We start from the raw sequence: 115,343 nt of genomic DNA on the forward strand, positions 1-115,343 counted from the left end.
TAAAACGGCCCGATCGCAAATGCGATCGGGCCGTCAAGTCCCGTCCTGCTCGCTATTCCGTTCGATATCTTCGGAAAAACCTTAACTGAACGGCATTACCGCTCGAGCGGGCTTTTTCATTGCTTGGCGCGCCGGGCGTGCCTGCGGTCAGAACGTCTCGTCGGCGGACAGGTAGCGCCATTGGCCCTGCGGCAGCGCGCCGAGCATCACGCGGCCCATCCGGACGCGCTTCAGGCCGATCACGTCGAGGCCGACCAGTTCGCACATGCGGCGGATCTGGCGCTTCTTGCCTTCGCGCAGCACGAAGCGCAACTGCTCGCCGTTCTGCCAGCTCACCATCGCAGGCTTCAGCGGGACGCCGTCGAGCTCGAGGCCGTGGCGCAGCTTCGCGAGCGATTCCGCGGGGAAGTGCTGGTCGATGTCGATCAGTCGCTCGCCGAAGCGCACGCGCACCAGGTATTCCTTGTCGATGTCCGATTGCTCGCCGATCAGCTGCTTCGCGATCACGCCGTTCTGCGTCAGCACGAGCAGGCCGGTGGAGTCGATGTCGAGACGGCCGGCCGGCGCAAGCGCATGCAGGTGCTGCGGCGAGAAGCGTAGGGGCGAATGATCGCCGCTCCAGCGGTTCGCGCGCGTGATCAGCACGGACGCCGGCTCGTAGCCGTCTTCCGCCTGGCCCGACACGTAACCGACCGGCTTGTGCAGCAGGATCGTCACTTGCGCGGCCTGCGCGGCGCTCGCCCGCTCGTCGATCTCGATCTTCTGGTCGGCGCGCACCTTGGTGCCGAGCGTGTCGATGCGTTCGCCGTCGACGAGCACCCAGCCCTTTTCGATCCATTCGTCGGCTTCGCGGCGCGAGCACATGCCGAGTTCGGACATTCGCTTCGACAGGCGCATCAAGCCCGTTTCGTCGCCGCGGTCGACGTCGGCGGCCTGGCGCTTGACGGGTTGCGCGGTCTTGACCGCGCCGAACGAGCGGCGCTCGCCGTCGCGCGCGGGCCGGGCCGGGCGGTCGCCGAAGCTGCGCTTCGCACCGTCGCCGGCTGCCTTGTCGCGGTAGGACGGGCGCTTGCTGTCGTCGGCGCCTGCTGCGCGGCGCGGGCGTGCATCGTCATCGTTGCGGCGCGGCGGGCGATCGGTCGACGGGCGGCGGTCGCCGAAGCTGCGCTTCGCACCTTCGCCGGCCGCCTTGTCGCGGTAGGACGGGCGCTTGCTGTCGTCGCCGCCTGCTGCGCGGCGCGGACGTGCATCGTCGTCGCTACGGCGCGGCGGGCGCTCGGACGACGTGCGGCGATCGCCGAAGCTGCGCTTCGCGCCTTCGCCGGCGGGCTTGTCGCGGTAGGACGGGCGCTTGCCTTCGTCGCCACCTGCTGCACGGCGCGGACGTGCATCGTCGTCGCTACGGCGCGGCGGGCGATCGGACGACGGGCGGCGGTCGCCGAAGCTGCGCTTCGCGCCTTCGCCGGCGGGCTTGTCGCGGTAGGACGGGCGCTTGCCTTCGTCGCCACCTGCTGCACGACGCGGACGTGCATCGTCATCGCTACGGCGCGGCGGGCGATCCGACGACGTGCGGCGCTCGCCGAAACTGCGCTTCGCACCTTCGCCGGTCGCGTTGTCGCGATACGGCGCACGCGTGCCGCGCTCGGCACCGCCTTCACGCGGCGCGCGCTTGGCCGGTGCGCGATCCGCGCCCGAGCGCTCGGCGCCAGCAGCACCGCGCGGCTTGAACGAGCGCTCGCCGGTGGTGGCGCCCGCCGCGGGCGCCTGCTTCGGGCGGGCCGGCTTGGCCGCTGCGGGCGGCGCGGCGGGACGCACGGCCTTGCGGGCGACGAGGCTGCCGGAGCGGACAGGGGCGCGAGTCGGCGACGCCGGCTTCGGATTCTTGACGGTTAATTTGGTGCGCATAAACGCTGGGATTCATTCAGACTGCGATCGCGCGCAGCAATTCGGTTTCGAGCTGGATCTGCAGGCGGTTGTCGGACAGGCCGGCGCCCGCGAGCAGGAAGATGTCTTCGACGCGCTCGCCGAGCGTATTGATCCGCGCCGCATGGACGCCGATCCGGTGCTCGGCGAGTACGCGCGCGATCGAATAGAGAAGGCCCGGCCGGTCGTTGGCCGACACGGACAGGATGTAGTACTGGCCGCGCTCGTCGGCCCGCAGGTCGACGCGCGGCGTGATCGGAAACGTCCGGGACAGCCTCGACAGGCGCCCCTTCGCCGGTTCCGGCAGCGGCGCGGTTTCGGCGAGCCGCGTCGCGAGTTGCTGCTCGACGAGATTCGCGATGTCGCGGTAACGCACGTCGTGTTCGGTCTGCGTGACGATGAAGTTGTCGAGCGCATAACCATGGCGCGTGGTGCTGACGCGCGCGTCGAGCACCGACAGCCCGTTGCGGTCGAAATACGCGCAGATGCCCGCGAACAGGTCGGGGCGGTCCTTCACGTACACGAGCACCTGCAGCGCGTCGCCGATCGGCGACGGCCGTGCGCGGACGATCGCCGTTTCGGCGTTCACGTGCCGGTACAGCACGCGCGTCTGCCACGCGATGTCGGCCGCGTCGTGACGCAGGAAGAAGCCGACGTCGAGCTGATCCCACAACGCGCGGTGCGCGTCGTCGGGCACGGTTTCCAGGCGCAGCAGCGCGAGCGCCTGCTCCTGCCGCGACTTCAGCTCCGAGTGCGCGTCGGGGTTCGCGCCGCCGAGCACCGCGAGCGTGATGCGGTAGAGATCCTCGAGCAGCTTGCCCTTCCACGTGTTCCACACCTTCGGGCTCGTGCCGCGGATATCGGCGACGGTCAGCAGGTAGAGCGCGGTGAGGTAGCGTTCGTTGCCGACGATTTCGGCGAAACGCTTGATGACCTCGGGGTCGCTCGTGTCCTGTTTCTGCGCGACCTGGCTCATCGTCAGGTGATGCTGGACGAGCCACACGATCAGCGCCGCGTCGTCGCCGGCGATGCCGTGCTCGCGGCAGAAGCGCCGTGCGTCGGCCATCCCGAGCGTCGAGTGATCGCCGCCGCGGCCTTTCGCGATGTCGTGGAACAGCGCCGCGACATACAGCACCCACGGGCGCTCGAAGTTGCCGATCAGCTGGCTGCAGAACGGGTATTCGTGCGCATGCTCGGCCACCGCGAAGCGGCGGATGTTGCGCAGCACCATCAGGATGTGCTGGTCGACCGTGTACACGTGGTACAGGTCGTGCTGCATCTGGCCGACGATGCGGCGGAAATTCAGCAGGTAGCGGCCGAGCACGCTCGTCTGGTTCATCAGCCGGAACGCATGCGTGATGCCCTCGGGCTGCTGCAGGATCTGCATGAACGTGCGGCGGTTCTGCGGATCGCGGCGCCACGCATTGTTCATGATTTCGCGCGAGTTGTACAGCGCACGCAGCGTGCGGGCGGACAGGCCCTTCACGCCGCGCGTCGTTTCGTACAGCAGGAAGGCTTCGAGGATCGCGTCGGGATGGCGTTCGAACACGCCGTCGTCGATGATCTCGAGCATCCCCTGTTTCTCGACGAAGCGATCGGCCGACAGCACGCGCGTGATGCCGCTCGTCGCGGGGAAGAGCTGCGCCTCGATGTTCTGGATCAGGATCGTCGCGAGCTGCGTGACCGCCTTCGCGGCCCAGTAGTAGCGGCGCATCAACTGCTCGCTCGCGCGCTTGGCCTGCGTCGGCTGGTAGCCGAAGCTCTCGGCGGCCTGCGTCTGCAGATCGAACACGAGCATGTCCTGGCGGCGCCCGGCGATCACGTGCAGCCGGGCGCGCAACGTCTTCAGGAAGCCTTCGTTGCGGCGCAGCTCGCGCGCTTCGCGCTCGGTGATGAGGCCGCGCGTATCGAGTTCGCGCCAGCTGCTGCCGAAGCCGGCCGCGCGCGCGATCCACAGGATCGTCTGCAGGTCGCGCAGGCCGCCGGGGCTTTCCTTCACGTTCGGCTCGAGGCTGTACGGCGTGTCCTGGAACTTCGCGTGGCGCTGGCGCATCTCGAGCACCTTCGCGGTAAAGAACGCGCGGGCGTCGAGCGCTTCGTGGTAGCGCACGGTGAAGCGCTCGAACAGCGCGGTGCTGCCGACGATGCGGCGCGCTTCCAGCAGCGAGGTCTGCACCGTGACGTCCTGCGACGCCTCCTCGATGCATTGCGCGACCGTACGCACGCTGCTGCCGATCTCGAGGCCGAGGTCCCACGCCATGCCGATGAAGCGCTCGATGCGCGCGTCGAGCGCCGCGTCGTGCGCCTCGGGCAGCAGCACGAGGATGTCGACGTCGGAATAGGGCGCGAGCTCGCCGCGCCCGTAGCCGCCGACCGCGACGAGCGCGAGCGTCGCGGGCAGCCCGCAGTCGTCCCACACGCGCTTCAATGCGTCGTCGGTGAGTTTCGACAGCGCGTGCATCAGCGACGCGACGTTCGCCGCGCGGCGAAAACGCTCGAGCATCTCCGTCTTGGCGGCCTTGAATTCGGCGCGCCGCGACAGCGCTTCGGGCGAGGGGGCAGCGTGAGCGCTCATGGGCGGCCGTTCAGGTGCGAAAGTGGGGCGATCGGATGCGACGGCGCTCAGACGGCGGCGGCCGGCTGAGCGAACACGGGGCGCGCCGGCGTGCCGGCCGACACGGTCAGCACTTCGTAGCCGGTTTCGGTGACGAGCACCGTATGCTCCCACTGCGCGGACAGGCTGCGGTCGCGCGTCTTGACCGTCCACTGGTCGGGCATCGTGCGGATGTCGCGCTTGCCGGCGTTGATCATCGGCTCGATCGTGAAGATCATCCCGGCCTTCAGCTCGATGCCGGTGCCCGGGCGGCCGTAGTGGACGACCTGCGGATCCTCGTGGAACACCGTGCCGATGCCGTGCCCGCAGTATTCGCGCACGACGCTGTAGCCCTGTGCCTCCGCGTGCTTCTGGATCGCGTAGCCGATGTCGCCGAGGTGCGCGCCGGGCTTGACCTGGTCGATGCCGAGCCACATGCATTCGTAGGTGGTCTGCACGAGGCGCTTCGCGAGGATCGACCCCTCGCCGACGATGAACATCCGGCTGGTGTCGCCGAAGTAGCCGTTCTTGATCACGGTGATGTCGATGTTCAGCGCGTCGCCGTTCTTGAGCACCTTCTCGCCGGGAATGCCGTGGCAGATCACGTCGTTGACCGAAATGCAGGTGGCCTTCGGGTACGGCGGATAGCCGGGCGGCTGATAGTTCAGCGGCGCGGGGATCGTGCCTTGCTCGTTGAGCATGTACTCGTGGCAGAGGCGGTCGAGTTCGGCGGTCGTGACGCCCGCGACCACGTGCGGCGTGATGAAGTCGAGCACTTCGCTCGCGAGACGGCAGGCGACGCGCATCTCCGCGATATCGTGTTCGTTTTTGAGCGTAATAGCCATCGAGGTATGCCTGGAATGCGGTGAATTGACGGATTATCGCACCTTATGGCGGGCCTCGCAGCCCCTGCCGGCCGCGCGGATGCGGGTTTTCGCGGATTGTCCGGCCCGCTGCCGCGCGGCACGCGAAAGTGCCGCGCGACTTGAGAGCGGACAAATCGGCGTGCTATACTCTCTGGCTAAGTCGATATCCAAATGCCGAATTTGCCCCAATTTGGGGTGGCATCGCGGTGACAGGCTTACGGCACGGGCGTTTTTGCGCGTGCCGAATCGCAAGCCGGCGCAACCAGGGTGCCGGCCGCGCGGAATTCGCGCCCAGCGGGGCGGGTTCGCGCGGCGGTACGGCGGCCGGCTTAAGACCCAACCCTCGTGGAGAATTTACATGGCAGTCACGATGCGCCAAATGCTGGAAGCGGGTGTCCACTTCGGTCACCAGACGCGCTTCTGGAACCCGAAGATGGCTCCGTTCATTTTCGGTCACCGCAACAAGATTCACATCATCAACCTCGAAAAGACGCTGCCGATGTTCACGGACGCACAGAAGTACGTGCGCCAGCTGGCAGCGAACCGCGGCACGATCCTGTTCGTCGGCACGAAGCGCCAGTCGCGTGACACGATCGCCCAGGAAGCGCAACGTGCGGGCATGCCGTACGTCAACGCACGCTGGCTCGGCGGCATGATGACGAACTTCAAGACGCTGAAGGTGTCGATCAAGCGCCTGAAGGACATGGAAGCGGCCGTCGAGGCGGGCGAGCTCGAGAAGATGAGCAAGAAGGAAGCGCTGCTGTTCGAGCGCGAAATCGCCAAGCTGCAGAAGTCGATCGGCGGCGTGAAGGACATGGGCGGCATTCCGGACGCGATCTTCGTCGTCGACGTCGGCTACCACAAGATCGCCGTCACGGAAGCGAACAAGCTGGGCGTGCCGGTCATCGCCGTGGTCGATACGAACCACTCGCCGGAAGGCGTGGATTACGTGATCCCGGGTAACGACGACTCGAGCAAGGCAGTCGCGCTGTACGCGCAGGGCGTGGCCGATGCGATCCTCGAAGGCCGTGCGAACGCGGTCAACGAAGTGGTCCAGGCTGTGCGTGGCGACGACGAGTACGTCGAGGAAAACGCGTAACTGGCCCCGAGCCGGCGCAAAAAGGGGGCTCTCAACAGGCCCCCTTTTTTTAAGCTTGTGCGCCGGACCTGATCGCGCCGAAGCGGCGCGGGTCCGGAAACGAATCTCGGCCGTTCGCGTCCAAGCGGGCGGCGTTGTGAATACAGACTCAAGGAGCGAATGATGGCGGCAATTACCGCAAGCATGGTGGCAGAACTGCGCGCAAAGACCGACGCACCGATGATGGAGTGCAAGAAGGCGCTGACGGAAGCCGACGGCGATCTGGCCAAGGCTGAAGAACTGCTGCGCGTCAAGCTCGGCAACAAGGCGAGCAAGGCGGCATCGCGCGTGACGGCCGAAGGCGTCGTCGCATCGTTCGTCGGCGGCAACGCAGGCGCGCTGGTCGAACTGAACTGCGAAACCGACTTCGTCGCGAAGAACGACGACTTCCTCGCGTTCTCGAAGACGGTGGCGGAACTCGTCGCGACGAAGAACCCGGCCGACGTGGCCGCGCTGTCGGCACTGCCGCTCGACGGCAAGACGGTCGACGAAGTGCGTCTGGCGCTGGTCGGCAAGATCGGCGAGAACATCTCGATCCGCCGTTTCGTCCGTTTCGAAACCGCGAACAAGATCGCGACGTACCTGCACGGCGCGCGTATCGGCGTGATCGTCGAGTACACGGGCGCGGACGAGCAGGTCGGCAAGGACGTCGCGATGCACATCGCGGCGATGAAGCCGGTCGCGCTGTCGTCGGCCGACGTGCCGGCGGAACTGATCGAGACGGAACGCCGCGTGGCCGAGCAGAAGGCTGCGGAATCGGGCAAGCCGGCCGAAATCGTCGCGAAGATGGTCGACGGCAGCGTCCAGAAGTACCTGAAGGAAGTGTCGCTGCTGAACCAGACGTTCGTGAAGAACGACAAGCAGACGATCGAGCAGATGCTGAAGGCAGCGAATGCGGCGGTGCAGAAGTTCGCGCTGTTCGTCGTCGGCGAAGGCATCGAGAAGCGCCAGGACGACTTCGCCGCCGAAGTGGCCGCGCAAGTCGCAGCAGCAAAGCAGCAGTAAGCAGTCAGGCAGTATCCGCGGCGGGCGTCCGCTCCGCCGCGGCCGGCGGCGCCGCCGGCCGGCCGGGAACCCCGGTCCGGTCGTCGGCGCTTGCCCGAATCAGTATTTCGCCCCTACAGTTCGTGGTTGTCATCCTCTCGTCGCTCGGAAGCCCCTATGTCCAATGCCTATAAACGCGTCCTCCTCAAACTCTCCGGCGAAGCGCTGATGGGCGACGATGCCTTCGGCATCAATCGCGCGACGATCGAGCGGATGGTGGCGGATATCGCCGAAGTCGTGCGTCTCGGTACGCAGCTCGCGGTCGTGATCGGTGGCGGTAATATTTTCCGCGGTGTCGCGGGCGGCGCGGCCGGCATGGACCGCGCGACGGCCGACTACATGGGGATGCTGGCCACGATGATGAACGCGCTGGCGCTGCAGGACGCGATGCGCCACGCCGGCATCGAGGCGCGCGTGCAGTCCGCGCTGCGCATGGACCAGGTCGTCGAGCCGTACATCCGGCCTCGCGCGATCCGCCAGCTCGAGGAAGGCCGCGTCGTGATCTTCGCGGCCGGTACCGGCAACCCGTTCTTCACGACGGATACCGCCGCGGCGCTGCGCGGTTCGGAAGTGGGTGCCGAAGTCGTGCTGAAGGCGACCAAGGTCGATGGCGTATATTCTGCCGATCCGAAGAAGGATCCGTCGGCCACGCGCTACACGACGATCAGCTTCGACGAGGCGATCAGCCGCAACCTGCAGGTGATGGACGCGACGGCGTTTGCGCTGTGCCGCGACCAGAAACTGCCGATTCGCGTGTTTTCGATCAACAAGCCGGGCGCGCTCAAGCGCATCGTGCTGGGCGAGGACGAAGGTACGCTCGTCCACGTGTAAACTCCCGCGGATGCGGGCGAACGGCGCGGGTTGCCGGCCGCGGCGCGCGACATGCGCCGGGCGGAGCTCGCGTTCTTTGAAGGTTTGAAGGTTCGGAGGTTGAAATGAGTGTCGCTGATGTGAAGAAGGGCGTCGAGCAAAAGATGCAGCGCTCGATCGAAGCGTTCAAGAACGATCTGGCCAAGATCCGTACGGGCCGTGCACACACCGGTCTGCTCGATCACGTGCAGGTCGACTACTACGGCTCGATGGTGCCGATCTCGCAGGTCGCGAACCTGACGCTCGTCGATGCGCGCACGATCGGCGTGCAGCCGTGGGAAAAGAACATGGTCGCGAAGGTCGAGAAGGCCATCCGCGAAGCGGACCTGGGCCTGAACCCGGCAACGGCCGGCGACCTGATCCGCGTGCCGATGCCCGCGCTGACGGAAGAGCGCCGCCGCGAGCTGACCAAGGTCGTGAAGAGCGAAGGCGAAACGGCCAAGGTCGCGATCCGCAACCTGCGCCGCGACGCGAACGAAGCGCTGAAGAAGCTCGTGAAGGACAAGGAAATCTCGGAAGACGACGAGCGCCGCGCGAGCGACGACGTGCAGAAGCTGACCGACAAGCACGTTGCCGAAGTCGACAAGCTCGTGCAGAGCAAGGAAGCCGAGATCATGACGGTCTGACGACCGTCCTCGCGCGCCGCCTTCTTCCCGCATTACTGTCTCAACGGCCATGACCTATACCAGCTCTACCGTTCGCGTGCCTGACGTCGGCGTCGTGCCGCGTCACATCGCGATCATCATGGACGGCAACGGCCGTTGGGCGACCGAACGCCGCTTGCCGCGCGTCGCGGGGCACACCCGCGGCGTCGATGCCGTGCGGGCGGTGGTCGAAGGCTGCGCGCGCGCCGGCGTCGAGTACCTGACGCTGTTCGCGTTCAGTTCGGAAAACTGGCGTCGGCCGACCGACGAAGTGTCGTTCCTGATGCGGCTGTTCATCACCGCGCTCGAGCGCGAAGTGGGCAAGCTGCACGCGAACGGGATCCGCCTGCGTGTCGTCGGCGATCTCGACCGTTTCGAGCCGCGCATCCGCGAACTGATTCGCCGCGCCGAAACCAAGACGGCGCGCAATACCCGTCTGACGCTCACCATCGCGGCCAACTACGGCGGCCGGTGGGACATCCTGCAGGCGACGAAGAAGCTCGTCGAGCAGGCCGTGCGCGAAGGTCGCGAGGTCGAAGTGACCGAGGAAGCCTTCGCGCCGCACCTGGCAATGGCCTACGCGCCGGAGCCCGATCTTTTCATCCGCACCGGCGGCGAGCAGCGTGTCAGCAACTTCCTGCTGTGGCAGCTCGCGTACGCCGAATTCTATTTCACCGACAAGTACTGGCCGGATTTCGACGGCGCGGCACTGGCCGACGCGATGGCGTCGTATACCGAGCGCGAGCGCCGTTTCGGGCGCACCAGTGCGCAGCTCGAACCGCAATCGCAGAACGCCGACTCCCTTTCATGCTGAAAACCCGTGTGATCACGGCGATCGCGATGCTGGCGGTGCTGCTGCCGGTGACGCTGTTCGCGCCGCTCGCCGGGTTCGGCGCGCTGATCGGCGTCGTGCTGGTGTTCGCCGCGTGGGAGTGGGCGCGCCTCCTGAAGCTCGGCGGCGCCGGCCCGATTGTCTATGCGCTCGTCGCGGCGCTCGCGCTCGCGGCCACCACGCCGCTCGGCGTCGATGCGGCTTCGTCCCGTCCCCTTTTCATGGCGGCCGGCGTGTTCTGGCTGCTGGTCGGCCCGTTCGCGCTGCGGCGCAAGCCCGAACTCGCGGGCGGCGTCTGGCGCCCGTTCCTGCTGGCCGCCGGTCTCGTCGTGTTCGCCGCCTGCTGGCACGCGCTCGTTGCAGCCCGCGCGCAGGGCGTGCCGTTCGTGCTATCGCTGCTTCTGGTCGTCTGGCTGGCCGATATCGGCGCATACTTCGCGGGCAAGGCCTTCGGAAAGCGTAAACTGGCCGTCACGATCAGCCCCGGCAAGAGCTGGGAGGGCGCGATCGGCGGCTGGTTCGCGGTGATGGTCGTGGCCGGTGTCGCGATGGTCGTGCACGCATTCGAACCGACCCTGTTTTCCGCATTCGCCGCGCGCTACGGCATGCCCGGCGCGTGGGCCGCGCTGACGCTGCTGGTCGCGTACAGCGTGATCGGCGACCTGTTCGAGTCGCTGCTGAAGCGGCAGGCGGGCGTGAAGGATTCGAGCGGACTGCTGCCGGGCCACGGCGGCGTGCTCGATCGTGTCGACGCGCTGCTGCCGGTGCTGCCGCTCGCGATGCTGCTGCTTGGTTAAACCCTTATTCCTGTTATGCAAAAACGTCTGACATTGCTCGGTTCCACGGGCTCGATCGGAGACAGCACGCTCGACGTGGTCGCGCGCCATCCCGAGCGCTTCTCGGTCTACGCGCTGACCGCGCACCGCAACGGCGACAAGCTCGTCGAGCAGTGTCTGCGTTTCGCGCCCGAAGTGGCCGTGGTCGGCGATGCCGCGACGGCCGCGCACGTCGACGCGAAACTGCGCGCGGCGGGCAGCAAGACGGTCGTGCTGCACGGGCCGCAGGCGCTCGTCGACGTGTCGACGAGCGACGGCTGCGACACGGTGGTCGCGGCGATCGTCGGCGCGGCCGGCCTCGCGCCGAGCCTGGCGGCCGCGCGCGCCGGCAAGCGGATCCTGCTCGCGAACAAGGAAGCGCTCGTGATGTCGGGCGCGATCTTCATGGACGCCGTGCGCGACCATGGCGCGATCCTGCTGCCGGTCGACAGCGAACACAACGCGATCTTCCAGAGCATGCCGCGCGACGCGGCCGAGCACGGCGGAATCTCGAAGATCATCCTGACCGCGTCGGGCGGCCCGTTCCGCACGCGCGAGCCGGCCACGCTCGTCGACGTGACGCCGGACGAGGCGTGCAAGCACCCGAACTGGGTGATGGGCCGCAAGATCTCGGTCGATTCCGCGACGATGATGAACAAGGGCCTCGAGGTGATCGAGGCGCACTGGATCTTCGGGCTGCCGGGCGACCGGATCGACGTGCTGATCCACCCGCAGAGCGTGATCCATTCGCTCGTGTCGTACCGCGACGGCTCGGTGCTCGCGCAGCTCGGCAACCCCGACATGCGCACGCCGATCGCACACGCGCTCGCGTTTCCCGAGCGCGTCGACGCGGGTGTCGACCAGCTCGATCTCGCGCAGATCGCCCAGCTGTCGTTCGAGAAGCCCGATTACGCGCGCTTCCCGTGCCTCGCGCTCGCGCTGAAGGCGCTCGACGAAGGCGGCATCGCGAGCGCCGCATTGAACGCGGCGAACGAAGTGGCGGTCGAAGCCTTTCTCGAGCGCCGGATCGGCTTCATGGCGATCGCGGCGACGGTCGACGCCGTGCTCAACACGCTGCCGAACCGCACGCCCGACGGGCTCGACGACGTCCTCGCGGCGGATGCCGAGGCGCGCCGCCTCGCCGCCGCGATCATTGCGAAAGCGCCTGCGCCACGCGTGGAGCGTACTGTCTGAATGGGGTGCTCATGAACGTGCTGGTCGAACTGGTCGCGTTTGCGGTGGCGATCGGGGTACTGGTCGTCGTGCATGAGTATGGGCACTATCGCGTCGCGCGCTGGTGCGGCGTGAAGGTGCTGCGTTTCTCGATCGGCTTCGGCCAGCCCGTCGCGCGCTGGGTCAGCCGCAGGACGGGCACCGAGTGGACGCTGTCCGCGCTGCCGCTCGGCGGCTACGTGAAGATGCTCGACGAGCGCGATCCGGGCCCGGGCATCGCACCCGAAGCGCTCGGCCAGGCGTTCAACCGCCAATCCGTCTACAAGCGCATCGCGATCGTCGCGGCCGGGCCGGTTGCGAACTTCCTGCTGGCAATCGCGCTGTTTTCCCTCGTATTCGCCACCGGCGTGACCGAGCCGGCCGCGATCGTCGCGCCGCCGGCCGCCGGCACGGTGGCGGCCCGCGCGGGCTTCGACGGCAGCGAGACGGTCGTGTCGATCCGCAACGCGCAAGGCGGCGAGTCCGAGCCGGTGCGATCGTGGTCGGACCTGCGCTGGAAGCTGCTGTCGGCCGCGTTCGACCATCGCGAGGTCGTGCTCGGCGCGCGCGACGGCAACGCGACGTTCGATTTCCGGGTCGACCTTCGCAACGTGCCCGACAGCCAGCTCGACGACGACTTCATGGCTCATCTGGGCTTCGAGGCCGGCGGCGGCACGTTGTCGGTCGCGTCGGTGCAGCCCGGCAGCGCGGCGGAGCAGGCCGGCCTGAAGGCCGGCGACAAGCTGGTCGCGCTCGACGGCAAGCCGGTCGGCGGCGGGTCCCGCTTCATCGATACGGTGAAGCACCATGCGGGCCAGCCGCTCGAGCTGCAGATCGAGCGCAACGGCGCCGCGCAGACGGTGTCGATCGTGCCGCGGATGCAGCGCGACGACGAATCGGGGCAGCAGGTCGGCCGCATCGGCGCGGCGCTGTCGATGCACGCGCCGTCGGTGGACGTGCGCTACGGGCCGGTCGAGAGCCTGCGGCTCGGCGCGCGGCGCACGTGGGACATTTCCGTGTATTCGCTGAAGATGTTCGGGCGGATGATCACGGGCAACGCGTCGCTGAAGAACCTGTCCGGCCCGGTGACGATCGCCGACTACGCAGGCAAGAGCGCGCGACTCGGTCCGTCGGCGTTCCTGTCGTTCCTCGCCCTTGTCAGCATTAGCCTTGGCGTCCTGAACTTGTTGCCGATTCCCGTTTTGGACGGGGGGCATCTGTTATATTATGCGGTTGAAGCCGCGACCGGGAAAGCCGTCTCGGAGCGTTGGCAACTGATTCTGCAAAGAGCCGGGTTGATCTGCATCGTCGCATTGTCGGCGATCGCGCTGTTCAACGATCTGGCTCGGTTAATCCATTTCTGAAGCGTCAGGCGGCGGCCGCTGGCCAGCCGCCCGATTTGATGCAGCTAAATATTGGGGATGCATGTTGTTCAAACCTCATCGCTTTGTACCTAAGACAGTTGCAGCGGCCGCGCTCGCCGCGCACGGCCTCGCGGCGCATGCAGCGGCACCGTTCGTGGTGCAAGACATCAAGATCGAGGGGCTGCAGCGCGTCGAAGCGGGTTCGGTGTTCGCCTATCTGCCGATCAAGCAGGGCGATACCTTCACGGACGACAAGGCATCCGAAGCAATCCGCGCGTTGTACGCGACGGGCTTTTTCAACGACGTGCGCATCGCCACGCAGGGCAACGTCGTGATCGTGCAGGTGCAGGAGCGTCCGGCCATCGCGTCGATCGACTTCACCGGCACGAAGGAATTCGACAAGGACAACCTGACGAAGGCGCTGCGCGCGGTCGGCCTCGCCGACGGCCGCTACTACGACAAGGCGCTCGTCGACAAGGCGGAGCAGGAGCTCAAGCGCCAGTACCTGACGCGCGGCTTCTATGCGGCCGAGGTCAAGACGACGGTCACGCCGGTCGACGCGAACCGCGTGTCGATCCTGTTCGCGGTGGCCGAAGGCCCGAGCGCGAAAATCCGCCAGATCAACTTCATCGGCAACAAGGCGTTCAGCACCAGCACGCTGCGCGACGAGATGCAGCTGTCGACGCCGAACTGGTTCTCCTGGTACACGAAGAACGACCTGTACTCGAAGGAAAAGCTCACGGGCGACCTCGAGGCCGTGCGCTCGTACTACCTGAATCGCGGTTACCTCGAGTTCAACATCGAGTCGACCCAGGTGTCGATCTCGCCGGACAAGAAGGACATGTACCTGACGGTCACGCTGCACGAAGGCGAGCCGTACACGGTGTCGGGCATCAAGCTGTCGGGCAACCTGCTCGATCGCGAGGCCGAACTCAACAAGCTGATCAAGATCAAGCCGGGCGACCGCTTCTCGGCCGAAAAGCTGCAGCAGACCACCAAGTCGATCGTCGACAAGCTCGGCGAATACGGCTACGCATTCGCGACCGTCAACGCGCAGCCGGACATCGACCAGGCGAACCACAAGGTGAACCTGAATCTCGTCGTCGATCCGAGCCGCCGCGTGTACGTGCGCCGCATCAACGTGGTCGGCAACACGCGTACGCGCGACGAAGTGGTGCGCCGCGAAATGCGCCAGCTCGAAAGCTCGTGGTTCGACTCGAACCGCCTCGCGCTGTCGAAGGATCGCGTGAACCGTCTCGGCTACTTCACCAACGTCGACGTGACGACGGTGCCGGTCGAAGGCACGAACGACCAGGTCGACGTGAACGTGAAGGTCGACGAAAAGCCAACCGGCGCGATCACGCTCGGCGCGGGCTTCTCGTCGACGGACAAGGTCGTGCTGTCGGCCGGCGTGTCGCAGGACAACGTGTTCGGCTCGGGCACCAGCCTGTCGGTGAACGTCAACACCGCGAAGAGCTACCGGACGCTGACCGTCACGCAGGTCGACCCGTACTTCACGGTCGACGGCATCAAGCGGATCACGGACGTCTACTACCGCACGTACCAGCCGCTTTATTATTCGACGAGTTCGAGCTTCCGGATCATCAGCGCGGGCGGCAACCTGAAGTTCGGCATCCCGTTCTCGGAAGTCGACACCGTCTACTTCGGCGCGGGCTTCGAGCAGAACCGTCTCGACGTCGATTCGAACACGCCGCAGAGCTACCAGGATTACGTGAACGAGTTCGGCCGCGTGTCGAACACGGTGCCGCTGACGGTGGCCTGGTCGCGCGACGCGCGCGACAGCGCGCTGATTCCGAGCCGCGGCTACTTCACGCAGGCGAACGTCGAATACGGCGTGCCGGTCGGCAAGATCCAGTACTACAAGGCCGACCTGCAGGCGCAGTACTACTATTCGTTCTCGCGCGGCTTCATCTTGGGCCTGAACCTGCAAGGCGGCTACGGTAACGGTATCGGCAACCCGTACCCGATCTTCAAGAACTACTACGCGGGCGGTATCGGCTCCGTGCGTGGCTACGAGCCGAGTTCGCTGGGCCCGCGCGACACGAAGACGAACGACCCGATCGGCGGTTCGAAGATGGTCGTCGGCAACATCGAGCTGACGTTCCCGCTGCCGGGCACGGGTTACGACCGCACGCTGCGCGTGTTCACGTTCCTCGACGGCGGTAACGTGTGGGGCAATGCGCCGGGCGGCACGAGTACGGGCGCCAACGGCCTGCGCTACGGCTACGGTGTGGGTCTCGCGTGGATCTCGCCGATCGGCCCGCTGAAGCTGAGCCTCGGCTTCCCGCTGCAGAAGCACGAAGGCGACCAGTACCAGAAATTCCAGTTCCAGATCGGGACGGCGTTCTGACCGAACGCATGACAACAGCAACGAGAGGGTAATTTTGCTAACCGGTAAGTTTTCGAAACGAGTGATGTGCGCGCTGACCGTTGCGCTGGCCCTGGGCGCGGCAACGGTGCACGCACAGGACGTCGCCCGCATCGCGGCGGTCAATTCGGATCGGATTCTGCGCGAGTCGGCGCCCGCGAAGGCGGCGCAGACGAAGCTCGAAGCCGAGTTCGCGAAGCGTGACAAGGATCTGCAGGACCTGGCGGCACGTCTGAAGTCGATGTCCGATTCGCTGGACAAGAACGGCGCGTCGCTGTCGGCGGCCGATCGCGCGCAGAAGCAGCGCGATCTGGCGCAGCTCGACACCGACTTCCAGCGCAAGCAGCGCGAGTTCCGCGAAGACCTGAACCAGCGTCGCAACGAGGAACTGGCGGCCGTGCTGGACAAGGCGAACAAGGTCATCAAGCAGATCGCCGAGCAGCAGAATTACGATCTGATCGTGCAGGAAGCCGTGTACGTCAGCCCGCGCATCGACATCACCGACAAGGTGCTCAAGGCGCTCGCGTCCGGCTCGACGAACTGAACGGAGCAGACGACGAATGGCATTGACGCTCGAGGAACTCGTAAAGCGGTTCGGCGGCGAGATCGCCGGCGACGCACAGTGCAAGGTCGGCGGGCTCGCGCCGCTCGACCAGGCAGGCCCTCAGCAGCTCGCGTTCCTCGCGAACCCGAAGTACCTGTCGCAGGTCGAGTCGACCCGCGCCGGTGCGGTCCTGATCGCACCGAAGGATCTGGCAAAGCTGGGCGCGGCCGCCAACGGTCGCAATTTCATCGTCACGCCGAACCCGTACGCGTATTTCGCACGCGTCGCGCAGATGTTCATCGATCTCGCCACGCCGCCGCGTGCGGCCGGCGTGCATCCGAGCGCGACGATCGATCCGGCCGCGCAGGTCGCCGCGACCGCGGTGATCGGCCCGCACGTGACGATCGAGGCCGGCGCGGTGATCGAGGACGGCGTGCAGCTCGACGCGAACGTATTCGTCGGCCGCGGCACGACGATCGGCGCCGGCTCGCACTTCTATCCGAACGCATCGGTGTACCACGGCTGCAAGATCGGCCCGCGCGCGATCGTCCACGCGGGCGCCGTGATCGGTTCCGACGGCTTCGGCTTCGCACCGGATTTCGTCGGCGACGGCGACGCGCGCACCGGCAGCTGGGTCAAGATCCCGCAGGTCGGCGGCGTGACGATCGGCCCGGACGTCGAAATCGGCGCGAACACGACGATCGATCGCGGCGCGATGGCGGACACCGTCATCGAGGAATGCGTGAAGATCGACAACCAGGTGCAGATCGGCCACAACTGCCGGATCGGCGCGTATACGGTGATCGCCGGCAGCGCGGGCATCGCGGGCAGCACGACGATCGGCCGTCACTGCATGATCGGCGGCGCGGCCGGGATCGCCGGCCACGTGACGCTCGGCGACTATGTGATCATCACCGCGAAGTCGGGCGTATCGAAGTCGCTGCCGAAGGCCGGCATCTATACCAGCGCGTTCCCGGCCGTCGACCACGGCGAATGGAACAAGAGCGCCGCGCTCGTGCGCAACCTCGACAAGCTGCGCGAGCGCATCAAGGCGCTCGAAGCCGCGCTCGCCGCCCAGGGCGGCACCCACGCCTGAGCGCATCATGCGAGACCACGAACCGGGCACGGCCAGCGCAACCGGCCCGGTTTGCCAGACTGGGCCGCGCGGCGGCCCGCTTCAGCCTTTGCATCACCACCGCGCAGCTTCTGCGTGAGACGAACCATCATGAGCACTGAAAAAATCAATCTCGACATCCACAAGATCCTCACGCTGCTGCCGCATCGCTACCCGATTCTGCTCGTCGACCGCGTGCTCGAACTCGAGCCGCACAAAGGGATCAAAGCGCTGAAGAACGTGTCGATCAACGAGCCGTTCTTCCAGGGGCACTTCCCGAAGCGGCCGGTGATGCCGGGCGTGCTGATCCTCGAGGCGCTCGCCCAGGCCGCGGCGCTGCTGACGTTCGCGGAAGAGCAGCCGAAGGATCCGGAGAACACGCTGTATTACTTCGTCGGGATCGACGGCGCGCGCTTCAAGCGCGTGGTCGAACCGGGCGATCAGCTGATCCTGAACGTGACGTTCGAGCGCTACATCCGGGGCATCTGGAAGTTCAAGGCGGTGGCGGAAGTCGACGGCAAGGTCGCGGCGGAAGCCGAACTGATGTGCACGGTCAAGACGGCCGACGCGGCGCCCTGAGCGACGCGGCACGCATGGACAACATACCGCGAGCAACGCGACACATCATATCGAGAGGCAACGGCGCATGACCAGGATTCATCCTACCGCGATCGTCGAGCCGGGCGCGCAGATCGACGAATCGGTCGAGATCGGCCCGTACGCGATCGTCGGCCCGCACGTCACGATCGGCGCGCGCACGACCATCGGCTCGCACAGCGTGATCGAAGGCCACACGACGCTCGGCGAGGACAACCGCATCGGCCATTACGCATCGGTCGGCGGCCGTCCGCAGGACATGAAGTACAAGGACGAGCCGACGAAGCTCGTGATCGGCAACCGCAACACGATCCGCGAATTCACGACGATCCACACGGGCACCGTGCAGGACGCTGGCGTGACGACGCTCGGCGACGACAACTGGATCATGGCCTACGTGCACATCGGCCATGACTGCCGCGTCGGCAACAACGTGATCCTGTCGAGCAACGCGCAGATGGCCGGTCACGTCGAGATCGGCGACTTCGCGATCGTCGGCGGGATGTCGGGCGTGCACCAGTTCGTGCGCATCGGCGCGCACGCGATGCTGGGCGGCGCGTCGGCGCTCGTGCAGGACGTCCCGCCGTTCGTGATCGCGGCCGGCAACAAGGCCGAGCCGCACGGGATCAACGTCGAAGGGCTGCGCCGGCGCGGCTTCTCGGCCGACGCGATTTCGGCGCTGCGCAGCGCGTACCGCGTGCTGTACAAGAACAGCCTGTCGCTCGAGGAAGCGAAGGTGCAACTGCGCGAACTCGCGGAAGCGGGCGGCGACGGCGATGCGCCGGTGAAGGCGCTCGTCGAGTTCATCGACGCGTCGCAACGCGGCATCATCCGCTAAGCGATGCCGCTCCCGACCAATCAGCTCAGGCTTGCGATGGTGGCCGGCGAGCCGTCGGGCGATCTGCTCGCGGCGTCGCTGCTCGGCGGGCTGCGCGAGCGGCTGCCCGAATCGGCCCAGTATTACGGGATCGGCGGGCCGCGCATGCTCGCGCAGGGCTTCGACTCGCACTGGCAGATGGACAAGCTCACCGTGCGCGGCTATGTCGAGGCGCTGGGCCAGATTCCCGAGATCCTGCGGATTCGCGGCGAACTGAAGCGCCAGCTGCTCGCCGAGCGGCCGGACGCGTTCATCGGCGTCGATGCCCCCGATTTCAATTTCAACGTCGAGCAGGCCGCGCGCGACGCGGGCATCCCGTCGATCCACTTCGTGTGCCCGTCGATCTGGGCGTGGCGCGGCGGCCGGATCAAGAAGATCGCGAAGTCGGTCGATCACATGCTGTGCCTGTTCCCGTTCGAACCGGTGATTCTCGACAAGGCCGGCGTCGCATCGACGTACGTCGGCCATCCGCTGGCCGACGACATCCCGCTGGAACCCGACACGCACGGCGCGCGCATCGCGCTGGGTCTGCCGGCCGACGGCCCCGTGATCGCGGTGCTGCCGGGCAGCCGGCGCTCGGAGATCGCGCTGATCGGCCCGACGTTCTTTGCGGCGATGGCGCTGATGCAGCAGCGCGAACCCGGCGTGCGTTTCGTGATGCCGGCGGCGACGCCCGCGCTGCGCGAACTGCTGCAGCCGCTCGTCGACGCGCATCCGCAGCTCGCGCTGACGATCACCGACGGCCGCTCGCAGGTCGCGATGACGGCCGCCGACGCGATCCTCGTGAAGAGCGGTACCGTCACGCTGGAAGCCGCGCTGCTGAAGAAGCCGATGGTGATCTCGTACAAGGTGCCCTGGCTGACGGGGCAGATCATGCGCCGGCAGGGCTACCTGCCGTATGTCGGCTTGCCGAACATCCTGGCGGGGCGCTTCGTCGTGCCCGAGCTGCTGCAGCATTTCGCGACGCCCGAGGCGCTCGCCGATGCGACGCTCACGCAGCTGCGCGACGACGCGAACCGCCGCACGCTGACCGAAGTGTTTACCGAAATGCATCTTTCGCTGCGGCAGAACACGGCCGCGAAGGCCGCCGAGGCCGTCGTGCGCGTGCTCGAACAACGCAAGAGGCGCGCATGACGGCCGTCCGCGCACCGCGCCACCGCGCGTCGAGCGATATGCAGGGCGGTTTCGATTTCAGCCGCCCGGACGAGATCGTGTGCGGCGTCGACGAAGCCGGACGCGGCCCGCTCGCGGGGCCGGTCGTGGCCGCCGCGGTGATCCTCGATCCGGCGCGGCCGATCGACGGGCTCGACGATTCGAAAGCGCTGTCCGCGAAGAAGCGCGACATGCTGTACGACCTGATCGTCGCGCGTTCGCACGCGTATTGCGTCGCGTCGGCGAGCGTCGACGAGATCGATACGCTGAACATCCTGCACGCGACGATGCTCGCGATGAAGCGGGCCGTCGAAGGCCTGTCGGTACTGCCGACGCTTGCACAGATCGACGGCAACCGCTGTCCGACGCTGAGCGTGCGCGCCGAGGCGATCGTCAGCGGCGATGCGCTCGTGCCGAGCATCTCGGCCGCGTCGATCCTCGCGAAGGTCACGCGCGATCGCATGCTGGTCGACCTGCACGAACGCTTTCCGGTGTACGGCTTCAACGTGCACGCCGGTTACGGTACCCCGAAACATCTTGCCGCCCTGCGCGAACACGGCCCGTGCGAAGCGCATCGCCGCTCGTTCGCGCCGGTTCGCGAGGCGCTCGATCTGATTCGATGAAAAGCATCACTTCCCGCGACAACCCGCTGTACAAGCGCCTGAAGGCGCTTGCGGGTTCGACGCCCCATCAGCGCCGCAGCGGCCAGGCGCTGCTCGAAGGTTTCCATCTCGCGAGCGCGTATCTCGATACGGGCGCGACGCCCGAGCTGTGCGTCACGACCGAAGGGGCGCTCGGCCACGCCGAGGCGCAGGCGCTCGTCGCGCGCATCGACGCGCAGCGGATCGTCACGCTGCCGGACGCGCTGTTCGGGCAGTTGTCGAACGTCGTCAACGGCGTCGGCTTCCTGCTGCTGGTCGATCGGCCGGCGCAACCGCTGCCCGGGCGCGTCACGCATACGTCGGTCGTGCTCGACGGCGTGCAGGACGCGGGCAACGTCGGCTCGATCCTGCGCAGCGCGGCGGCGGCCGGCGTGCGTCACGTGTTCTGCGCGCCGGGAACGGCTTACGCGTGGTCGTCGAAGGTGCTGCGCTCGGGCATGGGCGCGCATTTCCTGCTGTCGATCCATGAGGACGTCGAAGCGGCGGCGCTTGCCGAACGCCTCGACGTACCGGTTGCGCTGACCGATTCGCACGGCGCGCGGGCGCTCTACGACTGCGACCTGTCGGGGCCCGTCGCGTGGGTGTTCGGCAACGAAGGCGCCGGCGTGTCGGCATTCTGGCGCGACGCGGCCACGCATCGCGTGACGATTCCGCAGCCGGGCGGGATGGAGTCGTTGAACGTTGCGGCGGCCGCCGCGGTGTGCCTGTTCGAGCAGGTGCGGCAGCAGCGGCCTGCGTGATGCCGCGCGCATCGTATTTGCCGTAAAACGAAACAAGGCCGCGTTTGACGCGGCCTTGTTGCTTTCGGCGCCCGCCGGACGGCCGCCGGCGCATCCGCGCTCAGTACGACTGCCGGTCGAGGCGGATTTCCTGCAGGATCGTCGTCGCGATTTCCTCGATCGACTTGTGCGTCGACGACAGCCACTTGATTCCCTCGCGGCGCATCATCGCTTCGGCTTCGTTGATCTCGTAGCGGCAGTTCTCGGGCGCCGCGTACTTGCTGCCGGGGCGGCGCTCGTTGCGGATCTCCGACAGGCGCTGCGGGTCGATCGACAGCCCGAACAGCTTCTCGCTGTACGGCGCCAGCGCCGACGGCAGCTTGCCGCGTTCGAAATCCTCCGGAATCAGCGGATAGTTGGCCGCCTTCACGCCGTACTGCATCGCGAGATACAGGCTCGTCGGCGTCTTGCCGCTGCGCGACACGCCGACGAGGATCACGTCGGCTTCCGACAGGTTGCGGTTCGACTGGCCGTCGTCGTGCGCGAGCGAGAAGTTGATCGCCTCGATTCGCGTCTTGTATTCCTCGGTGTCCGCGTTCTGGTGGCCGCGACCCATCGCGTGGCTCGACTTGAGCTCCAGTTCCTGCTCGAGCGGCTCGACGAAGCGCTGGAACATGTCGAGCACGAGCGCGTTCGAGCGTTTGACGATGTCGTTCGACTCGCTGTCGACGAGCGTCGTGAACACGATCGCGCGCCGGCCGTCGTGCACGGCGGCCTCGTTGATCTTCTCGACGGTCGCATAGGCCTTGTCGAGCGAGTCGACGAACGGCACGCGCACGAGGCGGAATTTCTGGTCGAACTGGGAGAGGATCGAATGCGCGAAGGTTTCGGCAGTGATCCCGGTGCCGTCGGAGACGATGAATACGGTAGGCAGCATGAATCTGGGCGTCGAGCGTGAAGGGCAGTTGCGCGGGCGGCTGGAGGCGAGCCTCCAGGCGCAGTGACAAGGTCGCGCCACATCCGGCAGCCGGCACGGTAGAATAGCGGCAACCTGTTGGATAAGCAATTGCGGGGGCAGGGCGCGAACGGCGCCCCGTGGCTGGGCCGCGCGATTCCGGAATTCCCGGCAAGTCTGGCGATTTGTCTGCAAATATCGCCCTTCTGCCGGGATTTTTGCAAATCGGGTCGGAAGATTTCCGCCGCTGCGAGTGTTTATCTAACAGGTTGCGCAAGACGCGCCGCGCCTTTTTGCAAGCGCCCGCGTTCGAGCCCACTTGCGCGATCGAGCATTTTTTTCACACTTAGGGGCTTGTATGACTAACGCAGCAAACGTCGCAAAGGACCAGGCGTATGTAATTCCGTTCGAGCAGTTGCGGATGACCGATGTGGAAATCGTGGGCGGCAAGAACGCGTCGCTCGGCGAGATGATCAGCCAGCTTTCCGAGGCAGGCGTTCGCGTACCCACCGGTTTCGCCACGACCGCGCTCGCGTTCCGCGATTTCCTCAAGCACAACGACCTCACCGATCGCATCGCCAAGCGTCTCGAGTCGCTCGACATCGACGACGTGAAGGCGCTCGCCGAAGCCGGTGCCGAAATCCGCAAGTGGATCGTCGACGCGCCGCTGCAGCCGCGTCTCGAGCAGGACATCCGCGCGCAGTTCGAAGTGCTCAAGAACGGTTCGCCGAGCGAGCTGTCGTTCGCCGTGCGCTCGTCCGCGACCGCGGAAGACCTGCCCGACGCATCGTTCGCCGGCCAGCAGGAGTCGTACCTGAACGTCGTCGGCATCGAGGACGTGCTCGATCGCATGAAGCACGTGTTCGCGTCGCTGTACAACGACCGCGCGATCTCGTACCGCGTGCACAAGGGCTTCACGCACGCCGAAGTCGCGCTGTCGGCCGGCGTGCAGCGCATGGTCCGCTCGGACGTCGGCGCGGCCGGCGTGATGTTCACGATCGATACCGAGTCGGGCTTCAAGGACGCCGTGTTCATCACGTCGAGCTACGGCCTGGGCGAAACCGTCGTGCAGGGCGCGGTGAACCCGGACGAGTTCTACGTGTTCAAGACGACGCTCGCGCAGGACAAGTACCCGATCATCCGCCGCTCGATCGGCTCGAAGCTGATCAAGATGGAATTCACGCAGCCGGGCGAGCCGGGTCGCGTGAAGACGGTCGACGTGCCGCACGAGCAGCGCAACCGCTATTCGATCACCGATGAGGACGTGATCGAGCTCGCGAAGTACGCGGTCATCATCGAGAAGCACTACCAGCGCCCGATGGACATCGAGTGGGGCAAGGACGGCCGCGACGGCAAGATCTTCATCCTGCAGGCACGTCCGGAAACGGTGAAGAGCCAGGCGAGCGGCAAGGCCGAGCAGCGCTTCAAGCTGAAGGGCCAGTCGCAGGTGCTCGCCACGGGCCGCGCGATCGGCCAGAAGATCGGCGCGGGCCCCGTGCGCGTGATCCAGGATCCGTCGGAAATGGAACGCGTGCAGCCGGGCGACGTGCTGGTGGCCGACATGACCGACCCGAACTGGGAGCCGGTGATGAAGCGTGCCGCGGCGATCGTCACGAACCGCGGCGGCCGTACCTGCCACGCGGCGATCATCGCGCGTGAGCTGGGCGTGCCGGCCGTCGTCGGCTGCGGCGATGCGACCGACGTGCTGAAGGACGGCGCGCTCGTCACCGTGTCGTGCGCGGAAGGCGACGAAGGCAAGATCTACGACGGGCTGCTCGAGACGGAAGTCACGGAAGTGCAGCGCGGCGAACTGCCGGAAATCCCGGTCAAGATCATGATGAACGTCGGCAACCCGCAGCTCGCGTTCGACTTCTCGCAACTGCCGAACGGCGGCGTGGGTCTCGCGCGTCTCGAGTTCATCATCAACAACAACATCGGCGTCCATCCGAAGGCGATTCTCGAGTACCCGAACATCGACCAGGACCTGAAGAAGGCGGTCGAGAGCGTCGCGCGCGGCCATGCGTCGCCGCGTCAGTTCTACGTCGACAAGCTGACGGAAGGCGTCGCGACGATCGCCGCGGCGTTCTATCCGAAGCCCGTGATCGTGCGTCTGTCCGACTTCAAGTCGAACGAGTACAAGAAGCTGATCGGCGGTTCGCGTTACGAGCCGGACGAGGAAAACCCGATGCTGGGCTTCCGCGGTGCGTCGCGCTACATCGCCGACGACTTCGCGCAGGCGTTCGAGATGGAATGCCGTGCACTGAAGCGCGTGCGTGACGAGATGGGCCTGACCAACGTCGAGATCATGGTGCCGTTCGTGCGGACCGTGAAGCAGGCGGAGCGCGTCGTCGGCCTGCTCGAGAAGTTCGGCCTGAAGCGCGGCGAAAACGGCCTGCGCCTCGTGATGATGTGCGAAGTCCCGACCAACGCGATCCTCGCCGAAGACTTCCTGCAGTTCTTCGACGGTTTCTCGATCGGCTCGAACGACCTCACGCAGCTCACGCTCGGCCTCGACCGCGACTCGGGCATGGAACTGCTGGCCGTCGACTTCGACGAGCGCGACCCGGCCGTCAAGTTCCTGCTCAAGCGTGCGATCGATACCTGCCGCAAGATGGGCAAGTACGTCGGGATCTGCGGCCAGGGCCCGTCCGATCACCCGGACTTCGCGCAGTGGCTCACCGACGAAGGCATCGTGTCGATCTCGCTGAACCCCGACACGATCATCGATACGTGGCAGGCGCTCGCCAACCGCAAGTAACGATCGGTCATGCAACTTCGTCGAAAGCGCGGTCCGCCGCGCTTTCGTTGAAGGCAAAATGCAAGGTTCGTGCTATAAACACCCCGGTAAGCACCGGGGTGTTTTTTTTCGTCGGTACGCGCAGGGCCCTCTCGAGCGTGACGACCGCTTCGCACAGCGGCGAGCGTAGCGAATATAGTGAGCCTCGGGGCGTTTTTTCTGGAGACCACAATGATGTCGGGGCATCTGTTCTGGTGGGTCGGAGTCGGCGTGCTGGTCGTCGCCGAACTGCTGACCGGCACGTTCTATCTGCTGATGATCGCGCTGGGTTTTCTCGCGGGCGGGTTGCTGCAACTGGCCGGTGTCGCGCCGCACGTGCAGATCGGCGCGGCCGCCGCGGTCGCGATCGTCGCGATGATCGTGCTGCGCCGTTCGGGGCTCGGCCGCAAGCAGAAGCGCGACACGTCGACGAATCCCGACGTCAATCTCGATATCGGCTCGACCGTTACGGTCGACGCGTGGCGCGACGGCCGCGCGCGCGTGCAGTATCGCGGTGCCGACTGGGACGTCGAGCTCGCGCACGGCGAGCGCGACGATGCGCACGTGTACCAGGTGAGCGCCGTGCGCGGCAATTGCCTCGTGGTCGTGGCGAAACCCGCGGGCTGATCGTCCGCCCATACAACAAGGAGGGAATACTTCATGGATTCGCTGATCATCTGGGTTATCCTGCTCGTCATCGCGATCGTGATCGTGTCGAAGACGGTGAAGATCGTGCCGCAGCAACATGCATGGGTGCTCGAACGCTTCGGGCGTTACCACGCGACGCTGTCGCCCGGCCTCAATATCGTGCTGCCGTTCGTCGATCGCATCGCGTACCGGCACGTGCTGAAGGAAATTCCGCTCGACGTGCCGAGCCAGATCTGTATCACGCGCGACAACACGCAGCTGCAGGTGGACGGCGTGCTGTACTTCCAGGTGACCGATCCGATGAAGGCGTCCTACGGGTCGAGCAACTTCGTGCTGGCGATCACGCAACTCGCGCAAACCACGCTGCGCTCGGTGGTCGGCAAGCTCGAACTCGACAAGACGTTCGAGGAGCGCGATTTCATCAACCACAACATCGTGTCGGCGCTCGACCAGGCCGCGGCGAACTGGGGCGTGAAGGTACTGCGCTACGAGATCAAGGACCTGACGCCGCCGAAGGAGATCCTGCATGCGATGCAGGCGCAGATCACCGCGGAGCGAGAAAAGCGTGCGCTGATCGCCGCATCCGAAGGCCGCAAGCAGGAGCAGATCAACCTCGCGTCCGGGGCGCGCGAAGCCGCGATCCAGAAGTCCGAAGGCGAGCGGCAGGCCGCGATCAACCAGGCGCAGGGCGAAGCCGCCGCGATCCTGGCGGTGGCGGAGGCGAACGCGCAGGCGATCCAGAAGATCGCGAGCGCGATCCAGTCGCAAGGCGGGATGGATGCGGTGAACCTGAAGGTCGCCGAGCAGTATGTCGGCGCGTTCGCGAATCTCGCGAAGCAGGGCAACACGCTGATCGTGCCGTCGAACCTGTCGGATCTCGGCACCGCGATTGCGTCGGCGCTGACGATCGTCAAGAACGCGGGCGCGGCGTCTGGCGCGAAGGGCTGAGCCCGATGATCGATGCGCGTGCGGCTGCCGCGTGCGCATCGCCGTGCGGCGAATCGTCGCGCGGCCGGGCGACCGGCCGGCGCGATCCAGGGAATCCAAAACGACACGGCCCGCTTCGAGCGGGCCGTGTCGTTTGCGATGAACGCCGTGCGTGTCAGGTGCCGGCGCGCATGATGCGCGCCTTCTCGCGTTCCCAGTCGCGCTTCTTCTCGGTTTCGCGCTTGTCGTGCAGCTTCTTGCCCTTCGCGAGCGCGATGTCGCACTTCACGCGGCCGCCCTTGTAGTGGAAGTTCAGCGGCACGAGCGTGTAGCCGCGCTGCTCGACCTTGCCGATCAGCTTCTTGATTTCCTCACGGTGCAGCAGCAGCTTGCGCGTGCGAACCGGGTCGGGCTTGATGTGCGTCGAAGCTTCGGGCAGCGGGCTGATATGGGTACCGATCAGGAAGATCTCGGCGTTCTTCACCACGACGTAGCCTTCCTTGATCTGGCCGCGCCCGGCGCGCAGCGCCTTGACTTCCCAGCCCTCGAGCACGAGCCCCGCCTCGTAGCGTTCCTCGATGTGATAATCGAAGTGCGCTTTCCTGTTGTCGATGATGCTCATGAAAGGATCGGGCCAACTCGTTTAAAATCACGATTTTAGCAAAGCGGGGCGGGAATCGCCCGGCTTGGCGTTTCCACCTTCAGCGATGCCGCGCGATTTATGGCAGATGTCCAGAAAACCGTATTGATCCGCCATTCGGCGGAACAGATGTTCGACCTCGTCACCGACGTGGCCGACTACCCCAATTTCCTGCCCTGGTGCGGCGGTGTCGAGGTTCGCCGTCAGGACGAGAGCGGAATGGAAGCGCGCATCGACATCAACTTCAAGGGCATCAAGCAGCATTTCGCGACGCGCAACACGCAGCAGCGTCCGACGCGGATCGACATGGAGTTCGCGGACGGGCCGTTCAAGAAGTTCACGGGTTCGTGGCGCTTCATCCCGCTGCGCGCCGATGCGTGCAAGATCGAATTCGCGTTGCACTACGAGTTTTCGAGCATCCTGCTCGAGAAGATCATCGGGCCGGTGTTCAGCCACATCGCGAACACGTTCGTCGATTCGTTCGTGAAGCGCGCCGACCAGCGCTACGGAAAGGGGTGACGCGATGCTGTCGATCGAAGTCTGCTACGCGCTGCCGGACCGCCAGACGCTGATCCCGGTGTCGCTGCCCGAAGGGGCGACCGTGCGCTCGGCGATCGACGCGAGCGGCGTGCTCGCGCTGCACCCGGAGATCGATCTCGCGCACGCGAAGACCGGCGTGTACGGGAAGCTCGCGCCGCTCGACGCGCCGCTCGTCGATCACGACCGCGTCGAGATCTACCGTCCGCTGATCGTCGATCCGAAGCTCGCGCGCCAGCGGCGCGTCGACAAGTCCCGCCGCGAGGGCTCGATCGAGGGCCGCAAGTGGATGCACAAGGACGCGCGCTGACGCGCGTTCCGTTCCGACCGATCCGATCAAACGCCGCGGCGCTCAGTGGGCCGCGGCGTTTGCGTTCGTGCGCGCGTTGCCCGGCGTGTCGCCGTGCCGTCGCACCGAGCCGTACACGCCGGCAAGCAGCAGCACGAGCGCGGCGATTTCGAGTGCGTGCGGCATACGCCGGTCGTACACGAACGCGTACAGCATCGCGAACACGGTTTCGAACACGATCAGCTGGCCGGACAGCGTGAGCGGCAGCCGCTTCGACGCGGCATTCCACAGCCCGTTGCCGAGCCACGACGCGCCGATCGCGAGCACGAGGTTCAGCAGCCAGAACAACTGCCAGCGCGATGCCGGCACGGCCGCCTGCACGGTGCCGGCGGGCAGCGCGAGGATCGCCAGCCAGCAGAGCGCACCGACGAGGCCGGTCACGACACCCCACAGCACCGACCATTCGTTGCCGCCGAAGCGATGATGGCGCTGCAGGTAGCGCGTGTTCGCCACCGCATACCAGGTCCAGCTTGCGAGCGCGCCCGCCGCGCACGCGACGCCCGCGAGCTTCCGGCCGAGCGTCGTGGCGTGCGCGGCTTCGGACGTAAACAGGTCGACGTTGATGCAGACGATGCCCGCGATCACGAGCGCCAGCGGGGCGGCGAGCCGCCGCAGCGGCACGGCGCCGTGATCCGCGAGGCCCGCGAGGGTGACGGTCACGGGCAGCACGCCGACGATCAGCGAGCTGGGCGCGATGCCGATCAGGTGCACGGCGCCGGACAGCAGCATGTAATACGCGACGTTGCCGACGACGGCGAGCTTCACCAGCGCGACGAGATCCTCGCGGGTCAGCCGCGCGAGCAGCGAGCGGGCGGCGGGCAGGGCGGCCGCGAGCGACACGAGGCCGTACATCGCGTAGCGGCCGGCGCTCAGCAGCAGCGGCGAGAAATCGGTCAGCAGCCGCGGAACGAGAAACACCATGCCCCACAGGGCGCCTGCCAGGACACCGTACACCACGCCGCGCCGCATCGACCGCTCCGAACGAATGACTGAAGTGCGCGCATCTTAGCGATGCCGTCGCGGCGGCGTCTTGTTCAATCCTGCACTCGCGGCATGGTTCGACGCATCGAGCGGCTTCGACGGGCAGCGAATCAATCCTCGACCGGATCGGATGCCGCTTCCGTGCCGTCGGCTGCGGCACGGGCGCGCGCCGGGCGGCGCACGGCGCGCAGCTTGCCGCTGTTGCCGCCGCCGCAGTAGAAGCGGTCGTGACCGTCGGATTCGAGGCCCGACACGCCGACGCCGGCCGGCATGTCGATCTGCTCGAGCACCTCGCCGGAGCGCGGATCGATGCGTCGCAGGTCGCTCTGGTCGGCTTCCCACGTGCCGTGCCACAGCTCGCCGTCGACCCACGTCACGCCGGTGACGAAGCGGTTCGATTCGATCGTGCGCAGCACGGCGCCCGAGTGCGGATCCACCTGATGAATCTTGCGTTCGCGGTACTGGCCGACCCACAGCGTGCCTTCGGCCCACGCGAGCCCCGAATCGGCGCCCCCGCCGGGCGCCGGGATCGTCGCGAGCACGCGGCCCGATTCGGGATCGATCTTCTCGATGCGGTCCTCGACGATCTGGAACAGGTGGCGGCCGTCGAACGCGGTGCCCGCGTGCGCGGCGACGTCGAGCGAACGGACGGTCGTGCCGCGCTCGGGATCGAGCGCATTCAGCTTGTCGCCGGACGCGTACCACACGTGCCGCCCGTCGAACGTGACGCCGTGCACGCCGTCGACGCCCGGAAACGGGCCGTACTCGCGAAGGATGTCTGCCGTGGAGCGTTTCATGTTCGTCACCTCGTCGTTCGATGAGGCCATCCTAATCTCCCGGCAGCGCAACCGGGAGTAACAAGGTCGTCGCGAATCCGGGCAGCGGCGGCGTCATCCAGCGGCGCGCGCGTCCGCGGCCGAGCGCCTGCACCTTGCCGGTTTCCGCGAGCGAATCGAGCGCGCGCTGCACGGTGCGCTGGCTGGCGCCGAGCGCGAGCCCCAGCGCGGAGCTCGACCACGCTTCGCCGTCGGCGAGGAGCGCGAGCACGGCCGCGTGGCGATCGTCGACCGGGCGCGCGAGGACGACGGTTTCGCGCACGCCGAGCGGTTCGAGCGCGAAGCCGCGCGGCGTCGCGACGACGTTCGCGAGCGGGCGCAGCACCGCGCGCAGCCGGCCGATCTCGACGCGCAGCCGCGCGCGGTGCGATTCGTCGGCCTGTTTCGCGCGGAACGCGGCGGCGACGAGCGCGTTTCTCGACACGTCGGCCGGCCACGCCTCGCCGAGCGCACGGGCGAGCACGAACAGCACCGGACGCCGCGCGAGCGATACGGTCGTGCGCGCATCGCGCACCGTGTGGCGGCACGCGTCGACGACAAGCGCATTCGACTCGAACAGCGTCTCGACTTCGTCGAGCGGCACGAGCCGCGACGTACCGCGCGCGATGAGCCGCGCGGCCGGTGCGTCGAGCACGCGCGCGGCGGTGTCGACCTCGGCGGTCAGCGCGGCGATGCCGGCGGCGCGGGCGGCGGTTCGCGCACGGGCAAGCGCCGCCCGGGCCGCGTGCGTGCGGATGCGGCGCATCGCGATGCCGGCCGCGATCAATTCATGGGCGGCGCGCGACGCGGGCGGCAGCGGCGCGGGATCGAGATGCGCGAGCAGCCGCTCGGCCTCGTCGAGATGGCCGATCAGCAGCAACCGGCGCACGCCGAGATAGCGGGCATGCGCGGCGTTCGCGCGGTCGCCGTGCGCGTCGAGCGCCGCGCACGCCGCATCGAGCCCGCGCGTCGGCCAGCGCAGGTCGCGCGACGCGAGCGCGATCTCGGCTTCCGCGACGACGCAGCGCGCCCGCGCGACCGCCTCCTTCGCACCGAATGCACGGGCGGCGCCGCGCACGAGCGCGCGCGCACGTTCGAAATCGCCCAGTTGCGCCAGCGCGATCCCGCGCAGCGCGAGCGCCGGCGCATCGTCGCGCAGCGCGACGCGGTTCAGCGCGCCGAGCGCGTCACCGGCCGCGAGCGCGCGCGCGGCCGCCGTGATCAGCGAATCCATCCGAATCCCGACACACTTGTCACTCCCTGCGGTCCGATGTCCGCCACTAATCTAGCACCACGCACACGGCCCCGTACGCCGTGCCCGGATACCCATCGGAAGGAGGAACCTGCCATGACGACCCATCTCACCGGAACCCGCGACGAATGGCTGGCCGCACGCCGCGCGCTGCTCGACGCGGAAAAGGCGCTGACGCGGCAAAGCGACGAACTCGCGCGGCGGCGCCAGGCGCTGCCGTGGGTGCGCGTCGAGAAGACCTACCGGTTCGATACCGAGGCAGGGCAGGCGACGCTCGACGACCTGTTTCGCGGCCGTTCGCAACTGCTCGTCTATCACTTCATGTTCGGCCCCGACTACAAGGCGGGCTGCCCGTCGTGCTCGGCGCTCGCCGACGGCTTCGACGGCTTTGCCGTGCATCTGGCGCACCACGACGTGACGCTCGCAGCCGTGTCGCGCGCGCCGCTCGCGAAACTGCTCGCGTACCGGCAGCGGATGGGCTGGACGTTCCCGTGGGCGTCGTCGGTCGGCAGCGATTTCAACTTCGACTTCAACGTGTCGTTCACCGAAACGCAGCGGCGCGCGGGCGACGTCGAATACAACTATGCGCGGGCCGGCCATGCGATGGACATGGATCCGCCGCCGGCGCCCGTCGTGCAGTTCGCGGCCACGTGCGGTACCGACGCCGTCACCTATTCGCTCGACCGGCCGGGGATGAGCGCATTCGTGCGCGAGGACGGCGCCGTCTATCACACGTATTCGACGTACGCGCGCGGCCTCGACGGATTGTGGGGGATGTACCAGTGGCTCGATCGCGCGCCGCGCGGTCGCAACGAGGCCGGCCCGTGGTGGCGCCGTCACGACGAGTACGCGCGCGGCTGAGCGGGCCGGCGACGGGCGGGAGCGCGCGATGACGCGAACGACGACCGGGCCGAAAACCGGCGAGACGGCCCCCGATCCGCGGGCATTCGGCGTGGCGGTCGCGGCCGCGTTCGCGGTCGCCGCGCTGGCGTTGCTGGCGCAGCACGCATCGATGGCCGCAATGGGCGACGAACCGATGTCCGGCGGCTGGATGGCCTCGGCCGCATGGCTGCGGCCGTGCGGGCAGGGCGCCGGGCGCGCATTCGCGGCGTTCGCCGGAATGTGGGGCGCGATGACGGTGACGATGATGCTGCCCGTGCTCGCGCCGCAGCTCTGGCATTACCGGCTGCGCATCGGCCCGCGGCCGGCGCGGTCGGCGTGGCTCGTCGTCGTCGCGGGGGCCGGATATTTCGCGGTCTGGATCGCGCTCGGGGCGCTCGTGTTTCCGGCCGGCGCGGCATTGACGACGGCCGCCGCCCGGCTGCCGGCACTGGCCCGGGCGATGCCGTTCGCGGCCGGCGTCGTCGTGCTGGCCGCGGGCGCGCTGCAATTCTCCGGGTGGAAGGCGCGCCGGCTCGCGTGCTGCCGGCACGCGGCGGCGCACGGTGGGCACGTGCCGCGGGCGGCGGCCGTTACGGCATGGCGGTACGGCGTGCATGCCGCGATCCGATGCGGCGCGTGTTGCGGGAACCTGATGGCCGTCGCGCTGGCGGCCGGCATGATGGATCTGCGCGTGATGGCCGCCGTGACGGTGGCCATCGCCGCCGAACGCGTGGCGCCGGCCGGCGGCCGCGTCGCGCGAATCGTCGGTTGTGGGGCGGTGGCGGGCGGCATCGCGATGATCGTGCGCGCGGTCGGGCTGACGTGAGCCGGGGCAGGCAAAAGCCGCTGCGGAGGCGGTCCCGGGCCGCGTGCGGCCGCCGCTGTCACGCCCGTGTGGCTTCGCCGCGACACGGCCACCTGCCGTCCGGCCGCCGGTTGTGCGAATGGCCCGACGCGGCAGCGAAACGAAAAACGATCGAAAACGAACCGAACGGCGATCCGAACGATTCGGCCCCCCAACGGCCGAAACCGGCTAAGCCGTTGTTCGTGTTGTGAAAATTCACGGCGCTTCGCGTATAATTCGCTTTTGCGCCCATAGGATTTGCCATGCGTCTGATCCAAAAAGCACTCACTTTCGATGACGTGCTCCTCGTTCCCGCCTTCTCCGACGTTCTCCCGCGCGACACCAGCCTCAAGACCAAGCTGACCCGCAACATCTCCCTGAACATGCCGCTCGTGTCCGCCGCGATGGACACGGTCACCGAAGGTCGCCTCGCGATCGCGATGGCCCAGCAGGGTGGCGTCGGTATCGTCCACAAGAACCTCACGCCGGCCGAACAGGCGCGCGAAGTCGCGAAGGTCAAGCGTTTCGAGTCGGGCGTCGTCCGCGACCCGATCACGGTGCCGCCGCAAATGAAGGTGCGCGACGTGATCGCGCTGTCGCGCCAGCATGGCATCTCGGGCTTCCCGGTCGTCGAAGGCCCGCAGCTCGTCGGCATCGTCACGAACCGCGACCTGCGTTTCGAAACGCGCCTCGACGAGCCGGTCAAGTCGATCATGACGCCGCGCGAGCGCCTCGTCACGGTCAAGGAAGGCACGCCGCTCGCCGAAGCGAAGGCGCTGATGCACAGCCACCGCCTCGAGCGCGTGCTGGTCGTCAACGACGCGTTCGAACTGCGCGGCCTGATGACCGTCAAGGACATCACGAAGCAGACCGAGCACCCGGATGCGTGCAAGGACGAACACGGCAAGCTGCGCGCCGGCGCGGCGGTCGGCGTCGGTCCGGACAACGAAGAGCGCGTCGAGCTGCTGGTGCAGGCGGGCGTCGACGTGATCGTCGTCGATACCGCGCACGGCCACAGCAAGGGCGTGCTCGAGCGCGTGCGCTGGGTCAAGCAGAACTTCCCGCACGTCGAGGTGATCGGCGGCAACATCGCGACGGCCGCCGCCGCGAAGGCGCTCGTCGAATATGGCGCGGACGCGGTCAAGGTCGGCATCGGCCCGGGCTCGATCTGCACGACGCGGATCGTCGCGGGTGTCGGCGTGCCGCAGATCAGCGCGATCGCGAACGTCGCGGAAGCGCTGAAGGGCACCGGCGTGCCGTGCATCGCCGACGGCGGCGTGCGCTTCTCGGGCGACGTGTCGAAGGCCCTCGCGGCCGGCGCGAACGCGGTGATGATGGGCAGCATGTTCGCGGGCACCGAAGAGGCGCCGGGCGACGTGTTCCTGTACCAGGGCCGCCAGTACAAGTCGTATCGCGGCATGGGTTCGGTCGGCGCGATGAAGGACGGCGCGGCGGACCGCTACTTCCAGGACAACTCGGCGAACATCGACAAGCTCGTGCCGGAAGGCATCGAAGGCCGCGTCGCGTACAAGGGTTCGGTCAACGCGATCCTGTTCCAGCTGGTCGGCGGTGTGCGCGCGAGCATGGGCTACTGCGGCTGCCGCACGATCGACGAGCTGCACGAGAAGGCCGAATTCGTCCAGATCACCGCGGCGGGCATGCGCGAGTCGCACGTGCACGACGTGCAGATCACGAAGGAAGCACCGAACTACCACGTGGACTGATCGCCGATGAAACCGCTGCTGCGAGCCGTGCTGATCGTCGACGCCGTGCTGCTGCTGACGTTCGGCGTGCTGTTCGTGCTGACGCCCTGGCAGGCGCTGTTCGACGCGCTGCAACTGGCGAACGTCCAGCCGGCGATGCTCGGCCAGGCGTTCGGCATCGCGCTGCTCGGGCTCGCGTGGCTCGCGTTTCATGCGGCGTTCAACGGCGACCTCACGGCACCCGTCGCACGGGCGGTCGGCCATGTGAACTGGCTGACCGGCGTGCTGACGGTCGTGTGGTCGATCGGCACCGGCAGCGGGCCCGCGCTCGCGGCCGCCGGCCGGGTGCTGTCGGCGGTGGCCGGGGTCGCGCTGATCGTGCTCGGCCTCGGCGGCGTGCGGCTCGCATCGGCCGTGCGCCGGCGCGAGAAGGCGCAGGCGCTCGAGGGCCGGGACGCGAGGCGTCCGGTCGAACCGGCGCCGGTCGCCGCGCCGCAGCCGCGGGTCGAGCCGGTCGTCAGCCGTCCGGTGGCGCCGTCGGCGCCGGCCGCGGCTGCGCCATCGGCCGCCTCCGACCGCGCGTCGGGCAGCGTCGCATTCGACGCGCGCCCGCCGTCGCAGGATTGACCGGCGATGCGTCGCGCGTGCCGCCTGCCGCCCGACGCCGCTGTCCATGCTTTTGACGCAGCGCTTCACGCGCTGCTTTTCTTATTCTCTTCATCCCGTCCGCAGCCATGCACGACAAAATCCTGATTCTCGACTTCGGTTCGCAAGTCACCCAACTGATCGCGCGCCGCGTGCGTGAAGCGCACGTCTACTGCGAAATCCATCCGAACGATGTGTCCGACGACTTCGTCCGCGAGTTCGCGCCGAAGGCGGTGATCCTGTCGGGCAGCCACGCGAGCACGTACGAAGACCACCAGCTGCGCGCGCCGCAGGCCGTGTGGGATCTCGGCGTGCCGGTGCTCGGCATCTGCTACGGGATGCAGACGATGGCCGTGCAGCTCGGCGGCAAGGTCGAGTGGAGCGACCATCGCGAATTCGGCTACGCGGAAATGCGGGCGCACGGCCATACGCGCCTGCTCGACGGCATCGAGGATTTCACGACGGCCGAAGGCCACGGGATGCTGAAGGTCTGGATGAGCCACGGCGACAAGGTCACCGAATTGCCGCCGGGTTTCGCGCTGATGGCGTCGACGCCGAGCTGCCCGATCGCCGGCATGGCCGACGAGGCGCGCGGCTACTACGCGGTGCAGTTCCACCCGGAAGTCACGCACACGGTGAAGGGCCGCCAGATCATCGAACGTTTCGTGCTGCAGATCGCCGGCGCGAAGCCTGACTGGATCATGAAGAACCACATCGAGGAAGCCGTCGCGAAGATCCGCGAGCAGGTCGGTGACGAGGAAGTGATTCTCGGCCTGTCGGGCGGCGTCGATTCGAGCGTCGCGGCCGCGCTGATCCATCGGGCGATCGGCGATCAGCTGACCTGCGTGTTCGTCGACCACGGCCTGCTGCGCCTGAACGAAGGCAAGATGGTGCTCGACATGTTCGAGGGACGTCTGCATGCGAAGGTCGTGCACGTCGATGCGTCCGACCAGTTCCTCGGCCACCTGGCCGGCGTGACCGATCCGGAAGCGAAGCGCAAGATCATCGGCCGCGAGTTCGTCGAGGTGTTCCAGGCCGAGGCGAAGAAGCTGTCGAAGGCGAAGTGGCTCGCGCAGGGCACGATCTACCCGGACGTGGTCGAATCGGGCGGCACGAAGACGAAGAAGGCGACGACGATCAAGAGTCACCACAACGTCGGCGGCTTGCCGGAAACGCTCGGCCTGAAGCTGCTCGAGCCGCTGCGCGACCTGTTCAAGGACGAAGTGCGCGAGCTGGGCGTCGCGCTCGGCCTGCCGCCGGAGATGGTGTACCGCCATCCGTTCCCGGGCCCGGGCCTCGGCGTGCGGATCCTCGGCGAAGTGAAGCGCGAGTATGCGGACCTGCTGCGCCGCGCGGACGCGATCTTCATCGAGGAGTTGCGCGGCACGATCGCGACCGCGCAGGATGCGGCGGCCGGCCTGTGCGGCGAGGCCGATGTCGGCAAGAGCTGGTACGACCTGACGAGCCAGGCGTTCGCGGTGTTCCTGCCGGTCAAGTCGGTCGGCGTGATGGGCGATGGCCGGACGTACGACTACGTGACGTCGCTGCGCGCGGTGCAGACGACCGACTTCATGACCGCGCACTGGGCGCACCTGCCGTACGCGCTGCTCGGCCGTGCGTCGAACCGGATCATCAACGAGGTGCGCGGGATCAACCGGGTCGTGTACGACATCTCGGGCAAGCCGCCGGCGACGATCGAGTGGGAGTGATCTAGACCGTTCCCAAGTCGTTTCGGGAGTACCGTTTTTTCCTGTTTTTCCGTTTAAAGACAGGGAGTATTGTCCGTCAGGATCCGCAGCGATCCGTGCAATATGCCAAGGGGAAATGTCGGTACCGCTGGCGGTATCGACGTTCCTTCCTCGGACGACCTTGTCCGATACCGTCACGTCGTGTTGACGGTATCGGCCGACGGTATACGTTCGAGGAGGTTCTATGCTCGCAGACACGCAACTGCGTGCCCTCTAGCCGGCTGGGAAAATCTACAAGATTGCCAATCAGCGTGGACTATATGCAGCGGTGATGCCATCGAGGAGTGCGCCGACAAAGCGAATCCAGGCAACGTATTCCTGATGATGCGATTGGCGATTCGGTTATGCAGGCGAGACGGATTGACTAGCGAAAATTAATTGATTTTCACTAAACTTGCACTGAGGTGAAAGGGGCGCAAGGCATCGTCGTCTTATTGGTGACGCTTTGAGCTCGACCGCGACGGGGCCGACCGCACGGCATTCGGGTGCGGTTCCGAAATTTCGGATTGCCGTGGCAGGGGTGGCGACATTAAAAATACATGTGCCATCGCAGCGAATTTCTTGAAGCGCGACGCCGCGGAGCGATTTGAAAAGGAATTGATAATCGTTTAAGTCGTCTCGGCAGGCAAGCGAATGTCGATCAGGGTATGTGCGGAGGCATAAGGGCGGCGACGTAGTTGCTAGTACATATTGTGTAGACTAATATCCTCCTCGCATCGGTCAGTTTGTCGATTTAAATTGGACGACCTTGATGCAACGCGTGCCAATCCGTTGTTTTCGTTTTGTAAGGAAATGAATCTCCCATGGCCGAGAAGCGCCTCGGAGGCGTCGTCAACGGTGTGATGCATCGTGCCGATGCGGGAGGCGATCTGCTGTATCTGCAGCCTGCGCAAGAAAGCGACCGTGTGTTCCTGCGCACCGTATTCGAAAGCACGCGGATCGACGAGTTTGCGCAGGCCGGTTTGAGCGCGGATCGCATCGCGGCATTGCTGGTCGAGCAGTTTTCGATGCAGGACAGGTATTACCGAGCGCACTATCCGCATTGCCGGTTCGACGTGGTCATGCTCGGCGAGCATGCGATCGGTCGCCTCTATCACGATTGGCAGGGCAGCGAAGTGCGCGTGATCGATATCGCGCTGCTGCCTGCGCATCGCGGGGCCGGGATCGGCACGCGGCTCGTGCAGGCGATCGTATCGCTGGCAGCCGCCAGGGCGATGTCGGTCGTGCTCTACGTGGAAATGAACAACCCGGTCCGGGCGCTGTATGGGCGGTGTGGATTCGAGCAGACCGGCGAGAACGGGATCTACCTGCAGATGACGCGTCCTGCCGTGCCGTTCGACCGGGCGAACGTGAGGCCAGTGCCAGGCCTCGCGACTGAAGGCAAGCAGGCAGCGAGCAGTACGGACGTCAGGCAGTAACAACGAAAGACCGCAGCCGGCCGAGCCGGCTACCGGTACAACGAACGAATAACGATCGGGGGCGTGCTTGCTGTCCATCCCTACCCATGCCGAATTGCGCGACGCGATCGGGCAACGGTTCACGTTTGGCGCCGCCTGCGGCGACCCCGTCGACGCTGTACTCCTCGATGCACCGTCCGGCCTCCCGATGAATGACCAGTTCGTCTGTTACTCGGCAACGTTCGCGTTGCCCGCCGGTGTGCATTGTTCGCAGGACGTGTATCGCATCGTATCGCCGGCCGGCCATGCGTGGGCGCTCCTCGCGACACCGACGCGGCCCACCGAGGACGGATGCTCGACGCTCACCATCGTCGTGCACTGTCGTGTCGATCAATTTGCCGGGACCGCCGGCCCGGGCAGCGACACGTAGGGTTTTCTTCTTTTCCCGCAAGAGAGGAGGCGTGTGATGAGTGATCCGTATCTGGGTGAAATCCGCATGGTGGGGTTCAACTTTGCTCCCTACGGATGGGCATTGTGCCAGGGCGAGGTATTGGCGATTTCCCAAAACCAGGCGCTGTTCTCGTTGCTTGGCACGTACTACGGCGGTAACGGCACGACGACGTTTCAGTTGCCGGATCTGCGCAGCCGCACACCGGTTGGAACCGGGCAGGGAACGGGACTGTCCGCGGTCGAAATAGGTCAGATCGGCGGTACGGAAAACGCGTCGCTGACGACGCAGAACATGCCGCTCCATACGCACGTCGCGACGGTCTCGACCACCGGCGCCGCGCAGGGATCGATCTCGATCCCTGCGTCGACTTCGACGGACACGAGCACGCAAAGCGCGGCGCCCGGCAATACGTCGGTGCTGGGAACGGTCAGCGTGGCGAATCGCCAGGGCGACCTTTACAGCACGGCGGCTGCCGATACGACGCTGAAGCCGTTCGACGTGACCTTGCCGGTTACGGCGCCGACGATCCAGAACGGCCCGGCCGGCGGCAGTACGCCGTTCTCGCTGCGCAACCCGTATATCGGCATCAATTTCATCATTGCGCTGGCCGGCGCATTCCCGTCGCGGGGCTGACCGGTAAAGTGCGCGTGCCGCGCGAGCGGCACGCAATCAAGGACATTGAGCGATGAAATTCGCCGCCAGCCTCTCGAAGCTTTTTGCCGCGATGCGCGCGTCCGATCCGCGTTCGCGTAATCGGCCCGTCGCGCTGCCGGCGCCGCTCATTGTCGCGCTCGAACCGCGCATCGTCTACGACGGGTCGGTTGCCGCGATGGGCGCCGTTGCCGTTGCGGCCGCGCATCCCGCTGCCGTCGATGCGCACGCCGCCAATGCGTCGCCCGACGCGGCACCGGCGGCCGGCGCCCAAGGCGGCGCGGCACCGTCGCACGCGGCGCACGGCGACACACCGGCCGCGGTGGCCGGCACGGGTGCCGTTCACACCACCGAATCGGCCGCGATGCGCGTGGTGCACGGGCTTGCGGAAGCCGGGGGCCAGCCGACGGACCATCAGGTGGTGTTCGTCAACGCGAACGTCGCTGACTATCAAACGCTTGTCGCGGGGCTGCCGCCGGGCACGCAAGTCGTCGTACTCGATGCGACGAAGGACGGGCTCGCACAAATCGAGCAGTATCTGCAGGCGCACCCGGGCATGAGCGCGATCCATCTCGTCTCGCATGGGGCGAATGGCGAAGTGCAGATCGGCAGTACATGGCTCGATCAGGCCGATCTGTCGGCGTATGGTGCGCAGCTCGCGCAAATCGGCGCGGCGATGAAGCCGGGCGGCGACTTTCTGATTTACGGGTGCGACGTGGCGCAGAATGCGGACGGCAAGGCATTCGTGCAGCAGGTCGCCACGTTGACCGGATTGAACGTGGCGGCATCGACCGACGTCACGGGTGCGACGTCGCTGGGTGGCAACTGGACACTTGAGTACGACGTCGGCGACGTGCATACCGGTGTGGTCTTCTCGACATCGGCCGAGCAACAGTTCGATCACGTGTTGTCCGTCTTTGACGAGACGTATGACAGCCAGGTCGGATTCGACACCGGTACGACGGCTGTCGCGTCCACCACGCTCGACGGTCTCGTCTATACGGGCGATCGGTCGGTCGAATATTCCGTAGTCAACGGGTCGCTTCCCGCGAGCGGCGCTGGCGGCGAGTTCATCGTGAACGTACAGGGCACGCAGATGTCGTCGCTGACGATCCAGCGGCAAGACGGCGCATTGATGGCGGTACAGAGCTTCGACATCGATGTCTTCCTGAGCTCGAAAGTGACGGTCCAGGCACTCGACTCATCCGGCAACATCATCGGCAGCGTCGTGCTCGATATTGCCCACAATGGCAGCAGTTCCGTGTTTCACGTCGACCTGTCCGGAAATGCGGCGTTCTCCCAGGTCAAGAGCATCAAGCTCGTGGAGTCGAGCAACGACGGCGGGTACCTGTCGCCGACGCTCGACAACTTCGTTTACCTGGCGCCGTCGTCACCGCCGACGCTTACCGCCACGGGCGGCGCCACGTCGTTCGTGGCCGGCGACAACACGGCGTCGACGCCGGTGGCCGTCGACACCGGGATCACGCTGACCGACGGCAATTCGACTACGGCGGTGAGCGCGACCGTGGCGATCACGGGGAACCTGCATACCACCGAAGACGTACTCGGATTCACGAATACGAGCGCCGCCACATACGGCAACATTTCGTCGACGTACAACGCGATCACCGGCGTGCTGACCCTGACCTCGTCGGGTGGCACGGCGACCATCGCGCAATGGCAAGCCGCGCTGCGCGCGGTCACGTACACCGATACGGCCGTGACGCCGAATTCCGCCACGCGAACCGTCAGCTTCGAGATCACGAGCGACGGCCATACGTCGGGCAACACCGTGACGAAGGCGATTTCGGTGACCGACACCGACCAGACGCCGATCGTCGCATCGACCGGCGGCACGGCGATCTATCGTCCGGGCACCGCGGCCGTGACGATCGATGGCGGCATTTCGGTGAGCGATCACGACAACACGACGCAAGCGTCGGGCACGGTATCGGTATCGGGTGGCTTCCACAGTGGCGATACGCTCGGTTTCGCGAATACCGACCCGGCACGGTTCGGCAATATCGTTGCGTCGTACGACGGAGCGACAGGCGTCATGACGCTTACGTCGGCGGGTGCCAGTGCCACCGATACGCAGTGGGCCAACGCGTTGTCGGCGGTCACGTTCTCGAGTACGAGCACGATGCTCGGCAATCGCACGATCTCGTTCGCGACGAGCGACGGCTCGAAAACGAGCGTCGCCGCGACTGACACGGTCAGCGTCGTGAGTTCGGCACAAGTCACCACGGATTCTGGCTCGGCGGCATTCGTCGCCGGAGACAACGTGCTGTCGACGCCGGTGCCGATCGATTCGGGCCTGACGGTGTCCGATACCGCTACCGGCACGCTCGCATCCGCGACGGTGGCCATCACGGGCGGCTTCCACAGCGGCGAGGACATTCTGTCTTTCGCCAATGACGGTGCGACGATGGGCAACATCACCGCGTCGTACAACGCGGCGACGGGTGTACTGACGCTGACGTCCGCGGGCGCATCGGCGACGCTCGCCCAATGGCAGGCTGCGTTGCGTTCGGTCACGTATACCGACACGCGGGTGACGCCCGACGCGACGACACGCACGGTCAGCTTTACCGTGGTCGACAGCGTGAGCAACACGAGCAATACGGCCACGCGCACCGTGACGGTGACGGACACGGATCAGACGCCGATCGTCACGACGACGGGCGGTACGACGAGCTACGTGGGCAACGCACCGGCCGTCACGATCGATGGTGGCGTTTCGGTCAGCGATCTCGACAACTCGACGCAAACGTCGGGCACGGTCGTGATCGCGAACGGATTTCACAGCGGCGATGCGCTGAGCTTCGTGAACACGAGTTCGGCGCTGTTCGGCAATATCGGTGCATCGTACAACTCGGCGACGGGCGTGATGACGCTCTTTTCCGCGGGTGCGACGGCCACCGACGTGCAGTGGGCGAACGCACTGTCGACCGTGGCATTTTCGAGTACCAGCACGACTTATGGCAACCGGACGATTTCGTTCTCGACGAGCGACGGCGTGAAGACGAGCACCGTGGCGACCGATACGATCGCGATGACGGCGCCGCCGAAGCTCACGACCGATGCGGGCGCGGCATCGTTTGTGGCGGGAGACAACACGGTGTCGACGCCAGTGGCGGTCGATGCGGGCCTGACGGTGACCGACGGCAGTGCCGCCACGCTCGCGTCGGCGACGATTGCGATCACCGGCGGCTTCCACAGCGGCGAAGACGTGCTGGGCTTCGTCAACGATGGCGCGACGATGGGTAACATCATCGCATCGTACAACGCATCGACGGGCGTATTGACGCTGACCTCGGCCGGGGCGACGGCGACGCTCGCCCAGTGGCAGGCCGCACTGCAATCGGTCACGTATACCGATACGGCCGTCACACCGAACCCCGCAACGCGCACGGTCGGCTTCACCGTGCTCGACGGTGCAGGCAATGCGAGCGCCACGGCCACGCGCACGATCACGGTCATGGACACCGACCAGACGCCAATCGTCACGTCGACGGGCGGTACGACGAATTATGTCGGCGGGACGTCCGCCGTGACGATCGACGGCGGCATTTCGGTGAGCGACCTCGACAACACGACGCAATCCTCCGGGACCGTGGCGGTGACGACCGGTTTCCACAGCGGCGACACGCTGACGTTCATCAACTCGAACTCGACGACCTTCGGCAATATCGTCGGTTCGTATAACGCGGCGTCTGGCGTGCTGACCCTCACGTCGTCGGGCGGCACGGCCTCCGATGCGCAATGGGCCAATGCCCTGAGGGCGGTGACGTTCTCGGCCGGTGCGAGCGCGCAGCCGGGCAACCGCACGATCGCGTTCACGACCACCGACGGCATCAAGACGAGTGCGGCGGCGCTGCATACGGTAAGCGTGCTCGGGCCGCCGACGATTACCGCAGATTCCGGCTCGGCATCGTTCGTGGAGGCAGACAACACGATATCGGCGCCAGTGGCGATCGATCCGGGCATCGCGCTGAGCGACGGGATCTCGGCGACCCTGGCCTCGGCCACGGTCGCGATCACGGGCAATTTCCACAGTGCGGAGGATGTGCTCGCGTTCGTCAATACGAGCTCCACGACGTACGGGAACATTGCGGCGTCCTACAACGCGACGACGGGCGTACTGACGCTGACCTCGGCCGGCGCGACCGCCACGCTCGCGCAATGGCAGAGCGCGCTTCAGTCCGTCACGTATACGGACACCGCGGTCACGCCGAACACCGTGACGCGGATGATCAGCTTCGCGGCGGTCGACACCGGCGGTTATACGAGCAATACGGCGGTGCGTGCAGTCACGGTCACGGGCACGGATCAATCGCCGGTGCTGGCGACCACGGGCGGGACCCGCTATGTGGGCGGCACGTCCGCGGTGACGATCGACGGCGGGATGGCGGTGAGCGACCTCGACAATTCGACGCAGTCGGCCGGAACGGTATCGATCTCCGGAGGCTTCCACAGCGGCGACACGCTGGGCTTCACGAACACGAGCGCAACGCTGTTCGGCAACATCGTCGCATCGTACGACGCGGCGACGGGCGTACTGACGATGACGTCGGCCGGCGCAGTCGCTTCGAACGCGCAGTGGTCGCATGCGTTGTCCGCCGTGACCTTCTCGAGTACGAGCACGGTGTACGGCAATCGCACGATTTCGACGGCGGTGAGCGACGGTACCAAAACCAGCGCGGCGGCAATCGATACGGTGGCCATGACCCCGCCGCCGCAGATCACGACCGACGCCGGCTCGGCCGCGTTCGTGGAGGCGGACAACACGGCGTCCACGCCGGTGGCGATCGATCCCGGCCTGACGCTGAGCGACGGGAGCAGCGCCACGCTGGCGTCGGCAACGGTTGCGATCATCGGCAGCTTCCACAGTGGCGAAGACGTGCTGGCGTTCGTCAACGACGGCTCGACGATGGGCAACATCGTGGGCGCGTACAACGCGGCGACGGGCGTACTGACGCTGAACTCGGCCGGTGCGACGGCCACGCTCGCGCAATGGCAGAGCGCGCTGCAGGCGGTCGCGTACACCGACACGGCAATCATCCCGAGCACGGCGACGCGTACCGTCGGCTTCACGGTCGTCGATGGCGGCGGCAACATCAGCGGCACGGCGACACGCATGGTGACCGTGACGGCGACCGACCAGACGCCGATCGTGACGACCACGGGCGCGACCACGAACTACGTGGCCGGCACGTCCGCGGCGCAAATCGACGGCGGTATCTCGGTGAGCGATCTCGACAACCCGACGCAGTCGTCCGGAACCGTGGCCGTGACGGCAGGTTTTCACGGCGGCGATACCCTGACGTTCGTCAATACGAATGCGTCGACCTACGGCAACATCGTCGGTTCTTACAACCCGGCGACAGGCGTGCTCACCCTCACGTCGTCGGGAGCGACTGCAACCGATGCGCAATGGGCGAGCGCATTGCGCGCGGTGACGTTCTCGACGAGCGTCAGCGCCACGCCGGGCAACCGCACGATCACCTTCGCCACCAGCGACGGCACGAAGACGAGCGTCGCGGCCAGCGATACCGTCTACGTGATCGGGCCGCCGCATATCGCGACCGATCCCGGGTCGGCCGCGTTCGTCGCCGGCGACAACACGGCACCGACGCCCGTCGCGATCGACCCGGGACTCGCTCTGACGGACTCCGGCGCACCGACGCTTGCGTCGGCCACCGTCGCGATCACCGGCAATTTTCACGCTGGAGAAGACGTGCTGTCGTTCGCGAACGATAGTGCGACGATGGGTAACATCGCCGCGTCGTACGACGCGGCGACGGGGGTAATGACGCTGACGTCGGCTGGGGCGACCGCGACGCTCGCGCAATGGCAGAGCGCACTGGCCTCGGTGACGTACACCGATACTGCCGTCACACCGAATGACGCAACCCGGACGATTGCCTTCACGGCAGTCGATACCGGCGCGATCGCGAGCAATACGGCGACGCGGGCCGTGACGGTGACCGATACCGACCAGACACCGATCGTGGCGATGCCGGGCGGCACGGCGTCGTACGTGACCGGTGCATCGGCAACGGTCGTGAATCCGGGCGTGAGCGTGACCGATCTCGATAATGCGACGCAGTCGTCGGCCGTTATTGCGATTGCGGGCGGTTTCCATCCGGGCGAAGACGTGCTGGCGTTCACGAACGCCGATGCAGGTGCGTTCGGCAACATTTCCGCGTCGTATGACGCGGCCACGGGCGTGCTCACCCTTGCATCCGTCGGCGCGACGGCGACCGACGCGCAGTGGGCGCGCGCGCTGTCGAACGTGACGTTCGCCACCAGCGGCACGCACTTCGGCGATCGCACGATCACGTTCGCGACGAACGACGGTGCAAAGACGAGCGCATCGGCACGTACGACCGTGACCGTGCTCGACCGGCCACATGTCGACACCGGCGCGGGAGCGGCTGTCTTCGTCGCGGGCGACAACACGGCATCGACGCCGGTCGCGGTGTCTCCCGGCCTGACGCTGAGCGATGGCAGCAGCACTGCGCTGCGTTCCGCGACGGTGGCGATCACGGGCGGTTTTCATCCGGGCGAAGACGTGCTCGCATTCCGCAACGATGGTTCGACGATGGGCGACATCACGGCCAGCTACGACGCGGGCACGGGCATGCTCACGCTGACGTCCGCCAGCGGGACGGCGACGCTCGCGAAGTGGCAGGCGGCGCTCGCATCGATCACCTATACCGACACGGCGGTCACGCCGGACACCACGACACGCGTGGTCAGTTTCACGGTGACCGATGGCAACGGCACGGCCAGCGATGTGCAAACGCGCGGCGTGACGGTGGCCGATACCGACCAGACGCCGCGCCTGAGCGTCGGCGGCAACGCAACGTATGTCGCGCGAGCATCCAATCCGGTCCCTGTGGCGGTCGCGCCACAGGTCGCGCTGAGCGACCGCGACGACGCGACGCTGACGTCGGCCCGGGTGTCGATCGGCAGCGGCTTCGATGCGGCGCACGATACGCTGTCGTTTGCTGGCAGCGCCGCGACGGGGGACATCGGCGCGCGCTACGACGCGGCCACCGGAGTACTGACGCTGACCTCCTCCAGCGGCAAGGCGACGCTCGCGCAATGGACCGCAGCGCTTCAATCGGTCACCTATGCGGATTCCGCGCTCAATGCGGCAGGCAGCCGAACGGTAACGTTCACGGTGAGTGACGGCGTGAAGAGTAGCGTCCCCGTGTCGACCACAGTGACGGTCGTCGCGGGGCCGTCGGGCGGTGTACCAAACGTGCGGGAGCAGCCGACGATCATCGCGTCGCCCGGCCCGGCATCGCCTGCCGGGTTGGCGGGTTCGGACAACACCGCGCCGCCGGACGTGCTGCAGGAGCTTGAAGCGCCGCCGCGGATCGGATCGGTGCCGGTGGTCCCGACCATCACGTTCCAGGATCCGGCCGCCCCGCGAGACGCGCTCCTGGTCAACCGCACTACGGTATCGCGATTCGACTTCGCGGCGCTCGACGCAACCCTCGCCGCGATGCCGCTGGACGCGCCGCTGCCGTTGCCCGACATGTCGTTCCCGATCGCGACGGACGAACCGTTCTCGATCGACGTGGCGACGCTGCTGCCGCCGTCGGACGCACTGCACGGCGGCGCGCAAGTCACGGTACGGCTCGCAGACGGCCGGTCACTGCCGGGCTGGATTCGCTACGACGCGGCCAATGGGGTGTTGCGCGGCAAGCTGCCGCCGGGCACGCAGGAGCTGCACGTCTTCATCCAGACGCGCGACGCGTCCGGCCACGCGACCCGTCGCGAGATCGTACTGGCGCCTCATGCACACGGCGACGCGCATCGCGCCGCTCATCCGGCCGGACCCGGACATGCCGCCGGGGAGGGCGCCGGGCCGACGGCCGCGCATGCGATACGGCCGCCGGGCAAGCCGTCGCTCGATCATCAGTTTGCGCAGGCGCGTGCCGCGTTGCACGTGCCGCCTCCCGGCGACGCGGTGCGTCGTCTATGAATTCCCGTCCAGCGCCGATAACCATGAGATCACAAACGTCCGTTGTCGAAGTGATGCCGTTGCCCGTCCTTGCCGCGCGCGCCGTGCCCGGGCTGCGTTCGCCGCGCCTGCCGCGCGTGTCACTGCTCGCCGTTTCGGCAGCCATGGTCTGGCTGTCGGGCTGCGCGGTTCACCCGACGCCGTTTACCGACGCGGAGCGCGTGCAGACCGTGCGCGAGGACCGCGCCGCGATGTTCGCGAATCAGCCGCCGCTGGCCGGGCCGGTCACCCTGCAGGAGGCGATGGCGCGCGCGATCCGCTACAACCTCGACCATCGGCTGAAGATGATGGAAGAGGCGCTTGCGGAAAAGCAGCTGGATCTCGCGAACTTCGAGATGTTGCCGCGCCTGACCGCACAGGCCGGCTACACGACACGCAATCGCCCGCTCGCATCGTCGTCGCAGGGGCTCTTCACGGACACGCAGGTCGTGCCGCCGTCGTATTCGACGGACAAGAACGATCGTACGGCCGATCTGTCGTTCTCGTGGAACCTGCTCGATTTCGGCGTCAGCTATTTCGAGGCGAAAGAGCAGGCCGATCGCGTACTCGTCGTCGAGCAACGCCGGCGCAAGGTCGTGCAGTTGATGATGCAGCAGGTGCGCGAGGCGTACTGGCAGGCCGTCGGCGCGCAGCGCATGGCATCGCGCGTCGGCCCGCTGCTTGCACAGGCCGGACAGGCGCTCGCCGCGTCGCGCCAGTCGCAGCTCGAAGGCTTGCGCTCGCCGCTCGACACGCTCGCCTATCAGCATGCGCTGCTCGACATCATGCGCCAGCTCGAAGCCGTGCGCGACCAGCTCGACGAAGCGAAGCCGCGCCTCGCGTCGCTGATGAACATCGCGCCCGGTACCGATTTCCTGCTCGCGCCGCCGGAGCGTTTCGTGGTGCCGAGCTTCGATATGCCGATGGAGCGCATGGAACAAACGGCGCTCGAACGGCGCCCGGAACTCGTCGAGGCAAGCTACAACGAGCGCATCAGCGTCAACGAGACGCACAAGGCGATCGCGAAGCTGCTGCCGGGCATCGAGCTGCAACTGGGGGCGCATTACGACAGCAACAGCTTCCTAGTCTATCACGCGTGGCGCGCGGCCGGCATCAACGTGAGCTGGAACCTGCTGAACGTGCTCAATGCGAAGAACATTCGCGGCGCGGCCAAGGCGCAACTCGACGTCGCACATGCGCAGCGCCTCGCGCTGTCGATGGCCGTGCTGACGCAAGTGCACGTCGCGCGCGCGGAACTGGGCGCTAGACAGCGGCAGTTTGATCTGTTCAAACAGATCAACGACGTCGACGGTCAGATACTGCAGCACACGCACAACGCGACGATCGCGAACGCGCAAGGCAGGCTCGAGGAGATTCGCGCCGCAACCTCCGCGATGATGTCGGAACTGCGGCTGTATCAGAGCTACGGCGAACTCGAAAGCGCATATGGTCAACTGCTCGCGACGCTCGGGCTCGATCCCGTGCCGTCCTTTGCGCGCGATGCGGATTTGCAATCGATCGAGCAATCGATCGATACCGAGCAAGCGCGTTGGGCGCAATTCGGCCACGCGGACGGAGTAACGACGCAATGAATCGATGGTGCAGGGCAGGGCTATGGAGTGCCGTCCTGATGGTGGCCGCTCATGATGCCTGGGCGGCCGGGACGCCGGGCGGTGCGACTGCGCAGCGGACGATGGCCACACCGGGCGCACTCCCGGGTGTACCAGTGGTGGCGCCGACCGTCGCGCACGCTGACGACGACGGCCGGATCCGGGTTCAGCTCGTCGCACGCGATCAGGTCGATATCTCGAGCGAGATCAGTGCGAAGATCGCATCGCTCCCGTTTCGCGACGGCGATGCATTCCGCGCGGGGCAGACACTCGTCTCGCTCGATTGCTCGCTCTACGCGGCGCAACTGCACAAGGCGCAAGCCGAGGCGGAAGCCGCCGGGCAACTGAAGCGCGTCAACGATCGGCTGCTGGAGTTGCATTCGATCGGGGCGGTCGATGTCGAGCAGGCCAACGCCAAGGCGAAAGCCGGCGCCGCCGAGGTCGCGTACATGCGGGCGACGGTGGGTAAGTGCAGGATCTCCGCGCCGTTCGACGGACGGGTGGTCAAGCGCAGCGCGTCGGCCCAGCAGTTCGCCGAGCCCGGCAAGCCGATTCTCACCATCGTCGACACCGGTCACCTGGAACTCAAGATGATCGTGCCGTCGAAATGGCTCGCGTGGCTCAAGCCGGACCATCCGTTGAGTGTCTCCGTCGACGAGGTCGGCAAGACGTATCCGGCCACGGTCGCCCGAATCGGCGCACGCGTCGATCCCGTCACGCAGACTGTCGACGTCACCGCCGCGCTATCCGCCCGCCCACCCGAGCTGCTGCCGGGCATGAGTGGCTGGGCGAGGTTCGCCGGCGCTACCCGCTAGTCGCAAGATGAATGCCCCACTGCAGGTCGACGCGAATGCGATCGCCGTTCTCTGGCAGTTGTCCGCCCGCGCGCGCGAGGCGCCGAGCGAGGAGACGCTCGGCTTCGTCATGGTCAATGAGTCGCTGTCGCTGGTGCCGTATCGCCAGGCGGCGTGGTGGCGGGCGCCGGGACCCCTGCCGGGTGCGGTCGCGGCGGTGTCGGGCTTGCCGCAGAGCGATCCAGGCACGCCGTACGTGCAATGGCTCGGTGAAGTCTGCCGCACACTTGAACGGCAGTCGCGGCCAGCAGGGGCGCCGGAACAACCGCCGAGTTCGGCGCTCCCCGGCGACGAGGGCGGCGCGTCCGCATTTCCGTATGCGTTCGACGCAGGCCGCCTGCCGGCGACGCTTGCGGACGACTGGGCCACCTGGTGGCCCGCACAGGCGTTGTGGGTGCCGCTCGTCGATCGGGCTGGCCGTTCGTTGGGCGGTGTCGCGTTTGCGCGCGAGCAGCCATGGGCGCCGGTCGAACAAGCGCTGCTCGCGGAACTCGCCCGTGTCTGGACCCATGCGCTTGCGGCGTTCGCGCCGCGGGAATCATGGCTCGAGCGCGCGCAACTCGCGCTGCGCGCCGGCAAGCAGCGGCGCCGCGCGCTCGCCGCTGTCGCCGTCGCGCTGGTCGTGCCGGTTCCGTTGACGGTGCTTGCACCTGCTGAGGTCACGCCGAAGGATCCGTTCGTCGTGCGCGCCCCGCTCGACGGCGTCATCGATCATCTGTTCGCGCAACCGAATCAACGGGTCGCCGCGGGGGCGCCATTGTTCGCGCTCGACTCGACGGCGCTCGCGTCGCGTTATGCGCTCGCGAACAAGAATTACGCGACGGCCGAGGAGGAGTACCGCCAGACCGCCCAGCTTGCGGTAACCGACGACAAGGACCGGCTCGACATGGCATTACGCAAGGGCAAACTGGATCAGAGCGCGGTCGAGCTCGACTACACGGCGCGCGAACTCGCGCGCGTGAGCGTGACGGCAACGCGCGCTGGCGTGACTGTGTTCTCGGATCCGAACGACTGGAACGGGAAGGCGGTGTCGATCGGCGAAAAAGTGATGTTGCTCGCCGATCCCGCGCACGTCGAACTCACCGCGTATGTACCCGTCGCCGACAATGTCGACGTCGTGCCCGGCGCGACCGTGACCCTATATCCGAAGAGTTCGCCGCTCGACGCGTACGACGCACGCATCGATACCGTGGCCTACCGCGCCGAACCGACGCCCGATGGCGTCGTCGCCTACCGTGTGAAAGCGACGTTCGCGGGCACGGCGAAGCCGCCGCTCGGCATGATGGGCACCGCGCGCATTCACGGCCGCTGGGTGCCGCTTGCCTATTACCTGCTGCGCCGACCGCTCGCGACGGCGCGGCAGTGGCTCGGCTGGTAGCTGCGCGTGGCCACCGCTTTCACGGAATCGGGCGCATCGATGTCACGTCTTCCGCCTCTTCGCCAGGAACTGACGCTGACGCGCGGCGCCTCCACGCCGGACGGCGCGCCGACCTGGATGCTGCACGACCCGGCGGCCCACCGGTTCTTCCAGATTGGCTGGCCCGCGTTCGAAATGCTCTCGCGTTGGTCACTGGGCGACCCGCAGGCGATCGTCGCGTCGGTCAACGCGGAAACGACGCTGCACGTGACGATCGACGAGGTCGAATCGCTCGTGCGCACGCTGCATCATCAGCACCTTCTCGTCGCGGCGAGCGCGGCGGATACCGGCCGGCTTGCGGGCGCTGCGGCGGCGAGCCGGCTTTCGCATGCGATGTGGCTGCTCAAACATTACCTGATGATTCGCGTCCCGCTGTGGCGACCGATGCCGTTCCTGCGGCGCTTCGCCCGCCATGCGGAGATCGCGTACCGGCCCGCGTTCTGGGGCGTGGTTGCGCTCGTGGCGCTCACGGCCCTGGTACTGGTGTCGCGCCGTTGGGACGAGTTCGTTCATACGTTCCACGGCTATGCCGACCTGCGCGGCGTCGTCGCGATCGGCATCGCGATAGGCTGTGCCAAGGTCCTGCACGAGTTCGGGCACGCGTTTACCGCATATCGGTACGGCTGCCGCGTGCCGACGATGGGAATCGCGTTGCTCGTGATGGTGCCGGTGCTCTACACGGATACGACCGAAGCGTGGAAAGTACCGGGCCGCGCCAACCGATTGCGAATCGGCGCGGCCGGCATGCTGACCGAGCTGGTCCTGGCCGCGTTCGCGACGCTGGCGTGGAGCGTGTTGCCCGACGGGCCGATGCGCGCAGGCGCGTTCCTGCTGGCGACGACGACCTGGATCGGCACGCTGACGATCAACGCTAGCCCGTTCATGCGCTTCGACGGCTATTTTCTGCTCTCGGACTGGCTCGACATGCCGAACCTGCACGACCGCGCGTTCGCGTTCGGTCGCTGGTGGATGCGCGAGCGGCTGTTCGGTTTCGGCGATCCGCAACCGGAGCCCTGCGCACCGCGCCGCCGGCGTTTCCTGATCGCGTTCTCGTTCGCGACGTGGCTCTACAGGCTCGTCGTGTTTTTCTCGATCGCGCTCGTCGTTTACCACACCTTCTTCAAGGCGCTCGGGTTGGTCCTGTTCGGCATCGAGTTTGGCTGGTTCATCGCGCGGCCGATCGTACGCGAGAGCATGGCGTGTTGGCAGCGTCGCTCGGCGCTGCGGTGGCGCCGCGAAACCCGGCGCACCGCCGTCGTCGGCGTGGCGGCGATCGCGCTGCTCGTGTTGCCCTGGTATGGCGGGATCGGCGCGCCTGCCGTGGTCGGCCCGCTGCGCGCGCAGGGACTCTACGTACCCGAGGCCGCGTATGTGACAGGCGATGCGCCGATCGCCCGCGATGGCCAGCACGTGCGCGCGGGCGACGTGCTGGCCGTGTTTGCCTCGCCCGACCTTGCGCATCGGCTGCAGGCGGCACGGGTTGCCGATGCACTGCTGCGCTGGCAGCTCGAGCAGCAACCGTTCGACTCACGGTTGCTCGAACAGGGTGTCGCGTTAAAGCGTCGCTCGGACGCGGCGCATGAAACCGTTGCGGGGCTCGCGGCACAAGTTGCGCAATTGACGCTGCGCGCGCCGTTCGACGGCGTCGTGCAAACCGATGGCACACTTGCGACCGGTACGTGGTTGCCACGCGGCGAGCATGCATTCGACGTCGTCGGGCCGGCCGGCGTGAAGGGCGAAGCATTCGTCGGCGAAGAGGATGCGATGCGGATCTCGGCCGGCGACCGCATCAGCTTCGTTGCATCGCTACCCGAATTCGACGCGCTGGACTGCCGGGTCAGTGCGATCGATCGCGTCAATGTCGCCACGCTCGACGCGCCGGCGCTTGCAAGCGTCTATGGTGGTCCGCTGCCCGTGCAACTGCAGCCGGGCACGCATCAGCTCGTGCCGCTCGCGGCGACCTATCGCGTGCGGATAGGCGATTGTCCCGAGAACGAAGCGTGGCCGCGCGAGATCGTCGGCACGGCGACGATCGGCGGCGCGCGGCAAAGCCTCGCGTGGCGCATGCTCGCGTGGTTGACGTCGGTGGTCGTGCGCGAGAGCGGCGCGTAGGTATTGCGACATCGGCGGACGCGCGGCCCGCCGGGCGGCAGCGTCAACCGGCATGGCGTCGGCTGTCGAGCCCGGCCGATCACCCTTCGTATTCCCGATCCTGCCTGACGGGCCGGCCGACGGCACAGCCTGTCGTGTGTTCCCCAAACCCCGAGCGGCCCCATTCGCGACATTGGCGCCGGAACGCCCTTTTCCTGCCCGCGGAATGTTCCGGTGAACGTACAGGTCGTCGAAATAAAAATGTAATGTTTTGGAGCGTGTGGCGCGACCGGATACGAAATGAATAACAATCGAATGAATTATTGACGAGGACTGTGAGATTGCCTCGTTATATTGTTGATGATCAAGGTGCGATACGTTTAATTTCGCGTGTAAGTCATTGATTCATATTGGGTGGCTGTGTTTTTGTGCGGGTGCTTAATCTTGCTGTAAATGCAAAAAATCACCTGCGTCCAATTGCCTCGAGCGATTTGAGAATTATCTTGTCGATCTCTCAAACGTATCCTATTGTCTCCAATGCAGAGAAAATAACGACGTTTATTTCTTAAACAAACGAGACGGAGCGAAGAGACCATGTCGACGAACAAGACTGCCCCCAGTCAGGCACTTCTCACCCTCGCGAAAAATTTCAAGCTCGATGTCGAGAGACTTTCGCGCGGAGAAACCGTTGCGGCGACGATTGTCGTTTCCACACCGCAGGAAATGAAAAAGCTTCTCGCGATTCCAGCGACACCGGAAACGTACGACGTTGTTGCAAAGACAATGGCGCTGAATGGGGAGGCCCCCGATTCGTACGAAGCGGGACTGAAGCATTTCTCTGCCTATGCGTGCGGCGTATCGAATCTCGATACGTCGATCGGGAGTGCCTTTTTCAAGAAACGCTTCCCGATGGAAATCCGGATGGTGGCGTCGTCGCAAATCGAACTGACAAGCGACTACGTCGTGAACCCGGGGTCGCCACCGGTCTACATCGCGTGCGACGAATTGATTTTCAACGGCGGATCGTACGTGATACAGAGTACGAACTTTACGCTCTGGGTCACGTCGCAGTTGACGATCGAGTCGTCGGGCTCCCGGCCGTATCACATCGGGATTCTCGGCTCGCCCGGCGGCCCAGGGTCGAACGGGGCGAACGGCGGCACGCAATCGCAGGCGCCCAACGGTCAGAATTCGTCGCCGGCATCGCCCGGGGTCTGCACGGGGTCGGGCAGCGGCGGCAATGGTACGGTCGGCAACGCCGGGTACAACGGCGGCGCGGGCGGAAACGGAATGAATGGCGTCGCGAGCGTCGTTGCGAACATCAACATTGCGAATTTCGCTTCGCCGCAGGCGCCTCTCGTCGTATTCGGCATGTCCGGTACCGGCGGTAACGGAGGAAATGGCGGCAATGGCGGCACGGGCCAGCAGGGAGGCAACGGCGGAAATGGCTGCAATGCCGGATGCGAGGGCACCAACGGTGGCAATGGTGCGAACGGCGGAGCAGGCGGCAATGGTGGAAATGGGGGCAACGGCGGAAACGGCGTCAATGGTGGAACGATCTACCTGAACCTGAATCCGTCCCAACAGTCAGCGAATTTTTACACGTACATGAGCCAGCAAGCGGCGCCCGGACAAGGTGGTACAGGCGGGCTGGCGGGGCAGGGTGGTGCCGGCGGAACCGGCGGCAGCGGCGGACACAGCAGTTCCGACGGCACCAACGGCAATACCGGTGCGTTGGGCAATGCAGGCGCGAATGGCGCGCCCGGCGCCGCCTATGGTACGCCACCCCAGCTCATGCCCGGCAACTACAAGGCCCCGTCCAACAGCGAGCTGCAGATCGAGGTTCGTTCATGACCCCGGAGATCCATGCACAGGAGTTGAGATATTCGCTGAACGGGAACGGCTACGTTTGCCTCAAGGTGTTCGTCGTCAAGCGAATCTCGACCATCAACCTGAAGACGCAGCCGGTCTATCTGATCAAGACCGTGCTGAAGGTATCGATCTATAACAGCCAGGATTTCAATATCAATCCAGGGCCGGTGACCTCGTACATGAATTACCCGGCCATGTTCAGCTTTACCAAGTCGTTGACGTGCAGCGCATCGTCGCAGTCGGCCAATTTCAAGCTGTTGAACTATTCGCCGATCACCGTGAATTCGTCGATCACGACGTCCCGCAGCGACGTGACGGACAACACGCAGACGAACTCGTCGCAACAGTCGGTCGGCTCGAGTTCGTCACAGACCAACTCGTTCGGTGTGGACGTGCAGGCGGGCTGGATGATGGAGTCGCCGCTGTTGTCGATCGGCTTGAGTTACGACCACGCGTACACGTCGGCCAACAGTCAGGAGCGCACGACTGCGCAGGGCAGCAGTGCGTCGCAGCAGAACGGTATCGCCGATTCGTACAGCATCAAGGACTGGGGGATTTACGCGAAGGTCAACCGCGAAAATCTGCAGACGACCTGGGTATGCGCGCAGGAATACCCGTGGGATATCCTCCAGTATCGAAGCGCCGACGGCACCGGCAACATCGATCTGCCGCAGCCGATCGTCGACCGGATGCTGGTCGGTGATTGCGTGTTGCCGCCGTCGCAGCTTTCGCAGTTTGGCACCGACTTCACATTTACCGCCGACTGGAGCTTCATGCCGTCGGAGTTCAACGTCGACGTCACGACACCGCTGCTGTCGTTCGATATCGATACGGCCTACGTGCTCGGCTCGCACCAACGTACCGGGGACGCACCGCCGTACTCGCTCGCGGCATCGCTCGGGCAGTCGACCACCGATTCCACTTCGCTCGCGCTGAGCTGGTGGCAACTCGAATGTCTGGCGCTGGATGCGATCGTGCCTGGCCGTAACGACGCGAGCGCGAATTTCGACAAACTGCCGGCATCGCGCTTTCCCGCAGACGGTTCGGTGCCGCTGGTCGTGATGTCGCCGACCAATACGTTGCTGTGCGTCGCGCCAGGATTCAGCCCGGGCATGATCGTCGACGTCGCGAAGAACGACGCGACGTATACGCTGGCGTTCAAGGTCCTCGAAACGGTCGGCGAGATCACCCTCTATCTGAAACACTGGAAGCTCGATCCGACCGGCGTGGTGGTGAATATCGAGGTCAACGGCGCGGCGTTGCCCGCGCAGTACGTCGACGCGGTACAGGGTGCCGGGGGAATGGCAAACCGTACGGATATCACGTTGCGCTCCACCGACTACATGGCGGAGGATTTCAGCGATTACCTGGTGGTAGGACTGAACACCGTGGTGGTGACCGTGTCGGCGAGCGAAGCCGGTGTGCCGGCGGACACAGCGCGTTATTGCCTCGCTGCCGTCGTCGTGTCCTGAACGTGCCGCACTCGTATGGAAAATCGCTGAAACGGTATTCCGCCAAGGAGCGGGTCGCAAAGACCGCGCTGGCGATTCGTACCGTCCGTTCGGCAATCAAGAAACCAGGTAGCGGCAGCATCCTGTCAAAGACGCGCGTGCTGAAGGCGCACGATCCGAAGCGCAAGATCGCCAAGCTCGAGGACTACATGAAGGCGGGGATGAAAAAGACCTTTCCCGTCGTCTACCGTGGCATCTGGGACGCGCAGGATGAAATTGTTCGCACGTCATTGATTACCGACCTGCTGGTCGGACTCGAAAAGGCGGGGCTGAGCAAAGGGGAGATGGCGCGGCTCAAAACGGCAATTGACGGGTTTTCCAGCATCCGGCTCCCGACGCGCTGGTCTGGCTTCAAGCTGAAGGGCGGCGATACGGTACTGGGATTCAGTGAAATGCAGCATCCCACGTCTGCCGGCAAGGGAATATGGATACCGTCGAAGTCCAGCTTCTCGAAGGCGCATACCGCGCTTGACGAAGCGCGCGTGAAGGTGGCACTCGACGCGATTAACACCTTCGTCGTGAAGGACAAGAACGGTGCCGTTACGCTGGCTTCGGGGGTCGCGATCGAGGATATCGTGAAGGCCGCGCTCATTGCGGCCGGTACCTTCACGCTGAACTACTTTACCGCGCCCGCGCTTGCGAGCAACGTCGATGCCACTGCTTCAGGGAAAGTGAAGAAAGCGCAGACGCAGGCCCGTGAATTCATGAAGGATCAACTCGAGAGCATCGGCGCGAAGCGCGCCGCCGGCTCGACCAGTATCGCGATTCCGAAGCTGAACCTTCCGACGCGCGAGTGGAAGCCGGACGCACTGAACCCGGGAGAGGTCAGCCCGCGACGAGGATCGCCGATCAGTCTGTCGGTGGCAGAGCTCAGTTGGGCGGTCGAATAGTAACCGTACCGAGGCACGTGCATGGTGCTTCCCGACCGGCTTGAACAACCCATGCATGCAGCGGGATCTGGACGCGAACCATGGAACGTGTAGTCATCACCGGCATTGGTATCGTCTCTTGCCTCGGGCAAGACCTGGATACCGTCGCCACGGCATTGCGCGAGGGGCGCAGCGGCGTGGTGCGCGACCCGGAGCGCGAGGCGCTCGGTTTTCAGTGCGCGCTCACGGGGGCGATCACCGGGTTCGATCCGGCGGACAGGCTGAGCCGGAAGGATCGACGGGGGATGGCGGAGCCCGCGTTGTACGGCGCGGTCGCCGCGCTGCGGGCGCTCGACGATGCGGCACTGTCGCGCGACGCGCTGCGTCGACCGGAAGCCGGCGTAATCGTTGGAAACGACTCCAGTGCGGATGCGGTGCGCCGCGCATGCGACGACACGCGCAATGTCGGTACGACGCGCCTGCTCGGCTCGTCGGCGGTGGTCGAGGCGATGAATTCGTCCGCGAGCATGTGTCTGTCGGTTCTCCTCGGGACGAAGGGCGCGTGCTGGACCGTGTCCGGCGCGTGCTCGTCCGGTGCTCATGCAATCGGACAGGCCAGCATGTTGATCGAAAGCGGCCGGCAGGACATCGTCGTGGTCGGCGGCGTGCAGGAGCTGAACTGGGCCGGGATGTGCGCGTTCGACGGACTGGGCGCCTTTTCGACATGGAGCGGCGAGCCGGCACAGGCATCGCGGCCGTTTTCCGCGAATCGCGACGGGCTCGTGCCCAGTGGAGGCGGCGCGATGCTGGTGCTGGAATCGCTGCGACATGCGCAGGCACGCTCGGCCCGCGTGCGTGCAATCCTGCGTTCGTACGCATTCTCGTCCGACGGCCGGCATCTGACGCTGCCGGACGGAGAGGGCGCGCGGCGCTGCATGCGCGACGCGCTGAGATATGCGGACCTCGTACCCGCAGACATCGACTACGTGAATGCGCATGCAACTGCGACGCCGTCAGGGGACGTTGCCGAGGCTGCGGCGATTCTCGACGTGTTCGGCGACGCGCGGCCGCCGGTGTCGTCGACGAAGGGGATGACCGGGCATGAGTGCTGGATGGCCGGTGCATCGGAGGTCGCGTACAGCCTGCTGATGGCAGAGCACGGATTCATCGCCGCGAACGCGAATCTCGTCGAACCGGATCCCGCGTGCTCGGCACTCGACCTCGTACGGCAGGCACGCGATGCACGCGTGCGGACGATCATGTCGAACTCGTTCGGATTCGGCGGTACGAATGCAAGTCTTGTTTTGGAGGCCACACCATGGTGACGAATCCCGTTGAGATTCAGGCGATCGTTCAACGCGTCCTGATCGAGGTGTTCGAGTTGAACGTAAATGCGATCGTGCCGGAAGCTCGCCTGAAAGAAGATCTTGATCTCGACAGCCTGGATGCCATCGATCTCGGTGTGGCAATCGAGGAGGGGCTGGGTATCAAACTCAATCAGTCCGCGTTGGCGCCATTGCGCACGGTCGGAGAAATTCAGGCGTATTTGATTCGCTCATTGACCTGACACTTGTCGTGGCGGGCGGTGATCGAATGTGAGGCGCCGTTCGCATAGCCGTTACGTGATACGTGATGCCGCATGACGTTCGCTGCCAGCCGTTACCTTGACGGTAGAAGGCTTCCCGGGAAAGCGGGTTTTACGGCGCAGTCCGGGATTGCCGAGGCTTCCGACCGGGGCGGTGCTGTGCGCGGCCCCTATCGCGCCCATCATCGACCTCAGCACAGCGGCGACCACGCTTCAGGCAGGCAAATCGTCGAGGTCGTCGACGCGCTGGCGGAGGTGAGTGCCCAGCGGTTGGCGGCTCCCGACAGGTGATCCGGTTCAGTGTTCTCGGTCGGATGAATGGGCGCCGCTCATCCCGGGGGAGCGTTGCAGCTTTGGCGAATGTTCATTCCCGGAGAAGCGGCGTGGCAATTGCCACGCCGTTTTGCGTGAACGCGCGAAGTCGGTCAGTCAGTGCTGCGTTGCCGTTCGTGGACGGAATTCGTCACGCGTGCGCCCGCCCGAGCGAGCGCAGATACATCGGCACCTTCGCCTTGGTCGTCACCTGAACCCGCGACATCAGCGCGTGATCGATCCGATCCAGCCCATAAGTGCGCGAAATATCCTGCTGCAACCGGCACCAGAGGTGCCCGGCCATCTCGGCATCGACCATCGCGCGGTGCGCACGGCCCGATTGCGGCAGCCGCAGCATCTCGGCCAGGCTCGACAGGCGGTGACTGCGGGCGTCCGGATAGATCCGTCTCGCCACCAGCATCGTGCACGCAAACGCATGGTCGGCCGCCATGCCGAGCAGCCCCAGTTCCGACTGCCAGAAGCGCTTGTCGAAACCGGCGTTGTGGGCCACGACCGCATGCTTGCCGACGAACGCGGCCGCTTCCTTCATGACTTCGGACGCGGGTGGCGCCGCCGCGATCATGTCGTTCGTGATGCCGGTGAGCGCAACGACATCGGACGGGATGCGTCGGCCGGCATTCATCAAACTCTGGAAACGGTCGACGACTTGCCCGTCGCGCAGCAGGATGACGGCAATTTCGGTCGCACGGTCGCCCAGATTCGGCGACAGGCCGGTTGTTTCGAAGTCCAGTACCGCGACGGTTTGCATGGTTGAATTCGGTTGCTTCATCGGAGGGTGTCGAGTGTGGCCGAGAGGGTAGCATCTTCGGGCGCGCGGACGGCGAATCCATCGCGCGGCGAGCGGGCTGGCTGCCGATTGACGATAATGAAAATCCCGCTCCAGGCCAGTCGGACATGTTGCCGTGACTCAACTGACGCTACCCGGATTCGATGTGCCGCCGCCGGTTCCCGTGCACCGCTTCTTTTTCGCCGCGATGCCGGATCCGGCCACGGCGGTGCGCATTGCCGGCATGGCCGATAACATGCGGCTGAAGAAGGACAGGCCGGTGGGCACCGAGCGTCTGCATATCACGCTGGGCTCGCTGGGCGACTTCGCTTACGTGCCGGACGCTAAGCTTGCACGGGCTCGCGCGGTCGCGGACCGCATCGATGTGCGGTCTTTCCCGGTGAGGTTCGACAAGATCGTCAGCTTCAACGGGCGGCCCGGTCGTCAGCCGCTGGTGCTGATGGGGAAGGCCGGTCTGGAAGACGTGATCGATTTTCGACGGCAGTTGCGAGACGCGTTGAAACGGGTCGGCGTGCCTGTTTTTCCCTCGAGTTTCACCCCGCACGTGACGCTGCTGTATGGCGCACAGAGGCCCGACGAGTACAGGATCGAACCGATTACGTGGACCGTGTTCGACTTCGTCCTGATCGATAGCTGGCTCGGCAAGTCGCACTACGACGTGTTGGGGCGCTGGCCGTTGGGGACCGGCAGTGCATCGGGACGATCTTGATGCCGCAAGTGCGCTGCCCCGGATCGAGCGGCACGCGCGGCAGAAACGCGACGGCTTCAGGTGGATCGGCGGATGTCGATCGTGGTTCGGTGTGCGACGATCCGGCACTCGGCGGGTAGCCAGCCCCGCGATGGAGCGGGCGCGTCGCGGCGATGTGCAAGCGACGGTGGTGTATCAGGCGGATGGCGGACGCGCGTTGGCCAGCGCCGCCGCTCGCTCGATCGCCCGTCGCGCGACGTCGCGCACGCCCGCGCTCATCGGCAAATCGTCGCGGTCGAGTGCGTCGATGCCGAACCAGCGCGCGTCGAGCGCATCGTCGCCGGCGGCCGGCGTGCCGCGCAACCATCTGCACAGCACCGCGACCATGATGAAATGCTGGCGCACGGCGCCGTGCGCGTCGTAATCGAACCGTCCAGTGCGGTAAAGGCGTCGAGCGCCTCCACGTCGACTGTCGTCTCTTCCGCGATCTCGCGCACGACCGCATCCGCGAGCGGCTCGCCCGGCTCGATCTTGCCGCCGGGGAAGCCCCAGCAGCCTGCATCGGGCGGATTCGCGCGGCGCACGAGCAGCACGTCGCGTTCGCGCAGCACGATGCCGATCACGGCTGGGACGGGGCGCAAGGGTGTAGCGTTGCCGGTTGCGGACGTGCCGGTTGCGGACGTGCCGGTGGTGGACATGGGCGTGTCTACCCGTCGGTGCGAACGAACGCGTGGGCAGGCACGCGGCTCATCGCACGTCCCCGGTACGCTGTTCGATCGCGCGGATCACGGCGACCATGTCTGCCGCGCCATGTCCTGCCTGCTCGGTCTCGGCGTAAAGCGCGTGGCAAATGTCGAGCAGCGGCGACGCGATGCCGATGCCGCGCGCGGCTTCGGCGACGAGACGCGCATTCTTCAGCACGTCGGTGATCGCGGCCTGCACCGAGAAGTCTTCCGCGACGAGCTTGCCGAGCTTCACGCGCGACACGTCGCTGGCCATCGGGCCGGCGTTCAGCACATCGGCGAAGCGGGCGAGCTCGATACCGTGACGTTGCGCGAAATGCGTGGCTTCGGCGAGACCGGTGACCATCGTGATCAGGAACAGGTTGACGGCGAGCTTCATCGTCAGCGCCGACGGCACGTCGCCGCACACGAAGCTGTCGCGGCACAGCGGCTTCACGAGCGTGCGCACGGCATCGACGTCGTCCGGTGCGCCGGCCAGCATCACGACGAGCTGACCGGCTTCGGCCGGCTTGCGCGAGCCCGATACCGGCGCCTCGACGTAGCGGCCGGACGCGGCGGCGATTTCGTCGGCGAGCGCGCGCGAGTATTCGGGCGCATTCGTGCCCATGTTGACGATCGTGTGTCCGCCGACCCGGGCGGCAAAGGCGGCCGTGCCGCGTGCGAGCACGGCATCGATGGCCGCGTCGTTCGCGAGCATCAGGATCACGGTGCGGCAGGACGCGAATACGTCGTCGATGCCCTCGGCCACCCGTGCGCCGGCGGCGCGCAGCGCGTCGTCGCTGCCGTGCGAACGGCTCCACACGACGAGCGGCGTGCCGGCCCGCGCGAGATTGAGCGCCATCGGCGTGCCCATCACGCCGAGGCCGATGAATCCGACTGCGGTTTGCATGGTACGGCTCCCACGGTGGGTGAGACGATCGTGGGCGTCAGTATCGCAGCGTTTTCATACGCCCGCCATCCGGCCCGCGCGACCGCGGAAGCCGCGTCGTCGTCGCTACGCGAGGTCCGCCAGGTACGGCCACGGATAAATGCCGCGGGCATGGCCGTCGCCGAACAGGAAGCGGACACCGTAGCCGAGCGCTTCCACGCCGTCGAGCGTCAGGTCGGGCCGCGCGTCGACGTGGCCGCCGTCGAGCCGGATCTTTCGGCATTCCGCGCACGGGCAACCGCCGCGCAATTGCACGTAGTCGATACGTTGCGACGCGCCGTCGGACCAGCGCAGCGTCAGTGTGCGCGCCGGGTGATCGAGTGCGATTTCGGTCGGCGCGATCATCGCGATGCCTCGTCGATCTGTCCGATCGCGATCCGCACGGCCTTGCGGACGTCGGGGTCGCGATCGTCGAGTGCGTCGTGCAGCGCGGGCAGCGTTGCGCGGTCGCGCAGTTCGCCGAGCGCAAGCGCGGCTTCCTTGCGCAGGTTGCTGATCGTATGCGAGAGCAGCGCGACGACGGCCGGCGCCGCAGCCGCATCGCGCAATTGCCCGAGTGCGCGCGCGGCGCGCAGGCGCACCTGCCAGTAGTCGTCGTCGAGCGCGGCGACGAGCGGCTCGCGTGCGGTCGCGATGCGCAGCTTGCCGAGCGTGGTCGCCGCTTCCTCGCGCACTTGCCATTCGGCGTCACGCAGCGCCGCGAGCAACGCGGTGACGACGGTGGCGTCGCCCGCCGCCGCAAACCCGATCGCGCCGACCGCGGCGCGCCGCACGTCCGCGTCGGTGTCCGCGGTCGCGACGCGGGCGAGCGGCGGCAGCGCGCGGTCGTCCTTCAGCCAGCCGAGCACGACGACCGCCTCCGCGCGCACGGCCGCGGCGCTCGCGTCGAGCGCGCGCAGCGCGGGCGCGAACGCGTCGGGGTCGCGCAACTCGCGCAAGCCGCGCAGCACGGCGCCGCGCACGAACGGCTCGGACCGGTCGGCCCATCGGCACAGCACGGCGCCCGATGCGGCGTCCTTCAGTTCGGACAGGCTCTGCGCGGCGGTCGTGCGCACGCCGTCGTCCGGGTCGAGCAGCGCGCGGCACAGCGCGTCGACGACATCGGGCTGCTCCCACGCGCCGAGCACGTGCGCGGCCTCGCTGCGCACGTCGGCCGACGGGTCGTCGCGTAGCGCCGCGATGAACGACGGCACGAGTTCGGGCGCCTCGAGATCGGCGAGTTCGAGCAGCGCGATGCGGCGCACCGACGCATCGGCTGCGGCGAGGCGCGCGACGAGCGCGGCACGATGGGGGTGTTCGGCGTGTTCGGCGGCCGGCACGCCGGGCAGCGGAATAGCGGAGGAAGAAGCGGTCATGGGAAAAAGTCGGTGCGGTGAATGGGCGGGCGCGTGCGCTCAGGCGGCGTCGCGCAACAGCGCGAGGCAGCGGCGCTTGATGTCGACGAACGCGGGCTCGATTGTGCTGTCGTCGGTACGGGGCCGCGCGAGCGGCACGCGAAGGTCGGCGACGATGCGCGCGGGCCGCGGCGACAGCATCAGGATGCGGTCGCCGAGAAACAGCGCTTCCTCGATGTCGTGCGTGACGAACAGCACGGTCGTGCCGATGCGCGACCAGATGTCGAGCAGCAGCGTCTGCATCATCCGGCGCGTTTGCGCGTCGAGCGCGCCGAACGGCTCGTCCATCAGCAGCACGCGCGGCCGGTTGATCAGCACGCGGGCGATCTCGACGCGCTGCTGCATGCCGCCGGAAAGCTGCGCGGGGTAGTGCGCACCGAAACCGCCGAGCCCGACGAGTTCGAGCAGTTCGGCCGCTTCTCGGCGGCGCTCGTGCGCGGGCACGCCTTTCATCTTCAACCCGAACGCGACGTTGTCGATCACGCGCTTCCACGGAAACAGCGTGTGCTGCTGGAATACGAGCCCGCGATCGGGATGCGGGCGGTCGACCGGTTCGCCATCGACGACGATTTCGCCGCGCGTGGCCGCGACGTGCCCGGCGAGCGCGCCGAGCAGCGTCGATTTTCCGCAGCCGGACGGGCCGAGCACGCAGACGAATTCGCCGGGCGCGATGTCGACGTCGAGCGCATCGAGCGCCGCGACGCGCGCATGCGGCGGGCCCAGTTCGATCGTCAATGCGCGCACGCCGACGCGACCGGCAGCGGGCGATGCGATGTCCGCGGTGCTCATCGCCGCCCTCCGCGCGGTGCGTACCACGGCGTGAGCGCCGCGCCGATGCGCTTGACGAGCAGGCTGCTGCCCATCCCGAGCAGGCCGATCAGCGCCATGCCGACCACGATGTCCGGGTAGTTCTGCAACGTATAGGATTCCCACGTGAAATAGCCGATCCCGTACTGGCCCGCGATCATCTCGGCCGTGACGAGGCAGAACCACGCGGTGCCCATCCCGATCGACAGGCCCGTGAAGATCGACGGCGCGGCGCCGGGCAGGATCACCTCCGCATAGAGCGCGAGGCCGCGCGTGCCGAGGCTGCGCGCGGTCGCGACGAGCCGCGGGTCGACCGCTTCGGCGCCGTGCACGGTGTTGAGCAGGATCGGAAACAGCGCGCCGACGAACGTGATGAACATCATGCTCAGCTCGGACGACGGAAACATCAGGATCGCGAGCGGAATCCACGCGACGGCCGGAATCGGCCGCAGCATCTCGAGCGGCGGCAGCAGCGTGTCTTCGAGCGCGCGATAGCGGCCGATCGCGAGGCCCAGGCCGATGCCGGCGAGCGCCGCCGCGACGAAGCCGGCCAGCACGCGCGTGAGGCTCGCGAACAGGTGCATCGGCAGCTTCGGCGATTGCAGGAACGAGGCCAGCGCGGGCCCGACGTCGGCCGGCGCGGGCACGTTCGCGAACGTGACGATGCCGAACGACAGCCGCCAGTGGACGGCCGCTTGCCACAGCGCGATGCACGAGACGAGCGATGCGATCCGCCACGCGCGGCGGCGCATCGGTGTCGGGCGGTGGCGTGCGGCGGGATGCGGCGAAAGGGCGCCGTCGGTGCGCGGTGCGTCGGTGGGGCGGCGTTTGACGAGGTCGAGGGTGGCGGCCATGCGGGAGTCCGGTGTCGACGAATGGAAAGAGGCGGGCGTGCGACGTTCAGCGTGCGGCGAGCGCCGGCGCGGTGACGGTCTTCGCGGCCGCATAGTCGACCACCGCGCCCGATACCTGCTGCGCGTACGCGTCGGCGCCCGACCTCAGCAGGAACGCGGTCAGCGCGCCGTGCGCGTCCTTCACGTACCACGCCTGGTCGGCGAACAGCTTCAGGCCGCTCGCATGGTCGTGCACGAATACCGCGCGCACCTTCGCGGCGGGCCCGAGCTGGCCGAGTGCCGCAAAGGCGGCCGCGGGGCTCGCATAGTGGCGCACGGCTGCGTCGCCGGCGAGCCAGACCTGCGCGACGTCGTTGAAATCGCGGATCGGCTTGCCGGTCGCCGCATCGTTCGCGACGAGCGGTTGCTTGCCGTAGTGTTTCAGCGCCGCGTCGTAGTCGAGCCCCGACGCCTTGAACGCCGCGCGGATATAGCGATCGTCGACGAACGTCGCGGGGTCGGGCGCGGTGTCGGTCTTCTTCAGCAGCTTCAGCGTGTCGATGGCCGTCGCGACCGCTTGCCGGTATTCGGGCTTCCAGGTCAGGTCGCGGGTCTGGATGCCGAGCGGCCCGTGATACAGGTAGTCGACCGGCGCCTCGATGCCGGTGACCTTCTCGATCAGCAGGCTGTACTTTTCCGGGTTCTGCGCGAGCAGGCGGTTCGCTTCGATCGCGGCGCGCAGGTAGGCGACCACGATTTCCGGATAGCGCTGCGCATAGTCCGCGTCGACGAGCGCGCCGTGGAAGGTCGGCGCGTGGGTCTGCGCGCCGTCGTAGATCTTGCGCGCGATGCCGCGGTACGGGAACAGGTCGGCGAACGGCACGAAGTCCGCATGCGCGTCGATCCTGTTCGCCTTCAGCGCGCTGCCGGCCACTTCCGGCGCCTGCGTGACGATGTTCACGTCGGTGTCGGGGTTCCAGCCCTGGGCCTTGATCGCGCGCAGCAGCATGCCGTGCGCGGTCGACGCGAACGGTACCGAGATCGTCTTGCCCTTCAGGTCGGCCAGCCCGCGCACCGTCGAATTCGACGGGACGACGATCCCGTTGCCGCTGCCGTCGATACTGCCGTCGAGCACGGTGATGAACACGCTGCGGCGGCCGGCCTTGCGGAACGCGGCGCCGTTCAGCGCACCGGGGAAATCGGCCATCGCGCCGAAGTCGAGCTTGCCGGCGACCATCTCGTTGGTCAGCGGCGCGCCGGACGTGAAATCCTTCCACTGGACGTCGTACTTCACGTCCTGGTACTCGCCGGTGTGCGGCAGGTATTTGTCGAGCAGATGCAGTTCGCGGATCAGCAGGCCGCCGGTCGCGCAGTTGATCGTCGTGTCCTGCGTGCCGATCGCGACGCGGATCGTCTCCGCATGCGCGAAACCGGCGGCCGCGACCGCGAGCGACGCGGCGAGCAGGCGGAACATCCGTAGCGTGGTGTTCATGTGTCGTGAGTCCGGTAGTGGGAAAGCGGGGCGCGGGTTGGCGCGCCGTGTCAGCGCAGCAGGTAAGGGATGTCGACCTTGACCGCGCCGGTGGGGCAGTCGCGCTCGCACGGCATGCAGTACCAGCATTCGTCGAACTGCATGTAAGCCTTGCCCTTGGTGACGTCGATCGCGAGCAGGTCGAGCGGGCACACGTCGACGCACACGGTGCAGCCCTTGTCGGCGATGCACAGCGACTCGTCGATCGTCACGGGCGCGCTGCTGCGCTGGAAGATGTCGTGCGGGGTATGGGGCATGGCAGGGGTCCTCAAAGGGCGGCCGCGAGCGCGGCCGGTTCGCGGATGCGCAACTGCGCGTAGGCGCCGCGTTCGTCGTCGGCGAGCGGCACGACGTACGGTTCGACCGGTCGCTTCTCGCTGCGCATCGCGCCTGCCGCGTCCTTGCGCAGCCACGTATGGCAGAACCATTCGGCGTCGTTGCGATGCGGAAAGTCGACGCGATGGTGGTACAGCCCCCAGCGGCTCTCGGTGCGGAACAGCGACGCGCGCGCGGCCATTTCGGCGCAGTCGCGGATCGCGCGCACTTCGGCCGCCCGCATCAGCTCGTGCGGGTTGTCGGCCTTGATTTCTTCGATATCCTCAGTAATTCCGTCAAAACGTTGCAGCCCGATTTCCATCTTGCGCGTCACCTTCGGCGGTTGCAGGTAGTCGTTCACCATCCGGCGCAGCTTGTACTCGACCTGCGCCGGCGCGAGGCCGCGCTCGCGCAGCAGCGGCGCGAACACGCGGGTGCGCTCGGTATCCACCTGTTCGTCGTCCACCGGCGCGTGGTCGCGGCCGGCCACGTAGTCGGCCGCGTTCTGCCCGGCGAACCAGCCGTACGTGAACGCGCCGAGCATGTAGTTGTGCGGAACGGCCGCCATGTCGCCGGCTGCGTACAGCCCCGGCACGGTCGTCTCCGCGCGTGCGTTCACGTACACGCCCGATGCGCTGTGGCCGCTGCACAAGCCGATCTCGGAGATGTGCATCTCGACCATCTGGCTGCGGTAGTCGGTGCCGCGCCCCGCATGGAAGCGGCCGCGGCTCGGCCGTTCGTTCGTATGCAGGATCTGCTCGATGGTCTGGATCGTTTCTTCCGCGAGATGGTCGAGCTTCAGGAACACGGGACCGTTGCCGCTTTGCAGTTCCTGGTAGAACTCCCACATCATCTGGCCGCTCCAGTAGTCGCATTCGATGAAGCGTTCGCCCTTGCCGTTCGCGGTGAAGCCGCCCAGCGGTCCCGTCACGTACGCGCACGCCGGGCCGTTGTAGTCCTTGATCAGCGGGTTGATCTGGAAGCATTCGAGGTTCGCGAGCGCGGCGCCCGCGTGATAGGCCATCGCGTAGCCGTCGCCCGCATTGGTCGGGTTCTCGTACGTGCCCATCAGGTAGCCCGATGCCGGCAGACCGAGCCGGCCGGCCGCGCCGCAGCAGAGGATCACGGCCTTCGCGCGGATCACGTGGAAGTCGGCCGTGCGGCAGTCGAAGCCGAGCACGCCGCTCGCGCGGCCCTGCGCGTCGGTCAGCACGCGCGTCGCGACGATGCGGTTCGTGATCGCGATGCGCGCACGCTTCAGTTGCCGGTACAGCACCTTCTTGATGTCGTGTCCTTCCGGCATCGGCAGCACGTACGAGCCCATGTGGTGGACCTTCTTCACCGCGTAATCGCCGGTGCCGTCCTTCTCGAACTTGACGCCCCAGCGGTCGAGCTGCTCGATCGTCGTGAAGCTGTGCGTCGCGTACGCGTACACGGCTTCCTGGTCGACGATCCCGTCGTTGGCGATCGTGATCTCGCGCGTGTACTGCTCGGGCGTCGCGTGACCGGGGATCACCGCGTTGTTCAGGCCGTCCATTCCCATCGAGATCGCGCCGCTGCGTTTCACGTTGGCCTTCTCGAGCAGCAGCACGCGCAGGGACGGATCGCGCTCCTTCGCCTTGATGGCCGCCATCGGGCCGGCCGTACCGCCGCCGACCACGACGATGTCGTATTCGTGCACATGGGTGTTCATCGCGGGTTCCTTGCAGGTTTGCGCGCCTTCTGCCGGTCGACGCGCAACCGGTACTGGAAGGCGTCGCCGCGGAAATACAGGTATTCGTAGTCGATCGGCGCACCCGACGCGTCGTGCGTGAGGCGCTCGATACGCAGCACGGGGCTGCTTTCCTCGACGTGCAGCGCGTCGACGATTTCGTCGTCCGCGAGGATCGCGTCGATCGACACGTCGGCATGGCCGAGCGGGATGCCGCAGTCGTTCTCCAGGATCAGGAAGATGTCGCGGGTCGCGAGATCGGCGCCCGCGAGGCGCTTGCCGAGCGCTTCCGGCACCCAGGTCTGTTCGAGCGACACGGGTTCGCGGTTCAGCAGCCGCACACGATGGATCTCGACGAGCGGCGCGCCTTCGGGCACGTTCAGCTTCGTCGCGAGATGGCGGTCGGCCTTCACGGTGCGCAGGCTGCGCAACTGGTTGACGATCTCGTAGCCCATCGACGACATCGCCTCGGCGAACCCCTGCAACGACGTCACGTTCTGGAACGCCTTCGGCTTCGACACGAACGTGCCCTTGCCGTGCAGCTTGAACAGCAGGCCCTCCTTCTGCAGGTCGCCGAGCGCCTGGCGCACCGTGATGCGGCTCACGTCGAACATCGCGCAGAGTTCGTGCTCGGACGGCATCCGGCTGTGCGGCGCATAGGTGCCGTCGAGAATGCGCGCGCGCAGCATGTCCTTGATCTGCACGTAGAGCGGGGCCGCGGACAGCGGCACGACGTTGGGTGGGGGCATGGGTCAACTTGTTATGACAAGATGGAGCGAGTGTAGCCAGCGCGATGGCGGGCCCCAACCAACTATTTCTGATTTCGAATTTCCCGTTCCGGCAAAGCGGGGCGACAGGGTGACGGGCGGCCGGGCGGGCGCGTGATCCGGCCCTTGCGAGCCGCGCGGGATCGTCGACAATCAAAACCGCGGTCTCATGCGTCGCGCATGTCGATTTCCCGATGCGTCGCCCGTCGTGTCGATATCGACCGGGCAGCGCCGCGCCATCCGGCCGGCACCGGTTTCCCGAATGGCGCAACGAACGAGGAGAGGCCACATGACACGCCACATGTCGAATTCCCGATACCGCTGGGTGATCGTCGCCGCGGGCGGCCTGATGGGCTGCGTCGCGATCGGCGCGATGTTCTCGTTACCGGTCTTCCTGCGGTCCATCGCGCGCGAGACGGGCTGGTCGATGACCGGCATTTCCGCCGCGATGACGCTCGGCTTCATCGCGATGGCCTTCGCAAGCATGGCGTGGGGCAGCCTGTCGGACCGCGTCGGCACGCGGCCGGTCGTCGTCGCGGGCGCCGTGCTGCTGTCGGCGAGCCTGGCGCTGGCGAGCCGCGCCCCGTCGCTGCTCGTGTTCCAGCTGACCTTCGGCCTCGCCGTCGGCAGCGCGACCGCCGCGATATTCGCGCCGATGATGGCGTGCGTGACCGGCTGGTTCGACACGCACCGCAGCCTGGCGGTGTCGCTGGTGTCGGCCGGCATGGGGATGGCGCCGATGACGATGGCGCCGCTGGCCGCCTGGCTCGTATCAGTGCGCGACTGGCGCACGTCGATGCTGCTGATTGCCGCACTGGCGGCCGTCGTGATGATTCCCGTGTCGCTGCTGGTGCGGCGGCCGCCCGCGCTTGACGCTGCGCCGGCGCACGCAGTGCCCGCGCCTGCGCCCGCCGGCGCGCCCGCCGCGATGTCGGTCGCCGATGCGTTGCGCTCGCCGCAGTTCATCGTGCTCGTGCTGACCAATTTCTTCTGCTGCGCGACGCATTCGGGCCCGATCTTCCATACGGTCAGCTACGCGGTGACCTGCGGGATTCCGCTGATCGTCGCGGTGTCGATCTACAGCGTCGAAGGGCTCGCGGGCATGGGCGGCCGGATCGCGTTCGGGATACTCGGCGACCGTCTCGGCGCGAAACGCATGCTGGTGGCGGGGCTGCTCGCACAGGCGCTCGGCGCGCTCGGCTACTACTTCGTGCGCACGCTCGACGGCTTCTACGCGGTCGCGACGTTGTTCGGCTTCATCTACGCGGGCGTGATGCCGCTGTATTCGGTGCTCGCGCGCGAGAATTTTCCGCTGCGGATGATGGGCACCGTGATCGGCGGCTGCGCGATGGCCGGCAGCCTCGGAATGGCCGCGGGCCCGGTCGCCGGCGGCCTGATCGTCGATGCATTCGGCAGCTACGGCTGGCTGTACGTCGGATCGTTCGCGATCGGGATCGGCGCGTTCCTGATCGCGACGCTGTTCCGTCCGTTCGCGAAAGCGCGCCCGGAAACGGTGGCGGCGTAGTCGGGCAGGGGGGCGGCGTTTTCGCCGGTTCGGGCGGGGTGGCGCCCGCCTGGGCGCGGATAAAGAAGGTCCGGACATCGTCTCCGTTTTGGGGCCTCGGCCGGCGCTTTGCCTGCTGCGGCGCAGCAGAGCGGCAACCGACGGCGATCGCCGCGCATGCGCGGCGATTCGGCCCCTAAAAACGCAATATCGAGCATGTATTCGAAGGGCCTGTCATACCGGCGTCACCCTGCTAGAATTCGGCCTGCCGCATTGTTCCGATTGACTGATGAGATTGCTTGACGCCCTGGTCGAACAACGTATCGCCGCCGCCGCCGCGCGGGGCGAGTTCGACGATTTGCCGGGTACCGGCGCGCCGCAGGCGCTGGATGACGACCTGCTCGTGCCCGAGGAGGTGCGGGTGGCCAACCGTATCCTGAAGAACGCAGGCTTCGTGCCGCCGGCCGTCGAGCAACTGCGCGCGCTGCGCAACCTGCACGACGAAGTGCAGGCGGTCAGCGACCGTGCCGCGCGTTGCCGGCTGCAGGCGAAGATCCTCGCGCTCGACATGGCGCTCGAATCGCTGCGCGGCGGCCCGATGGTGATGCCGCGCGACTACTGCCGGCGCATCGCGGAACGTCTGTGCGAGCGCGGGCTCGACGAAGCGCCCGCCGAAGCGGGGCCGATGTGACGTCCGACGCGCTGCACGACGCAGCCCGCTCGGCTACCGCCCCGGCCGCTGAACCCGCCGCCGATTCCCCCGTTCAGGAAAGCGCGCCCGTATCGGCGCGCGACCTGCATTTCATGCGTCTTGCGCAGGCCGCCGCCGAAGAGGCGCGCGCGGCCGGCGAAGTGCCGGTCGGCGCGGTGCTCGTGCGCGGCGACGAAGTGATCGCACGCGGCTTCAACCATCCGATCGGCGGGCACGACCCGTCCGCGCATGCCGAAATGGCCGCGCTGCGCATGGCCGCGCAGCATCTGCGGAATTACCGGATGCCCGGCTGCGAGCTGTACGTGACGCTCGAGCCGTGCCTGATGTGCGCCGGCGCGATCATGCACGCCCGCATCGCGCGGGTCGTCTATGGCGCGGCCGACCCGAAGACGGGCGCGTGCGGCAGCGTGATCGACGCATTCGCGAATCCGCAGCTCAACCACCACACCGAAGTGACCGGCGGCGTGCTGGCCGACGAGTGCGGGGCGGCGCTGAAGTCGTTCTTCGCCGAGCGTCGTCGCGCATTGCGCGAAGCACGGCTCGCCCGCGACGCCGAATCCGGCGCGTCATAGGTGCCTTCCGGCGCGCCCGTCGTACCGGCCGTGCACCGTTGTCGTGAACCGGACACGGTTCGGACCCTCTAAGCAGGTTTGACGATCCCGATACTTTCGCCATGTCCTTCCAGCCCGCCGCGTCCTACACCATCCGCCTGCTGGCGCCGTCCGGCTATCCGCACGACCCCGACGCGATCAACCGCGCGCTCGAGCGCCTGAGCACCGCGCAGCAGCGCATCGAGAACATCGAGGCGACGCAGCGGCGCTTCCAGCGTTTCGGCGGCACCGACGGCGAGCGGGCGGGCGACCTGAACCGCCTCGCCGATCCCGAGCGGCCGCTGCCGGACATCGCGCTCGCGGTGCGCGGCGGCTACGGCGCCGCGCGCATCCTGCACGGGCTCGACTATCGCGGGCTCGAGCGCCGGCTGCGCGACCAGCCGATCGCGCTCGTCGGCCACAGCGACTTCACGGCGATCCAGCTGGCGCTGTACGCGAAGGCGCGCATCAAGACGTTCGGCGGCCCGATGCTGTCGGCCGATTTCGGCGCCGAAACGCCGAGCGACTTCACGATGCAGCATTTCTGGCAGACGCTGACGCAGCCGAGCACGACCATCGTCGCCGACGCGCCGCAGGCGCAGACGGTGAACGTGACCGGCACGCTGTGGGGCGGCAACCTGGCGATCCTCACGTCGCTGGTCGGCACGCCGTACATGCCCGACATCGAGGGCGGCATCCTGTTCATCGAAGACGTCAACGAGCAACCGTTCCGGATCGAGCGGATGATCTATCAACTGCACCTGTCGGGGCTGCTCGCGCGCCAGCAGGCGCTCGTGCTCGGCCAGTTCACCGGCGCGCGGCCGTTCGAGTACGACAACGGCTACGACATGCAGGCGATGATCGACCAGGTGCGCGCGGTGATCGGGATTCCGGTCGTCACGGGGCTCCAGTTCGGCCATGTGCCCGACCTGCTGACGTTGCCGTTCGGTGCGCAGGCGCAACTGGTCGCGAATGCGCACGGGTTCCGGCTCACGTTGTCCGACTATCCGCATCTCGGCTGATGCCGGTGCGAATCGATCGAAAGGCGGGTTTCCCGCCTTTTTCTTTATGTAATCACGCAACTAACGGTCCATATTTCTCGTCGATGCCCGTTCGATTTCCGCCCGGTTGTGCACCATTTTTGTCAACAAAACGACCGGGCGGGCATAAGGCGAGAAGGGCCGCGATCGTACCCGTCAGGCTTGTCGTGCATGGGTTTTGTGCGCATTGCACCGAATGTGGACGCGCCGTTGCACGCCGATTGTGCGAAATCCTGCAAAAGAATTGTTGACAATCTTTATGTCCGCCCTAGGATGAGGACCATCACACGATGCAGATCATGAACGAGCCCGATTCTCCTCCGTCCGGCGCAGCCGGTCCCGAAGCGATCGCCGAACGGATCCGCACCGCGATCCTCGAGCATCGGCTCGCGCCCGGCGCGAAGCTGACGGAGGCGCAGCTCTGCGAGGTGTTCGGCGTGAAGCGCGGGACGATCCGCCAGGCGCTCGCGCAGCTCGCGACCGACAAGCTGGTCGACCTCGAGCCGAATCGCGGCGCATTCGTCGCGAGCCCGACGCTGCAGGACGTGCACGAAGTGTTCGAGATGCGGCGGATCATCGAGCTGGCCGTGGTCGAGCGGCTCGCGACCGGCCCCGGCGCCAGGCGGCTGAAGGGCGTCGCGGCGCTGATCGACAAGGAACGCAAGGCGTTCGAGCGGCACGACTTCGCGGCATGGATCCGGCTGTCGGGCGAATTCCATACGGCGCTTGCGACGCTGATGGGCAATGCGACGCTCAGCGAGTGCCTCGAAGGGCTCGTCGCACGTTCGACGCTGATGTCGGCGCTGTACGAATCGCACGGCCGCAGCCCGTGCTCGTGCGACGACCACGACGAGATCCTCGCGGCGCTGGAGGCGGGTGATTCGAAGCAGGCGGTGACGCTGATGGCGCGCCACCTGCAGCATGTCGAACTGAAGATGCTGGACCGGCCCGCGCAAGGGCAGGTCGATTTGCGCGAAGTGTTCGGCGGCGCCTGAGCGGCGACGCGAACCCGGCCGCGCGCCACACGACGAGCGCAATGCAGGCCTGCGGCATTTGCCGCGGGCCGCGGGTCCGACTCCGGGCGATGATCCGGAGCGATATCGATGACGGTGGAGCGGCCTTCCGGCCGCGTCAAGGAGAAGTCATGGCTCAGTTCAGTGTGGCGCACGACAGCGCCTATCCGGCGGAAGAAGGTGGCGAGGGCGGTGGTCCGGCACTGCCGGATGGTTATAGCGAACGTCTGTACAACGAAGATTTGGCACCCCTGAAAAATCAGACATGGGGCTCGTACAACATCTTCGCGTTCTGGATGTCGGACGTGCACAGCGTCGGCGGCTACGTGTTCGCGGGCAGCCTGTTCGCGCTCGGGCTGACGAGCTGGCAGGTGCTGATCGCGCTGATCGTCGGCATTGGCCTCGTGAACGGATTGTGCAACCTGATCGCGCGGCCGAGCCAGCAGATCGGCGTGCCGTATCCGGTCGCGTGCCGCGCGACGTTCGGCGTGCTCGGCGCGAACGTGCCGGCCGTGATCCGCGGGCTGATCGCGATCGCGTGGTACGGCATTCAGACCTATCTCGCGTCGAGCGCGCTCGTGATCGTCGTGCTGAAATTCTTCCCGCAATGGCTGCCGTATGCGGACGTGCATCGCTACGGCTTCCTCGGGCTGTCGGCGCTCGGCTGGGCCGGCTTCATGCTGCTGTGGGTGCTCCAGGCGTTCGTGTTCTGGAACGGGATGGAGACGATCAAGAAGTTCATCGACTTCGCGGGCCCGGCCGTCTACGTCGTGATGTTCATCCTCGCCGGCTACATGGTGTGGCGCGCGGGCTGGCGCAACATCGGCATCAACCTCGGCGGCGTCAAGTATCACGGCGCCGAAGTGATTCCCGTGATGATCACGGCCGTGTCGCTCGTCGTGTCGTATTTCTCCGGGCCGATGCTGAACTTCGGCGATTTCTCGCGCTACTGCCGCACGTTCGGCGACGTGAAGCGCGGCAATTTCTGGGGGCTGCCGGTCAACTTCCTCGCGTTCTCGCTCGTCACCGTGATCACGACCGCCGCGACGCTGCCCGTGTTCGGCCAACTGATCACCGACCCGGTCGAAACGGTCGGCCGCATCGACCATCCGACCGCGGTGATCCTCGGCGCGCTGACGTTTACGATCGCGACGATCGGCATCAACATCGTCGCGAACTTCGTGTCGCCCGCGTTCGATTTCTCGAACGTCGCGCCGCGGCTGATCAGCTGGCGCGCGGGCGGCATGCTCGCGGCCGTCGCGTCGATCTTCATCACGCCGTGGAACCTGTTCAACAACCCGGCCGTGATCCACTACACGCTCGACGTGCTCGGCGCGTTCATCGGCCCGCTGTACGGCGTGCTGATCGCCGACTTCTACCTCGTCAAGCGCGGCCGCCTCGTGCGCGACGACCTGTACACGATGTCGGAAAGCGGCAGCTACTGGTACACCGGCGGCGTGAACCGCCGCGCGCTCGTCGCGCTGCTGCCGGCCGCGGTGATCGCGGTGGTCTGCGTGATGGTGCCGGGCTGGCAGGCGCTCGCGAACTTCTCGTGGTTCATCGGCGCAGGGCTCGGCTTCGTGTTCTACCGGCTGCTTGCGGGCGCGAAGGCGAACGCGAAGGCGTAAGGAGCGTGCGATGAAGATCCGACTGATCAATCCGAATACGACGCAGCGGATGACCGACGCGATGGGCCGCTGCGCGCGCGAGGTCGCGGCCGCCGGCACGGAGATCGTGGCCGTGAGCCCGTCGATGGGGCCGCCGTCGATCGAAGGGTATTACGACGAGGCGCTCGCGACGCCGGGGCTGCTTGCCGAGATCGCGCAGGGCGAGCGCGACGGCTGCGATGCGTACGTGATCGCGTGTTTCGGCGATCCGGGCCTGTACGCCGCGCGCGAGCTCGCGCGCGGGCCGGTGATCGGCATCGCCGAGGCCGCGATGCATGCGGCGAGCGTGCTCGCGCCGGGCTTCTCGGTCGTCACGACGCTCGCGCGCACCTGCGGGATGGCGTGGCACCTCGCGGAGCGCTACGGGATGAAGCGGTTCTGCCGCAACGTGCGCGCGACCGACGTCGCGGTGCTCGAACTCGACCGGCCCGGCTCGGCCGCGCGCCGGATCATCGTCGACGAATGCCGGCGCGCGCTCGACGAGGACGGCGCCGACGCGATCGTGCTCGGCTGCGCGGGGATGGCCGAATTCGCGCACGAGATCGAACAGCAGATCGGCGCGCCGGTGGTCGAGGGCGTCACGGCGGCCGTGAAGTGGGCCGAGGCGCTCGTCGCGTTGCGCCTCGCGACCGCGAAGCGCGGCGACTACGCGCGGCCACTGCCGAAGCGCTACGACGGCGCGTTCGCCCGCTTCAGCCCGCCGGACGGGGAGGCGGCGGAACCGGCGCCGAATTTGCCGCAACCGCACATACACACCGTCTGACACGCACTATCTGCGCCGCTGTATGGGCGCGTATGAACGTTTTCGCTACACTGGGCCGTCATCGCACCGGCTTGTGCGGCCGGCCTCCGGGCACCGCGCAGCCGATGCGAACCCATTATTTCAGCCCGCTCATTCAGCCTGTTTTCGTTGCACTTCGAACCATGCCACTCGATCCCAACTATCCTCGCGACCTGATCGGCTACGGCCGCCATCCCGTTCAGGCGAACTGGCCGGGACGCGCCCGCGTCGCCGTGCAATTCGTGCTGAACTACGAGGAGGGCGGCGAGAACTGCGTGCTGCACGGCGATCCGGGCTCCGAGCAGTTCCTGTCCGAAATCGTCGGCGCGGCCGCGTATCCGGACCGCCACATGAGCATGGAGTCGATCTACGAATACGGGTCGCGGGCCGGTGTGTGGCGCATCCTGCGCGAATTCGAGAAGCGCGGCCTGCCGCTGACGGTATTCGGCGTCGGCATGGCGATCGAACGACATCCGGAGCTCGCGCGCGCGTTCGTCGAGCTCGGCCACGAGATCGCGTGCCACGGCTGGCGCTGGATCCACTACCAGAGCATGACGCCGGAGCTCGAAGCCGAGCACATGCGCCTCGGGATGGAAGCGATCGAGCGCGTGACGGGCGAGCGTCCGCTCGGCTGGTACACCGGCCGCGACAGCCCCAATACGCACCGCCTCGTCGCCGAATACGGCGGCTTCCTGTACGACTCCGACAACTACGGCGACGACCTGCCGTTCTGGATGGACGTCGAGGTGTCGGGCGGCCGCACGACGCCGCAACTGATCGTGCCGTACACGCTCGACACGAACGACATGCGTTTCGCGACGCCGCAGGGCTTCAACACCGGCGACCACTTCTTCCAGTACCTGCGCGACGCGTTCGACGTGCTGTACGCGGAGGGCGACGAAGCGCCGAAGATGCTGTCGATCGGCATGCACTGCCGGCTGCTCGGCCGGCCCGGCCGGTTCCGCGGGCTGCAGCGGTTCCTCGATCACATCGAGCAGCACGATCGCGTTTGGGTGACGCGCCGTGTCGATATCGCGCGGCACTGGCGCGAACATCATCCGTATCAGCCCAATCATCGAAACGAAGGGAAAGCATGAAGGCGATGCGTTACACGTTGGAGCAACTGAACACGATGGCGCCGAGCGGATTCGTCGCGGCGCTGTCGGGGATCTTCGAACATTCGCCGTGGGTGGCCGAGGTCGCCGCGGGCAAGCGGCCGTTCGCGAGCATCGACGCGTTGCACGAGACGATGTCGGATGCGGTGGAGACGGCCGGCGAGGCGCGCCAGCTCGCCCTGATCAACGCCCACCCGGAACTGGCCGGCAAGGCCGCCGTGCGCGGCGAGCTGACGGCCGAGTCGACGCGCGAGCAGAGCGGCGCGGGCCTCGACCAGTGCACGCAGGAAGAATTCGACAAGCTGCTCACGCTGAACCGCACGTATCGCGAGAAGTTCGGCTTTCCGTTCATCCTCGCGGTGCGCGGCTACGACCGCCACGGCATCATCGCGAACTTCGAGTCGCGCGTGAACCATTCGCGCGCCGAGGAGCTGCGCACGAGCCTCGACCAGATCTACCGGATCGCGCGCTTTCGCCTCGACGACCTGATCGACGCCTGACGCCGCCGCCTGACACCGCAATACGGCCTGCTGCGTCGCAGCGGCCCGATCGCCTCACTGAAACAAGGAAACATCATGGCTGTTCCGCTTCTCGATCCGAACGCACCCGATTTCACGCGGCGCTACGTGAATCTTGCCGACCCGCGTCTCGGTGCGCAGGCGCTCGAGGCCAGCGACGAATTCTTCGCGCCGAAGGACCGGATGCTGAACCCCGAGCCGGCCGTCTTCATTCCCGGCAAATACGACGACCACGGCAAGTGGATGGACGGCTGGGAAACGCGCCGCAAGCGCACGACCGGCTACGACTGGTGCATCGTCAAGCTCGCGCGCCCGGGCGTGCTGAAGGGTTTCGACATCGACACGAGCCACTTCACCGGCAACTTCCCGCCGGCCGCGTCGATCGAGGCCGCGTTCGTGGCCGACGGCGCGCCGACGCACGCGACCGAGTGGGTCGAGGTCGTGCCGTCGACGACGCTGCAGGGCAACAGCCACCATTACGTCGAAGCGAGCGATGCCCGCGCGTTCACGCACCTGCGCGTGAACATCTACCCGGACGGCGGCATCGCGCGCCTGCGCGTGTACGGCCAGCCGCAACTCGACTGGGCCGGCGCGAGCGCGACCGAGCAGTTCGACCTCGCGGCGATGGAAAACGGCGGTTACGTCGTGGCGGCGAACAACCAGCACTTCGGCGTCGCGTCGAACCTGCTGCTGCCGGGCCGCGGCGTGAACATGGGCGACGGCTGGGAAACCCGCCGCCGCCGCGAACCGGGCAACGACTGGGCGATCATCGCGCTCGCGCAGCCGGGCGTGATCCGCAGGATCGAAGTCGATACCGCGTTCTTCAAGGGCAACTATCCGGATCGCTGCTCGATCCAGGCCGCCTATGTGTCGGGCGGCACCGACAGCTCGCTGATCACGCAGTCGATGTTCTGGCCGGTGCTGCTCGGCGAACAGAAGCTGCAGATGGACAAGCAGCACGACTTCGAACGGGAGATCGCGTCGCTCGGCCCCGTCACGCACGTGCGACTGAACATCATTCCGGACGGCGGCGTGTCGCGCCTGCGTTTGTGGGGGACGCTCGACAAATGAAGACGCTCGCCATCGAACCGCTGACCAGGGAAGCCTTCGCGCCGTTCGGCGACGTGATCGAAACGGAAGGGGCGAAGCAGATCCCGATCAATCTCGGCACGACGATCCGCTTTCACGATCTCGCGAAAGTCGACGTGACCGACGAAGGCGGCCGCCCGCTCGTCAACCTGTTCCGCGGCCAGCCGCGCACGCTGCCGTTCGAAGTGAAGATGCTCGAGCGCCATCCGCTCGGCAGCCAGGCATTCGTGCCGCTGAACGACCAGCCGTATCTCGTCGTCGTGGCACCGGCGGGCGATCTCGATCCGGCGAAGATCCGCGCGTTCGTGACCAGCGGCTGGCAGGGCGTCAACTACGCGAAGGGCGTGTGGCATCACCCGCTGATCGCGCTGGGCGGCGTCAGCGACTTCATCGTCGTCGATCGCGGCGGCGATGGCCTGAACCTGAACGAGCAGGATCTGCAGGAGTCGCTGTGGCTCACCGAGGATGCACTGGATGCGGTGACGGCCTGAGTCCGGCTGATCGCCCGTCCGTCGAAACCCGCGCGATTCGCGCGGGTTTTTCATGTGCGCTCGCTTGCGCGCGCATCGAGGCGACGCGGCCTTGCGGGTATCGCGCGAACCATGACCGCCGCACCGCCGGTTCGTGACCGGCGCATGCTGCGCCATCGCACGCAGCGCCCGCGCACGTGAACCTGATCGCCGTTGCATGCCGTCGCAAACGGCGGCGCGGTGCCGGAGTGCGCCCACGGACGATCCGCCCATCGTCGTGTTGCACGGCTGGCTCGCGGACGAAGTCGCGATGGTGCGCGTGTAGTGCGTGCTATCGTGCCTGCATCGTCACCATCCAACGCCCGGTTCCGGGCGTGATCTTGCAATGAGCCAGCCTGAAAACGATCTCGCGGTCCTGCTGCGTACGATGCAGCCCGAACTGCATCCGGGCGCGGTCGCGTTCATCGCGCTGTCGCACGATGCCGACGTATCGTTATCCGAAGCGATCGCGACGTTTCGCGAAGCGGAAGGGCTGACGGTCGTGGTCGATGTGGAGACGGCCGCGCGTCGCAACTGGCCCGTGCTGTTCCGCGCCGCGTGGATTACGCTGACCGTGCATTCCGACCTCGCGGCCATCGGCCTCACGGCCGCATTCGCGCGGGCACTCGGTGCGGCGGGCATCAGCTGCAACGTGATGGCCGCCGCGTACCACGATCACATCTTCGTGCCGTTCGACGACGGCCCGCGCGCACGCGATGTACTTGTCGCACTGCAGCGCGACGCGATGCGCGACTGACGCGCAAAGGGCGTTTGGAGCAGGCAAAAAAAACGGGCCCGTCACCGGGCCCGCGAACGGAGAGGGTGGCGCCGGCGAATGACGCCCGGCGCCCGACGGCTTACTTGACCGCGCCGCCCTCGAACCACGCGGCGAGCTTCATGCGCTCGTCGTCGGTCATGTGCGTGACGTTGCCGATCGGCATCGCCTTCAGGCGCACGGCCTGTTCGTAGATCCGCTGCGCGTTCTTCGACACTTCGTCCGGCGTGTCGAACATCACGCCCGCGGGCGCGCTGCCCATCAGCGTCGGCTTGGCCGAGTGGCACTCGACGCAGCGCTGCTGCAGGATCGGCATGATGTCGTGGATCGCGATCTTCGGTGCGTTGGCCGCCTGCGCTTCCGGGGCGACCGGCTTCGGCATCGTCCACACGAGCGCGCCCGACAGCAGCGCGACGCCGCCGATCGGCAGGTACCACAGCTGCTTGCCGCGGTGACGCATCACGAAGAACTGACGAATCAGCGCGCCGGCCAGCATGATCAGCACGAGCACGACCCAGTTGAACTTGTTCGTGTACGTCATCGCATAGTGGTTCGACAGCATCGCGAACACGACCGGCAGCGTGAAGTACGTGTTGTGCACCGAGCGCTGCTTGCCGCGCTTGCCGTAGATCGGGTTCGGCTCCTCGCCCTTGAGCATCTTGTCGACCATCTTGCGCTGGCCGGGAATGATCACGAAGAACACGTTCGCCGACATGATCGTCGCGAGCATCGCGCCGACGATCAGGTAGGCGGCACGGCCCGAGAAGATGTGGCATGCGAGGTACGCGGCGATCACGACGTAGATGCCGACGCAGATGCCGAGCACGCGGTCGTTGGTGCCGAGGATGCGGCACAGCGAGTCGTAGACGATCCAGCCGGCCGCGAGGAAGCCGAGTGCGGACGCGACGGCGACGACCGGGCCCATGTCGAGCACGTTCTTGTCGATCAGGTACGTGTTCGGTGCGAGCAGGTACAGCACGAAGAACAGCGTGAAGCCCGACAGCCAGGTCGTGTACGACGGCCACTTCGACCAGTGCAGGTCATCCGGCATTTCCGGCGGGGCGACCGTGTACTTCTGCATGTTGTAGAAACCGCCGCCGTGGACGTGCCACAGCTCGCCGAACACGCCGCGCTTGCGCTGGTTCGCGTCGGTCGGCGGTTTCAGGCTGTTGTCGAGCGCGACGAAATAGAACGACTCGCCGATCCACGCAATGGCGACGATGACGTGCAGCCATCGCAGCGCGAGGTTCAGCCAGTCGGTGATGAAGCCTTCCATGAAACTCCTCCGGACTCAGATCGTTTGTCTTGATGCAGGCGCTGATTCGTCTGTCAGCTGCCGCGATAGGTGCTGTACGACCACGGCGACACGAGCAGCGGCACGTGGTAGTGCGCGCCGGTGTCGGCGATGCCGAAACGCAGGACGACGCGGTCGACGAAGCGGGGTTCGGGCACCTTCACGCCGAGCGACGCGAAGTAGTCGCCGGCATGGAACACGAGTTCGTATTCGCCGGCGGCGAGCGCGGCGCCTTCGAGCAGCGGTGCGTCGCAGCGGCCGTCGCTATTGGTCAGCACGGTCTTGATCGCGCGGCGCGATTCGCCGTCCAGCGCGTAGAGGTCCACCTTGATGGCCGCGCCGGGCCGGCCGTGCGCCGTATCGAGTACGTGGGTAGTGAGCTTTCCCATTCGTTGTGTCCTTGTGTGAATGCGAGGTTCGGCGGCGACTCGATCCCTGACTGTGCGGCGGATCGAGGCTCCACGTCACGTGGCTACATACCCGTCGGCGAGAGTGAAGCGAGCGCCGTGCAGGCATTGTAAAAAGGTTCCCTGCGCAAATACGGGCGCGATATCGAAGATAATGCGCCGCGCATGAGCGGCTGTCGACGGCCCGCCGGATACGGCTTTGCGCGCGGAGTTCGGGCATCCGTCGGGGTACCCGTGGGGGCGCCCGTCGCGGCGTCGGGCGGCGTACCATACCGAATCCCTGAGGGACGGTATTCCGGATCGCGCATTGTGCGCGGCGCGCGCTTGGGCGATCCTCCCGCCGTGCGCGTCGGCCCGTGGCCGCGCGTACCCCGAAGACGGCGAGCACGCCGGGTAACCGGGCCAGGGCGTTCGAACGGACGCGGGCACCGGGGCGTGCCGCGATCGAGCGTTCGAACGGCTGTGTGACCGCCTCCAGGGCCACCCTGGGGGCAGACCGACGCGGAGAACGCATGAATCTCGAGCAGCACGCCGGCGCACGCGCGCCGAATCCGACCTCATCCCGCCCGACGACCCTGCTGGTCAAGCACGCCGACGTGCTCGTGACCATGGACGACACGCGCCGCGAGCTGCGCGACGCGGGGCTCTACATCGAAGACAACCGGATCGTCGCGGTCGGCCCGAGCGCCGAGCTGCCCGACACGGCCGACGAAGTGCTCGACCTGCGCGGCCACCTCGTGATCCCGGGGCTCGTGAACACGCACCACCACATGTACCAGAGCCTCACGCGCGCGGTGCCGGCCGCGCAGAACGCCGAACTGTTCGGCTGGCTCACGAACCTGTACCGGATCTGGGCGCACCTGACGCCCGAGATGATCGAGGTATCGACGCTCACCGCGATGGCCGAGCTGCTGCAGTCGGGCTGCACGACGTCGAGCGATCATCTGTACATCTACCCGAACGGCAGCCGGCTCGACGACAGCATCGATGCCGCGCAGCGGATCGGCATGCGGTTTCACGCGAGCCGCGGCGCGATGAGCGTCGGCCAGCGCGACGGCGGGCTGCCGCCCGATTCGGTCGTCGAGCGCGAACCCGACATCCTGCGCGACGCCCAGCGCCTGATCGAGACCTATCACGACGAAGGCCGCTACGCGATGCTGCGCGTGGTGGTCGCGCCGTGCTCGCCGTTCTCGGTGAGCCGCGAGCTGATGCGCGACGCGGCCGTGCTCGCGCGCGAATACGGCGTGTCGCTGCACACGCACCTCGCGGAGAACGTCAACGACATCGCGTACAGCCGCGAGAAGTTCGGGATGACGCCCGCCGAATACGCGGAAGATCTCGGCTGGATCGGCCACGACGTGTGGCACGCGCACTGCGTGCAGCTCGACGATGCGGGCATCGGCCTGTTCGCGCGTACCGGCACGGGCGTCGCGCACTGCCCGTGCTCGAACATGCGGTTGGCATCCGGCATCGCGCCGGTGAAGAAGATGCGGCTCGCGGGCGTGCCGGTCGGCCTCGGCGTGGACGGCTCTGCGTCGAACGACGGCGCGCAGATGGTCGCCGAGGTACGTCAGGCGCTGCTGCTGCAGCGGGTCGGCTTCGGGCCCGACGCGATGACCGCGCGCGAAGCGCTCGAGATCGCGACGCTCGGCGGCGCGAAGGTGCTGAACCGCGACGATATCGGCGCGCTCAAGCCCGGCATGGCCGCGGATTTCGCCGCGTTCGACCTGCGTCAGCCGCTGTTCGCGGGCGCGCTGCACGATCCGGTCGCGGCGCTCGTGTTCTGCGCGCCGTCGCAGACGGCGTATACGGTGGTGAACGGGAAGGTGGTGGTGCGGGAAGGGCGGCTCGCGACGCTCGATCTGCCGCCCGTGATCGAGCGTCACAACGCGCTGGCGCACGCCCTCGTCGAGGCATCGCGCTGAAGCAGGGCCGGCCGGCGCTGCGCCGCGCCGTGACGGCGCACGCGGCGCAGGCCGTCATGCCGTTACGCCTCGATCAGCGTGCGGGTGGCTTCGGCGACGAGGCTGCGCAGCCAGCGCACTTCGTCGGAGTAATGGCAGCGCTCGTGCCACAGCTGGTAGTACTGCATCGGCGGGAAGTCGAGCGGCGCCGGCACGACCGACAGCGGCAGGAACTTCGCGTAGTGATCGGCGAACAGGCGCGTCGTCGTGAAGATCAGGTCCGACTTCACGAGCACGTACGGCGCGAGGTTGAAGTACGGCAGCGTGACGACCACGTGACGCTTGAGGCGTTCGCGCGCGAGGTGCACGTCGATCGCGCCGCGCTGGCCGACCGAGTACGGCGTCGGCGCGAGGTGCGGCGCGTTCAGGTACTGGTCGAGCGTCAGCCCGCCGCGCTTCGCGAACGGGTGCGTGTTGCTCATCAGGCAGACGATTTCGTCGACGAACAGGTTCGACAGGTGCAGTTGCTCGGGCGGCTCGGGCCAGTTGCCGACAACGATGCCGAGCTTGCCGTCTTCCAGCGCGAGCTCGTAGTCGAACGCGGGGCCGAGCGAGTGGAATTCGAGCGTCGCGTTCGGCGCCGCCTGGCGAAAGCGCTCGACGACGGTCGGCACGAACAGCACGTTCAGGTAGTCGGGGCAGCCGATCCGGTAGCAGCGGATCGACGTGGCCGGGTCGAAATTGTGCTGCTGGAACTTGATGCGCTCGATTTCACGCAGCGCGTTCTGCACGGGCTCGAGCAGGCGCAGCCCGTATTCGGTCGGCACCATGCCGGATTTGCCGCGCACCAGCAGCGGATCGCCGGTGATGTCGCGCAGGCGCCGCAGCGCGGCGCTGATCGCCGGTTGCGACTGGTTCAGTTTGACGGCCGCGCGCGTGACGCTGCGCTCCATCAACAAGGTGTGCAAGACGCGCAAGAGGTACGTGTCGATCGCCTCGCGTTGCTGACTCATGTTATCTCCGGTTTATATGGCAGGGCTGATCGAGGGGGTGATGGGGTATATCGTTTTTAATATGAACGAAAATCAGCGTCAAGAGATGGTTACCCGCAAGCACCCGCCGGCCGGGCTGCGGCAAGGGGCCTGAACGGGGTGGGGCGCGCGGCGCCGCGCGGGTCCGTATTGCGCGGATCCGGTCGCGGCGCGGCGGGTGACGGCGGGCGCGTCAGTCGTCGAGGCGCATGCCGACCTTCAGCGTGACCTGCCAGTGCACGACCTGGTCGCCTTCGATGTGGCCGCGCGTGTCGGTCACCTGGAACCAGTGCAGATTGTGCAGCGTCTTGCCGGCTTTCGAGATCGCGTTGCGAATCGCGTCGTCGCTCGATTGGCGCGACGAACCGGTCAGCTCGATCATCTTGTACACGTGGTCGCTCATGATGCCTCCCTGGGATGTCGGTCTGTATCGCCGAGGCAAGCCGCGGTCCCGCAACGGTGCCGTGCATGCCCGGCTTCTTGAGTGATAGGTATGATGGGCGGCAAGTGCAACCCATATCGGAGACGGGGAACAACGTGGAAGTCGGATTTTGCGGACCGGGATTGATGGGCGCGCCGATGATTCGGCATTTGCTGGCGGCCGGGCATCGCGTCAGCGTGTGGAATCGCTCGCGCGACAAGGCCGAAGCGCTGGTGAAGGACGGCGCGCAGGTGGTCGGCACGCCGCGCGAGCTGGCCGAGCGCGTCGATACGGTATGCGTGTGCGTGCTCGACGGCCGCGCGGTCGGCGATGTCGTGTTCGGCGAGCACGGGCTGCTTTCCGGTGACGCGAGCGCACGACGCGTGCGGCGCATCGTCGATCATTCGAGCATTCCGCCCGCCACCACGCGGGAGTACGCGGCGCGCGCGGCCGCGCTCGGGGTCGGCTGGGTCGATGCGCCGGTGTCCGGCGGCGTGCCGGGCGCGCAGGCCGGCACGCTCGCGGTGATGGCCGGTGGCCGCGCGGCCGATCTCGACGCGGTGCGCCCGCTGATCGATACGTACGCGTCGCGTATCACGCACATGGGCGACGCGGGCGCGGGCCAGACGGCGAAGCTGTGCAACCAGGCGATCGTGACCGCGACGGTCACCGCGATCGCCGAGGCGGTCGGTCTCGCGCAGGCGAGCGGTATCGACGCCGCGCGCCTGGCCGAGGCGCTGGCCGGTGGCTGGGCCGACTCGGTGCTGCTGCAGACGTTCGTGCCGCGCATGACGTCGGGCGCTCACCCGCCGATCGGTGCGCTCGGTACGTTCCAGAAGGACGTCGATGCCATCGCCGACGCCGCGCGCGACACGGGCGCGGTGATGCCCGTGTCGGCCACCGTGCAGCAGGTGTTGAGGCTCGGCGCCGCACAGGGGCTGGCGAGCGCCGATTTCGCCGCGTTCATCGACATCGTGCGGCCGAACAACGGCCGTCAGCAGGCGTCGTGACGGGCAAGTTGGGTGTATGAATGCAGATGGGCCGCCCGGAGGCGGCCCATCGAATGACCGGGGCGGATCAGCCGAGCGAGCGGGGTGTCGTGTCGCCGGCGTTCTGGCGGCCGAGGCCGCCGCGCAGGCTCGCTTTCGTGCCTGCACCAAACTCGGGCAGGATGCGCGCGCGCGCACGGCTTGCGAAGACGAGGAAGCCGAAGCCGTTCGCTTCGTACCAGTACCCGCCGTTCTCGAGGCCGTCGAGCGGCTGCTCGAGCGCGTTGGCGATCGATTCGATGCAGCGCTTGCGCAACTCCGCGATGGCCGGATAGGGCGGCTGCGCGCCGCGCACGCTGCACAGGAGCACGTCGAGACCGGGAAGCACGTGCGCATAGAGGACGGGCTCGTCCTGCGCGCGGGCGCGGGCAATCTTGGTGTCGAGCTGGGCAAACGGTTTCGAGTGGCGCAAGACCGCGAGGAACGATTCCTGGCCATCCTGCGGCGCACGCCGACGTTTTTTCGGGAAGGACATAAACACTCGCCTCAAAAACAATTGCAAGAAATGCGGCACTTTCATGCGACCCACTCCCGGCTATGTACGCCGCATGTCGATCCTTTATAGCACACGAAAATGCTGCATTCGTGCAGTACGACGATCAATGTCTCCCGTCGACCTGCTCGCCATGATCGACACAGCCAGCGTCTTGGCGCCCGTACTGTCGTTTAGTCTCCATCATAGACCTGCTTTTCCCGCGCGTGCATTCGCTCGTCACAAAAAAGTGAGATGGGCCGCATGCGGCGGTGCATCGTATGCGCAATAAAAAGGCCCGCACGGGGCGGGCCTGGCTGGCGGAACGCGTGGCGATCAGCGCTGCTTGAGCGAATCGCGGATCTCGCGCAGCAGCACGGTGTCTTCCGGCGTCGCGGCCGGCGCGGCTTCTTCCGGCTTGCGCAGCTTGTTGATGAATTTCACCATCAGGAAAATGATGAACGCGAGGATAACGAAATTGATCGCTACCGTGATGAACGAGCCGTAGCCGAATGCGGCGACGCCCGCGGCCTGCAGGTCCTTGAACGAATCGGGATTACCCTTGAACGTCGGGGGGATGGCGCCGAGCAGAACGAACTTGTTCGAGAAATCCAGACCGCCGGTCAGCACGCCGATGACCGGCATGATGAGGTCCTTCACGATCGAGTCGACGATCTTCGAGAACGCGCCGCCGATGATCACGCCGACGGCGAGATCCATCACGTTGCCCTTGACGGCGAACTCCTTGAATTCCTTGATGATGCTCATGAGCGGCTTTCTCCTGGTTGGGGCGAGAGGAGGCGTGCCGCGACGCGCGGAATGGCTTAGCGTCGAATGAGGGTCGGTGGCACGCCGATGGCCGCATGATAACGAACGTGCCCCATTGCCGGTAGTCCATCTTGAAATGATTGACAAATCCGCGCGTCGGCGCGGCCGGTCATGCAGCAGGGCGTGGCGTGGGAAGCCGGGCGGCGACATGCACGTCGACGCCCGGTGTGCGGGGGCTCAGGTGTTGTCGTCGGTCCAGCCGTCGTCGTTGCTGCCGAGGTCCATCCCGCCGCCGCCGTTGCCGTCGCTCCAGCTGGAATCGTCGCCGCGGCCGAGATCGAAGCCCGGGTCGGCTTCCTGCCGGTGGCGCTCGCCGTCGACGATCACGTCGCGTTCGACCACGCGCTCGCGGCCGCCCGACATCGCTTCGCCGAGCAGCACGCCGGTCAGGAGCCCGCCCATCCCGCCGCCGAAACCGCCGCCTTGCTGGATCACGACGGGCGGCTGCTGTTGCGGATAGGGCTGTTGCGGCGGGTAGGGCTGTTGCTGATAGGGCTGGCCCTGGGCGCCCGTCACGCGGTCGGCTTCCTGCGCGTACACGGAACCGCTGCCGTTCGCCGGCGCCGCGGGCTGCGCGACCGGGTCGGGGCGGCCTTCGACGCGCGCCTTCACGCTGGCGTGACGCTGTTCGAGCTCGTCGACGCGATACGGCGGCACCGGATTCTTGCCGTTCGACAGCGTCTCGACGAGCGTGCGCGCGTCGTTCTCGATCGCTTCGAGTTCGCCGGTCAGCGCCGCGGCGCCGGGCGCCGTCGACAGTTTCGCGTCGAGTTTCAGCGGCCGGATGTCGTTCAGCACGTCGGTCGCGCGCTTGAGCTGCGTGCGGCGTTCGTCGTCGGCGCGGCTGTTGTCGGCCGTGCGCGCGCGCCGCAGCGTCCAGCGCAGCACCAGCGCGATCACGGCGACGATCAGCCCGAGGCCGATCCACATGCCGGTCGACGGGCCGTGTTTTTCGGCCGGCGCGACGGCGGGGGCGAGCCCCGGCTGCAGCGTGCCGGCCTGCGTGACCGGCGGCGTGTTGCCGCTCACGCGCGCGGCGTCGGCGCGAATGCGCGATTCCGTCTGCGCGAAGCGCGACGCATCGGTGAAGCGCAGTTGCGGGTCGAGCGATTTCGCGCGCTGCAGTTGCGCGAGCGCGTCGGACGCGCGGCCTTCGCGGTCCAGCACCTGCGCATAGAGGTAGCGCGCGTGCGCGTTGTTCGGATGGGCGTCGATGACTTGCGACAACTGCGTGTCGGCTTGCTGCCAGTTGCGCTGCGCGATCGATTGCTCGACCTGCTGCAGCGACGGGACCGCAAACGCGGCGGACGACAGCAACATCAGCGACAGGCCGAGTGCGGCGAGAGATTTCTTCATGGTCGAACCGGGCGCGCGCGCCCGTCTCCTGACGATCGGTTCGCGCCGCGCGCCCGGGCCGGGGCGCGGCGCGGTTGCCCGCGATGGGTTACTGCGCGGGCGTATCGAGCTGCTTCTTCAGCGCGGCGAGGCGATCTTCCACCGACGGGCCCTTGTTCAGCGCGGCGAGCTTGTCGTCGAGCGCCTTGCCGCTCGACGTGTCGGCCGAATTCAGGCGCGCGTCCGAGCGGGCGTTCTGCAGCGCGACCTTGTCCTCGAGCTTCTGGAAATCCTCGGACAGGTTCTTGCCGCCGATACCGCCCAGCGCGCTGGCGGCCACATCCTTCGCCTGCGCGATTTCCTGCTTCGCCTGCAGGATGTTCGAGCGTGCGTTCAGATCGTTGCGGCGCTGGCGCATGTCGGCGATCTGCCCCTTCAGCTTCTCGACCGACGGCTCGAGCGTCGTCAGTTCGGCCGCGAGCGCATCGCGCTCGGCTTCCGCGTTCGCCTGCGCGGCGAGCGCCTCGCGGGCGAGCGCTTCGTCGCCGCCCTGCAGCGCGCGCTTCGCACCGTCCTCGTACTTCCTGACCTTGTCGTCGGCCGCATCGCGCTTGCTGCGCTGGGTCGCGACCTGTGCCTCGATCTCGATCAGCGAATTCTCGGCACGGCCGATGCTGTCGTCGAGCTCCCGCACGATCTGCCGTGCGTCGCGCGACGGATCCTGTACCGAATCGGCCGCATCGTTCAGCAGGCCTTTGATCGTGCGCGAAATAGAGTCGAAAAGCGACATGAAATCCTCCGTGGTTGAAAGGCGCCGCGTAACCGCGGCAATGCCCGCCGCGAGCCGGTTGCGGCCCGCGTGAGCCGGCGGATATTACACCACCGGTTCACTTAAATACGGCTTAAACGCGCGAGTTCAAGCGGCTCGCGCATCGGGAGATCGAACCTTTCGCCGCTGAAAGAAATTCGCCCGCGCGCGCCGTATCGCATGACCATCATAGGCCGAGGATGCCGACAATACGTTCCGTCGATTACGGCATTGCGCGAATTTTTACAAAAAATCGCGAAGGCACCCGGTCGATTTCATTAAAATGCGCTGTCACGTCGCGGGAACGGATCGCCGCGCGACGGGGTCTGTCGACGTGACAGCCGCATCTCGATGCACCCGCTCTGATTCATCCGCTTGCATTTCCGCATGCGTCCGAGGGCGCCACGTACGCCCGCCATTCCGACATGCCAATTATCAAACGACCGCCTTCTTCTTCCGACAGGAACGAACCCCACTACACGCTGCGCCGTTCGCCGTCCGGAGCCTATTACCCCGATGACGACGATCGCGACGACGGCCGCCGCACGCACGAGCGCAGTGGCGGCGGCGGGCGCCGCACGTTCGGCTCGCGCGTCGCGCTGTGGTTCGTCGGCCTGTTCGCGACCCTGGCGGTCGTCGGCGCGCTGATCGTCGGCTACGCGCTGGTCGTGATGGCGCCGCAACTGCCGTCGCTCGATGCGCTGACCAACTACCAGCCGAAGGTGCCGCTGCGCGTGTTCACCGCCGACCACGTGCTGATCGGCGAGTTCGGCGAGGAGCGCCGCAGCCTCGTGCGCTTCCAGGACATTCCCGACGTGATGAAGAAGGCCGTGCTCGCGATCGAGGACTACCGCTTCTACGAGCACGGCGGCGTCGATTTCGTCGGCATCCTGCGCGCGGGCGTAGCCGACCTGATGCACGGCGGCGCGCGCCAGGGCGCGAGCACGATCACGATGCAGGTCGCGCGCAACTTCTTCCTGTCGAGCGAGAAGACCTACACGCGCAAGATCTACGAGATGCTGCTCGCGTACAAGATCGAGAAGGCCCTGACGAAGGACCAGATCCTCGAGCTGTACATGAACCAGATCTATCTCGGCCAGCGCTCGTACGGCTTCGCAGCCGCGGCGCGCGTGTACTTCGGCAAGGACCTGAAGGACATCACGCTCGCCGAAGCGGCGATGCTCGCGGGGCTGCCGAAGGCGCCGTCCGCGTATAACCCCGTCGTCAATCCGAAGCGCGCGAAGGTGCGCCAGGAATACATCCTGAAGCGCATGCTCGACATCGGCTACATCACGCAGCCGCAGTACGACGAAGCGATCAAGGAAGAGATTCACGTGCGCACGCCGGGCAACCAGTACGCGGTGCACGGCGAGTACGTCGCCGAGATGGTGCGGCAGATGATGTACGAGCAGTACAAGGACGAAACCTACACGCGCGGGCTGACCGTCACGACGACGATCAACTCGGCCGACCAGGAAGCCGCCTACCAGGCCGTGCGTCGCGGCATTCTCGACTACGAGCGCCGTCACGGCTATCGCGGCCCCGAAGCGTCGATCAACCTGCCCGCGGCCGGCGACGAGCGCGACGAGGCGATCGACGACGCGCTCGCCGATCACCCGGACAACGGCGACCTGCAATCGGCCGTCGTGCTGTCGGCGTCGCCGAACGCGGTCGAGGTGCAGTTCGTCGGCGGCGCGACCACGACGATCGGCCCGGCCGGCCTGCGCTTCGTGTCGGCCGCGCTCGGGCCCCGCGCGAACAACGCGCTGCGCATCAAGCCGGGCTCGGTCGTGCGCGTGCTGAAGGACGGCAAGACGGGCTGGCAGGTCGTGCAGCTGCCGCAGGTCGAAGGCGCGCTCGTCGCGATCGCGCCGCAGGACGGCGCGATCCGCTCGCTCGTCGGCGGCTTCGACTTCAACAAGAGCAAGTTCAACCACGTGACGCAGGCGTGGCGCCAGCCGGGCTCGTCGTTCAAGCCGTTCATCTATTCGGCGTCGCTCGACAAGGGGATGGGGCCGGCGACGATCATCAACGACGCGCCGCTGTATTTCCCGCCGAGCGTGCCGGGCGGCACCGCGTGGGAGCCGAAGGACGACGACCAGCCGGACGGCCCGATGTCGATGCGCACCGGCCTGCAGCGTTCGAAGAACCTCGTGTCGATCCGGATCCTCGCATCGATCGGCACGCAGTATGCACAGCAATACGTGACGCAGCGCTTCGGCTTCGATCCGGCGAAGACGCCGCCTTACCTGCCGATGGCGCTCGGCGCGGGCCTCGTGACGCCGCTGCAGCTCGCGACCGGCTACGCGGTGTTCGCGAACGGCGGCTACAAGGTCGACCCGTACCTGATCGCCGAAGTCGACGACGCGCGCGGCCAGCCGCTGCAGAAGTCGCAGCCGGTGGTCGCGGGCGGCACGGCGCCGCGCACGATCGAAGGCCGCAACGCGTACGTGATGAACAGCCTGCTGCATTCGGTCGCGACGGCCGGCACGGGCGCGGGCACCAACGCGCTGGGCCGCAACGACCTGCAGGGCAAGACGGGTACCACCAACGATGCGAAGGACGGCTGGTTCGCCGGCTACCAGCAGTCGCTCGTCGCGGTCGCGTGGATGGGCTTCGACCAGCCGAAGAGCCTCGGCAGCCGCGAATTCGGCGCGCAGCTCGCGTTGCCGATCTGGGTGAACTACATGCGCACCGCGCTGAACGGCGTGCCCGAGCAGCAGATGCCGATGCCGGACGGCCTGACCACGATCGACGGCGAGCTGTACTACGCCGATCGCACGCCGGGCAACGGCTTCGTCGCGAACGTCGACATCAACCCGGCCGAGAACGCGATCAGCGCGAACGACGCGCTCGGTTCGGCCGGCGCGGCCGGGCTCGCGCCGCCGCCCGTCACGCCGCAGGAGAAGCAGCAGATCATGGACATGTTCGAGAACAAGTAAGCGGTACGCTGTTCTTCAGCCATGCGACGGGCGCCTTCGGGCGCCCGTTTTTTGTGCGCCCAGCATGGGCGCACTCCTGCGGGTGTAAGTCCCGCCGTAAGTTGGTCACAACGAACGAAGTGAAGCGCAACTGCATGAGGGTGACCGAGTGTGGGAAGGAAGCGTGGAGCGTAAATCGCGAGCCGATGGACAAGAACCGTATAGAAGGCATTGCTGAGCAGGGCGAGCGGGCAAAAGACCGCGAAGCTCTTGTGACCAAGGCGAGGCAATGTAAATACGGCGGTTGTGCGGTGAAGGAGTGCGTTCTTACCTGGGGAGACCTTGCTTTACGTCTGAAAGGGCGACGGTGACGAGCCGGAGCAAGGGGTCAGCAGAGGCCATAGTAGCCGCCAGCTAGGGGCGAAGGGCCGAACGAGTAGGAGAGTGATCGGTCATGTCGTTCGAACGGGCAGGGCATCAGAAGTTCGGGAAACCGGAGCGAATCGCGGAGTGGCGAGGTGAAGCTTCGTCGGATGCGGGGCGCGATGAAGCACGTGCGGCACGGCGAGAATCCGAAAGCTCAGGACGGGAGGACCTGCTAGTGCAGGCCCTCTCGACCACGAACATGGTGTTGGCATGGAAACGTGTCAAAGCCAATCGTGGCAGTGCAGGGGTTGATGGACGGACGATCTCCGAAACGGCGAAATACCTGAAGACGCACTGGCCGCAGATTCGGAAGGAAATACGAGACGGAAGCTACCGGCCTCAGGCCGTGCGGCGCGTTGAGATTCCGAAACCCGACGGTGGAGTGCGAGAACTGGGGATTCCGACGGTGACGGATCGGCTGATTCAGCAAGCCCTTCTGCAAGTCCTGCAACCGTTGATTGATCCAAGCTTCTCCGAACACAGCTACGGCTTCCGGCCGGGCCGGCGAGCGCGTGACGCGGTGCTGATGGCACAAAGTCATGTGCGGGACGGCTACGACGTAGTCGTCGACGTGGATCTGGAAAAGTTCTTCGATCGAGTCAATCACGACGTTCTGATGGAACGGCTATCAAGGCGAATCGACGATAAAGCCGTTCTTCGGTTGATCCGTCGATACCTCACGGCTGGGGTCATGGACGGCGGAATCACCAAAGAGAGAGTTGAGGGAACGCCGCAAGGTGGTCCGCTATCGCCCCTCTTGGCGAACGTGTTGCTGGACGAGGTGGATCGAGAATTGGAGCGGCGCGGGCACCGGTTCGTGCGCTACGCCGACGACTGCAATGTTTACGTACGCAGTCGGCGCGCGGGTGAACGTGTACTTGACGGGCTACGCTGCCTCTACTCTTCTCTACGCTTGAAGGTCAACGAGTCCAAAACGGCGGTTGCACCTGCGACGGGTCGAAAGTTCTTGGGATACGAGTTGTGGCGTCACCCAAGTGGCCAAGTCAAATGTGCGGTTTCGTTTAAGGCGCAGGACGCCTTCAAGCAGCGTATCCGGGAGATTACGCGTCGGTCGGGCGGCAGCAGTATGTCGACCGTGGTGGAACGACTACGGCAATACGTGCCCGGGTGGAAGGCGTACTTCCAACTGGCACAAACACCGAAGGTGTTCCGCCGACTGGACGAGTGGATCAGACACCGGCTGCGTGCACTGCAGCTCAAGCACTGGCGTCGGGGCACGACGGTCTATCGAGAACTACTAGCGCTGGGCGCGTCGGAATCGGCTGCGCGGAAGGCCGCTGGTCATAGCCGCCGGTGGTGGCACACCAGCGGGCGGGCGCTGCACCTCGTGCTCTCCACTGGTTACTTCGACCGCCTCGGCGTACCCCGACTCTCATAGCCTCAACTACTCGAACCGCCCGGTGCGGACCCGCACGCCGGGTGGTGTGGGAGGGGAACGGTCAGGCTTCTGACCGCCCCTATCCCGATTGCGCGCGACCGGCGGCGGAAGACGGCGGATCAGAACGACGCGCAGGTCGGCACGACGGTCATGCCGACCGATTGCTGGTGGAATCGCTGCACGTACGCTTGCCGGATCGCGGCGAGGCGTGTGCGCGTGTCGGGCGTATCGTCGGCAATGATACGGATCACGAAACTGTCTTCGCGCGTGATCGCGCCGGTCGAGCGGTCGCGCCACTGGCCGTGCGTGTCCCAGTAGGTAAGGCCGTCGGGAAAGCGTGGCGTGACCGTATCGGCGAGGAATGCCGCGCGTTCGGCATCGGTGACGGGGCCGCGCCCGGCGATGTCGCGCCCGAACAGCAGGTCGGCCTGCAGCATCCGGCTCTCGCCCGGCTGCGTGCAGGTCGCAGGTTCCGCGGTGGAGGGGGGCGATGGCGGCGCCGCGCAACCGGCGAGCAGCGCGAGCGCCATCGCGCAGGCGGCCAGCCGCCGTATCTGCCCATTTCGTGACGATCGACCTTCGCGCGCGCAAAACGCTGCGCGCTCAACCACTTGCGCGCTTGTCCGGCGGGTTATCAACAGGGCTGTCAACATAATCTGGGGATAACCCTAGGTTGGACTGCGTACGCGCGATACGCGATCAGTGCTGCAGTTGCGCGTGCGCGAGATGCATGCCGAGCGTGGCCGGGTCGGTATTCGTGCCCGACAGCAGCACGCCGACGCGCTTGCCCTGCAGCGTTTCGCGCAGCGGGCCGAGCAGCGCGGCGAGCGCGGCCGCGCAGGCCGGCTCGACCGACAGTTTCAGGTGCGAGAACAGGAACAGCATCGCGGCGCGCAACGCGTCGTCGGAGACGGTGACGATCCGGTCGAGGTGGCGCCGGCACAACTGGTAGCTGTATTCCTCGGTATGCGGCGCCATCAGCGAATCGGCGATCGTCTGCATCGCGCTCATCGTGATCGTGTGATTGGCCGCGAAGCTGCGGCTCATCGCGTCGGCGCCTTCCGGCTCGACGCCGTACACGTGCACGCGCGGATTCGCGAGCCGCAGCGCGGTCGCCATGCCGGCCGCGAGGCCGCCGCCGCCGATCGGCACGATCACCGCGTCGAGGTCGGGCGTCTGCGTCGCCCATTCGTAGCCGAGCGTCGCGGTGCCGAGGATCGTGTGATAACCGTTGAACGGATGAATGAAGAAGCGGCCTTCCTCGGCCTCGATGCGCCGCACGAGGTCGAACGCCTGCGACGCGCTGCCGGCCAGCACGACTTCCGCGCGATACTGCTTGCACTGCGCGATGCGTGTCGGGCTCGCGGTATGGAACATCACGACCTTCGCGCTGCTGCCGAGCCGCATCGCCGCATACGCGACGGCCGCCGCATGATTGCCGGCGGACACGCAGGTGACGCCGGCGTTCTTGCGGGCTTCGTCGAGCGCGAGCAGGTGCGTGAACGCGCCGCGCGCCTTGAAGCTGCCGCTCGCCTGCAGCAGTTCGAACTTGAAGTTGACGTGCGTGCCTTCCAGGGAAGGCAGGTCGGCGCGCTCGAACACGGGCGTGCGCGCGACCCACGGCGACAACGCAAAATGCTGCGCGGCGATTTCGTCGAGCGTCGGAATCGGCTCGCCGTCGATCGTCGTATGGGCCGTGCCCTGTTGTTCAGTCGACATGACGTGGCGGGTGGCGGAGTGGGCCGACCCGCACACGCGGGCCGGCGTGGCGGGAGGCAGTCAGTGCGCGTCGACCGACATGCTGCGGATGAACTTGCGCAGGAACTGCTCGCAGCCGGCGAGCTGCGCGAGCTCGACATATTCGTTCGGCTTGTGTGCCTGCTCGATGTTGCCGGGCCCGCACACGACGCTCGGGATGCCCGCGCGGGCGAACAGCCCGGCTTCGGTGCCGTACGCGACCTTGCGCTTGTCCTGGTCGGCCGTCAGCGCGCGCACGAGCTGCGTGATCGCCGCCTGCTCGGTCGCGTCGAGGCCGGGCGCCGCGGCGATCTTCGAGAACTCGATCGCGGCGTTCGGATGCTCGCGCAGCATCTGCGGCAGCAGCGTTTCCTGCGCGTAAGCCTCGATGCGCGTGAAGATCTGCTCGGGGTCGAGCGTCGGCAGGTTGCGGAATTCGAAGTCGAAGCGGCACTCGGCCGGCACCGTATTGATCGCGTTGCCGCCTTGGATCGTGCTCGTCTGCGCGGTCGTGAACGGCACGTCGTACAGTTCGTCGAACGGGCCTTCGGCACGGAAGCGCTCGGCGATGTCGCGAATGTGGCAGATGAGGCGCGCCGCATACTCGATCGCGTTGAGCCCCTTCGGCGTCAGCGACGAATGCGCGGCGTGGCCGCGCACGCAGCAGCGGTATGCGTTGATGCCCTTGTGCGCGATGATCGGCCGCATGCTGGTCGGCTCGCCGACGATGCAGCCGGACGGCTGCACGCCGCGCTTCACGAGATCGGCGATCATCAGCGGCGCGCCCGCGCAGCCGATTTCCTCGTCGTAGGACAGCGCGAAATGGACGGGCTTCGCGAGCTTCGTCGCCTGCATCTCGGGCAGCAGCGCGAGCGCCGCGCCGATGAAGCCCTTCATGTCGCAGGTGCCGCGGCCGTACAGGCGGCCGTCGCGGATTTCCGGCGCGAACGGATCGCTGTCCCACTGCTGGCCGTCGACCGGCACGACGTCGGTGTGGCCCGACAGCACGATGCCGCCGTTCGTCGAACCGTCGTGCGCGGGCACGGTGGCGAACAGGTTCGCCCAGCCGTCGCGCGGATCGTGCGTGATCGTCGACGCGATGCCCTTCGCGGCGAGCGCGTCGCGCACCGTTTCGATCAGGCCGAGGTTCGGCACGCGGCTCGTCGTGTCCATCGACACGAGTTGCTTGACCCAGGGCAGGCTGACGAGCGATGCATCGCCTTCGGTTGCGGCGGACGGCGCCGTCGCGTCGAGAGTGGACATGGCAAAACTCCGTCGGGTGAATGGGAAATCATACTCAAAAACGCGCCCGGCCGCCTTCGTCGGGCGCGATGCGGTGCAGCAACGTCGCGCCCGTCGGGATTGCGTCACCGGGCCGCGACGGCCGCTCCCTGTTTCGGGCCGAGCGCGCGCAGCGTTTCCTTGATCGTCGACACGCGGATCGCGAGGTCGGGCGAGCGCGTCTCGATGCGCAGCTTGTCCTGGCCCGCGAGCTTGATGTGGCGATGCTTCTGCACCATCTCGATGATCCGCATCGGGTCGATCGGCGGATTCGGCTCGAACTGCAGCCCGATCGCGGCCTCGCTCGCATCGATCTTCACGATGCCGAGCGGCTTCGCGGCGATCCGCAGCCGGTGCGTCTCGACGAGCGCGTGCGCCTGCGGCGGCAGCTTGCCGAAGCGGTCGATCAGTTCCTCCTGGATGCCGTCGATCGCGTCGCCGTGTTCGCAGTTCGCGAGCCGCTTGTACAGCGACAGCCGCTCCTGCACGTCCGCGCAGTAGTCGGCCGGCAGGATCGCGGGCGCATGCAGGTTGATTTCGGTCGTCGCGGCGAGCGGGGCGGTGAGGTCGGGCTCCTTGCCGTTCTTCAGCGCCTTCACCGCGTCGTTCAGCATGTCCGTATAGAGCTGGAAGCCGATCTCGTGGATTTCGCCCGACTGCTTGTCGCCGAGCACTTCGCCGGTGCCGCGGATCTCGAGGTCGTGCATCGCGAGATAGAAGCCCGAGCCCAGTTCCTCCATCTGCTGGATCGCTTCCAGCCGGCGCTGCGCCTGCTTGGTCAGCGACTGCGGATCGTGGACCAGCAGGTACGCATACGCCTGGTGGTGCGAACGGCCGACGCGGCCGCGCAACTGATGAAGCTGCGCGAGGCCGAACTTGTCCGCGCGGTGCATGATGATCGTGTTCGCGCTCGGCACGTCGATGCCGGTCTCGATGATGGTCGTGCACAGCAGCACGTTCGCGCGCTGCGCGACGAAATCGCGCATCACGCGTTCGAGTTCGCGCTCGTGCATCTGGCCGTGCGCGATCACGATGCGCGCCTCGGGCACGAGCGCCTCGAGCATCGCCTTGCGGTTCTCGATCGTCTCGACCTCGTTGTGCAGGAAGTACACCTGGCCGCCGCGCTTGAGTTCGCGCAGCATCGCCTCGCGGATCACGCTTTCCTCTTCGCGGCGCACGAAGGTCTTGATCGCGAGCCGCTTCTGCGGCGCGGTCGCGATCACCGAGAAATCGCGCAACCCTTCGAGCGCCATCCCGAGCGTGCGCGGGATCGGCGTCGCGGTGAGCGTCAGCACGTCGACTTCCGCGCGCAGCGCCTTCAGCGCTTCCTTCTGGCGCACGCCGAAGCGGTGTTCCTCGTCGATGATCACGAGGCCGAGCCGCTTGAACTGCACGTCCGACGACAGCAGCTTGTGCGTGCCGATCACGATGTCGACGCTGCCTTCGTTGATCTGCGCGATCGCCGCGTTCACTTCCTTCGCGGTCTTGAAGCGCGACAGCTCGACGATGCGCACCGGCCAGTCCGCGAAGCGGTCGGCGAAGGTCTGCGTGTGCTGCTCGGCGAGCAGCGTGGTCGGCGACAGCAGCGCGACCTGCTTGCCGCCCATCACCGCGATGAACGCGGCGCGCAGCGCGACCTCGGTCTTGCCGAAGCCGACGTCGCCGCACACGAGGCGGTCCATCGGCTTGCCGCTCGTCATGTCGCCGATCACGGCCGCGATCGCCGCGGCCTGGTCGGGCGTTTCCTCGAAGCCGAAGCTTTCCGCGAATTTCACGTAGTCGCGCGGGTCCAGCGCGAACGCGTGGCCCTCGCGGGCCGCGCGGCGCGCGTACAGGTTCAGCAGCTCGGCGGCCGTGTCGCGAATCTGCTGGGCGGCCTTGCGCTTCGCGCGCTCCCACTGGCCGGAGCCGAGCGCGTGCAGCGGCGCGCTGTCGGGATCGGCGCCGCTGTAGCGCGAGATCACGTGCAGTTGCGCGACGGGCACGTAGAGCTTGCTGTCGCCCGAGTATTCGAGATGCAGGAATTCGGTCTCGCCTTCGCCGAGATCCATCGACACGAGGCCCATGTAGCGGCCGATGCCGTGCTGCGCGTGGACGACCGGGTCGCCGACCTTCAGCTCCGACAGGTCGCGCACCATCGCGTCGACGTTGCTCGCCTGCTCCTGCCGGCGGCGGCCCGCGCGGCGGCCGAGCGCGCCGTACAGCTCGGTTTCGGTGACGACCGCGTAGCCTTCGCCCGGCACCGCGAAACCGTTCGCGAGCGGTGCGACGCCGAGCGCGAAGCGCGCGTCGCTCGCGAGCCAGCTCGCGAAATCGTCGTTCGACGCGGGGCGCAGGTGATGTTCGGCGAGCAGTTGCAGGATCGTCTCGCGGCGGCCGGCCGATTCGACGGTCAGCAGCACGCGCTTGCCCGACGATTCGACGAACGTGCGCAGCGACGCGAGCGGATCGTCCGCGTGGCGGTCGACGGTGAGCTCGGGCAGGGCGGTCGCCCACCCGCCGGCCGGCTGCGCGGGCAGCACGACGCGCGCGAACGGCTTCGCGAACGCGAAGAAATCCTCGTCGGACAGGAACAGCCGCTGCGGCTCGAGGATCGGCCGCTCGCGATCGTGCGCGAGGAACGCGTGACGCTGCTTCGTGTCGGCGGTGAAGCGGCGGATCGACGCGTCGAGGTCGCCGGTGAACACGAGGTGCGCGTCCTGCGGCAGATAGTGGAACAGCGTGGCCGTCTCGTCGAAGAACAGCGGCAGATAGTACTCGATGCCTGCCGACGGCACGCCGTTGCCGATGTCCTTGTAGATCGGCGCGCGGCTCGGGTCGCCTTCGAAGGTTTCGCGCCAGCGGCTGCGGAAGGCCGTGCGCGCGGCTTCGTCGAACGGGAACTCGCGGCCGGGCAGCAGGCGCACGTCGCGCACCGGGTAGAGGCTGCGCTGCGTGTCGGGATCGAACGCGCGGATCGAATCGACCTGGTCGTCGAACAGGTCGATCCGGTACGGCAGCGGCGAGCCCATCGGGTACAGGTCGATCAGCGAGCCGCGCACGCAGTATTCGCCGGGCCGCACGACCTGGCTCACGTGCTCGTAGCCGGCCAGCGTGAGCTGCGATTTCAGCTTCGCCTCGTCGAGCCGTTCGCCTTGCGCGAACGCGAACGTGTACGCGGCCATGAACGACGCGGGCGGCATCCGGTACAGCGCGGTGGTGGCGGGCACGAGCAGGATGTCGCAGCGGCCCTCGCCGAGGTCGTGCAGCGTCGCCAGCCGCTCGGACACGAGGTCCTGGTGCGGCGAGAACGTGTCGTACGGCAGCGTTTCCCAGTCGGGCAGCAGGCGCACGCGCGCGTCGGGCGAGAAGTAGCGGATTTCCTGCGACAGCCGCTGCGCGTCGACCGCGTTCGCGCAGATCACGGCGAGGAGCGGCACGTCCTGGCGGTTGTCGGCGAGATAACGGGCGATGGCGAGCGCGTCGGCGGAGCCGTGCGCGCCGTCGAAGACGAAGCGCTGGCCGGGCTTGACGCGGGCAACGGGTGAGGCGGACGGGGTGGAAGCGTTATCTGGCATAGGGACGACAGGGGTGGCGTGCACGGGCGCAGCGCGGTGCGCCGGTCGAGACGAAAGACCTATTATAAAATCCGCTTCTCGATTTCACCTTTCCGGCGTTTCCCTTCGTGACTCCCCGACTTTTCGCCCTGATTCCCTGTGCCGGCACGGGCAGCCGTTCCGGCTCGGCCGTGCCGAAGCAATACCGCACGCTGGCCGGCCGTGCACTGCTGCACTACACGCTCGCCGCGTTCGACGCGTGCAGCGAATTCGCGCAGACGCTCGTCGTGCTCGCGCCCGACGATTCCCACTTCGACGCGCGCCGCTTCGCGGGCCTGCGCTTCGCGGTGCGCCGCTGCGGCGGCGGCTCGCGGCAGGCGTCGGTGCTGAACGGGCTGCTGGAGCTGGCCGAATTCGGCGCGAGCGACCACGACTGGGTGCTCGTGCACGATGCCGCGCGCCCGGGCATCACGCCGGCGCTGATCCGCACGCTGGTCGCGACGCTGAAGGACGATCCGGTCGGCGGCATCGTCGCGCTGCCGGTTGCCGATACGCTCAAGCGCGTGCCGGCCGGCGGCGACGCGATCGCGCGCACGGAGTCGCGCGATGCACTGTGGCAGGCGCAGACGCCGCAGATGTTCCGCATCGGCATGCTGCGCGACGCGATCCTGCGCGCGCAGCGCGAAGGGCACGACCTGACCGACGAAGCGAGCGCGATCGAGTGGGCCGGCCACACGCCGCGCGTCGTGCAGGGCAGCCTGCGCAACTTCAAGGTCACGTACCCGGAAGATTTCGCGCTCGCGGAGGCGATCCTCGCGCGCGCCGCGGACGCTTCCTGACTTTCACCCCATCTCAATCGGAACACGCATGGATTTCAGAATCGGACAAGGCTACGACGTGCACCAGCTCGTCGAAGGGCGCCCCCTCATCATCGGCGGCGTGACGATTCCGTACGAGCGCGGCCTGCTCGGCCACTCGGACGCGGACGTGCTGCTGCACGCGATCACCGACGCGCTGTTCGGCGCGGCGGCGCTCGGCGACATCGGCCGCCATTTCTCCGACACCGACGCGGCGTTCAAGGGCGCGGACAGCCGCGTGCTGCTGCGCGAGTGCGTCGCCCGCGTGAACGCGGCCGGCTTCACGATCCAGAACGTCGACAGTACCGTGATCGCGCAGGCGCCGAAGCTCGCGCCGCATATCGACGGGATGCGCGCGAACATCGCGGCCGATGTCGGGCTGCCGCTCGATCGTGTGAACGTGAAGGCGAAGACCAACGAGAAGCTCGGCTATCTCGGCCGCGGCGAGGGGATCGAGGCGCAGGCCGCCGCGCTGCTGGTGAAGCGGGGCGGCTGACGTCCGGCCGCGGCGGCGTGCGGTTCGCGCCGCGCGCTCATCGCCGACATGAAAAATGCCACGCGAATGCGTGGCATTTTCGTTTGCGGCAGGCGCGGCTCACGGCCGCGCGGCCGGCCGCTTATGCGCCTTCGGCGGCGATCACCTGCGCGGCGGCGTTGATCACCGATGCGATGCGGCCGACGTCGCGCAGTTGCGTGACGGTCATCCCTTGCTCGTTCTTCAGCAGCGCATAGTGCGACTTCACGCAGAAGTGGCACTTGCCGACGATCGACGCGGCGAGCGCGTACATCTCGAACTTGCGCTTGTCGACGCCGCCGTGCGTCGCATACGCACCCATCCGCAATTCGGCGCGCTGCGTCTTCAGGTCGGCGTCGTCGGCCATCTCGACATACGGATACCAGGTGTTGTTCATCCCCATCAGCGCGGCCGCCGTCAGCACGGCGTTCGTCTCTTCGGGCGACAGGACGCCGGCTTCGCGGATCGTCTTGACGAGCACCGTGCTCTTCGCCGCGATGGCCGCCGCCAGCGCCACGCCGACTGCGTCGGTGCCTTCGAGCGACGAGCGCGAGATCGTGCCGTCGAGGTTCAGGCGAATGTCCTTCGCGTAATCGGGAATACGTGCCTTAATCGAATCGAGGAATTCCATTGATATCTCCTATGGGTTGGCCGTTAAAAAAGCCCGCAGGCAGGACGTGCGCCGCGGGCTTCGTGCATCGATGCGCTTACAGCGTTGCGCCGCCGACTGCACGGTTGCACGGGCACAGTTCGTCCGTTTGCAGGCCGTCCAGAATGCGCAGGACTTCTTCCGGGCTGCGGCCGACGTTCAGGTTGTTCACCGACACGTGCTGGATCGTGTTGTCCGGATCGACGATGAACGTTGCACGCAGGGCCACGCCGGCTTCCTTGTCGCGCACGCCGAGCTGGTCGATCAGTTCGCCCTTGACGTCGCCGAACGAGTAGTGGTTCAGCTTGTCGAGGTCCTTGTGCTCACGGCGCCATGCGAGCTTGACGAATTCGTTGTCCGAGCTGCCGCCGAGCAGCACGGCGTCGCGCTCTTCGAACTGCTTCGCGAGCTTCGCGAACTCGACGATTTCCGTCGGGCACACGAACGTGAAATCCTTCGGATAGAAGTAGATGATCTTCCACTTGCCCGGGAACGACGCTTCGGTGACGGTCTCGAACGCCGACTGGCCGTTTTCCTCGTGATTGTTGAAGCCCGGCTTCGCGGCTACGACGGTGAAAGCTTCGAGTTTATCGCCCACGGTTTTCATGCGGATACTCCTGTGTGAGTTGGGAAGAAGACTGAGTCAAGCTACCTCGGTGCTGCAACGATGATGTGACAGCATGGGCAAAACTATAACACTATTAGTAAGTCACTTCAATAGATTTTGACTAACGACGCTCATAGCTTTTGTCAACCGCGCCGATAGTGTGACGCGCAAGATCCGTGCGTGCGCGTGTCACGCGGTCGCACGCACCTTGCCGGCGCCGGGGAATTCGAGCGTGACTTCGAGGCCGGCTTCCGGCTGGCGGTTGCGCAGGCGCAGCGCGCCGCGGTAGCGGCCGACGAGGCGCAGCACGATCGCCATCCCGAGGCCCGTGCCGTCCGCCTTGGTGCGCGCGGTGTCGACACGGTAGAACGGCCGCATCACGAGCGGCAATTGATCCTCGGGGATGCCGGGGCCTTCGTCGCTCACCGACAGCTCGACGCGCTGGTGCGACACGCGCGTCTCGAGCGTGATGCGCGAGATGCCGTCCTGCTTGCTCTGGCCGTACTTGCGCGCGTTCTCGACGAGGTTGCCGATCACGCGGCGCATGTCGGTCTCGTCGGCTTCGATGATCGCGCTCGGCGCGAGCCGCGTGCGAATCTCGACACCGTCCTCGCCGGACACGCGCGCGGCGACTTCCTGCGCGATCGACGACAGGTCGACCGGCTCGGGTTTGCGCTGCGACGGGCGTGCGTAGTCGATGAATGCCGCGATGATGCGATCCATCTGCTCGATGTCGTCGACCATCGCGTCCTTGGTCGCCTGATCGGACGGGCTCATCTCGGTTTCGAGCCGCAGCCGCGCGAGCGGCGTGCGCAGGTCGTGCGAAATGCCCGCGAGCATCAGCGCGCGATCGGCCTCGAGCTGTTCGAGGTCGCGCACCATCTGGTTGAAGCTGCGGTTGGTCTCGGCCGCGACGCCCATTCCGCGCTCGGGCAGCGGCTCGGGCGCCTGGCCCGACCCGACCTGGCGCGCGGCGAGCGCGAGCCGCGAGAACGGCCGGTTCACGAGGCTCGTGATGAACGCGGAGCCGAACAGCGACAGCGCGAGCGCGAACAGCCCCCAGCCGGCCCACTGCAGGCCCGTGACGTTGTCGAGCTGGTCGCGGTCGAGCGCGACCCAGTAATCGTCGTCGTCGATCTTGAAGCTGATCCACACGCCGGGGATGTCGTTGACCGACTGCGCGATCACGGTATCGTCGCCGAGGCGGCTGCGGATGTCGTGTTCGATCAGGCGGTTCAGCGATTCGTCGGGCTGCAGCTTGAACTTGTCGGTTTTCTCGCGCGGATAGACGCGCACGCCCTCGTTGCTTTCGAGGTCCTGCAGCAGCGCGCGCCGCAAGTCGGGATCGGAATAGAGCAGGGCGGTGCGCGTGAGCTTCACGACCGCGACGAGCTGGAGCGCGACGCGCTGCGCGCGCGGCTCGCGCTCGATCACGCGAAAGCTCTGGAACCACGCGGCGAGACTGACCGAGATCAGCAGCGCGATCAGCAGGAAGGTGCGCCAGAACAGCCCGCCGAACGCGAGCTGCAGAAGGCGCCGGTCGATACGCATGGGACGGGCCGTGGGCGGGGCGAAACCGGGAAGGAAAAAGCTCAGGCGGCGCCGTCCGGGATGAACACGTAGCCGAGGCCCCAGACGGTCTGGATGAAGCGCGGGCTGCCCGGATCCGGTTCGATCAGTTTGCGCAGGCGCGAGATCTGCACGTCGAGGCTGCGGTCGAACACTTCGTATTCGCGGCCGCGCGCGAGCTCCATCAGCTTCTCGCGCGACAGCGGCTGGCGCGGATGGCGCGCGAACACTTTCAGCACCGAGAATTCGCCGGTCGTCAGCGGGATTTCCTGGCCGGACTTCGTCAGCGTGCGCGTGGCGAGATTCAGCGAGAATTCGCCGAACTCGAACACCTCGGTGGTTTCCGACGGGGCGCCCGGCAGCTCGGCCGGCGCCTGGCGGCGCAGCACCGCATGAATGCGCGCGACCAGTTCGCGCGGGTTGAACGGCTTCGGCAGGTAATCGTCGGCGCCCATCTCGAGCCCGACGATGCGATCGACGTCCTCGCCCTTCGCGGTGAGCATGATGATCGGCGTGCGGTCGTTGCTGCCGCGCAGCCGGCGGCAGATCGACAGGCCGTCCTCGCCGGGCAGCATCAGGTCGAGCACGAGCAGGTCGAACCGCTCGCGGACCCAGAGCTTGTTCATCGCGGTCGCGTTTTCCGCGACGTAGACGTTGAAACCCTGCTCGCCGAGATAGCGGCGCAGCAGGTCGCGCAGGCGAGGGTCGTCGTCGACGACGAGAATCTTGGAGGGGTTTTTCGTTTCCATGATCGGCATCTTATCGCGAATGGGAATTGACGCACGGCCGCGTATTTTCGTGCGTTACAGTCGGTTACAAAATTTACCCGTAGTGTCGCGCCGAGTAAAGGCAGGCTATAGAGATTCCTTTACTCGAAGCCGAAATTCGGTAGATACTCCCCTGCACTCCATCTTTCATCTTTGCACACCCGAATTCCGCAGGGTTTTTCAAGTACCAGAGGTAGCCGGTTGCCGCGTGACGAAGGGAACAAATCGACCAAAGAAGCGAGGACGGTCATGCGATCTGCCCGGATTGCACTGATGCTGACGATCGCGCTTGCCGGTCCATATGCGTCGAACTTCGCGTATGCGCAGCGCCCCGACCCGGGCGCATCGTCGCGCAAGCTGCCGCGCGGCAAAGCGCCGCAGTCCGATCGTGCCGCCGACATGACGGTCCGTTCCGCCGTGCCTCCCGATCTCGAACAGCGCCGCCGCGACGGGCACATGACGCCCGAGGAGCGCCACCTGCTGCGCCAGCACATCGAAGACGCCGTTCGCGAGCTGTACAAGCGCTGACACGTGCCGTCGTTCGTCTTGCGCGGAAATCTCCGCGCGGAAAAAATTCGTAGCACTTTTGCGGTCAACTTTCGGCTGCCGAATGCCGTTGTACGGGCATCCGCACCGCCGGTGCGTTCCCGGAGTCCATGACGATGAAAGCGAACGCTGCCGCACCGGCGCCGTCTCCTGCGATGCAGGCGACGCTCGATGCCGACGACGCGCTGTTTTTCCTGAGTCGCACCGGTTTCTCTCCCGCGCCCGCCGAGGTCGCGCGCATCGTCGGCATGACGCGCGCGCAGGTCGTCGCCGACACGCTCGGCAATGCGCGACGCGAACCCGTCACGACGTGGCCCGACTGGCTCGCCGAGCCGCCGCCGACGCGCGCGCAGCGCCAGGCGCTGACGCCCGACATGCGCCGCGACGAGCAGGCCGAGCGCAATCGCCGCTACGATGCGTTGCGTGCGGCGTGGGTCAACGAGATGGTCGCGACGCCGTCGCCGCTCACCGAGCGCATGACGCTGTTCTGGCACGGGCATTTCACGTCCGGGCAGGACAAGGTGCCTTACCCGCAGACGATGGCCGCGCAGAACGCGCTGTTTCGCCGCGAGGCGCTCGGCAACTTCGGCGCGCTGCTGCACGCGGTCGCGAAGGATCCGGCGATGCTTCAGTATCTCGACGGCGCGAGCAACCGCAAGGGGCGGCCGAACGAAAATTTCGCGCGCGAGGTGATGGAGTTGTTCACGCTCGGCGAAGGGCACTACACGCAATACGACGTGACCGAAGCCGCGCGCGCGATGACCGGCTGGACGGTCGATCCCGACACGCTGCGCTTCGTGGTGCGACCCGACTGGCACGATGCCGGCGACAAGACGATCCTCGGCGAAACCGGGCCGTTCGACGGCGACGGTTTTCTCGACATCCTGCTGAAGCGGCCGGGCACCGCGCGTTTCATCGCAGGCAAGCTGTGGCGCGAGTTCGTGTCCGATACGCCGGAGCCGGGCGCGCTCGATGCGGTGGCCGACCGGTTTCGTTCGAGCGGCTACGACATTCGCGCGGCGCTCGCCGCGCTGTGGTCGACCGACGCGTTCTGGGATCCGCGCAACCGCGGCGTGCTGGTCAAGTCGCCGGTGGAATTCGTCGTCGGGTCGGTGCGGCTGTTCGACGTGGCGTACGGCGATCCGCAGATGCTCGCGAACACCGTGCGCACGCTCGGGCAGAACCTGTTCTACCCGCCGAACGTGAAGGGCTGGCCGGGCGGCGCGCTGTGGATCAACAGCACCACGCTGCTGTCGCGCAAGCAGTTCGTCGAGCAATTGTTCCGCGCGACCGAGACGGCCGGCATGCGCGCGCCGGCCCGTGCGAGCACGCCGCCCCCGAACGCGCGTGCGCACGCGATGCCGGTGGCCGACGCGGCGTCCGCCGCCGGCATGCGCGGCACGCCCGCGAAGCCGGCGCGCGGCGGCCTGCGTTTCGACCTCGAACGCTGGCTGGCCCAGTATCGTGCCCGGCCGCAGGCGACGGCGGGATTGTCGACCGAGCTGCAGTTGCAGCACGCGGTGCTGCAGCTTTCGCCGGTCGCGGCGATCGACACGGATTCGACCGGCAGCGCGTATCTCGAGGCGCTGCTGATGGATCCGGCCTATCAACTGAAATGATGCGAACGACGATGAAGCGGGCAGCTGCCGCGGCCACGGCGCCGGGCGGCGAACCAAAGGATGTGCGATGAACCGACGTGATTTTCTGACGCTGACGGGCGCGGCGGCCGCGGCCGGCGTGTCGATGTGGCAGGCGCCGGCGACGGCGGCTGCCGCGACGCAGGCCGCGCGAAAGCCGGCGGCCGGGTATGCGAACGTGCTGATCCTCGTTGAGCTCAAGGGCGGCAACGACGGCCTCAACACGGTGGTGCCCTATGCCGATCCGCTGTACTACTCGTTCCGGCGCAGCATCGGCATCAAGCGCGACCAGGTGCTGCAGCTCGACGCGCAGACGGGGCTGCACCCGGCGCTCGCGCCGCTGATGCCGCTGTGGCGCGACGGACAGGTCGCGGTCGTGCAGGGTGTCGGCTATCCGCAGCCGAACCTGTCGCATTTCCGCTCGATCGAGATCTGGGACACCGCGTCGCGCTCGGACCAGTACCTGCACGAAGGCTGGCTCACGCGCACGTTCGCGCAGGCGCCTGTGCCGCCCGGTTTCGCCGCGGACGGCGTCGTGCTCGGCAGCGCCGAGATGGGGCCGCTGTCGAACGGCGCGCGCGCGATCGCGCTCGTCAATCCCGCGCAGTTCATCCGTGCGGCCCGGCTCGCCGAGCCGTCGTCGCTGCGCGAGCAGAACCCGGCGCTCGCGCACATCATCGACGTCGAGAACGACATCGTGAAGGCGGCCGACCGGCTGCGCCCGCGCGGCGGGATGCGCGAATTCAGGACGGCCTTTCCGGCCGGTGCGTTCGGCACGTCGGTCAAGACCGCGATGCAGGTGCTGGCCGCGTGCGAAGCGTCGGGGCCCGGCGCGCAGGACGGGGTCGCGGTGCTGCGCCTGACGCTCAACGGCTTCGACACGCACCAGAATCAGCCGGGGCAGCACGCGGCGCTGCTCAAGCAGTTCGCGGAAGGCATGAGCGCAATGCGCGCGGCGTTGATCGAACTCGGGCGCTGGAACGAGACGCTCGTGATGACGTATGCGGAATTCGGGCGGCGCGTGCGCGAGAACCAGAGCAACGGCACCGACCATGGCACGGCCGCGCCGCATTTCGTGATGGGCGGCCGTGTGGCGGGCGGGCTGTACGGTGCGCCGCCGGCGCTCGGACGGCTCGACGGCAACGGCAACCTGCCGGTGGCCGTCGATTTCCGCCAGCTTTACGCGACCGTGCTTGGGTCCTGGTGGGGGCTCGATGCGACGCGCGTGCTGCAGCAGCGTTTCGACACGCTGCCGCTGCTCAGGGCGTGATGCGCGCCGCTCAGCGGCGGCGCGCGGCGCGCCACGCGATCCACAGCTTGCGGATCGGCGTCAGCGCGATGCGCTGGTGCAGCACCTGGTAGCCGTCGCGCGCGATTTCGTCGAGCAGCGCGCCGGCCAGCGCGATCTGCGCGCGCAGCGTGCGCTGCGCGCGGCGCTCGGCGGCTGGAATCGCCGCATCGGCCGCGGTCAGCGCGTCGCGCGCGCGGGCTGTCTGGAATTGCAGCAATTCGGTGAAGGCCGGGCTGTAGCGGCGGTTCAGCAGGTCGGCCGCGGTGACGTTGTAGCGTTGCAGTTCGTCGATCGGCAGATAGATGCGGCCGTGGCGCGCGTCGTTGCCGAGTTCCTGCACGAATTGCGCGAGCATCAGCGCGCGGCCGACGTCCGCGGCCCACGGCTGCGGGTCGGCCGGATGCGCCGAACTGGCGCGTGCGACCAGCGACGCGAACGTGCCGCCGACCTGCGCGATATAACGTTGCAGGTTCGGCAAGTCGAGGTAGCGCGCCTGCTCGAGATCCATCCCGTAACCGTTGACGAGCGCGCGCAGTGCGTCGGCCTCGGCGGCGATCGCCGGGTGATGCTGCGCGAGTGCTTTCGTGACGGGGTGCGACGGCTGCCCGTCGGCCAGCGCTGCGAGTTCCTTGTGCCACCATGCGAGCTTCGTATGCCCGACGGTCGGATCGCTGGTTTCCTTGACGGTTTCCTCGAGTTCGCGGCGCAGTGCGAACAGCGCGGTCAGGCGCGGCTGCGTGGCGAGCGGCGCCTGGCGCAGCGCGTAGTAGACGCTGGAGCCTGCGGGGGCGGCCTTTTGCTGACAGTAGTCGTCGAAGTTCACGGGCGAAATCGTGTGGGGCGGGTTCGGGGGACACGCGGCGGCGCGTTGCCGAAACGTCGAGCGCGGCATTCTAGCACCGCCGCACGACGGGTGCCGGCAGGGCGAGACAAGGCCGCACGGATCGGGTAGAATCTCGCGCTCGCCTGATCGGGCGTGCCGGTTTTCGGGCCGGCGTGAAGTCCCGGGCGCGTGGAGCACGCATCTTGCGTCCCGCGCGATCAGGCGACGGAAATGCGCGTGAGTGGCGAAATTGGTAGACGCACCAGGTTTAGGTCCTGACGCCCGCAAGGGTGTGCCGGTTCGAGTCCGGCCTCACGCACCAGAAGTCGGACGTGTCCCCGTCGGGGGCGTCCGCGAAAAAGCGCTGCCGGTCGGCCGACCGCAGCGCTTTTTTATTGACTATATCGACGCCGGTTTCCTCGCCAGGCACTCGCACCTCGCCCGAAAACCCGCCCGCGTGTAATATCGTGCGCGTTTTTCAGGCAAGAAACACGACGATACCGAGGGGCCGCTCGATGAAACACACCGCACGCATCCCGCTTTCCGTTCTGGCGCTGATGCTGGCCGCGTTCACCCCGGCCTGTGATGCGCTTGCACGCGGATCGCGCAGCGCGCCGCTTCGGTTGAAACGAGCGCGATACGAAGCGCCGTGCGTCGCCAGACCGGGGCGCTTCGTCGTTTCCGGCGCGCCTATTCCCAGAAGCTGCGGATCGCGACGGCCACGATCACCGGCACCGAGAACACCAGCGGAATCGCGAAATACTGCGCTTCGCGATCGACGACCCAGCTATAGATCACCCACGCCGCACCGATCGCGAACGTGATGAGGCCGACCGTCACGGCGGCGATGTTCAGGGCCAGCTTCGACGGCTGGCGGCGCGTTTTGGCGTTGTCGTTGTGTTCGCGCGGGGACGATTTCATCGGAAGAGTGCGGCCTCGTGCCGAAACAGGATAAAGGCACAGGAAACCCCATCCGCACGGATCGCGCAAGGGCCGGCGCGGGCCGGCCCCGTCACATTCGTTCCCGCACGTTACAACCCGAACGCGGCGGCCAGTTCGTCGAGCAGTTCGCGCTGGAACCGGACGAACCGCTCGCCCGGCTGCTGCGCGATCGCCAGGTCGAGCATCGGATCGGCGACCTCGGTGCGGATGCCGGCCAGTTCCTCGACGATCGCAAGCCCGCAGAACGGCACGTACGCCTCCGAGTAGCCGCCTTCGTGAACGATCACGAGCCTCCCGCCGCAATGGCGTTGCGCGGCGTCCTTCATCGCGCGCGTCATGAACCGGTAGCTGTCGCTGTGCAACTGCATGCGCGCGAGCGGATCGACCGCGCTCGCGTCGAGGCCGCTCGCGACGACGATCAACTCGGGGCGGAAACGCGCGAGCGCCGGCAGCACGATCCGCTCGAACGCATACCGGTAGGCATCGTCGCCGCTGCCCGCGAGCAGCGGCACGTTCAGGTTCGCGCCGATGCCCGCGCCCGCGCCGCGATCGTCGGCGCCGCTGTAGCCGGGCGGAAAGCAGCGATCCTGGTGCAGCGAGATCGTCAGCGTATCCGGATCGTCGTAGTAGATCGACTGCGTGCCGTTGCCGTGATGCACGTCCCAGTCGATCACCGCGACGCGCTCGATGCCGTGCTTCGCGCGCGCGGCCTCGATCGCCACCGGGATGTTCGCGAGCATGCAGAAGCCCATCGGGCGGTCGCGCAGGCAGTGATGGCCGGGCGGTCGCGACAGCGAGAACGCATTCGCCGCGCGCTCGCCGACGACCGCATCGACCGCCGCGATCGCGAGGCCGGCCGACAGCGCGGCGATGTCGTAGCTGCCCTTGCCGAATGGCGCGAGATCGCCGAGGTCGCCGCCGTTCGCGTCGCTGAGCGCACGGAACGCGTCGAGATAGTGCGCGGGATGAATGCGCAGCAGGTCGGCGGTCGTCGCGGGCTCGGCGCCGCGCAGGTCGAGCTGGGCGGCCAGGCCCGACGCCTGCACGAGCGACAGGAAGCGGCGCTTCGAATCGGGCGATTCCGCATAGCCCGCGCTCGACGGCGGCTGGACCCAGCCGCCGACCGGGAAGAACAGCGCGTGCGTGCCGCCGGTATGCCAGAAAGTACGTTCGTCGGTGAAGAAGGCAGTGCGATTCATGGATGCGTGACCTGTCACGGTTGGGAGGAAACGGAAGAACGGCGATCGATGTGGCGCAGCGCGGCGAACGACACGACAGCGACGGACGTCGCGACCACGAACAGCGCGCGCATCGTGCCGCCCGCATCGAGCATCAGGCCGGCCAGCAGCGGGCCGGCGGCAAGCCCCGCGCCGATCACGAAATTGAGCGTCGCGACGAGGCGGCCCGACGTGTCGATCTGCGCGACGGTCGCGAGGATGAACGGCAGCACGAACGTCCATGCGAACTTGAACGCGAAGATCGCCGCGCTGTAGCCGCCCGTGTGGCGCATCGCGGCGAGCGCGACGAGCGATGCCGCGAGCAGCGCGTAGCCGGCCGCCAGCATCGTGCGCCGTGCGAGCCGGCCGCCCGCGCACGACGCGAGCGCCGCGCCGGCGATCCCCATCACGCTCGCGATCGCGAGCACGTTGCCGGTCGACTGCGGATCGAGCCCGGCCTCGGCCGCCGCGCGGCTCGCGAATGTCCACACGCTGCCGATCGCGAGATAGAACGTCAGCACGGCGCCGATGGCGAGCACGACGAAGCTACGCGGCGTTCGCGGCGCGTCGCCGCGCGCGCCGTGTGCGGATGCCGCCCGCGCGCCGAGCGACGACGGAAAGCCGCGCGACAGCGGTGCCGCGAGCAGCGCGAGCACGGCGAGCGCGACGTACAGCGCGCGCAGCCCGAACGCGGCGAACACGTGCGGCAGCACGAACAGGCCGATCGCGCCCGCGATCAACTGGCCGACGACCCACAGGCCGTATACGCGGTCGCTGTTGCGGCTCGTCGCCGCGCTCGTCATGCAGAGCACCATCAACGAGCCGCCGCCGAGCGCGGTGACCGCGCGCAGCGCGAGCAGCGCGGCGAAGCCCGGCATCCACAGCGCGGTCAGCAGGTTGCCCGCGCCGAACAGCGCGATCGCGCATGCCGCCACGCGGCGCGCGTCGACGCGACCGAGCCACAGGTACGACGGCACGGTCGCGAGGCTGAATGCGCCGAGCTCGACGAAGAAGTAGGTGCCGATCTGCGACGCGGACAAGCCGAGCTGCGTCGCGAGCTGACCGGCGACGGCGGGCGCCACGAGCAGCAACAGCGGCGTGATGGCCGCGAACACGACGAGCGCGACGAGCGTCGAGCGCGCGAACGTCGACGCGCGGCCGTCGGGCGAGAGGGCGGCATCCGGGGACAGGGTTTTCATGGCGGGATCTCGTCGAGGGAATCAGAACAGGTGGTACATGCCCACCATCGCGCCGAACTGCGATGCGCCGGCGAGCGGTGTCGGGTCGTATTCGTAGACGGTTTGCGAGCTCTGGCCGCTGTTGCGCGCATAGCCGAGGTTCACGTAGGCGACGGTGCGTTTGGACAGCGCATAGGTGGTGCTCGCGATGAAGAGCGTCGGGTGGCCGATCGCCGGTGTGCGCGAATCGGTGTGGTAGACGCCCGCGTTCAGGCCGATACCGTTCGACGCCAGGTAGCGGGCGCCGCCCCACACGATCGTGCGCGCCGCGTCGAGGTCGCCGGTCAGGCGTTCGGCGCCTG

100 protein-coding genes, 1 tRNA gene and 2 pseudogenes (1 of these 103 running past the window's edge) are annotated in these 115,343 nt (G+C 66.9%); 63 read left to right on the plus strand and 40 right to left on the minus strand.

Annotation, left to right across the window (positions count from 1 at the left end; all coding sequences use genetic code 11):
* Window positions 1-147: 147 nt before the first annotated feature.
* The 3 genes from HWX62_RS12555 to map are packed head-to-tail and all read right to left on the minus strand — an operon-like array spanning window position 148 to window position 5,361.
* Entirely contained in the window at window positions 148-1,905 is a 1,758-nt protein-coding gene (locus HWX62_RS12555) for a pseudouridine synthase (RefSeq protein ID WP_175928774.1), read from the minus strand.
* A gap of 16 nt (window positions 1,906-1,921) precedes the next feature.
* Window positions 1,922-4,498 carry a [protein-PII] uridylyltransferase gene (locus tag HWX62_RS12560; protein WP_175928775.1) on the minus strand — a complete coding sequence of 859 codons (2,577 nt, stop codon included), beginning with the start codon at window positions 4,496-4,498 and terminating at the stop codon, window positions 1,922-1,924.
* 47 nt (window positions 4,499-4,545) lie between these two features.
* Window positions 4,546-5,361: a type I methionyl aminopeptidase gene (gene map, locus HWX62_RS12565; protein WP_175928776.1), complete on the minus strand. Its 816-nt coding sequence runs from the start codon at window positions 5,359-5,361 to the stop codon at window positions 4,546-4,548.
* Window positions 5,362-5,740: 379 nt separating this feature from the next.
* Here map and rpsB point away from each other — a divergent pair, with 379 nt between their 5' ends.
* The 16 genes from rpsB (at window position 5,741) to HWX62_RS12645 (ending at window position 21,376) form a co-directional block, all read left to right on the plus strand.
* The gene (gene rpsB / locus HWX62_RS12570; RefSeq protein ID WP_059450023.1) at window positions 5,741-6,481 is read left to right on the plus strand and encodes a 30S ribosomal protein S2; all 741 of its coding nucleotides are present in this window, start codon (window positions 5,741-5,743) and stop codon (window positions 6,479-6,481) included.
* A 162-nt stretch (window positions 6,482-6,643) separates the two neighbouring features.
* Entirely contained in the window at window positions 6,644-7,525 is an 882-nt protein-coding gene (gene tsf, locus HWX62_RS12575) for a translation elongation factor Ts (RefSeq protein WP_040144485.1), read from the plus strand.
* 156 nt (window positions 7,526-7,681) lie between these two features.
* Window positions 7,682-8,395 carry a UMP kinase gene (gene pyrH / locus HWX62_RS12580; RefSeq protein ID WP_006402648.1) on the plus strand — a complete coding sequence of 238 codons (714 nt, stop codon included), beginning with the start codon at window positions 7,682-7,684 and terminating at the stop codon, window positions 8,393-8,395.
* 104 nt (window positions 8,396-8,499) lie between these two features.
* Window positions 8,500-9,060 (plus strand): ribosome recycling factor, encoded by a 561-nt coding sequence (gene frr / locus HWX62_RS12585; RefSeq protein ID WP_006752152.1) that lies wholly within the window; start codon window positions 8,500-8,502, stop codon window positions 9,058-9,060.
* Between the two features lie 49 nt (window positions 9,061-9,109).
* Window positions 9,110-9,892 (plus strand): polyprenyl diphosphate synthase, encoded by a 783-nt coding sequence (gene uppS / locus HWX62_RS12590; RefSeq protein ID WP_175928777.1) that lies wholly within the window; start codon window positions 9,110-9,112, stop codon window positions 9,890-9,892.
* Entirely contained in the window at window positions 9,886-10,707 is an 822-nt protein-coding gene (locus tag HWX62_RS12595) for a phosphatidate cytidylyltransferase (RefSeq protein WP_175928778.1), read from the plus strand. The genes uppS and HWX62_RS12595 overlap by 7 nt, the downstream gene beginning before the upstream one ends.
* Window positions 10,708-10,722: 15 nt before the next feature.
* The gene (locus HWX62_RS12600) at window positions 10,723-11,919 is read left to right on the plus strand and encodes a 1-deoxy-D-xylulose-5-phosphate reductoisomerase (RefSeq protein WP_175985149.1); all 1,197 of its coding nucleotides are present in this window, start codon (window positions 10,723-10,725) and stop codon (window positions 11,917-11,919) included.
* A gap of 11 nt (window positions 11,920-11,930) precedes the next feature.
* On the plus strand, window positions 11,931-13,301 hold the full coding sequence (rseP, locus tag HWX62_RS12605) for an RIP metalloprotease RseP (RefSeq protein WP_175928780.1): 1,371 nt from the start codon (window positions 11,931-11,933) through the stop codon (window positions 13,299-13,301).
* A 61-nt stretch (window positions 13,302-13,362) separates the two neighbouring features.
* Window positions 13,363-15,672: an outer membrane protein assembly factor BamA gene (gene bamA, locus HWX62_RS12610; RefSeq protein WP_175928781.1), complete on the plus strand. Its 2,310-nt coding sequence runs from the start codon at window positions 13,363-13,365 to the stop codon at window positions 15,670-15,672.
* Between the two features lie 64 nt (window positions 15,673-15,736).
* Window positions 15,737-16,234: an OmpH family outer membrane protein gene (locus HWX62_RS12615; RefSeq protein WP_175928782.1), complete on the plus strand. Its 498-nt coding sequence runs from the start codon at window positions 15,737-15,739 to the stop codon at window positions 16,232-16,234.
* Between the two features lie 16 nt (window positions 16,235-16,250).
* Window positions 16,251-17,330, plus strand: a complete 1,080-nt coding sequence (lpxD, locus tag HWX62_RS12620) for a UDP-3-O-(3-hydroxymyristoyl)glucosamine N-acyltransferase (RefSeq protein WP_175928783.1) — start codon at window positions 16,251-16,253, stop codon at window positions 17,328-17,330.
* A 129-nt stretch (window positions 17,331-17,459) separates the two neighbouring features.
* A complete protein-coding gene (gene fabZ, locus HWX62_RS12625; RefSeq protein ID WP_006495559.1) occupies window positions 17,460-17,927 on the plus strand; it encodes a 3-hydroxyacyl-ACP dehydratase FabZ in 468 nt (155 codons plus the stop codon).
* A gap of 67 nt (window positions 17,928-17,994) precedes the next feature.
* On the plus strand, window positions 17,995-18,783 hold the full coding sequence (lpxA, locus tag HWX62_RS12630; protein ID WP_175928784.1) for an acyl-ACP--UDP-N-acetylglucosamine O-acyltransferase: 789 nt from the start codon (window positions 17,995-17,997) through the stop codon (window positions 18,781-18,783).
* A 3-nt stretch (window positions 18,784-18,786) separates the two neighbouring features.
* Window positions 18,787-19,956 (plus strand): lipid-A-disaccharide synthase, encoded by a 1,170-nt coding sequence (lpxB, locus tag HWX62_RS12635; RefSeq protein WP_175928785.1) that lies wholly within the window; start codon window positions 18,787-18,789, stop codon window positions 19,954-19,956.
* A complete protein-coding gene (gene rnhB, locus HWX62_RS12640; RefSeq protein WP_175928786.1) occupies window positions 19,953-20,597 on the plus strand; it encodes a ribonuclease HII in 645 nt (214 codons plus the stop codon). Before lpxB ends, rnhB begins: the two co-directional genes overlap by 4 nt.
* Window positions 20,594-21,376: an RNA methyltransferase gene (locus HWX62_RS12645; protein ID WP_175928787.1), complete on the plus strand. Its 783-nt coding sequence runs from the start codon at window positions 20,594-20,596 to the stop codon at window positions 21,374-21,376. The genes rnhB and HWX62_RS12645 overlap by 4 nt, the downstream gene beginning before the upstream one ends.
* Before the next feature lie 100 nt (window positions 21,377-21,476).
* Here HWX62_RS12645 and HWX62_RS12650 read toward each other — a convergent pair whose 3' ends face one another.
* A complete protein-coding gene (locus HWX62_RS12650; RefSeq protein WP_011549549.1) occupies window positions 21,477-22,292 on the minus strand; it encodes a pyruvate, water dikinase regulatory protein in 816 nt (271 codons plus the stop codon).
* A 376-nt stretch (window positions 22,293-22,668) separates the two neighbouring features.
* Between HWX62_RS12650 and ppsA the strand changes: the two genes are divergently transcribed.
* From ppsA to HWX62_RS12665, 3 genes are all read left to right on the plus strand, one after another.
* Window positions 22,669-25,068, plus strand: a complete 2,400-nt coding sequence (ppsA, locus tag HWX62_RS12655) for a phosphoenolpyruvate synthase (protein ID WP_175928788.1) — start codon at window positions 22,669-22,671, stop codon at window positions 25,066-25,068.
* A gap of 210 nt (window positions 25,069-25,278) precedes the next feature.
* Window positions 25,279-25,713 (plus strand): NfeD family protein, encoded by a 435-nt coding sequence (locus HWX62_RS12660; protein ID WP_175928789.1) that lies wholly within the window; start codon window positions 25,279-25,281, stop codon window positions 25,711-25,713.
* A 33-nt stretch (window positions 25,714-25,746) separates the two neighbouring features.
* Window positions 25,747-26,682, plus strand: coding sequence for an SPFH domain-containing protein (locus HWX62_RS12665; protein WP_175928790.1), 936 nt, complete (start codon window positions 25,747-25,749; stop codon window positions 26,680-26,682).
* 154 nt (window positions 26,683-26,836) lie between these two features.
* Here the strand turns inward: HWX62_RS12665 and smpB are convergent, their stop codons facing one another.
* Window positions 26,837-27,283, minus strand: coding sequence for an SsrA-binding protein SmpB (smpB, locus tag HWX62_RS12670; RefSeq protein WP_006478511.1), 447 nt, complete (start codon window positions 27,281-27,283; stop codon window positions 26,837-26,839).
* A 99-nt stretch (window positions 27,284-27,382) separates the two neighbouring features.
* On the opposite strand from smpB, the gene HWX62_RS12675 reads away from it, so the two are divergent.
* Both HWX62_RS12675 and HWX62_RS12680 read left to right on the plus strand, forming a co-directional pair.
* Window positions 27,383-27,820, plus strand: a complete 438-nt coding sequence (locus HWX62_RS12675; protein ID WP_006478512.1) for a type II toxin-antitoxin system RatA family toxin — start codon at window positions 27,383-27,385, stop codon at window positions 27,818-27,820.
* 4 nt (window positions 27,821-27,824) lie between these two features.
* Complete coding sequence (locus tag HWX62_RS12680) at window positions 27,825-28,148, plus strand: RnfH family protein (RefSeq protein ID WP_175928792.1); 324 nt, start codon at window positions 27,825-27,827, stop codon at window positions 28,146-28,148.
* Window positions 28,149-28,190: 42 nt separating this feature from the next.
* On the opposite strand, the gene HWX62_RS12685 is transcribed toward HWX62_RS12680, so the two are convergent.
* The 3 genes from HWX62_RS12685 to HWX62_RS12695 all read right to left on the minus strand — a co-directional run bounded on the left by HWX62_RS12685 (window position 28,191) and on the right by HWX62_RS12695 (window position 31,217).
* On the minus strand, window positions 28,191-29,156 hold the full coding sequence (locus HWX62_RS12685; RefSeq protein WP_175928793.1) for a DMT family transporter: 966 nt from the start codon (window positions 29,154-29,156) through the stop codon (window positions 28,191-28,193).
* Between the two features lie 122 nt (window positions 29,157-29,278).
* Window positions 29,279-29,965 carry a glutamine cyclotransferase gene (locus HWX62_RS12690; protein WP_175928794.1) on the minus strand — a complete coding sequence of 229 codons (687 nt, stop codon included), beginning with the start codon at window positions 29,963-29,965 and terminating at the stop codon, window positions 29,279-29,281.
* A gap of 31 nt (window positions 29,966-29,996) precedes the next feature.
* Window positions 29,997-31,217, minus strand: coding sequence for a helix-turn-helix domain-containing protein (locus HWX62_RS12695; protein ID WP_175928795.1), 1,221 nt, complete (start codon window positions 31,215-31,217; stop codon window positions 29,997-29,999).
* 114 nt (window positions 31,218-31,331) lie between these two features.
* Here HWX62_RS12695 and HWX62_RS12700 point away from each other — a divergent pair, with 114 nt between their 5' ends.
* The 18 genes from HWX62_RS12700 to HWX62_RS12785 all read left to right on the plus strand — a co-directional run bounded on the left by HWX62_RS12700 (window position 31,332) and on the right by HWX62_RS12785 (window position 59,367).
* The gene (locus HWX62_RS12700; RefSeq protein ID WP_175928796.1) at window positions 31,332-32,096 is read left to right on the plus strand and encodes a DUF899 domain-containing protein; all 765 of its coding nucleotides are present in this window, start codon (window positions 31,332-31,334) and stop codon (window positions 32,094-32,096) included.
* 28 nt (window positions 32,097-32,124) lie between these two features.
* Window positions 32,125-32,943: a DUF2182 domain-containing protein gene (locus tag HWX62_RS12705; RefSeq protein ID WP_175928797.1), complete on the plus strand. Its 819-nt coding sequence runs from the start codon at window positions 32,125-32,127 to the stop codon at window positions 32,941-32,943.
* Window positions 32,944-33,224: 281 nt separating this feature from the next.
* On the plus strand, window positions 33,225-34,685 hold the full coding sequence (gene guaB / locus HWX62_RS12710; RefSeq protein WP_034207642.1) for an IMP dehydrogenase: 1,461 nt from the start codon (window positions 33,225-33,227) through the stop codon (window positions 34,683-34,685).
* A gap of 6 nt (window positions 34,686-34,691) precedes the next feature.
* The gene (locus HWX62_RS12715; RefSeq protein WP_175928798.1) at window positions 34,692-35,291 is read left to right on the plus strand and encodes a hypothetical protein; all 600 of its coding nucleotides are present in this window, start codon (window positions 34,692-34,694) and stop codon (window positions 35,289-35,291) included.
* A gap of 107 nt (window positions 35,292-35,398) precedes the next feature.
* Window positions 35,399-37,018: a glutamine-hydrolyzing GMP synthase gene (gene guaA, locus HWX62_RS12720; protein ID WP_175928799.1), complete on the plus strand. Its 1,620-nt coding sequence runs from the start codon at window positions 35,399-35,401 to the stop codon at window positions 37,016-37,018.
* An 842-nt stretch (window positions 37,019-37,860) separates the two neighbouring features.
* A complete protein-coding gene (locus tag HWX62_RS12725; RefSeq protein ID WP_175928856.1) occupies window positions 37,861-38,475 on the plus strand; it encodes a GNAT family N-acetyltransferase in 615 nt (204 codons plus the stop codon).
* A 67-nt stretch (window positions 38,476-38,542) separates the two neighbouring features.
* On the plus strand, window positions 38,543-38,884 hold the full coding sequence (locus HWX62_RS12730; protein WP_175928857.1) for a hypothetical protein: 342 nt from the start codon (window positions 38,543-38,545) through the stop codon (window positions 38,882-38,884).
* Window positions 38,885-38,920: 36 nt separating this feature from the next.
* Window positions 38,921-39,538, plus strand: coding sequence for a tail fiber protein (locus HWX62_RS12735; RefSeq protein WP_175928858.1), 618 nt, complete (start codon window positions 38,921-38,923; stop codon window positions 39,536-39,538).
* Between the two features lie 52 nt (window positions 39,539-39,590).
* Complete coding sequence (locus tag HWX62_RS12740) at window positions 39,591-47,558, plus strand: DUF4347 domain-containing protein (RefSeq protein ID WP_175928859.1); 7,968 nt, start codon at window positions 39,591-39,593, stop codon at window positions 47,556-47,558.
* A 23-nt stretch (window positions 47,559-47,581) separates the two neighbouring features.
* Complete coding sequence (locus tag HWX62_RS12745) at window positions 47,582-49,168, plus strand: TolC family protein (protein ID WP_244136035.1); 1,587 nt, start codon at window positions 47,582-47,584, stop codon at window positions 49,166-49,168.
* Window positions 49,169-49,206: 38 nt separating this feature from the next.
* Entirely contained in the window at window positions 49,207-50,001 is a 795-nt protein-coding gene (locus HWX62_RS12750) for an efflux RND transporter periplasmic adaptor subunit (RefSeq protein ID WP_244136036.1), read from the plus strand.
* A gap of 7 nt (window positions 50,002-50,008) precedes the next feature.
* Window positions 50,009-51,418: an HlyD family efflux transporter periplasmic adaptor subunit gene (locus tag HWX62_RS12755; RefSeq protein ID WP_175928861.1), complete on the plus strand. Its 1,410-nt coding sequence runs from the start codon at window positions 50,009-50,011 to the stop codon at window positions 51,416-51,418.
* 39 nt (window positions 51,419-51,457) lie between these two features.
* Window positions 51,458-53,569 carry an HlyD family efflux transporter periplasmic adaptor subunit gene (locus HWX62_RS12760; RefSeq protein WP_175928862.1) on the plus strand — a complete coding sequence of 704 codons (2,112 nt, stop codon included), beginning with the start codon at window positions 51,458-51,460 and terminating at the stop codon, window positions 53,567-53,569.
* A 573-nt stretch (window positions 53,570-54,142) separates the two neighbouring features.
* Window positions 54,143-55,402, plus strand: a complete 1,260-nt coding sequence (locus HWX62_RS12765; RefSeq protein WP_175928863.1) for a hypothetical protein — start codon at window positions 54,143-54,145, stop codon at window positions 55,400-55,402.
* Complete coding sequence (locus HWX62_RS12770; protein ID WP_175928864.1) at window positions 55,399-56,892, plus strand: hypothetical protein; 1,494 nt, start codon at window positions 55,399-55,401, stop codon at window positions 56,890-56,892. The genes HWX62_RS12765 and HWX62_RS12770 overlap by 4 nt, the downstream gene beginning before the upstream one ends.
* A 2-nt stretch (window positions 56,893-56,894) precedes the next feature.
* Window positions 56,895-57,821, plus strand: a complete 927-nt coding sequence (locus HWX62_RS12775) for a hypothetical protein (RefSeq protein ID WP_175928865.1) — start codon at window positions 56,895-56,897, stop codon at window positions 57,819-57,821.
* An 80-nt stretch (window positions 57,822-57,901) separates the two neighbouring features.
* Window positions 57,902-59,125: a beta-ketoacyl-[acyl-carrier-protein] synthase family protein gene (locus HWX62_RS12780; protein WP_175928866.1), complete on the plus strand. Its 1,224-nt coding sequence runs from the start codon at window positions 57,902-57,904 to the stop codon at window positions 59,123-59,125.
* Complete coding sequence (locus HWX62_RS12785; RefSeq protein WP_175928867.1) at window positions 59,119-59,367, plus strand: phosphopantetheine-binding protein; 249 nt, start codon at window positions 59,119-59,121, stop codon at window positions 59,365-59,367. The genes HWX62_RS12780 and HWX62_RS12785 overlap by 7 nt, the downstream gene beginning before the upstream one ends.
* Before the next feature lie 481 nt (window positions 59,368-59,848).
* Here the strand turns inward: HWX62_RS12785 and HWX62_RS12790 are convergent, their stop codons facing one another.
* On the minus strand, window positions 59,849-60,466 hold the full coding sequence (locus HWX62_RS12790; RefSeq protein ID WP_175928869.1) for a 3'-5' exonuclease: 618 nt from the start codon (window positions 60,464-60,466) through the stop codon (window positions 59,849-59,851).
* Between the two features lie 154 nt (window positions 60,467-60,620).
* Between HWX62_RS12790 and HWX62_RS12795 the strand changes: the two genes are divergently transcribed.
* Window positions 60,621-61,214: a 2'-5' RNA ligase family protein gene (locus HWX62_RS12795; protein ID WP_175928871.1), complete on the plus strand. Its 594-nt coding sequence runs from the start codon at window positions 60,621-60,623 to the stop codon at window positions 61,212-61,214.
* A 174-nt stretch (window positions 61,215-61,388) separates the two neighbouring features.
* On the opposite strand, the pseudogene HWX62_RS12800 reads toward HWX62_RS12795, so the two are convergent.
* The 10 genes and pseudogenes from HWX62_RS12800 to HWX62_RS12845 form a co-directional block, all read right to left on the minus strand.
* Window positions 61,389-61,891 (minus strand): annotated as a pseudogene (locus HWX62_RS12800) (NUDIX hydrolase).
* Window positions 61,892-61,940: 49 nt separating this feature from the next.
* A pseudogene (locus HWX62_RS12805) lies at window positions 61,941-62,837 on the minus strand (NAD(P)-dependent oxidoreductase); the annotation flags it as partial.
* Window positions 62,838-62,930: 93 nt separating this feature from the next.
* A complete protein-coding gene (locus tag HWX62_RS12810) occupies window positions 62,931-63,209 on the minus strand; it encodes a DUF971 domain-containing protein (RefSeq protein WP_175928874.1) in 279 nt (92 codons plus the stop codon).
* Window positions 63,206-64,219, minus strand: coding sequence for a HEAT repeat domain-containing protein (locus HWX62_RS12815; RefSeq protein WP_175928876.1), 1,014 nt, complete (start codon window positions 64,217-64,219; stop codon window positions 63,206-63,208). Before HWX62_RS12815 ends, HWX62_RS12810 begins: the two co-directional genes overlap by 4 nt.
* Window positions 64,220-64,258: 39 nt before the next feature.
* Complete coding sequence (locus HWX62_RS12820) at window positions 64,259-65,047, minus strand: ABC transporter ATP-binding protein (RefSeq protein ID WP_175928878.1); 789 nt, start codon at window positions 65,045-65,047, stop codon at window positions 64,259-64,261.
* Entirely contained in the window at window positions 65,044-65,919 is an 876-nt protein-coding gene (locus HWX62_RS12825) for an ABC transporter permease (protein WP_175928880.1), read from the minus strand. The genes HWX62_RS12820 and HWX62_RS12825 overlap by 4 nt, the downstream gene beginning before the upstream one ends.
* Window positions 65,920-65,965: 46 nt before the next feature.
* Window positions 65,966-67,390, minus strand: a complete 1,425-nt coding sequence (locus tag HWX62_RS12830) for an ABC transporter substrate-binding protein (RefSeq protein WP_175928882.1) — start codon at window positions 67,388-67,390, stop codon at window positions 65,966-65,968.
* A 50-nt stretch (window positions 67,391-67,440) separates the two neighbouring features.
* Complete coding sequence (locus HWX62_RS12835) at window positions 67,441-67,686, minus strand: ferredoxin family protein (RefSeq protein WP_006490846.1); 246 nt, start codon at window positions 67,684-67,686, stop codon at window positions 67,441-67,443.
* Between the two features lie 11 nt (window positions 67,687-67,697).
* Window positions 67,698-69,437: a fumarate reductase/succinate dehydrogenase flavoprotein subunit gene (locus HWX62_RS12840; protein ID WP_175928883.1), complete on the minus strand. Its 1,740-nt coding sequence runs from the start codon at window positions 69,435-69,437 to the stop codon at window positions 67,698-67,700.
* A complete protein-coding gene (locus tag HWX62_RS12845; protein WP_175928885.1) occupies window positions 69,434-70,204 on the minus strand; it encodes a GntR family transcriptional regulator in 771 nt (256 codons plus the stop codon). The genes HWX62_RS12840 and HWX62_RS12845 overlap by 4 nt, the downstream gene beginning before the upstream one ends.
* Before the next feature lie 319 nt (window positions 70,205-70,523).
* On the opposite strand from HWX62_RS12845, the gene HWX62_RS12850 reads away from it, so the two are divergent.
* The 12 genes from HWX62_RS12850 (at window position 70,524) to HWX62_RS12905 (ending at window position 81,517) form a co-directional block, all read left to right on the plus strand.
* On the plus strand, window positions 70,524-71,747 hold the full coding sequence (locus HWX62_RS12850; protein WP_175929282.1) for an MFS transporter: 1,224 nt from the start codon (window positions 70,524-70,526) through the stop codon (window positions 71,745-71,747).
* A 268-nt stretch (window positions 71,748-72,015) separates the two neighbouring features.
* Window positions 72,016-72,417, plus strand: coding sequence for a DnaJ family domain-containing protein (locus tag HWX62_RS12855; protein ID WP_012328731.1), 402 nt, complete (start codon window positions 72,016-72,018; stop codon window positions 72,415-72,417).
* A complete protein-coding gene (gene tadA, locus HWX62_RS12860) occupies window positions 72,414-73,010 on the plus strand; it encodes a tRNA adenosine(34) deaminase TadA (protein ID WP_175928886.1) in 597 nt (198 codons plus the stop codon). Before HWX62_RS12855 ends, tadA begins: the two co-directional genes overlap by 4 nt.
* A gap of 101 nt (window positions 73,011-73,111) precedes the next feature.
* Window positions 73,112-74,050: a muramoyltetrapeptide carboxypeptidase gene (gene ldcA, locus HWX62_RS12865; protein ID WP_175928888.1), complete on the plus strand. Its 939-nt coding sequence runs from the start codon at window positions 73,112-73,114 to the stop codon at window positions 74,048-74,050.
* Between the two features lie 308 nt (window positions 74,051-74,358).
* Window positions 74,359-75,063 carry a GntR family transcriptional regulator gene (locus HWX62_RS12870; RefSeq protein ID WP_175928890.1) on the plus strand — a complete coding sequence of 235 codons (705 nt, stop codon included), beginning with the start codon at window positions 74,359-74,361 and terminating at the stop codon, window positions 75,061-75,063.
* A 149-nt stretch (window positions 75,064-75,212) separates the two neighbouring features.
* Window positions 75,213-76,709 carry an NCS1 family nucleobase:cation symporter-1 gene (locus HWX62_RS12875; RefSeq protein WP_175928892.1) on the plus strand — a complete coding sequence of 499 codons (1,497 nt, stop codon included), beginning with the start codon at window positions 75,213-75,215 and terminating at the stop codon, window positions 76,707-76,709.
* A gap of 10 nt (window positions 76,710-76,719) precedes the next feature.
* Window positions 76,720-77,511, plus strand: coding sequence for an aspartate/glutamate racemase family protein (locus HWX62_RS12880; protein WP_175928894.1), 792 nt, complete (start codon window positions 76,720-76,722; stop codon window positions 77,509-77,511).
* A gap of 161 nt (window positions 77,512-77,672) precedes the next feature.
* The gene (gene puuE, locus HWX62_RS12885) at window positions 77,673-78,626 is read left to right on the plus strand and encodes an allantoinase PuuE (RefSeq protein ID WP_175928896.1); all 954 of its coding nucleotides are present in this window, start codon (window positions 77,673-77,675) and stop codon (window positions 78,624-78,626) included.
* Complete coding sequence (uraD, locus tag HWX62_RS12890) at window positions 78,623-79,144, plus strand: 2-oxo-4-hydroxy-4-carboxy-5-ureidoimidazoline decarboxylase (RefSeq protein WP_175928898.1); 522 nt, start codon at window positions 78,623-78,625, stop codon at window positions 79,142-79,144. The genes puuE and uraD overlap by 4 nt, the downstream gene beginning before the upstream one ends.
* A 75-nt stretch (window positions 79,145-79,219) precedes the next feature.
* Complete coding sequence (gene alc, locus HWX62_RS12895) at window positions 79,220-80,233, plus strand: allantoicase (protein ID WP_175928900.1); 1,014 nt, start codon at window positions 79,220-79,222, stop codon at window positions 80,231-80,233.
* On the plus strand, window positions 80,230-80,742 hold the full coding sequence (locus HWX62_RS12900; protein WP_175928902.1) for an ureidoglycolate lyase: 513 nt from the start codon (window positions 80,230-80,232) through the stop codon (window positions 80,740-80,742). The genes alc and HWX62_RS12900 overlap by 4 nt, the downstream gene beginning before the upstream one ends.
* Window positions 80,743-81,106: 364 nt before the next feature.
* On the plus strand, window positions 81,107-81,517 hold the full coding sequence (locus HWX62_RS12905) for an ACT domain-containing protein (RefSeq protein WP_175928904.1): 411 nt from the start codon (window positions 81,107-81,109) through the stop codon (window positions 81,515-81,517).
* A gap of 100 nt (window positions 81,518-81,617) precedes the next feature.
* Here the strand turns inward: HWX62_RS12905 and HWX62_RS12910 are convergent, their stop codons facing one another.
* Both HWX62_RS12910 and uraH read right to left on the minus strand, forming a co-directional pair.
* Window positions 81,618-82,811, minus strand: a complete 1,194-nt coding sequence (locus tag HWX62_RS12910) for a urate hydroxylase PuuD (RefSeq protein ID WP_175928906.1) — start codon at window positions 82,809-82,811, stop codon at window positions 81,618-81,620.
* Window positions 82,812-82,864: 53 nt separating this feature from the next.
* On the minus strand, window positions 82,865-83,218 hold the full coding sequence (gene uraH / locus HWX62_RS12915; RefSeq protein ID WP_175928908.1) for a hydroxyisourate hydrolase: 354 nt from the start codon (window positions 83,216-83,218) through the stop codon (window positions 82,865-82,867).
* Window positions 83,219-83,748: 530 nt separating this feature from the next.
* Here uraH and HWX62_RS12920 point away from each other — a divergent pair.
* The gene (locus HWX62_RS12920; protein WP_175928910.1) at window positions 83,749-85,161 is read left to right on the plus strand and encodes an 8-oxoguanine deaminase; all 1,413 of its coding nucleotides are present in this window, start codon (window positions 83,749-83,751) and stop codon (window positions 85,159-85,161) included.
* 62 nt (window positions 85,162-85,223) lie between these two features.
* On the opposite strand, the gene HWX62_RS12925 is transcribed toward HWX62_RS12920, so the two are convergent.
* Window positions 85,224-86,153, minus strand: coding sequence for a LysR substrate-binding domain-containing protein (locus HWX62_RS12925; RefSeq protein WP_175985151.1), 930 nt, complete (start codon window positions 86,151-86,153; stop codon window positions 85,224-85,226).
* A gap of 211 nt (window positions 86,154-86,364) precedes the next feature.
* The gene (locus tag HWX62_RS12930; RefSeq protein ID WP_175928912.1) at window positions 86,365-86,574 is read right to left on the minus strand and encodes a dodecin; all 210 of its coding nucleotides are present in this window, start codon (window positions 86,572-86,574) and stop codon (window positions 86,365-86,367) included.
* 134 nt (window positions 86,575-86,708) lie between these two features.
* Here HWX62_RS12930 and HWX62_RS12935 point away from each other — a divergent pair, with 134 nt between their 5' ends.
* Complete coding sequence (locus tag HWX62_RS12935; protein ID WP_175928914.1) at window positions 86,709-87,602, plus strand: NAD(P)-dependent oxidoreductase; 894 nt, start codon at window positions 86,709-86,711, stop codon at window positions 87,600-87,602.
* A gap of 67 nt (window positions 87,603-87,669) precedes the next feature.
* On the opposite strand, the gene HWX62_RS12940 is transcribed toward HWX62_RS12935, so the two are convergent.
* The 4 genes from HWX62_RS12940 to HWX62_RS12955 form a co-directional block, all read right to left on the minus strand.
* Entirely contained in the window at window positions 87,670-88,116 is a 447-nt protein-coding gene (locus HWX62_RS12940) for a hypothetical protein (RefSeq protein WP_006488003.1), read from the minus strand.
* 333 nt (window positions 88,117-88,449) lie between these two features.
* Window positions 88,450-88,881 (minus strand): large conductance mechanosensitive channel protein MscL, encoded by a 432-nt coding sequence (gene mscL / locus HWX62_RS12945; protein WP_175928916.1) that lies wholly within the window; start codon window positions 88,879-88,881, stop codon window positions 88,450-88,452.
* Window positions 88,882-89,118: 237 nt separating this feature from the next.
* Complete coding sequence (locus tag HWX62_RS12950) at window positions 89,119-90,297, minus strand: tetratricopeptide repeat protein (RefSeq protein WP_175928919.1); 1,179 nt, start codon at window positions 90,295-90,297, stop codon at window positions 89,119-89,121.
* A gap of 88 nt (window positions 90,298-90,385) precedes the next feature.
* Entirely contained in the window at window positions 90,386-91,066 is a 681-nt protein-coding gene (locus HWX62_RS12955) for a PspA/IM30 family protein (protein ID WP_059780912.1), read from the minus strand.
* 443 nt (window positions 91,067-91,509) lie between these two features.
* Here HWX62_RS12955 and HWX62_RS12960 point away from each other — a divergent pair, with 443 nt between their 5' ends.
* The 3 genes from HWX62_RS12960 to ltrA all read left to right on the plus strand — a co-directional run bounded on the left by HWX62_RS12960 (window position 91,510) and on the right by ltrA (window position 95,830).
* Entirely contained in the window at window positions 91,510-94,026 is a 2,517-nt protein-coding gene (locus tag HWX62_RS12960; protein ID WP_175928921.1) for a penicillin-binding protein 1A, read from the plus strand.
* Window positions 94,027-94,211: 185 nt separating this feature from the next.
* Window positions 94,212-94,376 (plus strand): hypothetical protein, encoded by a 165-nt coding sequence (locus HWX62_RS33080; RefSeq protein WP_240686127.1) that lies wholly within the window; start codon window positions 94,212-94,214, stop codon window positions 94,374-94,376.
* Between the two features lie 83 nt (window positions 94,377-94,459).
* Entirely contained in the window at window positions 94,460-95,830 is a 1,371-nt protein-coding gene (ltrA, locus tag HWX62_RS12970) for a group II intron reverse transcriptase/maturase (RefSeq protein WP_175928925.1), read from the plus strand.
* A gap of 119 nt (window positions 95,831-95,949) precedes the next feature.
* Here ltrA and HWX62_RS12975 read toward each other — a convergent pair whose 3' ends face one another.
* From HWX62_RS12975 to mfd, 4 genes are all read right to left on the minus strand, one after another.
* Window positions 95,950-96,384 carry a DUF3574 domain-containing protein gene (locus HWX62_RS12975; RefSeq protein WP_175929283.1) on the minus strand — a complete coding sequence of 145 codons (435 nt, stop codon included), beginning with the start codon at window positions 96,382-96,384 and terminating at the stop codon, window positions 95,950-95,952.
* Window positions 96,385-96,529: 145 nt separating this feature from the next.
* Window positions 96,530-97,549, minus strand: a complete 1,020-nt coding sequence (locus HWX62_RS12980; RefSeq protein ID WP_175928927.1) for a threonine/serine dehydratase — start codon at window positions 97,547-97,549, stop codon at window positions 96,530-96,532.
* A gap of 60 nt (window positions 97,550-97,609) precedes the next feature.
* Window positions 97,610-98,830: an acetylornithine deacetylase gene (gene argE, locus HWX62_RS12985; RefSeq protein WP_175928929.1), complete on the minus strand. Its 1,221-nt coding sequence runs from the start codon at window positions 98,828-98,830 to the stop codon at window positions 97,610-97,612.
* Window positions 98,831-98,934: 104 nt separating this feature from the next.
* A complete protein-coding gene (gene mfd / locus HWX62_RS12990) occupies window positions 98,935-102,405 on the minus strand; it encodes a transcription-repair coupling factor (protein ID WP_175928931.1) in 3,471 nt (1,156 codons plus the stop codon).
* A gap of 107 nt (window positions 102,406-102,512) precedes the next feature.
* Here mfd and ispD point away from each other — a divergent pair, with 107 nt between their 5' ends.
* Window positions 102,513-103,223: a 2-C-methyl-D-erythritol 4-phosphate cytidylyltransferase gene (gene ispD / locus HWX62_RS12995; protein WP_175928933.1), complete on the plus strand. Its 711-nt coding sequence runs from the start codon at window positions 102,513-102,515 to the stop codon at window positions 103,221-103,223.
* A 28-nt stretch (window positions 103,224-103,251) separates the two neighbouring features.
* Window positions 103,252-103,737, plus strand: coding sequence for a 2-C-methyl-D-erythritol 2,4-cyclodiphosphate synthase (gene ispF / locus HWX62_RS13000; protein WP_175928934.1), 486 nt, complete (start codon window positions 103,252-103,254; stop codon window positions 103,735-103,737).
* Between the two features lie 121 nt (window positions 103,738-103,858).
* Here ispF and HWX62_RS13005 read toward each other — a convergent pair whose 3' ends face one another.
* The 4 genes from HWX62_RS13005 to ompR all read right to left on the minus strand — a co-directional run bounded on the left by HWX62_RS13005 (window position 103,859) and on the right by ompR (window position 107,329).
* Complete coding sequence (locus HWX62_RS13005) at window positions 103,859-104,386, minus strand: carboxymuconolactone decarboxylase family protein (RefSeq protein WP_175928935.1); 528 nt, start codon at window positions 104,384-104,386, stop codon at window positions 103,859-103,861.
* A 76-nt stretch (window positions 104,387-104,462) separates the two neighbouring features.
* Window positions 104,463-105,011: a peroxiredoxin gene (locus tag HWX62_RS13010; RefSeq protein WP_009691824.1), complete on the minus strand. Its 549-nt coding sequence runs from the start codon at window positions 105,009-105,011 to the stop codon at window positions 104,463-104,465.
* Window positions 105,012-105,200: 189 nt separating this feature from the next.
* On the minus strand, window positions 105,201-106,562 hold the full coding sequence (locus tag HWX62_RS13015) for an ATP-binding protein (RefSeq protein ID WP_175928937.1): 1,362 nt from the start codon (window positions 106,560-106,562) through the stop codon (window positions 105,201-105,203).
* Window positions 106,563-106,603: 41 nt separating this feature from the next.
* Window positions 106,604-107,329 (minus strand): two-component system response regulator OmpR, encoded by a 726-nt coding sequence (gene ompR / locus HWX62_RS13020; RefSeq protein WP_004199523.1) that lies wholly within the window; start codon window positions 107,327-107,329, stop codon window positions 106,604-106,606.
* 267 nt (window positions 107,330-107,596) lie between these two features.
* Here ompR and HWX62_RS13025 point away from each other — a divergent pair, with 267 nt between their 5' ends.
* The 3 genes from HWX62_RS13025 (at window position 107,597) to HWX62_RS13035 (ending at window position 110,800) form a co-directional block, all read left to right on the plus strand.
* Window positions 107,597-107,875 carry a hypothetical protein gene (locus HWX62_RS13025; protein ID WP_175928939.1) on the plus strand — a complete coding sequence of 93 codons (279 nt, stop codon included), beginning with the start codon at window positions 107,597-107,599 and terminating at the stop codon, window positions 107,873-107,875.
* Window positions 107,876-108,009: 134 nt separating this feature from the next.
* A complete protein-coding gene (locus HWX62_RS13030; RefSeq protein WP_175928941.1) occupies window positions 108,010-109,512 on the plus strand; it encodes a DUF1800 domain-containing protein in 1,503 nt (500 codons plus the stop codon).
* Window positions 109,513-109,579: 67 nt separating this feature from the next.
* Window positions 109,580-110,800, plus strand: coding sequence for a DUF1501 domain-containing protein (locus HWX62_RS13035; protein ID WP_175928943.1), 1,221 nt, complete (start codon window positions 109,580-109,582; stop codon window positions 110,798-110,800).
* A gap of 10 nt (window positions 110,801-110,810) precedes the next feature.
* Here the strand turns inward: HWX62_RS13035 and hpnD are convergent, their stop codons facing one another.
* A complete protein-coding gene (hpnD, locus tag HWX62_RS13040; protein ID WP_175928945.1) occupies window positions 110,811-111,644 on the minus strand; it encodes a presqualene diphosphate synthase HpnD in 834 nt (277 codons plus the stop codon).
* A 235-nt stretch (window positions 111,645-111,879) separates the two neighbouring features.
* On the opposite strand from hpnD, the gene HWX62_RS13045 reads away from it, so the two are divergent.
* Window positions 111,880-111,966, plus strand: a tRNA-Leu gene (locus HWX62_RS13045).
* Window positions 111,967-112,334: 368 nt separating this feature from the next.
* On the opposite strand, the gene HWX62_RS13050 is transcribed toward HWX62_RS13045, so the two are convergent.
* From HWX62_RS13050 to HWX62_RS13065, 4 genes are all read right to left on the minus strand, one after another.
* The gene (locus tag HWX62_RS13050; protein WP_175928946.1) at window positions 112,335-112,565 is read right to left on the minus strand and encodes a hypothetical protein; all 231 of its coding nucleotides are present in this window, start codon (window positions 112,563-112,565) and stop codon (window positions 112,335-112,337) included.
* A 110-nt stretch (window positions 112,566-112,675) separates the two neighbouring features.
* Window positions 112,676-113,785, minus strand: coding sequence for a class II histone deacetylase (locus HWX62_RS13055; RefSeq protein WP_175928948.1), 1,110 nt, complete (start codon window positions 113,783-113,785; stop codon window positions 112,676-112,678).
* Between the two features lie 14 nt (window positions 113,786-113,799).
* Window positions 113,800-115,002, minus strand: coding sequence for an MFS transporter (locus HWX62_RS13060; protein WP_175928950.1), 1,203 nt, complete (start codon window positions 115,000-115,002; stop codon window positions 113,800-113,802).
* A gap of 21 nt (window positions 115,003-115,023) precedes the next feature.
* A protein-coding gene (locus HWX62_RS13065; protein WP_175928952.1) for a porin crosses the window boundary here: on the minus strand, window positions 115,024-115,343 show its end. It continues 727 nt past the right edge of the window; the window shows 320 of its 1,047 coding nt (coding positions 728-1,047); its start codon lies off the right edge, out of view; its stop codon occupies window positions 115,024-115,026.

Origin of the sequence: Burkholderia sp. BCC0506 (genome assembly GCF_902833145.1) — a bacterium.
In the GTDB taxonomy this organism is placed as follows: domain Bacteria; phylum Pseudomonadota; class Gammaproteobacteria; order Burkholderiales; family Burkholderiaceae; genus Burkholderia.

Bases quoted from the DNA above. Each gene is read 5' to 3' on its own strand.
- HWX62_RS12615 (WP_175928782.1), top strand. From the start codon at position 15,737: ATGTGCGCGCTGACCGTTGCGCTGGCCCTGGGCGCGGCAACGGTGCAC.
- HWX62_RS12695 (WP_175928795.1), bottom strand. From the start codon at position 31,217: ATGGATTCGCTGATCACGGCGGCCGCGCGCGCGCTCGCGGCCGGTGAC.
- HWX62_RS12555 (WP_175928774.1), bottom strand. From the start codon at position 1,905: ATGCGCACCAAATTAACCGTCAAGAATCCGAAGCCGGCGTCGCCGACT.
- ltrA (WP_175928925.1), top strand. From the start codon at position 94,460: ATGTCGTTCGAACGGGCAGGGCATCAGAAGTTCGGGAAACCGGAGCGA.
- ppsA (WP_175928788.1), top strand. From the start codon at position 22,669: ATGACTAACGCAGCAAACGTCGCAAAGGACCAGGCGTATGTAATTCCG.
- HWX62_RS12880 (WP_175928894.1), top strand. From the start codon at position 76,720: ATGAAGATCCGACTGATCAATCCGAATACGACGCAGCGGATGACCGAC.
- HWX62_RS12835 (WP_006490846.1), bottom strand. From the start codon at position 67,686: ATGCCCCATACCCCGCACGACATCTTCCAGCGCAGCAGCGCGCCCGTG.
- argE (WP_175928929.1), bottom strand. From the start codon at position 98,830: ATGTCCACTCTCGACGCGACGGCGCCGTCCGCCGCAACCGAAGGCGAT.
- map (WP_175928776.1), bottom strand. From the start codon at position 5,361: ATGGCTATTACGCTCAAAAACGAACACGATATCGCGGAGATGCGCGTC.
- HWX62_RS12560 (WP_175928775.1), bottom strand. From the start codon at position 4,498: ATGAGCGCTCACGCTGCCCCCTCGCCCGAAGCGCTGTCGCGGCGCGCC.
- HWX62_RS12840 (WP_175928883.1), bottom strand. From the start codon at position 69,437: ATGAACACCCATGTGCACGAATACGACATCGTCGTGGTCGGCGGCGGT.
- ldcA (WP_175928888.1), top strand. From the start codon at position 73,112: ATGTCCTTCCAGCCCGCCGCGTCCTACACCATCCGCCTGCTGGCGCCG.
- HWX62_RS12595 (WP_175928778.1), top strand. From the start codon at position 9,886: ATGCTGAAAACCCGTGTGATCACGGCGATCGCGATGCTGGCGGTGCTG.
- HWX62_RS12675 (WP_006478512.1), top strand. From the start codon at position 27,383: ATGGCAGATGTCCAGAAAACCGTATTGATCCGCCATTCGGCGGAACAG.
- HWX62_RS12875 (WP_175928892.1), top strand. From the start codon at position 75,213: ATGGCTCAGTTCAGTGTGGCGCACGACAGCGCCTATCCGGCGGAAGAA.
- HWX62_RS12845 (WP_175928885.1), bottom strand. From the start codon at position 70,204: ATGCCCCCACCCAACGTCGTGCCGCTGTCCGCGGCCCCGCTCTACGTG.
- HWX62_RS12690 (WP_175928794.1), bottom strand. From the start codon at position 29,965: ATGAAACGCTCCACGGCAGACATCCTTCGCGAGTACGGCCCGTTTCCG.
- HWX62_RS12810 (WP_175928874.1), bottom strand. From the start codon at position 63,209: ATGATCGCGCCGACCGAAATCGCACTCGATCACCCGGCGCGCACACTG.
- pyrH (WP_006402648.1), top strand. From the start codon at position 7,682: ATGTCCAATGCCTATAAACGCGTCCTCCTCAAACTCTCCGGCGAAGCG.
- HWX62_RS13030 (WP_175928941.1), top strand. From the start codon at position 108,010: ATGAAAGCGAACGCTGCCGCACCGGCGCCGTCTCCTGCGATGCAGGCG.
- HWX62_RS12785 (WP_175928867.1), top strand. From the start codon at position 59,119: ATGGTGACGAATCCCGTTGAGATTCAGGCGATCGTTCAACGCGTCCTG.
- uppS (WP_175928777.1), top strand. From the start codon at position 9,110: ATGACCTATACCAGCTCTACCGTTCGCGTGCCTGACGTCGGCGTCGTG.
- HWX62_RS12755 (WP_175928861.1), top strand. From the start codon at position 50,009: ATGAATGCCCCACTGCAGGTCGACGCGAATGCGATCGCCGTTCTCTGG.
- HWX62_RS12870 (WP_175928890.1), top strand. From the start codon at position 74,359: ATGCAGATCATGAACGAGCCCGATTCTCCTCCGTCCGGCGCAGCCGGT.
- rpsB (WP_059450023.1), top strand. From the start codon at position 5,741: ATGGCAGTCACGATGCGCCAAATGCTGGAAGCGGGTGTCCACTTCGGT.
- HWX62_RS12725 (WP_175928856.1), top strand. From the start codon at position 37,861: ATGGCCGAGAAGCGCCTCGGAGGCGTCGTCAACGGTGTGATGCATCGT.
- HWX62_RS12925 (WP_175985151.1), bottom strand. From the start codon at position 86,153: ATGAGTCAGCAACGCGAGGCGATCGACACGTACCTCTTGCGCGTCTTG.
- ispF (WP_175928934.1), top strand. From the start codon at position 103,252: ATGGATTTCAGAATCGGACAAGGCTACGACGTGCACCAGCTCGTCGAA.
- HWX62_RS12850 (WP_175929282.1), top strand. From the start codon at position 70,524: ATGTCGAATTCCCGATACCGCTGGGTGATCGTCGCCGCGGGCGGCCTG.
- HWX62_RS12930 (WP_175928912.1), bottom strand. From the start codon at position 86,574: ATGAGCGACCACGTGTACAAGATGATCGAGCTGACCGGTTCGTCGCGC.
- HWX62_RS12950 (WP_175928919.1), bottom strand. From the start codon at position 90,297: ATGAAGAAATCTCTCGCCGCACTCGGCCTGTCGCTGATGTTGCTGTCG.
- HWX62_RS12600 (WP_175985149.1), top strand. From the start codon at position 10,723: ATGCAAAAACGTCTGACATTGCTCGGTTCCACGGGCTCGATCGGAGAC.
- HWX62_RS12680 (WP_175928792.1), top strand. From the start codon at position 27,825: ATGCTGTCGATCGAAGTCTGCTACGCGCTGCCGGACCGCCAGACGCTG.
- HWX62_RS12735 (WP_175928858.1), top strand. From the start codon at position 38,921: ATGAGTGATCCGTATCTGGGTGAAATCCGCATGGTGGGGTTCAACTTT.
- fabZ (WP_006495559.1), top strand. From the start codon at position 17,460: ATGAGCACTGAAAAAATCAATCTCGACATCCACAAGATCCTCACGCTG.
- HWX62_RS13025 (WP_175928939.1), top strand. From the start codon at position 107,597: ATGCGATCTGCCCGGATTGCACTGATGCTGACGATCGCGCTTGCCGGT.
- tsf (WP_040144485.1), top strand. From the start codon at position 6,644: ATGGCGGCAATTACCGCAAGCATGGTGGCAGAACTGCGCGCAAAGACC.
- lpxD (WP_175928783.1), top strand. From the start codon at position 16,251: ATGGCATTGACGCTCGAGGAACTCGTAAAGCGGTTCGGCGGCGAGATC.
- HWX62_RS13015 (WP_175928937.1), bottom strand. From the start codon at position 106,562: ATGCGTATCGACCGGCGCCTTCTGCAGCTCGCGTTCGGCGGGCTGTTC.
- HWX62_RS12645 (WP_175928787.1), top strand. From the start codon at position 20,594: ATGAAAAGCATCACTTCCCGCGACAACCCGCTGTACAAGCGCCTGAAG.
- frr (WP_006752152.1), top strand. From the start codon at position 8,500: ATGAGTGTCGCTGATGTGAAGAAGGGCGTCGAGCAAAAGATGCAGCGC.
- HWX62_RS12855 (WP_012328731.1), top strand. From the start codon at position 72,016: ATGAGATTGCTTGACGCCCTGGTCGAACAACGTATCGCCGCCGCCGCC.
- mfd (WP_175928931.1), bottom strand. From the start codon at position 102,405: ATGCCAGATAACGCTTCCACCCCGTCCGCCTCACCCGTTGCCCGCGTC.
- HWX62_RS12830 (WP_175928882.1), bottom strand. From the start codon at position 67,390: ATGAACACCACGCTACGGATGTTCCGCCTGCTCGCCGCGTCGCTCGCG.
- HWX62_RS13005 (WP_175928935.1), bottom strand. From the start codon at position 104,386: ATGGAATTCCTCGATTCGATTAAGGCACGTATTCCCGATTACGCGAAG.
- guaA (WP_175928799.1), top strand. From the start codon at position 35,399: ATGCACGACAAAATCCTGATTCTCGACTTCGGTTCGCAAGTCACCCAA.
- rseP (WP_175928780.1), top strand. From the start codon at position 11,931: ATGAACGTGCTGGTCGAACTGGTCGCGTTTGCGGTGGCGATCGGGGTA.
- HWX62_RS12700 (WP_175928796.1), top strand. From the start codon at position 31,332: ATGACGACCCATCTCACCGGAACCCGCGACGAATGGCTGGCCGCACGC.
- HWX62_RS12765 (WP_175928863.1), top strand. From the start codon at position 54,143: ATGTCGACGAACAAGACTGCCCCCAGTCAGGCACTTCTCACCCTCGCG.
- HWX62_RS12900 (WP_175928902.1), top strand. From the start codon at position 80,230: ATGAAGACGCTCGCCATCGAACCGCTGACCAGGGAAGCCTTCGCGCCG.
- bamA (WP_175928781.1), top strand. From the start codon at position 13,363: ATGTTGTTCAAACCTCATCGCTTTGTACCTAAGACAGTTGCAGCGGCC.
- uraD (WP_175928898.1), top strand. From the start codon at position 78,623: ATGAAGGCGATGCGTTACACGTTGGAGCAACTGAACACGATGGCGCCG.
- HWX62_RS12715 (WP_175928798.1), top strand. From the start codon at position 34,692: ATGAAACCGCTGCTGCGAGCCGTGCTGATCGTCGACGCCGTGCTGCTG.
- HWX62_RS12685 (WP_175928793.1), bottom strand. From the start codon at position 29,156: ATGCGGCGCGGCGTGGTGTACGGTGTCCTGGCAGGCGCCCTGTGGGGC.
- HWX62_RS12790 (WP_175928869.1), bottom strand. From the start codon at position 60,466: ATGCAAACCGTCGCGGTACTGGACTTCGAAACAACCGGCCTGTCGCCG.
- HWX62_RS12780 (WP_175928866.1), top strand. From the start codon at position 57,902: ATGGAACGTGTAGTCATCACCGGCATTGGTATCGTCTCTTGCCTCGGG.
- ompR (WP_004199523.1), bottom strand. From the start codon at position 107,329: ATGGAAACGAAAAACCCCTCCAAGATTCTCGTCGTCGACGACGACCCT.
- HWX62_RS12920 (WP_175928910.1), top strand. From the start codon at position 83,749: ATGAATCTCGAGCAGCACGCCGGCGCACGCGCGCCGAATCCGACCTCA.
- HWX62_RS12660 (WP_175928789.1), top strand. From the start codon at position 25,279: ATGATGTCGGGGCATCTGTTCTGGTGGGTCGGAGTCGGCGTGCTGGTC.
- HWX62_RS13050 (WP_175928946.1), bottom strand. From the start codon at position 112,565: ATGAAATCGTCCCCGCGCGAACACAACGACAACGCCAAAACGCGCCGC.
- HWX62_RS13035 (WP_175928943.1), top strand. From the start codon at position 109,580: ATGAACCGACGTGATTTTCTGACGCTGACGGGCGCGGCGGCCGCGGCC.
- HWX62_RS33080 (WP_240686127.1), top strand. From the start codon at position 94,212: ATGGACAAGAACCGTATAGAAGGCATTGCTGAGCAGGGCGAGCGGGCA.
- HWX62_RS13010 (WP_009691824.1), bottom strand. From the start codon at position 105,011: ATGAAAACCGTGGGCGATAAACTCGAAGCTTTCACCGTCGTAGCCGCG.
- HWX62_RS12770 (WP_175928864.1), top strand. From the start codon at position 55,399: ATGACCCCGGAGATCCATGCACAGGAGTTGAGATATTCGCTGAACGGG.
- HWX62_RS12905 (WP_175928904.1), top strand. From the start codon at position 81,107: ATGAGCCAGCCTGAAAACGATCTCGCGGTCCTGCTGCGTACGATGCAG.
- mscL (WP_175928916.1), bottom strand. From the start codon at position 88,881: ATGAGCATCATCAAGGAATTCAAGGAGTTCGCCGTCAAGGGCAACGTG.
- HWX62_RS12705 (WP_175928797.1), top strand. From the start codon at position 32,125: ATGACGCGAACGACGACCGGGCCGAAAACCGGCGAGACGGCCCCCGAT.
- HWX62_RS12815 (WP_175928876.1), bottom strand. From the start codon at position 64,219: ATGACCGCTTCTTCCTCCGCTATTCCGCTGCCCGGCGTGCCGGCCGCC.
- HWX62_RS12940 (WP_006488003.1), bottom strand. From the start codon at position 88,116: ATGTCCTTCCCGAAAAAACGTCGGCGTGCGCCGCAGGATGGCCAGGAA.
- HWX62_RS12760 (WP_175928862.1), top strand. From the start codon at position 51,458: ATGTCACGTCTTCCGCCTCTTCGCCAGGAACTGACGCTGACGCGCGGC.
- rnhB (WP_175928786.1), top strand. From the start codon at position 19,953: ATGACGGCCGTCCGCGCACCGCGCCACCGCGCGTCGAGCGATATGCAG.
- HWX62_RS12825 (WP_175928880.1), bottom strand. From the start codon at position 65,919: ATGGCCGCCACCCTCGACCTCGTCAAACGCCGCCCCACCGACGCACCG.
- lpxB (WP_175928785.1), top strand. From the start codon at position 18,787: ATGCCGCTCCCGACCAATCAGCTCAGGCTTGCGATGGTGGCCGGCGAG.
- HWX62_RS12665 (WP_175928790.1), top strand. From the start codon at position 25,747: ATGGATTCGCTGATCATCTGGGTTATCCTGCTCGTCATCGCGATCGTG.
- lpxA (WP_175928784.1), top strand. From the start codon at position 17,995: ATGACCAGGATTCATCCTACCGCGATCGTCGAGCCGGGCGCGCAGATC.
- HWX62_RS13060 (WP_175928950.1), bottom strand. From the start codon at position 115,002: ATGAAAACCCTGTCCCCGGATGCCGCCCTCTCGCCCGACGGCCGCGCG.
- alc (WP_175928900.1), top strand. From the start codon at position 79,220: ATGGCTGTTCCGCTTCTCGATCCGAACGCACCCGATTTCACGCGGCGC.
- HWX62_RS12955 (WP_059780912.1), bottom strand. From the start codon at position 91,066: ATGTCGCTTTTCGACTCTATTTCGCGCACGATCAAAGGCCTGCTGAAC.
- HWX62_RS12820 (WP_175928878.1), bottom strand. From the start codon at position 65,047: ATGAGCACCGCGGACATCGCATCGCCCGCTGCCGGTCGCGTCGGCGTG.
- HWX62_RS12980 (WP_175928927.1), bottom strand. From the start codon at position 97,549: ATGTCGACTGAACAACAGGGCACGGCCCATACGACGATCGACGGCGAG.
- guaB (WP_034207642.1), top strand. From the start codon at position 33,225: ATGCGTCTGATCCAAAAAGCACTCACTTTCGATGACGTGCTCCTCGTT.
- HWX62_RS12650 (WP_011549549.1), bottom strand. From the start codon at position 22,292: ATGCTGCCTACCGTATTCATCGTCTCCGACGGCACCGGGATCACTGCC.
- HWX62_RS12750 (WP_244136036.1), top strand. From the start codon at position 49,207: ATGGTGGCCGCTCATGATGCCTGGGCGGCCGGGACGCCGGGCGGTGCG.
- HWX62_RS12745 (WP_244136035.1), top strand. From the start codon at position 47,582: ATGAGATCACAAACGTCCGTTGTCGAAGTGATGCCGTTGCCCGTCCTT.
- HWX62_RS12960 (WP_175928921.1), top strand. From the start codon at position 91,510: ATGCCAATTATCAAACGACCGCCTTCTTCTTCCGACAGGAACGAACCC.
- HWX62_RS12740 (WP_175928859.1), top strand. From the start codon at position 39,591: ATGAAATTCGCCGCCAGCCTCTCGAAGCTTTTTGCCGCGATGCGCGCG.
- uraH (WP_175928908.1), bottom strand. From the start codon at position 83,218: ATGGGAAAGCTCACTACCCACGTACTCGATACGGCGCACGGCCGGCCC.
- HWX62_RS12910 (WP_175928906.1), bottom strand. From the start codon at position 82,811: ATGGAAGGCTTCATCACCGACTGGCTGAACCTCGCGCTGCGATGGCTG.
- smpB (WP_006478511.1), bottom strand. From the start codon at position 27,283: ATGAGCATCATCGACAACAGGAAAGCGCACTTCGATTATCACATCGAG.
- puuE (WP_175928896.1), top strand. From the start codon at position 77,673: ATGCCACTCGATCCCAACTATCCTCGCGACCTGATCGGCTACGGCCGC.
- HWX62_RS13055 (WP_175928948.1), bottom strand. From the start codon at position 113,785: ATGAATCGCACTGCCTTCTTCACCGACGAACGTACTTTCTGGCATACC.